The organism is Massilia aurea (assembly GCF_040790145.1).
GTDB classification, from domain to species: Bacteria; Pseudomonadota; Gammaproteobacteria; order Burkholderiales; family Burkholderiaceae_D; genus Telluria; species Telluria aurea_C.
Genome location: NZ_JBFMMP010000006.1, coordinates 114103 through 226749, shown reverse-complemented (window position 1 = coordinate 226749; position 112647 = coordinate 114103). Strand labels below are relative to the sequence as shown.

The following is a 112647-nucleotide window of genomic DNA, read 5'->3' as shown; positions in this document are numbered from 1 at the left end:
CGCATGGCGCAGGAACTGGGCAGCGATACGCTCGGCCAGCGCCCGATGTATCTCGGCACGGTCACGCTCGGCAATGGCCGCCATTTCGACGTGCTCGGCCACGTCTGGGACGGCCTGGTGATCGCCGAATTCGAATCGGTCGAGCGCGCCGAACCGGCTGATTTTCGCCATCTGTATCCGCTCATTACCGACTTTCTCGCCAAGGTCGGCGAGCATGCGTCGATTGCCGCACTGACCGACCTGGCAGCGCGCCACGTGCGCTCGGTCACCGGCTACGGCCGCGTGATGGTGTACCGGTTCGACCCGAGCGGCCACGGCCGCGTGGTGGCCGAGGCCAAGGCGCCCGAGTACGAGTCGTACCTGAACCAGTCCTTCCCCGCCAGCGATATCCCGTCGCAGGCGCGCGAGCTGTACACGCTCTCGCCGATCCGCCTGATCCAGGACGCCAATTACGAGGCCGCGCCGCTGTTCCCGGCCGCCAATCCGGTCACCGGCGGGCGCAACGACCTGTCGTTCGCCGCCCTGCGCAGCGTCTCGCCCGTGCACCTGCAATACATGCGCAATATGGGTACGCTAGCGTCGATGTCGGTGTCGCTGATCGTCAAGGGCAAGCTGTGGGGCCTGATCTCGTGCCACAACGCCGCGCCGTGTCCGGTGTCCGTTGAAAAGCGCACGGCCTGCGAGCAGCTGGGGCAGATCCTGGCGCTGTGCGTCGAGAGCCGCGAAGACAGCGCCGAGCTGCAGTTCCGCCTCGACGTGCGCCGCATCATGGTCGAGATGCTCGGCCACCTGACCAAGGGCGCCGACTTCGTCGATAACCTGAGCGGCGTGTTTGCCGAGCTGCTGCGCTTTGCGCGCGCCGGCGGCGTGGCCGTCGTGGTCGACGAACGGATCCTGACCTATGGCGACACGCCCGACGAGGCGGCGATCCGCGACCTGTCGACCTGGCTGGCCGTGCATGGCCATACCGAGGTGTTCCACACCGATGAGCTCGCCGCAGTGTATCCGCCGGCCAAGTCCTTTATTCACAATGCCAGCGGCTTGCTGGCGCTACCGATCTCGCGCATCCACCAGCATTACCTGCTGTGGTTCCGGCCCGAGCTGGTGCAGACCGTGGAATGGGCCGGCAATCCGTACGAGAAAGAAGCCGCGGCCGGTACGCCGGCACAACTGACGCCGCGCCAAAGCTTTGCCGCCTGGCGCGAAACCATCCATGGTCACAGCCTGCCGTGGCACGCCGCCGAGATCGAGCTGACCACCGAGTTTCGCACGGCCCTGCTGGGCATCGCACTCGAGCGCGCCGAGCAGATGGCCGAACTGGCCGAAGAACTGGGCCGCGCCAACAAGGAACTCGAAGCGTTCTCGTATTCGGTCTCGCACGACCTGCGCGCGCCGCTGCGCCACATCGCCGGCTTTTCGGATCTGCTGCTCGAGTCGGCCGGCAGCGAGGACGTGGCCCTGCGCCAGCGCTTTTTAAAGAACATCAAGGAATCGGCGCGCCTTGCCGGCAAGCTGGTCGACGACCTGCTGTCGTTCTCGCAGATGGGCCGCGCCGCGCTGCGCCCGACCCGCATCGACATGACCGACCTGGTATCGGGCTGCATCGACAAACTGGGCCTCGAGATCGGCCAGCGCCGCGTCGACTGGCACATCGACCGCATGCCGGTCGTGCAGGGCGACCCGAGCTTTCTGCACCTGGCGATGTTCAACCTGCTGTCCAACGCCGTCAAGTTCACCAAAGGGCGCGAGCTAGCCGTGATCCGCATCTGGGCTGAGGAAGACGGCGACGACTACGTCTTCCACGTGGCCGACAATGGCGCGGGTTTCAACCGCGACTACGTTCACAAGCTGTTCGGCGTGTTCCAGCGGCTGCACCGCATGGAAGACTTCCAGGGCACCGGCATTGGCCTGGCCAATGTGCGGCGCATCATCGAACGCCACAGCGGCCGCGTCTGGGCCGACTCGATCCAGGGCGAAGGCGCGACCTTCTCCTTTACACTTCCCAAACAAGCCACCACAGAACAAGGCACCCATGCTTAAGCCCATCCTCCTGGTAGAAGACAACCCACACGACCTGGAGCTCACCCTCATCGCATTGTCGAAGAGCCAGCTGGCCAACGAGGTCGTGGTGGTCCGCGACGGCGCCGAGGCGCTCGACTATCTGCACCGCCGCGGCGAGTTCGCCGACCGCCAGCTCGGCAGCCCGGCCGTGATCCTGCTCGACCTCAAATTGCCGAAGGTCGACGGCCTGGAAGTGCTCAAGGAAATTCGTCACACCGACGGCCTGAAATCGGTACCGGTGGTAATGCTGACTTCGTCCAAGGAAGAACAGGACGTGGTCAAGAGCTATGAGCTGGGTGTGAATGCGTATGTGGTCAAGCCGGTCGACTTCAATGAATTCGTGCGCGCGATTGCCGACCTAGGCATCTTCTGGGCGGTGCTCAACGAGCCGCCGCCAGGCTCGCACCGTTACATCAAGCCGAAGTGACTGGCCGTTTGCGGCTTGCCTGAAACACGGCGCGCACGGCGCAGCAGGTGACGGATGCGCGCACTGAGCGCATCCGGGTGATACGGTTTTTGCAGCAGGTGGACCGAGGCGTCCAGCTTGCCTTCGTGGGTCAGCACGCCCTCGGCATAGCCCGAGGTGTACAGCACTTCGCATTCCGGCAGGTGGCGCCGCACGATCTCGCCCAGCTGCAGGCTCGATAGCGGCCCCGGCATGATCACGTCGGTAAACACCAGGTCGATGTGCCGGCCTTCTTCGACCAGCACCGCGGCGCCGGCCGCATCGCTCGCTTCCAGCACCTCATACCCCAGCGCCGACAGGATGCCGCAGGTCGACGAGCGCACGTCTTCTTCGTCTTCGACCACCAGGATCGTCTCCAACCCGCCAGCCAGCGGCATGTGCACGGCCGGCTCCGGGTGTTCCGATGGCGTGGCGCTGCTGCGCGGCAGGTAGATGCGCACGCTGCTGCCCTTCCCGGGTTCGCTGCGCAGCACGATTTCGCCGCCCGACTGCTTGACGAAACCGTAGGCCATCGACAGGCCCAGGCCCGTGCCCTGCCCGGTGGGCTTGGTGGTGAAGAACGGCTCGAATGCACGAAGCAGCACGTCAGGCGGCATGCCCTTGCCGGTGTCGGCGATTTCGAGCATCACATAATCGCTGTGCGGCACTTCGGACGGCAGGTCGTCGTCGGCAGCGACATTGATGGCGCGGATGGTCAGCGTGCCACCATCGGGCATCGCGTCGCGCGCATTGATGACCAGGTTCAGCAGCACGTTATTCAGCTGGTTCGGATCGACCATGGTGCTGCCCAGTTCGGGCGCGACCTCGGTGTAGACACGGGTGCCGGCGCCCAGCACGCGGCGGGCCATGTCATCCATCTCGCGCAGCAGGTGGGTCGGATCGATCACGACCGACTGCAGCGGCTGGCGGCGCGCGAAGGCGAGCAGGTGCGACGCCAGCTTGGCGCCGCGCTCGACACCCGACAGCGCCATCTCGACGCGCGTGCGCGCGGCATCGTTCAGGTTGCCGATCATTTTCAGCAGTTGCAGATTGCCGCCGATGATTTGCAGCACGTTATTGAAATCGTGGGCGACGCCGCCGGTAAGCTGGCCGATCGCTTCCATCTTTTGCGCCTGGTGCAGCGCCAGCTGGCTGGCCGCGAGCTGCTCCTGGCTCAGGCGCAGCGAGGCAAACGCCTGGTCGCGCTCGCGCCGCGCAATGCAGGCGCCGCTGTGATACTGCACGCGCGCCACGAGCTCGCGCGGATCGGGCCACTTGACCATGTAGTCGTTGGCGCCGATGGCAAACGCCTTGGCCTTGGTGTCGGGGTCGTCTTCGGAAGACAGCAGGATGACCGGCACGTCGTGCGTGTCCGGGTGCGCACGCAGCATGGCGATCACGTCGAAGCCATCGACGCCGCCCGGCATGCGCAGATCGACAATCACAACGGTCGCTGCCACTTCACGCGCGACGTCGACGGCGCGCGCGGGGCTGGACTCATAACAGAGCTGATGGCCGACACAGCCTTTGAGACCGTGGGCGATGATGTCCTGAGCAAACGACTCGTCGTCGATCAACAGCACGGAACAAACGGCGGAGTTGTCTTCGATCATTGCAAACTGCGTCGCTTTCAAGGCTGGAGGAGGAACGTGCTGCACGAGAATTCGGCGTTAATTCTACACCAATACCATTTAACAAGCGCTCGGCACGCCGCGTATCGTTCCAGCAAATGCGGGTCACGACTTGTACAGCGAAAAACCGCCCTGCATATGCAGCGCATGCCCCATCACCAGGACACTGCCACGTTCGAGGATCCCTGCCCGCTGTGCGGCCGGCCGCTGGGGACCGAACACGTCGACCGCCACCACCTGATCCCGAAGACGTTCAAGGGACGCGACCAGTACCCGATCCACAAGATCTGCCATCGCAAGATCCACTCGGCATTTACCGAGCGCGAGCTGCTGCAGACGTATCACACATGGGAGGCGCTGCGCGGGCATGCGGATATCGCGGCGTTCATCGCGTGGGTAGCGAAGAAGCCAACGGGGTTTTATACGAAGACGTACACGGCCAACAAGAAGAAGGGACGCTGAACAACGCAGGGTTGAATGCAAAAAGGGCCGCATTCGCATGCGGCCCTTCTCTTGTTCTGGCTCCCCGACCTGGACTCGAACCAGGGACCTGCGGATTAACAGTCCGTCGCTCTACCAACTGAGCTATCAGGGAATTGAGGCAATATTATAGCCGGGCGATTCCGGTTTGACCAGAGCCGTGTGTGAATTGGCTGATCCGCTGCTTCGATAGTACCCTTTTGTTATAGTCGCAGCCTCACACCACCCATTTTGATACGCGAACCACCATGACCTCTTCACGCACACTCGGCACCCCGCTCTCTCCTTCCGCAACCCGCGTCATGCTGCTCGGCTCGGGCGAACTGGGCAAGGAAGTGATCATCTCCCTGCAACGGCTGGGCGTCGAGGTGATTGCCGTCGACCGTTATCCGAATGCGCCCGGCCATCAGGTCGCACACCGCGCGCACGTGATCGACATGACCGACGGCGCGGCGCTGGAAGCGCTGATCGCGCAGGAACGCCCGCACCTCGTGGTACCCGAGATCGAAGCGATCGCCACCGACAAGCTGGCCGAACTCGAAGCAGCCGGCCGCATCACCTGCATCCCCACCGCGCGCGCTGCGCAACTGACGATGAACCGCGAAGGCATCCGCCGCCTGGCTGCCGAAGAGCTGGGCCTGGCAACGTCGCCGTACCAGTTCGCCAGCAGCCTGGCCGAACTCCAGGTAGCGTGCGCCGCGGTCGGCTTCCCGTGCGTGGTCAAGCCGGTGATGTCGTCATCGGGCAAGGGCCAGTCGAAGCTCGATGGCGCGGGTGATGTGGCCGCCGCCTGGGATTACGCGGCCAGCGGCGGGCGCGTCGATGCGGGGCGGGTGATTGCCGAAGGGTTCATCGACTTCGATTACGAGATCACGCTGCTGACCGTGCGTTCGCTGGGCGCTGACGGCCAGGTCGAGACGAGCTTCTGCGATCCGATCGGCCACAAGCAGGTGCAGGGCGACTATGTCGAATCGTGGCAGCCGCATCCAATGCAGCCGCTGGCGCTGGAGCGTTCGCGCGAGATCGCGGCCAAGGTCACGGGTAATCTGGGCGGACTGGGCGTGTTTGGCGTGGAACTGTTCGTCAAGGGCGATATGGTGTGGTTCTCGGAAGTGAGCCCACGTCCGCATGACACCGGCATGGTGACGATGGCGAGCCAGGTGCAGAGCGAATTTGAATTGCATGCGAAGGCGATTCTGGGGCTGCCGGTGAATGTGGCCTTGCGCGCACCGGGGGCGTCGGCGGTGATCTATGGCCAGCTCGATGAGACGGGGATTGCCTTCGAGGGCGTGGGCGAGGCATTGCGGGCGCCGGGCGTGGATGTGCGCTTGTTTGGCAAGCCGGAATCGTTTGCGCGGCGGCGCATGGGCGTGGCGCTGGCGACGGCGGAGGATATCGAAACGGCGCGGGAGCAGGCGTTGGCGGCGGCGGCGAAGGTCAAGCCGGTGTCGGGCAAGCGTTAATCCTGCATGCTGGCTGGAGGCGCACAGGCCGCGCACCCGCCACCCTCACCAACGTCGTTCCCGCGGAGGCGGGAACCCAAGTTTGCACGTCTACAGGCCACATTCAACATTGCAGGCGGCAGCAAGAACTTGGGTTCCAGCCTTCGCTGGAACGACGGACTTAGGAATGGCAGTGCACGCGAGCAAAGCAGCAAGCAAATACAAAAAGGGCCGCATTCACATGCGGCCCTTCGTATTCTGGCTCCCCGACCTGGACTCGAACCAGGGACCTGCGGATTAACAGTCCGTCGCTCTACCAACTGAGCTATCAGGGAATTGAGGCCGCATTATACCTGCTGGTGTCGATTTCGCAAATTTTTCGATAGAAAAATCTAGCGGGCGATCCGCGCCAGCAGCCGCTTGAGCGTATCGATCACCAGCTCCGGCTCGGACAATTGCGGAAAATGTGCGCTGCGCTCGGCCACCACCCGCTCACCGAGCGGCGACAAGGCCGCCAGCGCCAGTTGCGACTTCTCCCGCTCACGCACCAGCGCAGCCGGCACCAGCCAGCGCGGCAGGCGCTTCGTGCCCGACAGCACCGTTACTGGCACCAGAGGAAACACCGGCGCCTCGAGAATATCCTTCACAGTCTCGCGCTCGTGACGGATCTCGTCGAACTGGTCGCGCGGCGCCACGCGGTCGAGCAACGTCACGAAGCCCCGCTGCAGCGCCGACTGATACTGCTTGAGATTGTCCACGTCCTGGGGCGCGGTCGCCTCGATGAACAGCACGCCGGCCACCTCATCGGCAAACTCGCGCGCGAACAGGTTGGCATGCAGGCCGCCGAACGAGTGCGCCACCAGCACGAACGGCGGGGGCACGTTCGCGAACTGCAGCAGTTGGCGCAACTGCGCGACGACCGTCTCGCCATACTGCGCCTCGCCTGGCTTCGGGCTGCCGCCCGTGCCCGGCCGGTCGTAGCTGAACACCGTGCCCAGTTGTTCGATCTCGGGATACAGCTTGAACCAGCCATCGAGCGGCCCGCCGGCGCCGCCGATCAGCACGATCGAGGGGCTGCCCTGCCCGGCTTTGGCGAAGCGGAACATCTGCCCTTCGATCAGGGTGGCGTGACTCTTGAGCGCTTGCTTCAAGCGAGATCTCCTGTGATTGTAAAAAAACGCCGCACATGAAAAAGCGCCGATGACGAAAAAAAGGCCGCATACGAAAAAGGCCGCATCTTTCGATGCGGCCTTTTAAATTCTGGCTCCCCGACCTGGACTCGAACCAGGGACCTGCGGATTAACAGTCCGTCGCTCTACCAACTGAGCTATCAGGGAATTGAAGCTAGCATTATATGGTTCACGAAACGTTTCTGTCAAATCAGAACAAAGCGTTTCAACCCACATCTGCTGCCCTCCCGAACGCATGCAGCGATCAAGAGAGCCGCGATTTTAGAGAACTTTGGCGATGGCGTCAACGACGCGATCGATGTTCGTCGAGTTCAGCGCGGCCACGCAGATGCGGCCCGTGTCCACGGCGTAGATCGATTCGTCACGCAGCTTGCCGACTTGCTCTTTGGTCAGGCCCGAGTACGAGAACATGCCGACCTGCTGGCGCACGAATTCGAAGTCGTGGCTTGGGGCCTTGGCCTTGAGTTTCTCGACCATCGCGCCGCGCATGTCGCGGATGCGCACGCGCATGCCGGCCAGCTCTTCTTCCCACAGCTTGCGCAGCTCTGGCGTGGCCAGCACGGTGGCGACGACCTTGCCGCCGTGCGTTGGCGGGTTCGAGTAATTGGTGCGCACGACGCGTTTCAGTTGCGACAGCACGCGGGTTGCTTCTTCGCCCGTGGTGGCCACGATCGACAGCGCGCCGACGCGCTCGCCGTACAGCGAGAACGATTTCGAGAACGAGTTCGACACCAGCATCGCCATGCCGGTCGCGGCGAAGCGACGCACGACGGCGCCGTCTTCATCGATGCCGTTGGCAAAGCCCTGATAAGCCATGTCGAGGAATGGCACCAGATTACCGGCCTGGACGGCAGCGATCACTTGATCCCACTGATCCTGGCTCAGATCGGCGCCGGTCGGGTTGTGGCAGCACGCATGCAGCACGACGATGGCGCCGGCCGGCATGGCTTTGAGAGCCGCCAGCATGCCGTCGAAGTTCACGCCGCGGGTGGCCGCGTCATAGTAGGCGTAATTGTGGACGGTGAAGCCGGCGCTTTCGAACAGTGCGCGGTGGTTTTCCCAGCTCGGATCGCTGATGTACACATCGGACGTTGGCAGGAAACGCTTGAGGAAGTCGGCGCCGATTTTCAGTGCGCCGGTACCGCCGATGGCTTGCACGGTCAGCGCGCGTTTCTCTTGAATTACCGGGCTGTCGGCACCAAATACGAGCTCTTGCACCGCCTTGTCGTACGCTGCCAGGCCTTCGATCGGCAGGTAGGTACGCGGCGTTGGCGTTTCCATCAATTTCGCTTCCGCCTTCTGCACGCACTCGAGCAGCGGCACTTTGCCCTTGTCGTCATAATAGACTCCCACGCCGAGGTTGATTTTCGCGGTATTCGTGTCGGCGTTGAAGGCTTCGGTGATACCCAGGATCGGGTCGCGTGGGGCCATTTCAATGGCACTGAACAAGCTGGCGGAGGCAGTGGAAGTCATCGTGATAAACTCGGTTTCGTCGGCGGGGTTTGCAATTTGTATAGACAGCGGCCCTTGATAATGCAAGGCCGCGAGCGGATTCTCATTCTAACAAAGGTCTGTAAGCATGGCTGAATTATCCATCGCAACTTCTCCCGAACCGACCGTCATCACGTTCCCGGATTCGCCCTTCAAGCTGCACCAGCCGTTCGAACCGGCGGGCGACCAACCCACTGCGATCAAGGGTTTGATGGAGGGTATCGACGACGGCCTGATGTACCAGACCCTGCTCGGCGTTACCGGCTCGGGCAAGACCTACACGATGGCCAACGTGATCGCGCAGGCCGGCCGGCCCGCGATCATTTTCGCGCCCAATAAAACGCTGGCGGCCCAGCTGTATTCGGAGTTCCGCGAATTCTTCCCACAGAACGCGGTCGAGTATTTCGTCTCGTACTACGATTACTATCAGCCCGAAGCCTACGTGCCGCAGCGCGACCTGTTCATCGAAAAAGACTCGTCGATCAACGAGCACATCGAGCAGATGCGCCTGTCGTGCACCAAGTCGCTGATGGAACGGCGCGACGTGGTCATCGTCGCCACGGTGTCGGCCATCTACGGTATCGGTAATCCGAACGAATACCACAAGATGATTCTCACGCTGCGCCACAAGGATAAAGTGGCGCAGCGCGACATCATCGCGCGCCTGATCCAGATGCAGTACACCCGCAACGAGATGGATTTCTCGCGCGGTTCGTTCCGCGTGCGCGGCGATACGATCGACATTTTCCCGGCCGAGCACGCCGAGCTGGCGATCCGCGTCGAGATGTTCGACGACGAGATCGAGTCGCTGCAACTGTTCGACCCGCTCACGGGCCGCGTGCGCCAGAAGATTCCGCGTTTTACCGTGTATCCGGGCTCGCACTACGTCACGCCGCGCTCGACCGTGCTGCGCGCCGTCGAATCGATCAAGGCCGAGCTGCGCGACCGTCTCGAAGAATTCCGCCAGCAGAACAAGCTGATCGAAGAGCAGCGCCTCGAGCAGCGCACCCGCTTCGATCTCGAAATGATGGCCGAGATCGGCTTTACCAAGGGCATCGAGAACTACTCGCGCCACCTGTCCGGCGCGATGCCGGGCGAGCCGCCGCCGACGCTGATCGACTATCTGCCGAAAGACGCGCTGATGTTCATGGACGAGTCGCACGTGATGATCGGCCAGCTCAACGCGATGTACAACGGCGACCGTTCGCGTAAAGAGAACCTGGTCGAATACGGTTTCCGCCTGCCGTCGGCGCTCGATAACCGGCCGCTGAAATTCGTCGAATTTGAAGGCAAGATGCGCCAGACAATTTTTGTCTCGGCCACGCCGGCCGAGTACGAACAGGGCCGCGCCGACAATGTCGTCGAGCAGGTGGTGCGTCCTACCGGCCTGGTCGATCCGATGATCATCGTGCGCCCTGCGCTGTCGCAGGTCGACGACCTGATGGGCGAGATCAACGACCGCATTACCAAGGATGAGCGCGTGCTGGTGACGACGCTTACCAAGCGCATGTCCGAGCAGCTCACCGAATACCTGGGCGATCATGGCATCAAGGTGCGCTACCTGCACAGCGATATCGATACGGTGGAACGCGTGGAAATCTTGCGCGACCTGCGCCTGGGCACGTTCGACGTGCTGGTCGGGATCAACCTGCTGCGCGAGGGCCTCGATTTGCCTGAGGTCTCGCTGGTGGCGGTGCTCGACGCCGATAAAGAAGGTTTTTTGCGCTCTGAGCGTTCACTGATCCAGACGATCGGCCGCGCGGCGCGTAACCTGAACGGCGTGGCCATTCTGTACGCCGACCGCGTGACCGATTCGATGCGGCGCGCGATCGACGAAACCGAACGCCGGCGCGCGAAGCAGATCGCGTTCAACCTTGAAAACGGCATCGTGCCGAAAGGCGTGCACAAGAAGATCAAGGAAATGATCGACGGCGTGTACAGCCCGAACGCGGCGCGCGAGGTGCTGGAAGAGGCCAAGGATACGGCGAAGGTCGAATCGATGAGCGAGAAGCAGATCAGCAAAGAGATCAAGCGCCTCGAAAAACTCATGGTCGATCACGCCAAGAACCTCGAGTTCGAAAAGGCGGCGCAGGTGCGCGATCAGCTGCACGTGCTCAAGCAGCAGGCGTTCGGTGCGCCAGGGGCGGACAACGTCGTGTCGATGCTGGGCAAGTAAAACCCGTTGCGTTGCTGGGTTACAAGGTCCGCACGAACTCGCGGATACCGCCCAGCAGCATTTCCACCGACATCGCCGTCAGAATCAGGCCCATCAGGCGCTCGAATGCCGTCATGACTTGCGGGCCGAGTTTCTGCTGCAGCTTTTCGGCGCTCAGGAACACCGCCAGCCAGACCACGCCCACTGCCGCCAGCGCGGCCACGTGGACCATGGTTTCGGTAAAACTGGTGGCCGACAGCAGCAGCACGGTGGCCAGCGCCGACGGGCCGGCCAGCGCAGGAATCGCCAGCGGCACGATGAACGGCTCGCCGCCATCGCTCTTGCCCAGCACGCCATCGGGGTGCGGGAAGATCATGCGGATCGCAATCATCAGCAGGATCACGGCGCCGCCGATGCGCAGCGCGATCGGGCTCAAGTGCAGCGCTTCCAGGAAGTGCTTGCCGAAGAACATGAACACCAGCAGCAGCACGAAGGCAATCGCGCATTCGCGGATCACGATGCGGTTGCGGCGCTCGAGCGGCGTGTCCTTGAGGGCGGCGGCGAACAGCGGAACGTTACCGAACGGGTCGGTCACCAGGATCAGCAGAATGAAGGTGGAGAAGAAACTTTGGGTCATGGCTTGTTATTCTTGGGATACGCGACTGCGGCAAAGGCGCCATCTTAGCAGAGTGAATCGAGGTACCGGCCGCCGGGGCCAGTTCATGGTAAAAAGTAATGTCGCGGGCGATACCGTTCACCTCCACCATAGAAAGCAGGCATGGGATCACAACAAAGCACGGTCGACTTCATCCTCGACCAGATGGGCGCTGCCGGGGCGGTCAGCGCCCGGAAGATGTTCGGCGAATACGGCATCTATCTCGATGAGAAAATGGTCGCGCTGGTGTGCGACGATGTCCTCTTCGTCAAACCGACCAAAGGCGGCCTCGCCCATATCGGCACCCCGCTCGAGGCGCCGCCCTACCCGGGCGCAAAACCGTGCCTCCAGATTGCCGGCGACCTGTGCGAAGACCGGGACTGGCTGAGCGAGCTGGTGCAAATTACCGCGCAGGAGCTGCCGCTACCCAAGCCCAAAAAGAAAAAAGCGTAGTCATCGTAAAAAAAAGCGGGGAAAGGCATCCGCCCTTCCCCGCTCATTGCCGGTCTGACCGGCTGGCTTATTTCTCGAACTTCTTCAGCCACGCCGCCAGCTGGTGCGGACGCAGGCCGTCGTATTCTTCGAACGGCTGGTGAATCCATGGGTTGTGCGGCAGATCGTCCAGGAAATAATCCGGACGGATCGACGACGTACCCTTGACCCAGATGACAGCGGATTTCACTTCAGTGACTTCCTTGTAATTTTCTGTCAGGTGCTGGCTAACCTTGCGCAGCGTCACGCCCGAGTCGGCCAGGTCATCCACCAGCAGCACGCGGCCGGCCAGCGGGCCCTTGGTCATCGTCATGTACTTCGAGATGTCCAAGTCGCCTTGCTTGGTGCCGGCTTCTTCGCGGTACGAACTGGTCGACAGGATCGCCAGCGGCACGTCGAAGATGCGCGAGAACACGTCGCCCGGGCGCACGCCGCCGCGCGCCAGGCACAGCACCTGGTCGAACTTCCAGCCCGATTCATACACTTGCAGCGCCAGGCGCTCGATCAGGCGGTGGTATTCGTCCCACGAGACCCACAGGTCTTTTTCGGTCGATACAGGGGAATTCATTGTTTCTGACTCCAGATGTCTTGGTTATGCCGCGAACGGATGGCGCAGCACGATCGTTTCTTCGCGGTCAGGACCGGTCGAGACCATGTCGATCGGCACGCCGACCAGCTCTTCGATGCGCTTGATGTAGGCGCGGGCATTGGCCGGCAGCTCGTCCATCGACTTGGCGCCGACGGTGCTTTCGGTCCAGCCTGGCATCTCTTCGTACACTGGCTCGCAGCGCGCTGCGTCTTCGGCGCCGACCGGGAAGATGTCGACCGAGCGGCCGTCGATCTTGTAGCCGGTGCAGAGCTTGAGCGACTCGATGCCGTCCAGCACGTCGAGCTTGGTCAGGCACATGCCCGACACGCCATTGATCTGGACCGAGCGGCGCAGCAGTGCGGCGTCGAACCAGCCGCAGCGGCGGGCGCGGCCGGTGACGGTGCCGAACTCGTGCCCCACGCGCGACAGGTGCTCGCCGACGCCAGCGTCGGTTGGCAGTTCGGCCGGGAACGGGCCCGAACCGACGCGGGTGGTGTAGGCCTTGGTGATGCCCAGGATGTAGTGCAGCATGTTCGGACCGACGCCGGCGCCGGCGGCGGCATTGCCGGCCACGCAGTTCGACGAGGTGACGAACGGATAGGTGCCGTGGTCAACGTCCAGCAAGGAACCCTGTGCGCCTTCGAACAGCAGCTTGCCGCCGGCTTTGTGCGCGGCGTACAGGGCTGACGACACGTCGCCAACCATCGGACGCAGGCGCGGCACGAGGGCCATCGCATCGTCGAACGTGGTCTGGAAGTCGATCGCTTCCGCGCCCAGGTAGTTCACCAGAACGTGGTTGTGGTAATCGAGGTTCTCTTTGAGCTTCTCGGCAAAGCGCTCTGCGTTGAGCAGGTCGGCGATGCGGATCGCGCGGCGCGCAACCTTGTCTTCATAGGCCGGGCCGATGCCCTTGCCCGTGGTGCCGATCTTGTTCTCGCCGCGCTTGAGTTCGCGTGCTTTGTCGATGGCGACGTGGTACGGCAGGATGATCGGGCAGGCTTCCGAGATCATCAGGCGCGACACCACTTCGACGCCGGCCGCGGCCAGCTTGTCGATTTCGCGCATGACGTCCGGCACCGAGACCACGACACCGTTGCCGATGTAGCAGGCGACGCCTTCGCGCATGATGCCCGACGGGATCAGTTGCAGCGCGGTTTTCTGGCCCTTGATCACCAGGGTATGACCGGCGTTATGGCCGCCCTGGAAACGCACCACGCCAGCGGCGTGGTCGGTGAGCCAGTCGACGATCTTGCCCTTGCCTTCATCGCCCCACTGGGTGCCGATGACAACGACGTTCTTTGCCACGTTAGTATTTGACATCACTTAACCTAAGTTTTTGAGAATCCAATTTCCGTTTTCGAGGACGAGTACGCGGTCGCACTCGAACTCGTCCTGAACATTGTCATGACCCGGCATGCTCTGGATCACGACTTCGCCTGCCTTGCGCAGGTCAGCGATTTTTTCCTTCAGCTCGGGGGCATTGCCCCACGGCGCACGAATGGAATGCTTGCGTTCGGCCGTCGGCAACAGCCGGGCCAGTTCACGCAAGTCAAGCGAGAAGCCCGTCGCCGGCCGCGCACGACCGAAGGCTTCGCCCACATGGTCGTAGCGACCGCCGCGCGCGACCGCGTTCGGCAAACCTGTCACGTATAGCGCGAACATGGCGCCGCTTTCGTACTGGTAGCCGCGCAGGTCGGCCAGGTCGATGGCGATTTCGGCGCGGCCCAGCGCGCCAGCCGCCAGCGCCGCCAGTTCGGCCAGCGCGCGCTGCACGCCGGGCGTGGCCGGCAACGCCTCGCGCGCCCTGGCCAGCACGTCGATATCGCCGTACAGGTGCGGCAACGCCAGCAGCGCCTTGCGGGTCTGGGGGTAATAATTCTGCGAGATATCGTCCAGGCCCGGCGCATCCTTGGCGCGCAGCAGGCAGTAGAGCTGCGTCTCGTCGCGCTTGGCGGCCGGGTCGTCGTCCAGCAGGGCGCGCAGGACGCCGACGTGGGCCAGGTCGAGGCGCACATTGGTAAAGCCCGCCAGTGCCAGCGAGCCAAGCGCCAGTTCCTGGATTTCGGCGTCGGCTTCCAGGCCGGCATGGCCATAGATCTCGGCGCCGATCTGGACCGGCTCGCGGGTGGCGTGCAGGCCCGACGGCCGGGTATGCAGCACGCTGCCGGCGTAGCACAGGCGGGTGATCGAATCGCGGTTGAGCAGGTGCGCGTCGATGCGCGCGACCTGCGTGGTCATGTCGGCGCGCAGGCCGAGCAGGCGGCCCGACAGCGGATCGATGACCTTGAACGTTTTCAGGTCGGTGTCTGCGCCGGCGCCGGCCAGCAGCGAATCGAGATACTCGAGCAGCGGCGGCATGACCAGTTCGTAACCGTAGAGCCGGAAGTTGTCGAGCATCAGGCGGCGCAACTCTTCGATCTTGCGCGCTTCGGACGGCAAGACGTCGGCGATATTTTCAGGCAATAGCCAATTCGGCATGGGCAACGACGTAAGGGGGTTGGGATTGTCAGTGGCAAGCTTCGTACGACAGGCGTGCCAGCGCACGACGCGAACGCCGAATCGATGATTTTAACCGAAAACGGGGGGGATGAGGCAGGGAAAGCTTGGTTGGCGGGGACGTGGGTTGATGATTTGCCACGTTTTTGGTACTGAAAGGATCGATGCTGTGCAGATAAAACTTGGGTTCCCGCCTACGCGGGAACGACGATTTTCCATTCGGTAGCAATAGCAAACGCTACCACCCGCCAAGTGCTATAGCACGTCGTTCCCGCGCAGGCGGGAACCCAAGTTACGTTGAACAGCCTACTTACTTCCCGCCACCCGCAGGCGCCTTGAAGTACTTGAAGAACTCCGAGTTCGGATCTACCACCAGCACATCGCTGCGATCCTTGAAGCTCGCGCGGTACGCTTCGAGCGAACGGTAGTAACGCGCGAATTCCGGGTTCTTGCCGAAGGCGTCAGCGTAGATTGCCGACGCTTTCGCATCGCCATCGCCCTTGACCTTTTCGGCGTCGCGGAACGCTTCGGCGATGATCACCGTGCGCTGGCGATCGGCATCGGCGCGGATCTGCTCGGACTCGGCGGCGCCGGTCGAACGCGATTCGTTGGCCACGCGGACGCGCTCGGCACGCATGCGCTCGTACACCGAATTGATGTTCTGCTCGGTGTATTCCACGCGCTTGAGACGCACGTCGATGATCGCGATGCCGATATCCTTGGCCTCGGCAACGACCTTGGCCTGCACCGCTGCCATCACGGCCGCGCGCTCGCCCGAAATCACTTCGCGCACCGTGCGCTTGGTGATCTCGTCGCTCAGCGCAGCCTTGATGACCTGCGACAGGCGATTCTGCGCGCGCGTTTCGTCGCCCGCAAAACTGACGAAGTACAGGCGCGGATCGCTGATGCGCCACTTGATGTACGAATCGACCAGCACATTGTTCTTCTCGGACGTGATGAAGCGGGTCGCTTCAGGCGTATCGAGCGTCAGGATGCGCTTGTCCATGTAGACCACGTTCTGGAACGGTGGCGGCAGCTTGAAATGCAGGCCCGGCGTGTCGATGACTTCCTTGACCTGGCCGAGTGCGAACACGATCGCATAGCGGCGCTGGTCGACGACGAAGATAGTGGACGACAGCAGCATCAGTGCGATGAAGCCGGCCACGAAAATGGTTACAACGCGGTTCATTAACGGGTCTCCCGATCACGTGAGGAATCACGGCTGCGCTCATCGCGCTGGCGCACCGCTTCCAGGGCCTGGGTCACTTCGGCCGGCGTGCCGGACGCGGGAACTTGCCCCGGCACCTGCACCGGGCCCGACTTGCTGCCGATCTGGGCATCGTTGGCCGCGACCTGCTGCATCAGCTTGTCGAGTGGCAGGTACAGCATATTGTTGTTGGCGCGCGAGTCGATCATCACCTTGGTGGTGCTGGAGAAGATCTGCTGCATCGTGTCGACATACATGCGGTCGCGGGTCACGCCAGGCGCCTTGGCGTAGGCAGCGACCACCTGGTCGAAGCGCGACGCGTTACCCGTTGCGTTTTCAACCACCATCGAGCGATACGCTTCGGCATCCTGCTGCAGGCGGAAGGCCTGGCCGCGCGCGGCCGGGATCACCTGGTTGGCATACGCTTCACCTTCGTTGCGGGCGCGGGCACGGTCCTGGCTGGCGCGCACGGCGTCATCGAACGCGTTCTGCACCTGCTCTGGCGGCTGCACGCCCTGCATGGTCACGTTGCTGATCAGGGCGCCCAGCTTGTAGCGGTCGGTGATGGTCTGGATCAGCGCCTGGACATCGGCAGCGACCTTCTCGCGCCCTTCGTACAGGACGAAGTCCATCTTGCTGCGGCCGACCACTTCGCGGATCGCCGTCTCGGCGGCCTGGCGCACGGTGTCGTCCTGGTCACGGTTGTTGAATACCCATGCGACCGGATCCTTGAGCGTGTACTGCACCGCGAACTGGATGTCGACGATGTTTTCGTCGTCGGTCAGCATCAGAGATTCTTCCAGCTTCTTGTTGCTGGCCGTGGCGCGGTAGCCGATCTCGGCCGTACGAATCGTCGAGACATCGACGATCTCGTGGGCCTGGATCGGGTATGGCCAGCGCCAGTTCAGGCCAGGCAAGGTCGAGTGGCTCAGCTTGCCGAACGTGGTCACCACACCGGTACGGCCCTCTTGCACGATGAACGCGCCCGAGGCCAGCCAGATGAAGCCGACGATGATGGCAATGACGCCGGCGCCAATGCCGGCGCCGCGCATTTCGCGGTTCGGGCCGCCATTGTTGTCGCCGCCGTTATTGTTGCCACGGTTGCCGAACATCTTGTTGAGGCGCGCATTGAAATCGCGCCACATCTGATCGAGGTCGGGCGGGCCGTCGCCCGGACGGCGACCGTCCTGGGCCTTGCGGTCATCTTCTGGGTTGCGTCCCCAGCGTGGGTCGTTCAGCGACAACTTGACGCCGAATCTTTTTAGTATGGAAACAAACATAGGCTAATGTGGCCCAAGGCGGGTGGTAGGGGTGGAAGTTGGCATATTGTCGGCAAGACGATCGGAAAGACCATCGGGAACCGCGTCCGAAAGCGCGTCCACCGACGCGTCGTCTTCGGCGTGCTCGAAAGCGTCGTCCTGCCCTTCGTATTCCGGGACGGCTCGGTAGCTTTGACCTGGCGCGGATTTGGCTGTTTCGGCGATCGCCGAACGCAGCAGATCCAGGCCGGCGCCGCTATGGGCACTGATGAAAACCCGGTTGATCTTATCATACTCATCACGCTCGATTCCGGGCGCCAGCCCGGCCGCGTCGATCTTGTTCCAGACGAGGATTTGGGGAACATGATCGGCGCCGATCTCGCGCAACACCTCGTTGACCTGCTCGACCTGCTCCATGCGCGTCGGCGACGCGCTGTCGACCACGTGCAGCAGCAGGTCGGCGTGGATGGTCTCTTCGAGCGTGGCGCGGAAAGCGGCAACCAGCTGGTGCGGCAAGTCGCGCACGAAGCCGACGGTGTCGGAGATCACGACACTGCCGACATCGTCGCCCAGGTAGATACGGCGGCTGGTGGTGTCGAGCGTGGCGAACAGTTGATTCGCCACGTAGACGCCGGCCTTGGTCAGCGAGTTGAATAGCGTCGATTTGCCGGCGTTCGTATAGCCGACGAGCGACACCGAGAAGGTATTGTTGCGACCACGCTGGCGGCGCTGGGTCTCATGCTGCTTGCGCAGCTTGGCCAGCCGTGCCCGCAGCGCCTTGACGCGCTCGCCGATCAGCCGGCGGTCGGTCTCGAGCTGGGTTTCACCGGGACCGCGCAGGCCGATACCGCCCTTTTGCCGTTCGAGGTGAGTCCAGCCGCGAATCAGGCGCGTGGCCAGGTGCTGCAACTGCGCCAGCTCGACCTGCAGCTTGCCCTCGTGGCTCTTGGCGCGCTGCGCGAAGATGTCGAGGATCAGGCTGGTACGGTCGACAACGCGCATCTCGAGACGACGCTCGAGGTTACGCTGCTGGGCAGGCGAAAGTGCGTGATTGAAGATGATGATGTCGACGCCGAGTGCCTTGGCGTCGAGAGCGATTTCATCGGCCTTGCCGCTGCCGATGAAGAGTGCAGGATCGGGACTCGACCGTTTGGCCGTGATCGTGGTGATCGGATCCGCGCCGGCGGAGCGGGCAAGCAGGGACAGCTCTTCGAGACTGGCGTTGAAGTCGCCAGTCCCGAAGTCGATGCCGACCAGGGCTGCGCGCATGAGCGGCGTGCCGGGGGCGTCAGCCATCGGCCTTACTCGGCTTCGCTGGAGTCAAGATTGAGGTTGACGGCGCGGGCCGGCACGACGGTGGAGATGGCATGCTTGTAGACCATCTGGGTCACGGTGTTGCGAAGCAAGACGACGTATTGGTCGAAGGATTCGATATGACCCTGCAGCTTGATACCGTTGACCAGGTAGATCGAGACAGGGACGTGTTCCTTGCGCAAGGCGTTGAGGAATGGGTCTTGTAACAGTTGCCCTTTGTTGCTCATAACAGCTCCGTGATGTTGTTGTAGTTAAAAGTTTGAGGCGATTTGCCGATTTTCAAGTAGTCATGCCACGTGGATGAGGCCATATTCTGCAAAAGCGAATGCGGCCCTGAACTACTGTAACCTGTTTCGCCACTTTTTGTCGTACTGCTACGGCTTCGCGAACGGGTTTTTACCGCTGCGCAGTTCGATCCGCAGTGGCGTACCGACCAGGCTGAACGTCTCGCGGAAATGTTTTTCAAGATAGCGCTTGTACGGCTCGCTGATTCCGTCCAGGGCATTGCCGTGGATGACGATGATCGGCGGATTCTGGCCACCCTGGTGGGCGTAGCGCATCTTTGGACGGCCCGAGCCTTTGCGTTTCGGCTCTTGCTTCTCAACGGCCTCTTGCAATGCGCGCGTCAGGCGCGGCGTCGACAGGTTGGCGGTGGCGGCGGCGTACGCCGACTCGACCGACTTCATCAGTTGCGTGATGCCGGTGCCGCGCAGTGCCGACACAAAGTGGGTGTTGGCGAAGCTGAGGAAGTCCAGCTTGCGGTCGAGATCGATCTTGACGCTGTCGCGTTCGTCCGATTGCAGGCCATCCCATTTGTTGACGGCAACCACCAGCGCCCTGCCCGACTCCAGGATGAAGCCGGCGATGTGCGCGTCTTGCTCCGAGATGTCTTGCTGGGCGTCGAGCAGTAGCACGACGACGTTGGCGTCGGCGATCGACTGCATCGTCTTGACGACTGAGAATTTTTCGATCGCTTCAAAAATCTTGCCCCGGCGGCGAATACCGGCAGTGTCGATCAGCGTGAACTTCTTGCCGTCGCGTTCGAATGGCACTTCGATCGAGTCGCGCGTGGTGCCCGGCATGTCAAATGCGATCACGCGCTGCTCGCCCACCAGCGTGTTGATGAGGGTCGATTTGCCCACGTTCGGGCGGCCGACGATGGCGATCTTGATGCCATGGTCGACGTGCTCGAGTTCAGCCGGTTCATCGGGCCGCGCGGCGAACGCGGCGTCGAGCGCCTCGACCACGAGGTCGGTCACGCCGTCGCCGTGGGCGGCCGAAATGACGTACGGGTCGCCCATGCCGAGTTCATAGAAGTCGGCGGTGACGGCGGTGTACTTCATGCCTTCGGACTTGTTCACCACGAGCATGATCTTGCGACCGCTCTTGCGCAGGAAATCGGTGATGGTCTTGTCGTGGGGCGTCAGGCCCTGGCGGCCATCGACGATGAAGACGACGACGTCGGCTTCGGCGACGGCCTGGCGCGTTTGCAGCGCCATTTCGTGCATGATGCCTTCTTTGGCGACCGGCTCGAAACCGCCCGTGTCAATGACCAGGAATGGTCGTTCGCCAATGCGGCCTTCGCCGTAGTGGCGGTCGCGCGTCAGGCCTGGCATGTCGGCCACCAACGCGTCGCGCGAACGGGTCATGCGGTTAAATAAGGTCGATTTCCCGACGTTCGGGCGACCTACGAGTGCGATTACCGGCTTCATGTTTTATTCTATTCGACCGCGATGGCGGTCACAGTTCCATTTTGTGTTTGAAAAATCAGGTTCGAACCGGCCACCAGCGGCGTGCCCACGATCGGGCTCCCGTCGGTTGCGGCGCGCGCCAGGAATGAGCCATCTTCGCGCGACAGGAAGTGCACATAGCCTTCGTAGTCGCCGACCGCGACGGCGCGGCCATACGACAGCGGGGTCGACAGGCGGCGGAACGACAGTTTGTCGTTCTTCCAGCTGCTGGCGCCCGTGTCGCGGGTAAATGCATTGAGTGCTCCCTTGTCGTCCGGTGCGAACACGAACAATTGGTCGACGGCCACACCGACGCTCGACGACAGGTCGCGCGTCCAGCGCGCCGAACCGGTCACCAGGTCAAAGCAGCCTACGCGCCCTTGGTAGGATGCGGCGCACACCTCGTTTTCGAACAGCACCGGGGCGCCGCCGATATCGGTGACGCGTTCCAGTTCCGTCGCGCCACGCGACACACCGACCTCGACGTCCCAGCGCGGTGCGCCGGTGGCCAGGATCAGCGCGGACAGCTTGCCGCCCGGCTGGGCGACGATCACGTCGGTGCCGGCCACGATCATGCCTGGTGCGTTACGCAGCGTCAGCGGCGGCGCGATCTTTTGCACGGTCCATTTCTTGCTGCCGTCGGTCGCATCGAGACCGACGATGCGGTTGTCGATCGAGCGCGCGACGACGATGCCTTGCGACACCACCGGCGCCGACAGGATTTCGCTCGACAGCTGCGTTTTCCAGAGCAGCTTGCCATCCATGTCGTAGCCCATCAGCATGCCCTTTTCGCCGCCCACGACGATCAGGTTGCCATCGGTGCCGACGCCGGCCGACAGCTCGGTGTCGGCCTTCACGCGCCACAGCTGCTTGCCGGTGGCGGCTTCGACGCGCGCGATGGCGCCGTCGGCGCCGGCCACGACCAGCGTGTTGCCAGTGAGTGCCGGCGAGAACTGGTAGCCCTTGGCCTTGCCGATGTCGAGTTTCCATGCGGTACGCACGGCCATGCTGCCCTTGAGCTCGACAAGCTTGGCGGGTTGATCGCCTTTCTTGTCGGACGCAAATGGATTGAGCGAATTGAGGGTCGAGCAACCCGTCATCAGGGCTAGTACGCCGACGCCAACAAGTTTGCTGCTGATACGCATTATGTTCTACCTTGTGCCAAGACTATAAAGGACGCAAGGCCCGCGCCCACCATGCAGCGGGCGCGGGCCATCTCGTGCGACGAATGTTACGCAGCCGCTTTCTGGTCTGCGGCTGGTTGTTCGGTCTTCTTGTCGGCCGGGGCCGTGCCGCCGATCGCTTCGAGTTTGACCTGCACCAGTTGACGGGCCGGGCTGCTGGCATCCATCGCGGCCAGCGCGGCGACATACGCGGCGCGCGCTTCGTTCAGCTTGTTCTGACCGACCAGCACGTCGCCCTTGCGATCGTTCACTTCGGCGGTGAACTGCGGCAGGAAGGTGCCGTTCAGCACCTTGAGCGCTTCGTCAAAGGCTTTTTCATCGAGCAGCACGCCAGCCAGGCGCAGCTTGGCGATCGACTTGTATTCGTCGTTGCCGTTGTCGGCCGCCCATTGCAGCTGGGCTTTCGCGGTTTTCAGGTCGTTCGCATCGAACGCCGTCTTGGCTGCGGCCAGGGCCGCCATCTGGGTGTACGGCGAGCTTTCATACTTGGCGCGGATGTCGCCGGCGATGCGCTGGACCTTGGCATTGTCGTTGGCCAGCAGCGACGTTTGCAGTTCGTCGTACAGCGCCGACGCTTCGACCGATTTGTTGGCCTGATGGGTTTTCCAGAAATTCCAGCCGGCGAACGAACCGAGCGCCAGGATCAAAACCCAGACGATGATGTTGCCGTACTTCGACCAGAACGCCTTGAAGGAATCAAGCTGTTCCTGCTCTTGGTGATCGTATGCCATGTGCGTATTCTTGTAGTAGGTTGGTTGATTGCGTCGGTCAGGACGGGTTCAATGCATGTGCACGTGGTCGTGCCCGCAGTTTTCGTCATGCACGTGTGCGCCGGTGATCTGGTCGACCAGGTAGTCGACCACTTCCAGGAACGGCACCGTGGTCTGCTGCTGTTCGCCGATTTCGCCGCGCAGCGTTTTCACGGCGGCGGTTTCACTGGCGACTTCGTCCTGGCCGATGATCACAGCAAAGGCGGCGCCCGAGCCATCGGCCTTCTTCATCTGGCTCTTGAAGCTGCCGGCGCCCGACGGCGTTGCGCAATGTAACACAACATCCAGCCCGGCATCCCGAATGCGCTCGGCCAGGATGAAGGCTTGCAGCTGCGCATCTTCGCCCTGGTGCACCATGTACACGTCGCATTGATTCGGTTCGGCCGGCTCGCCCATCGCCTTCATCAGCTCGATGATGCGCTCCATGCCCATTGCGAAACCGACGGCCGGCGTGGCCTTGCCGCCAAAGGTTTCCACCAGCGGATCGTAGCGCCCGCCAGCACAGATCGTGCCTTGCGAACCGAGCTCGTCGGTAACCCACTCGAACACGGTGCGGTTGTAATAGTCCAGGCCGCGCACCAGGCGTGGGTTGACGGTGTACTGCACCGCGTTTTTATCGAGCAGATTCTTGACGCCGTTGAAGTGCGCCAGCGATTCCGCGCCCAGGTAGTCCAGCAGCTTCGGGGCCGCGTTGACCATCTCTTGCATCGCCGGGTTCTTGGTGTCGAGGATGCGCAGCGGGTTGCTGTGCAAGCGGCGCTTGGCTTCGGCGTCCAGGATGTCTTCGTGCCCTTCCAGATACGTGATCAGGTCGGCGCGGTGACGCTGGCGCTCTTCGGCATTGCCGATCGAATTGAGCTCGAGACGCACGTTCTGCAGGCCCAGGTCGTCCCACAGGCGGCGGCACATCATGATCAGCTCGGCGTCGATGTCCGGGCCCGAGAACCCGATGGCTTCGGCGCCGAACTGGAAGAACTGGCGATAGCGGCCGCGCTGCGGACGCTCGTGGCGGAACATCGGGCCCTTGTACCACAGGCGACGCGGGCCGTCGTAGACCAGGTTATGTTCGAGCACGGCGCGCACGACGCTGGCCGTGCCTTCCGGGCGCAGCGTGAGCTGGTCGCCGTTCATCGAATCCTCGAACGAGTACATCTCTTTTTCGACGATGTCGGTGACGGCGCCAATGGCGCGCGAGAACAGGCTCGTCTGCTCGACGATGGGCGTGACGATCTTCTGGTAGCCGTAGCTTTTCAGGATCGTTTCGGTGGTGTTCTCGAACAGCTCCCACAGCGGTGCATCGCTTGGCAGGATGTCGTTCATGCCTTTGATGGCGACGATTTTTTCTGGTTTGGACATAAGTGTTATCTCTTGATTCGCCGTCGTTCCAGCGAAGGCTGGAACCCAAGTCTGCTCGCGCTGCGGTTAAATTTAAGGCAGCTGGCGGCGGTGGTGACTTGGGTTCCCGCCTTCGCGGGAACGACGTGCTGGGGCCAGTGGCCTGCTTTTATTGCGCCACAGTCTCGCGGCTGTAATTCTTCTTCACGTAATCCAGCACGATCGTCTGGAATTCTTCGACGATCCGTTCACCGCGCAGCGTGGCGAATTTCTGGCCATCGACAAATACCGGCGCGGCCGTCGATTCGCCCGTGCCCGGCAAGCTGATGCCGATGTTCGCGTGCTTCGATTCGCCCGGGCCGTTGACGATGCAACCCATCACGGCCACGTTCATGCCTTCCACGCCCGGATAGGTCTTTTTCCACTCAGGCATCTGGTCGCGCAGGAAGGTCTGGATGTTATCCGCCAGTTCCTGGAACACGGTCGAGGTCGTGCGGCCGCAACCCGGGCAGGCAATCACCATCGGTGTGAACTTGCGCAAGCCCATCGTCTGCAGGATTTCCTGGCCGACGATGACTTCGCGCGTACGGTCGCCGCCCGGTTCTGGCGTGAGCGAAATGCGGATCGTGTCGCCGATGCCCTCTTGCAGCAGCACCGACAGCGCGGCGGTCGAAGCGACGATGCCCTTGCTGCCCATGCCGGCTTCGGTCAGGCCCAGGTGCAACGGGTAGTCGCAGCGGCGGCCCAGTTCGCGGTACACCGCAATCAGGTCTTGTACGCCCGACACCTTGCACGACAGGATGATCTTGTCGCGCGCCAGGCCGACTTCTTCGGCGCGGATCGCGTTTTCAATGGCTGACGTGATCAGGGCTTCGTACATCACGGCCTGCGCCGACCATGGATTGGCGCGCGCGGCGTTCTCGTCCATGATGCGCGCCAGCAGGGACTGGTCGAGGCTGCCCCAGTTCACGCCAATGCGCACCGGCTTGTCGTACTTGGCGGCGATCTCGATCATCTGGGCGAACTGGGTGTCGCGCTTGGCGCCCTGCCCCACATTGCCCGGATTGATGCGGTATTTCGACAGCGCCTGCGCGCACTCGGGATAGTCGCGCAGCAGCAGGTGGCCGTTGTAGTGGAAGTCGCCGACCAGCGGCACGTCGACTTCCATGCGGTCGAGCTGGGCGCGGATCGCCGGCACGGCAGCGGCCGCTGCAGGCGTGTCGACCGTGATGCGCACGATCTCGGAGCCGGCGCGCGCCAGCTCCTTGACCTGGATCGCGGTGCCGATCGCGTCGGCGGTATCGGTATTGGTCATCGACTGCACGACGACCGGCGCGTCGCCACCGACCCATACCTGGCGTGCGCCGTGCGACACCAGCACCTTGCGGCTGGCGCGGCGTGCCATCGGACCAGAGGGAATCGCCGTGGCGATGCAGGCTTCGTTAAAAGAATTCATGGTTGGTTCCAGCTTGAGATCAGCTTATTTCAGGGCCACGCGTGCGATGGTCTTGCCCGGCTGCTGTGGCAGCGGGACGTCGGCGCCGCGCAGGGTCGCCGTCACGGCGCCCGGCACGCCGACCGTCAGGTTCACAGGGCCGGCGACCTCGACCGACTCGGTGCTGCCGGCCTTGACCAGGCGCGAGATCAGCGGACGACCGCCGCTGCTCGGGCGCACTTCAATCCACGAATCGGCGCGCACGTTCAGCACCAGGGTATTGGCGCCGGCAACTGCGGGCGCAGCGGCGACGGGCGCCGGCGCAGCGGCAGCCGGTGCGGTGGTCGGCGCAGCAGGCGCTGCAGCCGGCGCGCCTGGCGACGCAGGCGTGGTCGTCGCTGGCGCGCCCGCAGGGGCCGCACCTTCAGTCGTCGGCGACGGCACCGAAATGAGCGGCACCGAGGGATTGATCAGACCTGGCTGGACCGGCGCCGCACCACCAGGCGTGGCGACGCCCGGCGCCACGACACCGGCGGCCGGGTTTTCAAGCACCATCGCGTCGCCCGGTTCGGCGTCGCGATTCAGGCTCGGGACCAGATTGAACTGCCAGGCCGCGACGGCAGCGCCGGCCACGACGACGACGGCGGCGATCCAGCCCAGCGGCAGACTGCGGCGTTTGCCGTTGATCGGGAAACGGGTTTCCGAGAACGCGGCAGGCTTTTGTTCACGGCGCGCGGCGGCCATGGCCGACTGGGCGCCGGCCTGGGCTTCCGGCGGCATGTTCAGTTCGATCATCGACACCAGCGGGGCCGCGTCGATGCGCAGCAGCTTGGCGTAGGCGCGCACGAAGCCGCGCGTGACGGCCGGGCTTGGCAGCGAGGCGTAATCGCCGGCTTCCAGCGCCAGCACCTGGCGCGGCGCCAGCTTGAGCTGGTCGGCGACCTGCTCGACGCTCCAGCCCATGGCTTCGCGCTGGGATTGCAGGGTCTTGCCAGGGATGCCGGACCCGTTACCCGGTACGGCTGGCTGGTCTGCTTGCTCGTTCATTGTCCTTGTCCTTGTCTTTGTTCTTCTTTACTCATCAAACGCCCCGCGCTCGAACGCAGCATATTCGGGCGAACCGGGGAAGCGGCGCCGCAACTGGGCCGCCAGCGACGCTTCCTGGGTCCGGTCACCCGCCTTGCGCTTGATGCGCATGGCAAGCCACAGCGCATCGGCCGACAGCGCGTCGAGCTTGGCTGTCTCGAGCAGGCGGTTGATGAAAAACCCGGCGCGCTCAAGGTCGCGCCGCTCGTAGTACACCCGCGCCAGGCCGCTATTGACCATCGGCAGACCGGGGTTCAGACGCAGGGCTTCGAGCAGGTAACGCTCGGCCGCGTCAAGATTCTTGTTCTTGATGCTGCACACGCCGCCATTGACCAGGGCCGACAGCGGCGTCTGGTAGGTCGGATTCTTCAGTGCGGCATCGAAATAACGCATCGCCTCGGCCGGCCGGTTGACCGACTGGCACAGGAACGAGCCGAAGTTGTTGGAGAACTCGGGGTCGTTCGGGCGCAGGCGCAGCGCCTGCTGGTAATTCTCTTCGGCCAGCGGGTACTGGCCCATCGACGTGTAGACCAGCGCGCGCAAGCCGTAGGCGTCGGCATAGGCCGGATCGGCCGCCAGCGCCTGCTTGATTTCGTCGAGCGCGATGTCGTACTTGCCCTGCTGATAATAGCCGACCGCCAGCTGGATCCGGATCGATGCGCGCTTTTCACCTGCAGTCAGGTCCGACGCCGTCTTGAGCTCGTCGGTACGGCCTGCGCTGTTGCTGGCGCAGCCGGCCAGCAAGGTCAGGGTCGAGGCGAGTGCAAGCACGACGGCGGTCAGCTTCATCAGGTCGGGATCTCCACGATGCGCCCGAAATCGGCGCCGAACTTTTTCTGGTACTCGGCCATCTTTCCCATGCGCTCGGCCACCCGGGTACGGTCCTTGACCTCGCCGGCAAGCTGGCCGCAGGCGGCGTCGATATCGTCGCCGCGCGTTTTGCGCACGGTGGTGACGATGCCTGCATCCATCAGCACCTGGGCAAACGCCTTGATGCGGGGATTCTTGGAGCGGAACAGGCCGGACTCGGGGAATGGATTGAATGGAATCAGGTTGAATTTGCAGTTCACGCCGACCACGGGGTCATTCACCAGCGCGATCAGTTCGCGTGCGTGCTCGTCGCTGTCATTGAAGCCGTCGAGCATGCAGTATTCAAACGTGATGAAGTCGCGCGGTGCGAACTCGAGATAGCGTTTGCAGGCCGCCATCAGTTCGCGCAGCGGGTATTTCCTGTTCAGCGGCACCAGGATGTCGCGCAGCGCATCGTTCGACGCGTGCAGCGAGACCGCCATGGCCACCGGCACGTCTTGCGACAGCTTGTCGATATTCGGCACCACGCCCGAGGTCGACAGGGTCACGCGGCGGCGCGACAGGCCGTAGGCGTTATCGTCGAGCATCAGCTTGAGCGCGGTGACCGTCGGTTCGTAGTTCAGCAGCGGCTCGCCCATGCCCATCATCACCACGTTGGTGATCTGGCGTTCGCCCTTCGGGCCGGGCTCGATGCCCTTGGTACGGCGCAGCTCGAACTCGGCCATCCACAGCTGGCCGATGATTTCGGCAACCGTGAGGTTGCGGTTGAAGCCCTGCTTGCCCGTCGAGCAGAAACGACAGTTGACGGCGCAGCCCGCTTGCGTGGAGATGCACAGCGTGCCGCGGTTTTCTTCCGGGATGAACACGGTTTCGACCGCGTTGCCGTTGCCGACATCGACCAGCCACTTGCGGGTGCCGTCGGTGGACGTGTTGTCGCTGACGATGCCTGGTGCGCGCACTTCGGCGCGCGTGCGCAGCTTTTCACGCAGCGACTTGGCCAGGTCGGTCATGCTGTCGAAGTCCGCCGCGCCAAACTGGTGGATCCAGCGTTGCAATTGCTTGGCGCGGAACGGCTTCTCACCCAAGTCGGCGCAATAAGCGACGAGTTGCGCGGGATCGAGGTCCAGCAGGTTGGTGAGAGTCGTCATGGCAAAAATTCCTAAGTTCAGTACCCGCTCGCGCCAGCCTTGGGGCTGTGGGCGAGCGGGTTTACTCTTTTATATTAGTCCGGGGAAAGTGCTCCGGGGCGCGCCCGGACTGCGCTCCCCCTTACTAATTAACGCGAGTAGACGTTCAGTGCCGGGAAGTAGTAAGCGATTTCCACAGCAGCGGTTTCGGCAGCGTCCGAACCGTGAACAGCGTTGGCATCGATCGAATCGGCGAAGTCGGCGCGGATGGTGCCGGCGTCAGCTTTCTTTGGATCGGTTGCGCCCATCAGGTCGCGGTTTTTCAGGATCGCGCCTTCGCCTTCGAGGGCGGTGACCATGACCGGGCCCGAGATCATGAAATCGACCAGGTCCTTGAAGAATGGACGTGCGGCGTGCACGGCGTAGAAGCCTTCGGCTTCAGCGCGCGACAGTTGCACCATGCGTGCAGCGACGATCTTCAGGCCGGCTTCTTCGAAACGGCTGTAGATTTTGCCGATCACGTTTTTTGCGACTGCGTCAGGCTTGATGATGGACAGGGTGCGTTCGATTGCCATAAGAAAACTCCAATAAAATGAAAGGTTTAGAACTGAGCAGTGTAAACAAACTTTGGGACTCAATTAACCTTCAATTTTACCATATCCGGCCCGGATAGCTCATATTGCGATAGGGGCAAGCAAGGTGGTACAGTGGCGGCAAACCTACGTCCAGTTTCTGCACCATCCTTCATGCCCGGTTAAGCTGGATGTTATAGGATGGTAGTAAGTTGCTGTACAGTACTGCAACTCAGTACTGCAATTATCTCATTCAACCGGAGGCACTATGTATCCTAGTACCCAAAGTACCATCGACCTGACCAAAGGCGGCCAGGCCACGCGTAATAAAGTGTTACGCAATACTTACTGGCTGCTGGCGCTGTCGATGATCCCGACCGTGGCAGGCGCCTTCCTTGGCGTGTCCATGGGCGTCGCGCTGTTCAGCGGCATGCTCGGCTTCGTTATCTTCATGGCCATTGCATTCGGTTTCATGTGGGCTATTGAAAAGAACAAGGATTCGGGCCTGGGCGTCGCCCTGCTGCTCGGCTTCACGTTCTTCATGGGCCTGATGATGGGCCCGCTGCTGACCCACACGCTGAACTATTCGAACGGCGGCAGCCTGATCATGACCGCGTTCGGCGGCACCGCGATCGTGTTTGCCGTGATGGCCAGCATCGCCACTACCACCAAGCGCGACTTCTCGGGCATGGGCAGCTGGCTGATGGCTGGCGTCGTCGTGCTGCTGCTGGCGATCGTCGCCAACATCTTCCTGCAGATGTCGGTGCTGTCGATCGTGATCTCGGTCCTGGCGATCGGTATCTTCTCGGCCTTCATCCTGTATGACGTGCAGCGCATCGTCAATGGCGGCGAAACCAACTACGTCACCGCCACCCTGTCGATCTACCTGAACGTGTACAACATCTTCACCAGCCTGCTGCGCCTGCTGGGCATCGTGGGCGGCGACGACTGATCGTTGTCTGCACCATAAAAAAAACCGGCCACTGGCCGGTTTTTTCATGGGCGCTACATTTGCTCAGATCTCGACGACCTTCTCGATGTCGGCGATCTTGCGGCGCGCCAGGGCCAGGTTGGCGCGTGCCTTGTCGAGCACCACATACACGAAGATGCCCTCGTAACGCGCCATCGGGCGGATGATGTGGTACGCCGTGCCCAGGGTGATGAGCATGTCCTCGATGGCGTCGTCGATGCCCAGCGCCTTCATCGTCTTGAGCTTGGCGCGCACGACTTCGGTGTTGCCGGCGGCGGCCACTTCGATGTCCATGCCGGAGCCGGCGTTACCCAGCATCATGCCGCTGCCCGAATCGACGACCGCCGCACATTGCGCGCCGTCGATCTTGAGGATGTCGTCCAGGGCCGAATTGATATTCATGGTGTTCTCCAAAAATGCGCAACAAAAAAATGTCCGGATCGGCGCATGAGCGACCCTGGAGACGCCGGCGTTCAAACGCCGGCAAGTGTCCTGGCCATGGCGCCGATGCGGTGCATGACCTGGGCCAGGATGGCGTCTTCGCTGGCAATCACGCTGATCACCAGTTCGACATCGGCGCGCGGCACCGCATGCACGACGGCGAAACCGGCATCGGTGCCGATGGTGACGCTCCTGAAACGGCCCAGGCCAGCTTCGAGCGACACGACGGCGCTGATCGCCGAAATCGAACTGGCCATGGCAGCGATGCGCGCTGCATCCTGCGGAATGCGAAAGGCCGACGCCAGGTCGAAGCCATCGACGCTTGCGATCACGACGGCGCTGACGCCGATCACGTCGGCCACGCAGGCGCTGGCAGTGCGGGCGGCAGCCTCACGCAGGCCAGCAGGCAGGCCATCGGGCAGGCTATCGGGCAAATGTTCAGTCATGGTCATAGTGGATCCAGTTCGCTGCCGGCCTCGATCTGGGCCAGCAGGATATCGATAAGCATGACGACGTCGGCGCGTTGCCGGACGTCGACGGGAAGAATGGGCAGCACCATGCCGCGCTCTTGCAGCAGGTCGGCGTACTGGTCCAGCGTGACGCGCGGGTGGGTGTCGAGCCGGCCGACGCCGATCACGCACGGCAGTGTCTGCAGGCTGGTGGCAAAACCATCGAGGAACATGGCCAGGTCGGCCAGCGGATCGGGGCGCGAGTTATCGGTCAGGATCACCAGGCCAAGCGCGTTGCGAGCCAGGATCTCCCACAAAAAATCGAAGCGGGACTGGCCCGGCGTACCAAACAGGCGCACCCGGTCGCCGTTGTCCAGCGCCATCATCCCGTAGTCGAGCCCCACCGTGGTACGTTCCTTGGCCACCGAGCGATCGTGATTCGCCACATCGGTAACGATCGGGTCGATATCGCTGATGGCCCGGATCGCGGTGGTCTTGCCGGCGCCCATGGTGCCGGTGATGAGCAGCTTGTGTTCTTTGATAGATCCTCCTACAAACCAAGGTGGCGTCGAAGACTGGCCATCAGCCCCAGGCGGGGCGAGGCGGCGTCTGCCGGCGGGGGCGCGGCGGCTGCCGGTGGCGCGTCGCCAGGGGCGTGTTCCTTCAACAGGCCCGCGTCGTGCAGGGCCAGCACGAACGCCTGGCAATCGGCTTCCGGGCGCGTCGTGAGCACGGCCAGTTGCCGGACGCTGAAGGCGTTACGCGACATCAAGGTTGCCATGCGCACGTACGACTGGTCCCGCTGCAGCAGACTGGGCGCCGGCCAACGGCGCAACCTGAAGCGCCGCACGGCAAATGCCGCCTCGTCCGCGGCTGGGGCCTGAGGCGCCGACGCGACCGGGCGCGGCGCCAGCAAGCCGTCCTGGCGCCGCACCAGCCAGGCGCGGAACTGGTCGGCATGCACCGGATAGGCGACCGTGTCGGCATCCGGCGCAGCAGGCGGCTCGACCAGCGTGAGCACCGCGCCCTCGAATCCGGCAAAGAACGCAGGATCGGCAGCGCGACCGGCGCGGTCGGTCACGACCGCATCGTACGGCGGGTATTCGGCGAAGACCCAGGACAGTTTCTGGGTATGGGCGAACAGGCGCACGAGGGCGCGGATGTAGGCAACATCCTTTTGCGCCAGGCTGATGGCGCCAAGCGTCAGATTGCCCATGTCACCCCTGGCGCCGGCGCCTCTTTGGGCCGGACAGGGACGCTGGGCAGTGCAGGTGCCGGGGCACGCGGCAGTATGGATGAACAGTCAGTCAGCAAAATGAACGCGTATGTTTGATAATTTCCAAACGGCAATTCTATCAGCGTTCACGACCGACTTTCAGTTCAATTCAGACAATCCGCGATACTGTCACACTATTGACACGCTAAAACGATAGCGGTGTCGGTTTCTCGCCCAGTTCGAACACCCCGATCGATTCGACGTGCGACGTGTGCGGAAACATGTTTACCACGCCCGCCTTCGTCATCACATAGCCGGCTTCGTGCACCAGGATACCGGCGTCACGCGCCAGTGTCGACGGGCTGCACGAAACGTACACGATCCGCTGCGGCATCAGGTGCTCGTGCGTGGCGCGCAGGTCGGCCAGCGCCTGCGCCAGCGCCATGGCGCCATCGCGCGGCGGGTCGATCAGCATGCGCTCGAACCGGCCCAGCGCCACCAGGTCTTGTTTCGTCACCTCGAACAGGTTGCGGGTCGAAAACGACGTTTTGGCGGCCAGCCCGTTGGCGCGGGCATTCGCCAGAGCGCGCTCGGTCAGGGCCGTGCTGCCCTCGATGCCGACGACTTCGCGCGCCTGGGTCGCCAGCGGCAACGTGAAGTTGCCCAAGCCGCAGAACAGGTCGGCCACGCGGTCGGTGGCTTGCACGTCCAGCAGGCGCAGCGCTTTCGAGACCAGCACGCGGTTGATCTGGTGATTCACCTGGGTGAAGTCGGTCGGCTTGAACGGCATCCGGATGCCGAAATCGGGCAGCGTGTAGTACAGGTCGGTGCCCAGCGGATAGTAGGGATGCGCCGAGTCCGGGCCGTTCGGCTGCAGCCACCAGTGGATCTTCCATTCGTCGGCGAAGGCCTTGAGCAGCGCCTCGTCGTTGCGGCTCAGGGACGCCATGATACGCAGCACCAGCACGGTCGACTCTTCGCCGATCGCCAGCTCGATCTGCGGCACGTGGTCGATCACCGACATGGCGGCGATCAGCGCGCGCAGCGGCACGATCAGGCGCGCGACGTGGTCGGGCAGGATTTCGCAGGTGACGAGGTCGGCCACCAGCGCCGACGCTTTCTCGTGAAAGCCCACCATCACCGTGTTCTTCTTCGGCACGTGACGCACCGACAGGCGCGCGCGGTAGCGGTAATCCCAGGTCGGGCCGTACATCGGCCGCATGATGGTCTCGGCCTTCACCTTGCCGATGTGCTTGAGGTTATCTTCCAGCACGCGCTGCTTCATCGCGACCTGCGCGCCCGGCTCCAGGTGCTGCATCGAGCAGCCGCCGCAATAGCCGAAGTGGATGCATTTTGGCTCGACCCGCATGCTCGACGCGCGCTGCAGCTCGAGCATGAGGCCCGCTTCCCAGTTCTTCTTCTTCTTGAGCGTCTCGTAGCTGACCCGCTCGCCGGGCAGCGCGCCTTCGACGAAGACCACTTTACCGGGCGAACCGTCCTCGTTTGCGAGGTGGCCAACGCCGCGCCCGTCCATATCGAGGGATTTGATGTCGATGAAAATGTCTTGCATGGGCGATCAGAGAGGAGTGAGCGTGGGAGAAGTGGATGCGCCGGCAACGCGGCGGCAGGGGCGCGCGCATGATAGCAAGGAAACGGATGAGGCGCCACAACGGGGCCAAGAGCCGTTACAGCAAGGAGTCGCGCACAACGCCGCGCGCCGCCATCGCGCGCTTGAGTTTGACCAGCGCCTCTTGCTGGATCTGGCGCACCCGCTCGCGCGTCACGCCCAGCTCGTCGGCCAGCGTCTCGAGCGTGGCCGGATCGTCGTTGTCGAGGCCAAAGCGGCGCGTGACGACCAGGCGCTGCTTGTCCGGCAAGCGCGCCAGCCAGTCGCGCACCAGGAGCGCCGCTTCTTGCTGCTCGGCGTGGGCGTCGGGGCTGCTCTCGCCGTCGTCGGGCAGCATGTCCATCAGGCTCGATTGCGGGTCATTGTCGAGCGGCGCGTCGAGCGAAGTGGCGTGTTCGGACAGCATCAATATATCTTGCACCTCTTCCACGGGACGGCCGACCAGGCTGGCGATGTCCTCGCTGGATGCCTCCTTGCCGTCGTGGGTTTGCGCTTCGAGGTGGTATTTGGCGCGCAGCACGCCGTTCAGTTCGCGCACCATGTGCACCGGCAGGCGCACCGTGCGCGCCTGGTTCATGATGGCGCGCTCGATGCTCTGGCGAATCCACCAGGTGGCGTAGGTCGAAAAACGAAAACCGCGCTCGGGCTCGAACTTGTCGATCGCCCGCATCAGGCCGATATTGCCTTCTTCGATCAGGTCGAGCAGCACCACGCCGCGGTTGATGTAGTGCTTGGCGATCGAGACGACCAGGCGCAGATTGTGCTCGATCATCGTCTGGCGCGCGCTGAAGTCACCGGCCTTGGCCAGCGTGGAGAAGTGCACTTCTTCGGCGTGGGTGAGCAGCGCGCGGGCGCCGATCTGGTTCAGGTAGTGCTGGGTGGTGTCGGTGGCAAGCTCGGCCTGCAAGACCTTGCGCAGCTCATCGACCGTGTCGACGACGATGGCCGCCGCGGCCGGCTCGCCATCGTCCGCAGCAGGCGCCGGCTCGCTTTCCGGGTCATCCGGAAACTCGTCGGTATCATGCGGGTCGAGCGAGTGCGGCGGCTGCGTCATACCATCCTATCGAACTGGCAGGAACCTCGTCGGGTCGACCGGTTTGCCCTGCTGGCGGATCTCGAAGTGGAGCTTGACCAGATCGGCGTCGGAATCGCCCATTTCGGCGATCAACTGGCCCCTGGCGACATTGTCGCCTTCCTTGACGACGATCTTGCGATTGTGCGCGTAGGCCGACAACAGGCTGTTGCTGTGCTTGACGATCACGAGGTTACCATAACCGCGAATCCCGCTGCCAGCGTACATGACCTTGCCGGAACCGGCGGCGACCACCGGCTGACCGGCCTTGCCGGCGATGTCCAGGCCCTTGTTGCGGCCGTCGTCGAAGGTGGCGATGACGCGCCCTTCCGATGGCCACATCCAGCTCAGGCGCGCCTCATCGCCAGCGGCGGGAGCGGCGGCCGGGGCCGGCGTGACCGGAACTGCCGGCGTGGCTGCCGGGACGCCCGCGCGCGTGTCGGCCACGGCGCCTTCGGTGAACGGCTTCTTGTCGACACGCGGCTCGGTCTTGCGCGGCACGGTGGCGGCCGGCGGCATCGGCACCGGCTGGGTCTGCACGGTGGCCGTCCGTTCGCCACCAGGACCGTTCACGCGCAGCACCTGGCCGACCTTGATGTCGTCCGGGTTGGCCAGGTTGTTCCAGGTGACCAGGTCACGGTAGTTCTGGCCAAAGTCGAAGGCGATGCGCAGCAGCGTGTCGCCCTTGCGCACGGTGTACATGCCGCGCTCGTCGTGCTTGGGCGCCTCTTCGACCCGCGCCGGGGCTGGGCGGGTTTGTGCAGGAATGGCGCCGCGTTCGACGACAGGCGCCTGGCGGGAAGTGGTGGAACAGCCGGCCACGAGGCCGATGAGGATACTCAGGAGGGCAAAACGCGGTGCTTGTGTCATTGGCATTCTTTAGTCTTGTCGGCGTACAGCGGGCCTGGCGGCCCTGATTGAAATTAGATGGTGCCCGGGCGCAGTGGCACAAAGTGGCACGCTTCCAGCGTTTCGCTGGTCCACTCGGCCTTGCCGGTGCGGGTTATGCGGTGCAGGTGCTGCACCTGTGCGCCAACCGGCGCCACGAGATGCGCGCCGATGGCCAGCTGCTCGAGCAGCGCGCGCGGCACTTCGAGGCCGGCGGCCGCAAGAATGATACCGTCGAACGGCGCCACCTGCGGCAAGCCTAACATACCATCGCCATACTGCAAACGCAGGTTCGATATGCGCATCGGGCGCAAATTGGTTTTGGCGAGCTCGTGCAAGGGCTTGATGCGCTCGATGGAATACACGTCCTTCGCGACAAACGACAGCACCGCGGCCTGGTAGCCGCAGCCGGTGCCGATCTCCAGCACGCGCTCGAGCTTGCGGCCGGCGCACATCGCTTCGATCATGCGCGCCACGATATACGGCTGCGAAATCGTCTGGTTATGCCCGATCGGCAGCGACGCATCGACATACGCCTGGCCCGACATCGCCTGCTCCAGGAACAGATGGCGCGGCACGATCTCCATGGCGCGCAGCACCTGGGGATCGCTCACGCCCTGGCGCGCAACGCGCGCCACCATCGCGCGGCGTACCGCTTCGGTGGCGGCCAGGTCCGAGCGCTGGGCGGTCGGCACGCTGGTGGTCGCCTGCACATAGCCGGGCGCACGCGCGGCCGGCCCGGCCGCCGCTGGCGGCTTGGCGCCGCTGGCGGCGTTGCGGGTGGCCGTCTGCGGCGTAAACACCGGCGTCGGGGCGCCGGGTTTGCGCACGCCGCTCGTGGTCGACGACAGGGGCAGCGGGAAGTTCGGACGCGCGTCCTTCATGGCAAGGCTCCAGCCAGCAAGTCGAGCTGGGTCTTGTGGGTGAGGTCGATCTGCAGCGGCGTGATCGACACGCGTCCCTGCGACGTCGCATGAAAGTCGGTGCCCTCGCCCGCGTCGAGGCAGGCGCCCGGTGCGCCGATCCAGAAGATCTCGCGCCCGCGCGGGTCTTGTGCGCGGATGACGGGCTCGGCCTGGTGACGGCGACCCAGACGGGTGGGGCTCAACGGGCCGATCTGGTCATACGGCAGGTTCGGGATATTTACGTTGAGCAAAAACGGCGACGGCAACGCGGCGAATCCGCCGGCGGCGAAACGCTCGACGATATCGCGCGCGACGCGGGCGGCATCGTCGACATGGGCCCAACCGCTGTTGACCTGCGAGAACGCAATCGCCGGCACGCCGAACAGATACGCTTCGGTGGCGGCGGCGACGGTGCCGGAATACAACGTGTCGTCGCCCATGTTCTGGCCATTGTTGATGCCGGACACAACCAGGTCGGGGAGCGCGTCGGACATGCCGGTCAGCGCGATGTGCACGCAGTCGGTCGGCGTGCCGTTGCTGAAGTAAAAACCGTTGGCGGCCTTGTAGACCGACAGGGGACGGTCGAGCGTCAGCGAATTGGATGCGCCCGAACGGTTGCTGTCGGGCGCGACCACGACGATCTCGGCGAGCGGTGCGAGCGCGTCCGCCAGCGCCTGGATGCCAGGTGCGAGATAGCCATCGTCGTTGCTAATCAGAATCCGCATGCGGGCGATTTTACCTGAAGCAACGCTTGTATCGACACTTGGCGGCGGAAAAATGCGGACGCATTTCATCATCCGGTAGATGGCACGTCCCTATGACTGGCCCGCCAGAGAGCAAACGTAACAATATTGCAAGCAAGGTGGTGCGGCAGACAACGGCGAAAAAACCACGGACATGCCCCTCAGCGCAGCGGCGCCGGATTGGACGGCGCCTGGCTGCCGGCCGCGCCTTCTGCATGCCGCACGGTGGCCGGGCCACCCTGCGCGGCAAGGATGTCGGCCAGGGCTTTGTGCGCCGCGACCACGCCGGCGTCATCCAGGCCGTCATGCCGCGCGTAGGCCCGCAGCACCGCTTCGAGCATCCGCCGCGCATTGCCGAAGTCGCCTGTTTTGCCCAGCAGCAGCGCCAGCCGCTGAGCGCAGCGCAGCGTGTCGCGGTGCTCGCTGCCCTGCTGGCGTCGGCGGCCATCGAGCACGCGCTCGCAGACGATCCGGGCGCGCTCGTAGTCGCGCCGCCCCGCCAGGGTGTGGGCCAGGTCTTCGCGGCAGTCGAGCGTGACGGGATGCTCGTCGCCCAGCGTTCGTTCGTCTGGCAACACGGGATCGGCGGCACTGCGTGAATCGTTCATACCACGCCTCATTTTTTTGGAAACCACTGAACAAACAACCGTCGCGGATTGCCATACCTCTTCACGGGTTCCGGGTGCCCGTGCTGCGCACAGCATCCAGACTCTAGCGCGCACTTCCCTGCTCACTTTGCGAACGAACAAGAGGACCGGCTCCAGCCTGGCGCGATGGTGGGTCGCTTGCAATGGGCCATAATGCGCCCCGTCAATAACTATGAGAGACCCAATGAAAGCCGTACGCTGCACCGCATGGGGACCGCCCGAAAGTCTGGTAATGGAAGACATGCCCGACCTGCTGCCGGGCGCCGGCGAGGTCGTGGTCGATGTCCGCGCCGCCGGTGTGAACTTTCCCGACGTGCTGACGATCCAGGGCAAGTACCAGATGCGCCCGCCCCTGCCCTTCACGCCCGGCAACGAGTTCGCCGGCGTCGTGCGCGCCGTGGGCGCTGGCGTGACGGCGTTCGCGCCCGGCCAGCACGTGATCGGTTTCACGCGCACCGGCGCGTTTGCCGAGCAGGCGCTGGCGCCAGTGGGCGCGCTGCTGCCGATGCCGACAGGCATGGATTTCGACGTGGCCGCCGCACTGACGCTCACCTACGGCACGGCGTATCACGCGCTGGCCGACCGGGGCGCGGTGCAGCCGGGCGAGACGATCCTGGTGCTCGGCGCCTCGGGCGGCGTGGGCCTGGCGGCGATCGAGGTTGGCAAGGCGCTCGGCGCGCGCGTGATCGCGGCCGCCTCGAGCGACGACAAGCTGGCGGTGTGCGCCGCGCACGGGGCCGACGCGCTGATCGACTACGACCGCGGCGACTTTCGCGAAGCGATCCGCGCCGCCACCGATGGCCGTGGGCCGGACATCATCGTCGACCCGGTCGGCGACAAGTACAGCGAACCGGCGCTGCGCTCGATCGCCTGGCGCGGCCGTCATCTGGTGATCGGCTTTGCGGCCGGCAGCATTCCGACGGTGCCGTGGAATCTGATGCTGCTGAAAGGCGCGTCGGTGGTCGGGGTGTTCTGGGGCGATTTCACGCGCAAGGAAAATGACGCGCACCGGGCGGCGATGGCGCAGTTGGCCGCCTGGCACGGCCAGGGCAAGCTGCGCCCGTTGGTGTCGAAACGTTATGCGCTGGCGGACACTGCGCAGGCGCTCAATGACATGGCCGCGCGCAAGGTGATCGGCAAGGTCGTGATCACCCCGTAGGGCTGGTTACGCCGCGCTCGCGTCGATTTCGTCGGAGGCCGGCGTTACCGGATCGAAGAAGCGCAGCACGTCTTCCTGCACCCGCGTGCGCTTGAACGACGGCAAGCTCTGCCAGATGCGGCGGCCATACGGCTTGGTGATGATCCGTGGATCGCAGATCATCAAGACGCCCCGGTCGTCGACGTCGCGGATCAGGCGCCCGGCGCCCTGCTTGAGGGTGATGATCGCCTCGGGCAACTGGTGATGCATGAAGCCGTTGAGCCCCTGCTTTTCCATCACTTCGATGCGCGCGGCCAGTACCGGATCGTCCGGCGGCGCGAACGGTAGTTTGTCGATGATGACGAGCGAGAGCGCATCGCCCCGCACGTCGACGCCCTCCCAGAAGCTCTGGCTGCCCACCAGCACGGCATTGCCGGCATTGCGGAACGAATCGAGCAACTCGGTGCGGCCCCGCTCGCCCTGCACGAACAGCGGGAAATCCCAGCCCCGTTCGGCAAATTCCACCCGCAGGCGTTCCGCCACTTTATTGACCGCGCGGATGGTGGTGCACAGGAAGAATGTGCGCCCGCCGGCAGCCTCGATCACCGGCAGCGCCGCGTCGACCACGGCGTCGGTGTACACCGCCGCCTGCGGTTCCGGCAAGCCGGTTGGCACGTACAGCAAGCCCTGGTTCACGTAATCGAACGGGCTCGGCCAGGTCTTGGCCGGCTCGCCCGTCAGGCCCAGCTGGTCGGAAAAATGCTTGAAGTCGTTCTTCACCGCCAGCGTCGCCGACGTAAAGATCCAGCTGCGCGGCGTGCCTTCGCGCTGGTTGGAAAAGATCGGCGCGATCGACAGCGGCGTCTTGTGCAATTGCAGCGACGACGCGAACGCTTCGGCCCACAGCACCGACTGCTCGGCGGCCGGCGCCTTGGCATCCGGTTTCCAGCCCTCGATGGCGGCGGCCAGGTCGTGCGCACGCACGCGGCATGCTTCGATGGTCTCGGCGCGCGCGGCGTTTTCTTCGAGCGTCGTGATCATTCCCGCCAGCTCGGTCTTGAGTGTATCGAGCGCCGGGAAAAACTGCGACGTGGGCATGATCTGCGGCAGCGACAGGCGCAGATTGCCTTCGCCGAACGACAGGCGCAGGTCGCGCGTGGCTTTCTCGACCACCGTGACCACCTTGGCCCAGTCCGGCCCGCCGCGCGCATGCGCCAGGCCTTCGGCCAGCACGTCGCGGCACAATTCGAGCACTTGCGAGGTCGACACCGACTGGCCGAAGAACAGCGTGGCGGTGTCGGGCAACTGGTGCGCCTCGTCGAAGATGATGGTGTTGGCTGACGGCAGCAGCTCGGCCACGCCGGTGTCTTTCAGCGCCACGTCGGCGAAGAACAGGTGGTGGTTGACCACGACGATATCGGCCTGCTGCGCTTCGCGCCGCGCCTTCATCACGAAACAGTCCTGGTAGTACTGGCACTCGGCGCCCATGCAGGTGTCGCGCGTGGACGTGACCAGGTTCCATACGGTGGCGGTCTCGGGCACCTTGGCCAGCTCGGCCTTGTCGCCCGAGTTCGTCATTTTCATGAAGCGCGAGATTTCGCGCAGGTGACCGACGTCGTCGCGCGAGGTCAGGCGGCCGTTCTGCAGCGTGCGTTCCAGGTGGAAGTGGCACACGTAATTCGAGCGGCCCTTGAGCAGCGCTACCGAGACCGGCGCGCGCAAGGCGGCGCGGATGGTCGGGATGTCGCGCATGAACAACTGGTCTTGCAGGTTCTTGGTGCCGGTCGAGACAATGGTTTTGCCGCCCCACAGCAGCGCCGGGACCAGGTAGGCGAAGGTCTTGCCGGTGCCCGTGCCGGCCTCGGCCATGAGCACTTGCTGGTTGTCGATGGCGTGGGCGACGGCCTTGGCCATCTCGGTCTGGGCCTGGCGCGGCTTGAAGGTGCCGACGGCGGGCGCAAGCGGGCCGCCCGCACCGAACAGGCGGTCGAGGTCAGCGTCGTACTTGCCGGCGGGGATAACGGAGTCGGCCGGCGTGGCGGCGGTTACTTCCGCAGCGCCAGTGGCCGACCCTGCCGTCCCGGCCGGCTCTGCGGCAGGGCCGGGAACAGGGAGATGGTCGGTCAATGTAGGTATCGTTGTAAGGCTCGAGCAATTGCTCAGGCCGGGATATCGGGGACCAGCTGCATTTTCAGCAACGTAATATGATCTTTGAGCTGCAGTTTACGCTTTTTGAGGCGGCGCAGTTGTAAGCCGTCGGCGTGGCCGTCCGCCGTCAACATGGAAATGACGGCGTCGAGGTCGCGGTGTTCCACATCGAGTTCAATAATACGGCGCTGGATGTCCTGGACATCGATCATGATGGTCTGTTCCAAACAGTGTGTGCAGATGGGATTGCGGAGTGGGAACCGGTCGGCGCTGGCGCAGCGGGCCTTCCAGTGTTGCTGAAAGTAAATGTTCTTGCTTGTTGGTTGGTTCTCAGTGCATAGTTTAATCCACGCGGTCATTGCCGCCAACAAAGATTGGCGTTAGGCTAAAGAAAACAAGCATTTATGACTTCCTACAGGATCGAAGCGGGCACCGCGCAACACATCGGTAACCGCCCCCAACAAAACGATCGCGCCGCCCTGTTCACGGGCGCGCGCGCGCCCGGCTATGTGCTCGCGGTGCTGTCCGACGGCATCGCCAGCCCCGCCGGGGCCGAACAGGTGCTGCACACGGCGCGCCAGGTGTTCGACGAGTTCAAGCCGGGCGACAACCCTGGCATCGAGCGCCTGGCGCAATTGCTGCACGAGATCATCAGCGAGACCCACACGGTGATCAAGATGAACGCCATCGCCAGGAAAACGGAGATCCACGCCAGCTTCATCGGCCTGGTGATCAGTCCGCACGGCGAAGCGGTCTGGGCCCACGTGGGCGACTCGCGCCTGTACCGCTTCGAGCACGACAAGTGCGCGATGCGCACCAGCGATGTCGCTTATGTCGAGCACCTGATCTCGAGCGACCGCCTGCCGGCCGACGCGGCGCGCAACCACCGCCGCTCCAAGCTGCTGCTCAATGTACTGGGCAATAGCCGCAAGGAGCCGTTCGTCACGACCGGCAGCCACACCGGCCTGGTCGCGGGCGACGCCTTCCTGCTCGGCTCGGACGGCCTGTGGCATTTCTTCACGGATGCCGAACTGGCCGCCGTGACAGCCAAGACGACGCCGCGCCGGGCCTCCGAAAAGCTCATCGGCAAAGCGGGCGAACGCTCGCAGGGCAAAGGTGGCAACTGCACGATGGCCATTGTCAAACTGGCCAAGCTGGCCCAGGATGACGCCGGCGCGAGCGCCGCCAGCGGGCCGCGGCCGGCCAGCGCTTAATTGGTCGTTGCCGGCGGCTGCGCTGCCGCCGCTTTCTTTGCCGCCTCGTCGGCTGCGCGCCTGGCCGCCTTCGCTTCACGCTCGGCGACGCGGCGAGCCACCTCCTTCTGGCGCTCGATCGATTCCGCGCGCCGCGCTTCGTACGCCGCCACGTTCCCGGCCGCCCTGGCTGCCGAATTCTCGGCGCGGGCCGCATTGTCTTGCAGGCGTTTCGTGCGGGCAGCACGCGACTCGGCCGGCGTGGTACGCGGCGCCGGCAAGGCGGTGCTTTCGGGCGCCTTGACTGGCGGCGGATTGGCCGCCAGCGCTGCTTCTTCTTTCTGGAAGGCCGCTTCGGCCACGGCGATAGCGCGATCGCGCTCATCGACCTTGGCCTGGCGCAGGTAGCGCGACGCCTCGATCTCGATCGCGCGCTGCTTGAGCAGGGCCACGCGCTGCTGCTCGCGCGCCTCGTCCAGGCAGTTGTTGACGAAGAATTTGTCGTAGCAGACGACTTCGCGTTCGGCGTAGCGGGTTTCGATGGTGCGGCGCTCGGCGGCCACGGCCGTCAGGCGTTCTTCGGCCTGCTCGGTCGAGCTCGACGCTGGCGGTGGCGCGTCCGGCTCGGCCAGCTTGGTCGTCGAGCAGGCCGCCAGCAGCGTTGCAATGGCCAGCAGCGCGCCCGCGCGCTGCATGGAAGGTTGTTTCATGTCAGTCCTTGTTGTCGTGCCGGTGTCGTCATGCAATCGCGTCGGCCGCGCCGCGCCGCTCGGAGAGCATGTACTCGCGCGACTGCATCTCGATGATACGCGATACAGTCCGGTGGAATTCATTGGCCAGCTGGCCCTGGGTGTACAGCTCTTCGGGTTCGACCGCCGCCGACATGATCAGCTTGACCTTGTGATCGTAGAACACGTCGATCAGCCAGGTGAAGCGGCGCGCCTCGGACGACTGCGATGCCGACATCGCCGGGATGCCCGACAACACCACCGTGTGGAACTGGCTGGCCAGTTCCAGGTAATCGTTCTGCGAGCGCGGGCCGCCGCACAGCGTGGCGAAATCAAACCAGATGACGCCGCCGGCGCGGCGCAGCGCGCGGATTTCGCGGTTCTCGATGTGCACGATGGGCGGCTCGTCCGCGATGTCCGCCACCTTGGCGTAGGCATCGCGCAATGCCTTGTCGGCCACGGCGTTCAGCGGCGTGTAATACGCCTCGACCTGCTCCAGCGCGCGCTTGCGGTAATCGTTGCCGGCGTCGACATTGAGCACGTCCAGCTTCGCCTGCAGCAGTGCGATGGTCGGCAGCATGCGGTCGCGGTGCAGGCCGTCCGGGTACAGCGTCGACGGCTCGTAGTTCGACGTCATCACGAAGCTCACGCCATTGTCGAACAGTGCTTTCAGCAGGTTGTACAGGATCATCGCGTCGGCGATGTCAGAGACGTGGAACTCGTCGAAGCAGATCAGGCGATACTTTTTGGCGATGCGCTTGGCGACTTCGTCGAGCGGATCGGCCACGCCCTTGAGTTCATCGAGCTGGCCATGCACGGCGCGCATGAATTCGTGGAAATGCAGGCGCGTCTTGCGCACCACCGGCACCACCGAATAGAACGAATCCATCAAGAACGATTTGCCGCGCCCCACCCCGCCCCACATGTACACGCCTTTCGGCACGGTGGGCCGGTTGATCAGGCGCTTGAAAGCGGACGACCGCTGGGCCTTGTAGTCGACCCAGTCGTCGTACGCCTGCTGCAGGCGATCCACCGCCATTTGCTGCGCGGGGTCGGACGTGAAACCGCGCGCATTAAGCTCGTGCACATAATATTCTTGAACGTTCATGGGGTCCCAATAACAACAAAGGGTGGACGGCGACGCCGTCCACCCCCTGGAAAGATTCTACGTCTGCTTGCTTAGAAGTTCAGCGAGCGCTTGTCCACGGCCAGTGCCGCTTCCTTGGTCGCTTCCGACAGCGATGGGTGCGCGTGGCAGATGCGGGCGATGTCTTCGGCAGACGCCTTGAACTCCATCGCGACGACGGCTTCAGAGATCAGCTCGGACGCCATCGGGCCCACGATGTGCACGCCCAGGATTTCGTCGGTCGTGGCATCGGCCAGGAACTTGACCATGCCCGAGGTGTCGCCCAGCGCGCGCGCACGGCCGTTGGCCATGAACGGGAAGGTGCCGGCCTTGTATGCCACCCCTTCGGCTTTCAGCTGCTGCTCGGTCTTGCCGACCCACGAGATCTCGGGCGACGTGTAGATAACCCACGGGATCGTGTTGAAGTTGACATGACCGTGCTGGCCGGCGATCCGCTCGGCGACGGCAACGCCTTCTTCTTCGGCCTTGTGCGCCAGCATCGGGCCGCGCACGACGTCACCCACTGCCCACACGCCCGGCAGGTTGGTGCGGCATTCGTCATCGACCACGACAAAGCCGCGCTCATCCAACTGCACGCCGACGGCGTCGACGTTCAGGCCGATCGTGTTCGGCACGCGGCCGATCGAGATGATCAGGCGGTCGAACGTGACCTTCTGTTCGGCGCCGGTGCTGTCGGCGTATTCCACGGTGACGTCGTTGGCGCCCTTGGTGATCGCACCGATCTTGCAACCGAGATTGATCTTCAGGCCCTGCTTGGTAAACAGCTTGTGCGCTTCTTTCGCGATCTGCTCGTCGACAGCGCCCAGGAACGTCGGCAGGCCTTCGAGCACGGTGACGTCAGCGCCCACACGGCGCCAGACGCTGCCCATTTCCAGGCCGATGACGCCGGCGCCGATCACGCCCAGCTTGCTCGGGACGGCATCGATCGCCAGAGCACCGGTGTTCGACAAAATCAATTTCTCGTCGAACTCTGCACCCGGCAGCTGACGTGCGTTCGAACCGGTCGCGATGACCACGTTCTTGGCAGTCAGGGTGTCGGTGGTCGGGCCGCTGACGTTGATGGTGTAACCGCCTTCGGCAGCGCCGGCAAATGCGCCGCGACCGTGGAAGAAGGTGACCTTGTTTTTCTTGAACAGGAACAGGATGCCGTCGTTGTTCTGCTTGACGATCGTGTCCTTGCGCTTGAGCATCGTGCCGAGATCGAGCTCCAGGCCCGAGACCTTGATGCCATGGTCGGCAAAGGCGTGACCGGCGTGCTCGAAGTGCTCGGACGATTGCAGCAGTGCTTTCGACGGGATGCAGCCGACGTTGGTGCAGGTGCCGCCCGGGGCAGGCTTGCCGGCAGCGTTGCTCCATTCGTCGATGCAGGCAACCTTGAAGCCCAGCTGGGCTGCGCGGATGGCAGCAATGTAACCACCAGGACCGCCACCGATGACGACGACGTCAAATTGTTTATCGCTCATTTACAGATTCCTTGATAAGCCTGAAGCGCATCTTCTGGTCCGCGCTGCATGAACGTCGTCCCAGCGAAGGCTGGGACCCAAGTCTTCAGCGTGGTCCGTTGCGTCAAGCGCAGCCGCCATGCGAGCAAACTTGGGTTCCCGCCTTCGCGGGAACGACGTGCCAAATGCAGTGGTACTAGTAACCGTGTGGTCCGCTGATCGCAGGCTGAAACACGCTTCAAACATGATTATTCTTCGGGTACAAATACCCACAGCAGTAAGTAGATCAGGATGCCGAAGCCGAACGTGAGGACGAACAGCACGAAAATCAGGCGCCAGACCCAGGACTCGAGCCCATAGGTGCGCGCCAGACCGCCGCACACGCCGCCGAGCCAGCGATCGAGCCGCGAGCGGCGCAGGCCGCTGAGCAGGTCATCGCGGTGCGTGTCGAACGAAGAGCCGCCCGCGAAGGTGCTCTCTTTCGTCAGGCTCACGGTGGACGTACCCGACAGGATGCGCGCCTTGGCCTGCTCGAATTCGGCGTCGGACAGCGCGCCGGCCTGGTGCAGCTCGTGCAGCCGCTTGATTTCGTCTGACAGCATGTCGTTCTCCGGCAAACAATGGCCGGCGCACCATGGCGCCGGCCAGGGTGAGACTTACAGATCCAGCAGCAGGCGGGCCGGATCTTCCAGCGCATCCTTCATCGCGACCAGGCCCAGGACGGCTTCGCGGCCGTCGATGATGCGGTGGTCGTACGACATGGCCAGGTAGTTCATCGGACGGATCACGATCTGGCCGTTTTCGACGACTGCGCGGTCTTTGGTCGCGTGCACGCCCAGGATGGCCGACTGTGGCGGGTTGATGATCGGGGTCGACATCATCGAACCGAACACGCCGCCGTTCGAGATCGAGAAGGTGCCGCCGGACAGGTCGTCCAGGGTCAGCTTGCCTTCTTTCGCTTTCTGGCCGAATTCACCGATTTTTTTCTCGATATCGGCGATCGACATCTGGTCGGCGTTGCGCAGGATCGGCACCACCAGGCCACGTGGCGAACCGACAGCGATACCGATGTCGAAGTAGCCGTGGTAGACGATGTCGTTTCCGTCGACCGACGCATTGAGCACCGGGTACTTCTTCAGTGCGGCAACGGCAGCCTTGACGAAGAACGACATGAAGCCCAGCTTGACGCCGTGTTCTTTTTCGAACTTGTCCTTGTACTTGTTACGCAGCTCCATGACTGGCGCCATGTTCACTTCGTTGAAGGTGGTCAGGATGGCGTTGGTCGATTGCGATTGCAGCAGACGCTCGGCGATACGGGCGCGCAGGCGGCTCATCGGGACGCGTTCTTCCGGACGGTCGCCCAGGTTGGCAGGCGCGGCAGCGACTTGCTGCAGCGGCGCCTTGGCCGCTGGTGCAGGTGCGGCAGCAGCAGGCTTGCCGGCGACAGCGGCCAGGGCGTCGCCCTTGGTCACGCGGCCGTCGCGGCCCGAACCGTCAACGCCGGCGGCGCTCAGGTTGTTGTCAGCCAGGATCTTGGCGGCGGCCGGCATGGCCACGCCTGCCTTCGACTGGCTCGATGCGGCGGCCGGTGCAGCTTGCGATGCAGGCGCTTCGATCGGCGCGTTCGGCGCGGCCGATGGAATCGACTTCACTGGCAGCGGGCTGGTCTGCGCCGATGCTTCGGTATCGATGACGGCAATGACTTCACCGGCGACGACGGTGGCGCCGTCGGCCTTGAGCAATTGCACGATCACGCCGGCGCTCGGGGCCGGCAGTTCCAGGACCACCTTGTCGGTTTCGATGTCGATCATGTTCTCGTCGCGCTCGACGGACTCGCCGACTTTCTTGTGCCACGACAGCAGGGTTGCTTCAGCAACCGATTCCGACAATACAGGGACCTTGACTTCGATTTGTGCCATTTAAAAACTCCAGTAAATTTATTCTTTGCAATAAACCCCGGCGCGCGGCGCCAGGGTCGAGGCTATTTCTGTTACTTCGTCAAGATGAAGCCCTTGAGCTTCGAGAACGCGGTCTCCAGCAGTTCTTTCTGCTGCGCGATGTGCTTGTCGGCATAACCGACCGCAGGCGACGCCGAGGCGGCGCGGCCGGCGTACGCCAGGCGCTGGCCATCTTCCATGCCTTCGAAGATGTTGTGCTGGATCTGGAACCACGGGCCCTGGTTTTGCGGCTCGTCCTGTGCCCACACCACTTCGGTCGCGTTCGGGAACTTTTTCAGTTCCGCGCCGAACGATTTGTGCGGGAACGGGTACATCTGTTCCATGCGGATGATCGCGGTATCGGTGACATTGCGCGCCTTGCGTGCATTGACCAGGTCGAAGTAGACCTTGCCCGAGCAGACCAGCACGCGCTTGACCTTCGATGCGTCGATCTTCTCGTCGCATTCGCCGATCACGGTCTGGAAACCGCCCTTGGCCAGGTCGGTCAGCGGCGAACCGGCATCCTTGTTACGCAGCAGCGACTTCGGCGTGAAGATCACCAGCGGCTTGCGGAACTGGCGCACCATCTGGCGACGCAGCAGGTGGAAGATCTGGGCTGCGGTCGTTGGCTGGACCACTTGCATATTGTTGTCTGCGCACAGTTGCAGGAAACGCTCGATACGTGCCGACGAGTGCTCCGGACCCTGGCCTTCGTAGCCGTGCGGCAGCATCATGACCAGGCCCGACGCGCGGCCCCATTTCACTTCGCCCGAGGCGATGAACTGGTCGATGACCACTTGCGCGCCGTTGACGAAGTCGCCGAACTGGGCTTCCCAGATCGTCAGCGTGTTCGGTTCGGCGGTCGAGTAGCCGTACTCGAAACCGAGCACCGCTTCTTCGGACAGCACCGAGTCGATCACGGTGAAGTTGGCCTGGTTCTCGGACACATTGGCCAGTGGCAGGTAGATGCCCTGGTCCCAGCGCTCGCGGTTCTGGTCGTGCAGCACGGCGTGGCGGTGCACGAAGGTGCCTCGGCCGGCATCCTGCCCCGACAGGCGGATGGCGTAACCCGACGACAACAGCGACGCGTAGGCCAGGTGTTCGCCCATGCCCCAGTCGAGGTTGACTTCGCCGCGACCCATATTGGCGCGGTCGGCCAGCACCTTGTCGACCAGCGAGTGCGGCTTGAAGTTCTCTGGCGTCGTGGTGATGCGTTGTGCCAGGCGCTTCAGTTCAGTCAATGGCACGGCGGTATCGGCCGCGTCGGTCCACTTCTTGTTCAGGAAAGGCGCCCAGTCGACGGCGTACTTGTTCTTGAAGTTGGTCAGCACCGGATCGACCGTGTGCTTGCCGGCGTCCATCGCATCGCGGAACGCGGCGACCAGCTTGTCGCCACCGTCGGCTTCGATGGTGCCCTGCGCTGCCAGTTTCTCGGCGTACAGCTTGCGGGTGCCCGGGTGCTTGGCGATCTTCTTGTACATCAGCGGCTGGGTCAGCGCCGGCGTATCTTGCTCGTTGTGACCCAGTTTGCGGTAGCAGATGATGTCGACGACGACGTCCTTGCCGAATTCGGCGCGGTAGTCGAGCGCGATCTGGCTGGCCAGCACCACGGCTTCAGGGTCGTCGGCGTTCACGTGCAGCACCGGCGCTTCGATCATCTTGACGACGTCCGAGCAGTACAGCGTCGAGCGCGCATCGCGCGGATCCGACGTGGTGAAACCGATCTGGTTGTTGATGACGATGTGGACCGTGCCGCCCGTGCCGTAGCCGCGCGTTTGCGCCAGGTTCAGGGTTTCCATGACCACGCCCTGGCCGGCGAATGCAGCATCGCCGTGCACCAGGATCGGCAGCACTTCTTTACCCTTGCGGTCGCCACGGCGTTCCATGCGCGCCTTGACCGAACCCTCGACCACCGGGTTGACGATCTCGAGGTGGGACGGGTTAAAGGCAAGTGACAGGTGGACCGGGCCGCCCGGGGTGGTGATATCGCTCGAGAAGCCCTGGTGATACTTGACGTCGCCGGCTGGCAGGTCGTCGGCGTGCTTGCCTTCGAATTCTTCGAACAGGTCGGCCGGGCTCTTGCCCAGGGTGTTGACCAGGACGTTCAGGCGGCCGCGGTGGGCCATGCCGATAACGATTTCCTGGACGCCCTTTTCACCGGCGCGCTGGATGACTTCGTCGATCGACGCGATGAACGATTCGCCGCCTTCGAGCGAGAAGCGCTTGGCGCCGACGTATTTGGTGTGCAGGTAGCGCTCGAGGCCTTCGGCCGCGGTCAGGCGCTCGAGGATGTGTTTTTTCTTCTCGAGCGAGAAGGTCGGGGTCGAACGGATCGATTCCAGACGCTCTTGCAGCCAGCGCTTTTCGGTCGGGTCGCTGATGTACATGTACTCGGCGCCGATCGAGCGGGTGTACGTGTCACGCAGCATGTTCAGGATGTCGCGCAGTGGCGCGGTTTCCTGGCCGAAGTAGGTATTGGTGATATTGAAGACCGTGTCCATGTCGGACTCGGTAAAGCCGTAGAACGCTGGATCGAGTTCTGGCAGTGGCGGACGTTCCTGGCGCTGCAGCGGATCCAGGTTGGCCCAGCGCGAACCGAGGTAACGGTAGGCGGCGGTGATCTGGGTAACGGCGACGCGCTTGCGGCCCAGTTCGGAATCGGCCGAGGCGACCACGGTACGGATCGGGCCCTGCTTGGCGCGTTCGGCGAACGACGCGATGACCGACGAATGGACGACGTCAGGACGGTTCGAGCCATCGACGGCCGGCACGTGCTGCATCTGGTCGAAGTAGGCGCGCCAGTTTTCTGGCACGGACGTCGGGTTGTCCAGATAGGCCTCGTACAACTCTTCCACGTACGGGGCATTGCCGCCGAACAGGTATGAGTTGGCGTTGTGTTGTTGCATCATTCTTGCTCACCTTTCTTTTCGCGCTTCGCGAGGGTTGGGCGGGTTTATTAACCTTCCGCGACACGGCCTGACCGTTTAGCGGATTGCACTTCAAGACATCAAGTTGTGGGGAAGGACTGTTTCACTACCATACTTGTGCAAACTCCTGCCTGTTTGCGCACATGATTGTAACGCATGATCTCATGCAAGGCAGATTCCATTCCTAGAATAATTTATTTCTAAATGTATTTTTGAACGAGGCGGGTGGCGCTTCTATTTCAGCATTGTCGTCAATACTACATTGACCACGTAAATGATAATCGTTATCATTTACGGCATGTCTTCCTCTGCCCCGTCCACTGACGCTGTCCAGTCCGCCACACCAACGCCATCCAACGACGGCATTCCGCAGCGCCTGCCCGGTGCGGGCCGCGCCATGTTTCTCAAGCAGCTGCATCAATGGCACTGGATCAGCTCGGCGATCTGCCTGATGGCGATGCTGCTGTTCAGTTTTACCGGCCTGACCCTGAATAACGCCACGCTCATCGAAGCCAGGCCGCAGGTCACGCGCCTGAAAGCGACGCTGCCAGCGCCATTGCAGACGCAACTGGCGGCGTATGCCGCAGACCACGTCGATGCCGAAGTGCCGCTGCCGAGCGAGATCGCGGACTGGGCGAATGGTGCTTTCCCGGTCGACGTGCGCGGCAAGCGCGCCGAATGGAGCGAGGACGACGCCTATATTGCCCTGCCCCGCCCCGGTGGCGACGCCTGGCTGCGCATCGCCGTCGACGGCAGCGCCGAATTCGAAAAGACCGACCGCGGCTGGATTTCCTGGCTCAACGATATGCACAAGGGCCGCAACGCGGGCGCCGTGTGGAGCTGGTTCATCGATATCTTTTCCATCGCCTGCGTGGTGTTCTGCATCACGGGCTTCCTGATCATGAAGTACCACGCGGCCAACCGGCCGTCGACCTGGCCGGTGATCGGCTTCGGCATCGTGCTGCCGATCGTGCTGGCCTTGCTGTTCGTGCATTGACTCGCTTGCTGACTTGTTTACCCACCATTAACCTGAGAGAAGACCAAGAATGAAACTGTCCCATTCGCTCGTCCTGACCTTGCCCCTTGCCTCCGGCGCGGCGCTCGGCGCCGAGCTGTCCGTCAAGTTCGACGTGCCGCAACTGAACGTGGCCGAATACCACAAGCCGTACGTCGCGATCTGGATCGAAAAGCCGGACCAGAGCGTCGCTGCCAACCTGGCCGTGCTGTACGACATCAAGATGAAGGACAAGGGCGGCGAGAAATGGGTCAAGGACTTGCGCACCTGGTGGCGCAAGGCCGGGCGCGACGCGACCTTGCCGATCGACGGCGTCAGCGGCGCCACCCGCGCGCCCGGCACCCACACGATGAAATTCGACGCCGCGAAGAACGGCCTGGATAAACTGCCGGCCGGCGACTACAAGCTGGTGCTCGAGGCCGCGCGCGAATCGGGAGGACGCGAGGTGGTCAAGGTGCCGTTCAGCTGGGCCGGTAAAGGCAAGCTGGCAGCGAATGCGGCCGGCAAGGACGAACTGGGCGCCGTGTCGCTCCAGATTCAATAACAACCATTACATTCAGGAGCACACCATGCAACAACACCTTATTTTGAAGAGCGCCATTGTCGGCCTGCTGCTGACCGGCATGTCGATCTCGGCCCACGCCCACCGCGCCTGGCTTCTCCCCAACACGGCCATGGTCGACAACAAGGAAGCCTGGGTCATGATCGACGCCGCGATCTCGAACGAAGTGTTCGAGTTCAACCACCACCCGCTGCGCCTGGACAATCTCACCATCACCGATCCGGATGGCGTGACCACCAAGGTCGAAGGCGCCGTGGTCGGCAAATACCGCAGCACGCTGGATGTGCGCCTGCCGAAAGACGGCACCTACCGCCTGGCCATTGTCAGCAACAATGTGATGGGCAGCTACAAGCTGGGCAACGAAACCAAGCGCATTCGTGGCGCGGCAGGCAGCGACGCCGTGGCGATCCCGGCCGGCGCGACCGAAGTAAAGACGACTGAAGTGCACTCGCGCAATGAAACCTTTGTCTCGGCCAACAAGCTCAGCGAAGGTGCACTCAAGCCGAGCGGCGTCGGCCTGGAAATGATCCCGGTCACCAATCCGTCCGACCTGCGCGTGGGCGAGCCGATCCGCGTGCGCTTCCATCTCGATGGCAAGCCGCTGGCCAACCTGCCGTTCAGCGTTGTGCCGGGCACCGTGAAATACCGCGGCGCCTCGGGCGAGCAGCGTTTGACGACGGACGCCAAGGGCGAAGCGTCGTTCACGGTGCCGGCGGCCAATATGTACTGGCTCAGCGCCAACGCGCCATTCGGCGAAGGCAAGGACAAGCCGCAGCCGGGCGCCAAGCGCTACAGCTACGCCGCCACGCTCGAAGTGCTGCCGCAATAAAGCAGCACGCATGCGCGAGGTTCTCGTTCCACTGACCGTCGATGCGGCCATGCCGCCCGGCGGCAGCACGCTGTTTTCCACGTCCGGCACATCGATGGGCACCACCTGGTCGGCGCGGATGATGCTGCCGCCGGGGTTCGATGGCGCCGTGGTGTCCCGGGCGCTGCAGAACGAGCTGGACGAGATCGTGGCGCAGATGAGTCATTGGGCTCCAGATTCCGTGCTGTCGCGCTATAACCACGCGCCGGCCGGTAGCTGGCATGCGCTGCCGCCCCAGTTTTTTGCGGTCGCCGAGTACGCGCTGCAGGTGTCGCATGACAGCGGCGGGGCCTACGATCCGGCCGCCGGCGCCCTGGTCGACCTGTGGGGCTTTGGCGCCAGCGGGCGCCATGACCAGGCGGGGTTTCACGCGCCGCAGGCCGCAGCGATCGATGCGGTGCTGGCACGGCGCAGCGCAGCTCGGCCAGTGCTCGACCGCGCCGGACGCCGTCTGCTGCAGCCGGGCGGCGCGCAGCTCGATCTGTCGTCGGTGGCCAAAGGCTACGCGGTCGACCGCATGGCGCACTGCCTGGAAGATCGCAGCGTGCGCCATTTCGTCGTCGAAGCCGGCGGCGAGTTGCGCGGGGCCGGGGTCAAGGCCGGTGGCGAGCCTTGGTGGGTCCAAGTCGAGGGCGTGCCCGATGGCGACGCTGCGCGCCAGACGATCGTCGCCCTGCACGGCCTGGCGATCGCCACCTCGGGCGACTACCGGCGCTACTTCCAGCATGGCGCGCGCCGCGCCGCGCACACGCTCGATCCGCGCAGCGGCTATCCGAGCGACCATGGCCTGGCCTCGGTGACGGTGCTGGCCCCGACCTGCATGGCGGCCGACGCACTGTCCACCGCCCTCACGGTGCTCGGGCCTGACGCAGGACTGGCGTTTGCGGAACAACGCGCCATCGCGGCGCGCTTTCTCGTGCGCGGCGCCGCCGGCTTGACGCACATTACGACGCGCGACTGGCGCTTGCTGATGCAATGATGACGATCGAACCACTGCGCTGGGGCAGCGCCCTGGCACTATCCGGCGCGTATCTGGCGCTGTGTGTGGGCCTGTGGCGCATGCACCTGGCAAAGGTGCGCCCCGCCGGCGCGGCCGCCGACTGGCTCGTGGTGTACGCCAGCCAGACCGGCAGCGCAGAATATCTGGCCGAACGCACGGCTGCCACGCTGGGCCTCGGTGGCCTGGATGCGCGCGCGGCCTGCATCTCGACACTCGACGCGGCGACGCTGGCCGGCGCCAGCCGCATCCTGTTCATCTGCAGCACCTATGGCGAAGGCGACGCGCCCGATTCCGCCGCCCGCTTTGCCACGCAGGTCATGGGCGCGGCGCCGGATCTGTCGCATCTGCACTTCGGCATGCTGGCCCTGGGCGACGCCACCTATGCCAACTACTGCGGCTTCGGCCGCGCGCTCGACGGCTGGCTGCGCGAGCACGGCGCAACGGGCCTGTTCGAGCGGATCGACGTCGACCGCGGCGCGCCCGCCGCGCTGGCGCAATGGCAGCATCATCTGAGCCACCTGGCCGGCACGAGCGATGCGCCGGACTGGGAAGCGCCCGCCTACGGTACATGGCGCATCGCCGGGCGCACGCTGCTCAATCCGGGCAGTGCCGGCGCGCCGCTGTACCGCCTCGCTTTGATGCCGGACGATGGCGTCCTGCCCAGTTGGGAAGCGGGCGACCTGGCGCAGGTGAGCGCGCCGGCGGACCCGGATCATCCGCGCGAATATTCGATTGCGTCGGTGCCGGCTGAAGGCGAGCTGGCATTGTTTGTCCGCCTGCAGCAGCGCGAGGACGGCACGCCGGGCGCGGCATCGGGCTGGTTATGCACGGGCGCGCTCGAAACGGACACGATCCGGCTGCGCGTGCGCGCACACGCCCGTTTCCGGCTGGGCGAGAATGCGATTCGACCGCTCATCGCCATTGGCAATGGCAGCGGACTGGCTGGCCTGCGCGCGCTGCTCAAGGCGCGCATCGACGCTGGCGCCCACCGCAACTGGCTGCTGTTCGGCGAGCGCAATGCGGCGCACGATTTTTTGTGCCGGGGCGAGCTCGAAGAATGGCGCGACAGCGGCGCGCTGGCGCGGCTCGACCTGGCCTTCTCGCGCGATGGCGCGGCGGCGCGCTATGTGCAACACCTGGTGCTTGCACAGGCCGGCCTGCTGCACCAGTGGGTGCTGGACGGCGCGGCGATCTATGTCTGCGGCAGCCTGCAAGGCATGGCTGGCGGGGTGCATGACGCGCTGGTCGAGGTGCTAGGGCAGGAGGTCGTCGAAGCGATGATGGGCGACGGGCGCTATCGGCGCGATGTGTATTGACCTTACCGGCCGATGCGTATGGGAATGGGCTACCATGGCCTGTCCCAACTCTGCGCACCCAACGTGAAGATCGCCATCGGCCACCGCCTGTTCGCCTCGGTTTTGCTCGCCATGCTGGCTGTGGCAGCGGCTGCCGTGTTGTTGCTGCGCCAGAATGTGCTGGACAGTTTTGGTGACTACGCGGTGGCGATCGAACTCGACCGGCTCGACGAACTCTCGGGCGCCATCGCGCGCCAGTATCGAGAGCATGGCGATTGGACGTTCGTGCCGCGTGGCGACAGCCGGCGCAACTGGATCGGCGGCGAGCTGACACGGCTGCAGACCGTGCGCGGGCTGCCGGTCGCGCTGGTCGCGCCGGTCGCGCCGGTCGCACCGGTGGCGCCAGTGGCCCCGGCGTCACCCGTCGCGGCAATGACTGCGCCACCGGCCCCGCCGATGCCGCCACTGCCACCGCCGCCGCCCGCTCCACCTGGCGTCATCGGGGACCTGTACACCCGAATTACCCTGCTCGATGCGAACGGCGGCTATCTCGCCGGCCGGCCGCCGGGCAGTCTGCCGCTGGTGCAGCGTGCGATCACGGTCGACGGCCGCACGGTCGGCTTTCTCGGCGTGGCCCGCAGCGCCCGGCCAAGCGACGCGATGGCGTACGCCTTCCTCGACCAGTTGCAACGCAGCCTGTGGCTGATCGGCGCCGTGGCCGTGGTGCTCAGCGCCCTCGCCGCGATCGGTCTGGCGCGCCACTTCCGGCGTCCGATCGACCGCCTCGCACGCGGCGCCGGCGCACTGTCGGCAGGCGACTACGCCGTCCGACTGCCGATCGAACGCAGTGATGAATTGGGCGACCTGGCGCGCCATTTCAATGGTCTGGCCGAACGGCTCGACCAGATGGAAGCGGCGCGGCGTCAGTGGGTGGCTGACACGTCGCATGAACTGCGCACCCCGCTGGCCGTGCTGCGCGCGCAGCTCGAAGCGATCCAGGATGGCGTGCGCCAGGCCACGCCGGCGGGGGTCGATGCGATGGTGTTGCAGGTGCACGCACTGACGAAGCTGATCGACGATCTGTATGCGCTCGCGCGCGCCGATGTGGGCGAGCTGACATGCCAGCGCGCACCGCTCGACCTGTGGCAACTGGCGGTCGCCGAAGCGCAGGCGTTCGGCGCGCGCTTCCAGGTGGCCGGCCTGACGTTACAGCTTGGCACGGCGCCGGCACATTCCCACGTGCTGGCCGACGCCGACCGCATGCGCCAGGTGCTCGCGAACCTGTTCGAGAACAACCTGCGCTACACAGCCAACCCAGGTACGGTGCGCCTGGATGCACAAACGGCCGATGGCCATGTGCGCCTGGTGTTCGACGACAGCGCGCCCGGTGTGCCGGATGCGGCGCTGGCGCGCCTGGGCGAACGTTTCTACCGCGTGGACGCGTCGCGCAGCCGCGCGCACGGTGGCGCCGGTCTCGGCCTGGCACTGACGCGGCGCCTGCTCGCTGCGCAGGGCGGCGCGCTGGACTTCGCCCACTCGCCGCTCGGTGGCCTGCGCGTGACGGTGTCGCTGCCGCTGCGTCATGAGGGTTCGGCATGAGCACCGCCATCATGATCGTCGAAGACGAACCGGAACTGGCCGCCGTGATCGCCGACTACGCGCGCGCGGCCGGCTATGTTCCCTCGGTCCACGGTGATGGCGTACAAGCGTTGGCGGCGATCCGGGCAGCGCCACCGGCATTGATCGTGCTCGACCTGATGTTGCCCGGAGTGGACGGTCTGTCTTTGTGCCGCGCGGTGCGCGCGTTCTCGGATGTGCCGATCGTGATGGTCACGGCGCGCGTGGAAGAAATCGACCGGTTGCTGGGCCTGGAACTGGGCGCCGACGACTACCTGTGCAAACCGTTCAGCCCGCGCGAGCTGATGGCGCGGATCAGGGCGATCCTGCGCCGCGCCAGCAGCACGAGCCTGGCGCCGGCGGCACTGGTGCTCGATGAAGGCGCGCGCAGCGTCAGGGTGCACGGCCGCATGATCGACCTGACGCCGAGCGAATACGCGATCCTGGCGGCGCTGGCGCGCCGGCCGGGCCAGGTGCTGTCGCGCGCGCAGCTGCTCGACGCGGCCCGCGCCGACAATCTCGACGCGACCGACCGCGCCATCGACAGCCACGTCAAGAACCTGCGGCGCAAGATCGAGGCGGCCGCGCCAGGGCTGGAGCCGATCGGGTCGATCTATGGTCTGGGCTACCGCTACGACCTGTCGTAGGCATCTCCACGGTTTCTCCACATTCGGCGGGCACGATGACGTTCACGCCCACCACGGAGAACCCCATGAAACGAACGATCCTCGCCGGCCTGGCCTTGACCCTCTCGCTCGGCGCCAGCCTTGCACAAGCCGCCGTCCACATCGAATGCACCGCCGAGCGCGGCAAGTGCCCGCACCCCCCGGCGCCACCCGCACCACCGGCCCCGCCGGCACCACCGCCATCACCGGCCGGCCACGCGATGCCGGTGCCACCGGTACCACCGGCGCCGCCCGCGCCCCCTGCCCCGCCGGCCATCGACATGCCCGAGATTCCCGCCTCGGCACAGGCCGCCTGCGCCGGCAAGAAAGACGGCAGCCGGCTGACGCTCACGCCGCGCCCCGGTGAAACCATGGGCGGTGTATGTGAACGGGAAGGCGACCGGATGGTGTTCCAGCTGCGCAGCTATCACCGCGCCGATTGAGCGACAGCCACTGTCGACATGGCATCACGCTTGTTCTATGCTGGCGCCATGTCGACGCCTGATCCTTTTATCACCCCACCCCAGCCGCCCTCCGCGCCCGAACTCGACGATTGCTGCCGCAGCGGCTGCAATCCCTGCGTATTCGATCTGTATGACGACGCACTTGAACGTTATGAGCGGGCATTGGCCGCATGGAAGGCGGCCGCGCAGCCCCCATCCAACCAAAAGTCATGATGTTGATAAATTGATTACAATCGGTCGATCTGTCATGCCTTTGGAGGCGCAATGCTCGACCTCGATCTACCCTGGTGGGAGCTGATCGCGCGCGGCGCGATCGTCTACTGCGCCCTGCTCGTGATGATGCGCCTGTCGGGCCGGCGCACGGTCGGCCAGTTCACGCCGTTCGACTTGCTGGTGGTGATGCTGCTGTCCGAAGCCGTGTCCAATTCGATGACCGGCGGCGATGAATCGCTGCTGGGTGGCCTGATCATCGCCGGCACGCTGGTGGCGCTGACGGTGCTGGTCGCGTTCCTGACCTCGCGCAGCCGCAAGTTCGAGTCGATCGTCGAAGGCAGTCCCGTGCTGATCGGGCGCGATGGCGTGTTTTTCGACGATGTGATGAAGCGCTGCCGCCTGTCGCAGGACGATGTCGAAGAAGCGCTGCGCGGCGCCGACTGCCCGCAGTCGAAGATGAAGTGCGCTTTCCTCGAGGCGAACGGCTCCATCAGCATCATGCAAAACCCGCAGTGAATTCATTCGCGGCGTCTCTCTGTGCCAGCAGGCGGCCCCAGGCCGGCACCGCAGCGCGCCAGAAGTCATCGATGGACTCGGGCTGTGGCGGGTCGAGCGCAAGACCCAGGAAGCCTGCCGTCTCGAGTAGCGCTTTGACCGTAGCCGGCTCGTCGCCTGCCGTCACCGCCAGCGCCCCCGTCTGCTTCGACAATTTTTCCCCATTACTATTGCGTACGACCGGCACGTGCAGATAGCGCGGCGTCGGCGCACCCAACAGGCGCTGCAGATAGATCTGGCGCGGTGTCGAGTCGAGCAAGTCGGCGCCGCGTACGATGTCGGTCACGCCTTGTTCAATATCGTCCACAACGACTGCCAGTTGATACGCCCAGAAACCATCTGCGCGTTTGAGCACGAAGTCGCCGGCATCGACTGTCAGGTGCTGCGTGACCGGACCGGCGAAGCGGTCGATGAAGGTGATCTCGTCCTGCCCCGCTTCGGGCACGCGCACACGCAGGCTGCGCATGGTGCGGCCCGGGCCGAGGCCGTGGCGGCAGGTGCCAGGATAGATGGCGCTGCCATCGGGCGCGACGCCAATACGCGAGTCGGCGATCTCGCGCCGGTTGCAGCCGCAGGGATAGGTGGCGCGCGCGATGCGCGCGGCCGCCGCCTCGTACAAATGCTTGCGCCGGCTCTGCCAGACGATCTCGCCGTCATGGCGCATGCCCAGCGCAGCCAGCAGATGCAGGATGCCTTCGGCGGCGCCATCGACGGCGCGACCTTCGTCGATGTCTTCGATGCGGATCAGCCATGTGCCGTCATGCCAGCGGGCATCGAGATAACTGGCCATGGCGGCCACCAGCGAGCCCGCGTGCAGCGGCCCGGATGGCGATGGCGCAAAGCGGCCGATATAAGGTCTGGTCACTGCGGGATGCTTATTTTTTCAGTGTTTTCTCGTGCGCGGCGATGATGCCGACCACCTGGTCGTTGACCTGATTGGGCACCGCGAGCGAGAGCTGGTAATGCACGATCTCGAAGCCCGTCTTCGTCGTGCGCAGCACGCCGCTGGCCATCGCCGGGCCCATGTTTTTTGTGTCGAGCAGCTCGTCGAACCAGATCAGCGACTTGTCGGCGGACGCATAGACATTGCGGCGCGTGGCCTTGAAGGTCCAGGCCGCCTTGGCGTCGAAGTACTTCTTCGACCACGCCTTGAACTCGTCGCGCGTCCACAGCTCGGTGCGGTCGGTGCCGATATACACGCCATCCTTGGCGATCTTGTCGAAGTATGCCATGCGCGTGTTGGCGGCGTCGTCGTGCCAGCCGTCCATGAAGGCGTTCACGTCGCGGGTCAGGGTGGCATCGGTCGCGGCGCTGACAGCGCCGATCAGGCCGACGCAAAGAAGGCAAGCGGTGAGAAAACGTTTCATTGGAATCCCGTGGTGGAGGTTATGAGCGAAAGCATTGTACACACGCAAATGTCGTAATTGTGCGATCGCTCATGCCGCCGACGTCGGGAACTACCGGTGCAACTCCCCTGCCCGCTCCGGCTGGTACTCGATCCCCAGCACCGTCGCTTCGAACACCCCGCCATCGGGCCGCTGCCACGTGATGCTGCCGCCAACCCGCAAGCCCAGCAGCGCCGTGCCCACCGGCGTGAGCACCGACAATTGCTCGCCGCTGTCATGCATGTCTTTCGGGTAGCTCAGCGTCATGGTGACGTCTTCATCCGACCCGGCGAAGCGAAAGCGAACGCGCGAATTCATGGTGACGACGTCGGGTGGCATGTCCCACGGTTCGACCAGTTCAGCGCGCTCGAGTTCGCCGAGCAGGGCGTCGCGCGCGGTGGCCTGCGCCGCAGGAAGACGATCGAGGATGCGTTCAAGACGCTCGAGGTCGAGCCACGAGACGACGATGGAATCTTTCATTGTAGTTCTCCACGAAAGGGCCGGATACGGCCCGAATAGTGACGGCACCGTCTGGATAAGACGGTGCACCCGTGCGCTGGAAGTTGGATGCGGACCGGGCCAGTATAGCCCCGTTCCCGGTTCGCGCCAGACGTAAAAAAAGCGGGCCGCAGCCCGCTTTCCATGGAGGCGACAGCGATTTAACGCTTGTCGATACCCGGCACGTCACGCGCTGGCGAACCGACGAACAGCTGACGTGGACGGCCGATCTTCTGTTCTGGATCGGCGATCATTTCGTTCCACTGCGCGATCCAGCCGATGGTACGGGCCATCGCGAAGATGCCGGTGAACATGGTGACCGGGATGCCCAGTGCCGATTGCACGATGCCCGAGTAGAAGTCGACGTTCGGGTACAGCTTGCGCGAGACGAAGTATTCGTCTTCGAGTGCAATGCGTTCCAGCTCCATCGCCAGCTTGAACAGCGGGTCGTCCTGCAGGCCCAGCTCTTCCAGCACTTCGTGGCAGGTTTCGCGCATCAGCTTGGCGCGCGGGTCGAAGTTCTTGTACACGCGGTGACCGAAGCCCATCAGCTTGACGCCCGAGTTCTTGTCCTTGACCTTCTCGATGAAGGCCGGGATGTTCTCGACGCTGCCGATTTCCTTCAGCATGTTCAGTGCCGCTTCGTTGGCGCCGCCGTGGGCAGGGCCCCACAGGCAGGCGATGCCGGCAGCGATACAGGCGAACGGGTTGGCGCCCGACGAACCGGCCAGACGGACGGTCGAGGTCGATGCGTTCTGCTCGTGGTCGGCGTGCAGGATCAGGATGCGGTCCAGTGCGCGCACCAGCACGTCGTTGACCTTGTACTCTTCGCACGGGTTGGCGAACATCATGTACATGAAGTTGGCGCTGTACGACAGGTCGTTGCGTGGGTACACGAACGGCTGGCCGACGTTGTACTTGTACGCCATTGCGACCAGGGTCGGCAGCTTGGCGATCAGGCGGATCGCCGAGATTTCGCGCTGCTTGGCATCGTTGATGTCGAGCGAGTCGTGGTAGAACGAGGCCAGCGCGCCGACCGTGCCGACCAGCACCGACATCGGGTGCGCGTCACGGCGGAAGCCACGGAAGAAGAAGTTCATCTGCTCGTGGATCATCGTGTGCTTGGTCACGGTCTCGGTGAACGTTTCCTTGTCCACGGCGTTCGGCAGTTCGCCATTGAGCAGCAGGTAGCAGGTTTCCAGGAAGTCGCAGTTGACGGCCAGTTGCTCGATCGGGTAACCGCGGTACAGCAGCTCGCCCTTGTCACCGTCGATGTAGGTGATGCTCGAGTTGCAGGCGGCGGTCGACATGAAGCCAGGATCGTACGTGAACTTGCCGGTTGCGCCGTACAGCTTGCGGATGTCGACGACGTCCGGGCCGATGGTGCCTTTGTAGATCGGCATGTCGATCGACGGGCTGCCGTCAGAAAACGACAGGGTGGCTTTGGTATCAGAGATGTTCATGGCACTTCCTTCTTGTGGGAGTGGGTCTACAAAATAAAACGAAACCGGGGGGCGCCGCGACGTGCCGCGTTGGCGAATCGGATGCCCATAGCTCGCTTACGCTTGCCGCAGCTTCGCCAACAAGGCGCGCACGTGCGGCAGGTCGACCTCGCCGGAGGGCTCGGAGCGCCCCAGCAGCAGGTCCATCAACGGGTTGTCCGCCAGGTCCAGCAGGCGCGTCAGCGCATCGACCTCTTCGTCGGTCATGTCCTGTTCGTGCGCATCGAGAAAGCGCGTCAGGATCAGATCGTTCTCGAGCAGGCCACGACGTGCACGCCAGCGCAGGCGGGCACGGTTGGCAGGATCGGCTTGATGTGATATCACACTGGAATCCGTTGTTGGTTCGACATCATACTCCGGCTGCCACGATTCGGCAGTACGGTACTTTTACGGTAATGCACACGTTTATTGAACACGTGGAAGGCTGCGCCAGCCACCCGCTCAATATACGTCTGCACACCGGCGTGGTGCATGCGACGCCGAACCACGGCGGCGCATGCACCTGGATCGCTTAAATCGCGCGACGCACCAGCAATTCCTTGATCTTGCCGATCGCCTTGTTCGGATTGAGGCCCTTCGGGCACACGTCCGTGCAGTTCATGATCGAGTGGCAGCGGAACAGACGGTACGGATCTTCCAGGTTGTCCAGGCGATCGTTGGTCGCTTCGTCGCGCGAGTCGGCGATGAAGCGGTACGCCTGCAGCAGGCCGGCAGGACCGACGAATTTGTCGGGATTCCACCAGAACGACGGGCACGAGGTCGAGCAGCAGGCGCACAGGATGCACTCGTACAGGCCGTCCAGCTCTTCGCGCTCTTCAGGCGATTGCAGACGCTCTTTTTCAGGCCGGATCGACTCGTTGATCAGGTACGGCTTGACCGAGTGATACTGCTTGAAGAAGTTGGTCATGTCGACGATCAGGTCGCGCACCACCGGCAGGCCTGGCAGCGGACGCAGCACGATCGGCTGGGTCAGTTCGTTCAGGTTGGTGGTGCAGGCCAGGCCGTTCTTGCCGTTGATGTTCATCGCGTCCGAACCGCACACGCCTTCACGGCACGAGCGGCGCAGCGCCAGCGAGTCATCGACGTCCGACTTGATGCGCTGCAAAACATCCAGCAGCATCTTGTCGGTGTCTTGCAGCTCGACCGAAACGTCTTGCATATAAGGCTTCGAATCCTTGTCCGGATCGTAGCGGTAAATTTTCAGTTGGACAGTGCGTGCCATGTTTTACCTATCTCATCACGGCCACCGGGCGACAATCGCCGGGCGGCCACAAAAATGTTTAGAAAGTGCGTGGTTTCGGCTTGAAGGTGTCGACCGTCAGCGGCTTTTGCACGACGCCCTTGTACTCGAGGCGGTTGCCTTCGGTAAAGAACAGCGTGTGCTTCATCCAGTTCTCGTCGTCACGCTGCTCGTAATCGCTGTGGGCGTGGGCGCCGCGCGATTCCTTGCGCGCCTGGGCCGAGACGATGGTTGCTTTCGCGGTCTCGATCAGGTTGTCCAGTTCGAGCGCTTCGACGCGGGCGGTGTTGAACACTTTCGACTTGTCCTGGAACGACACGTGCTTGCGACGCTCGTCGAGCTTCATGATCTCGGTCACGCCCTGGGTCAGCAGTGCGTCGGTGCGGAACACGCCGCAGTACTTCTGCATCGCGGCGCGGATGTCGTTGGCGACGTGCTGCACTTTTTCGCCACCGGTCGAGGTCTCGAGCTTGTTCAGGCGCGCCAGTGCGAAGTCGGCAGCGTCAGCCGGCATCGGCTTGGCAACTTTCTGCTTCAGGTTCGATGCGACGACGTGGTTGCCGGCAGCGCGGCCGAACACCACCAGGTCGAGCAGCGAGTTGGTGCCCAGGCGGTTCGCGCCGTGGACCGACACGCAGGCACATTCGCCGATTGCGTACAGGCCATTGACGATCTTCTGGCCGCCGGTACCGTCCGGCGCCACCACCTGGCCGTGGATATTGGTCGGGATGCCGCCCATCTGGTAGTGAATCGTCGGCACGACCGGAATTGGTTCCTTGGTCGCATCGACGTTGGCGAACTTGTGGCCGATTTCGAGGATCGAAGGCAGGCGCTTCTGGATGACTTCCGAGCCGATGTGACGCAGGTCCAGCAGCACGTGGTCCTTGTTCGGACCGCAGCCGCGGCCTTCCTTGATCTCCTGGTCCATCGAGCGCGACACGAAGTCGCGCGGCGCCAGGTCTTTCAGCGTCGGCGCATAGCGCTCCATGAAGCGTTCGCCGTTGCTGTTGATCAGGATACCGCCCTCGCCGCGCACGCCTTCGGTGATCAAGACGCCCGCGCCCGACACACCGGTCGGGTGGAACTGCCAGAACTCCATGTCTTGCAGCGGCAGGCCAGCCCGCGCCGCCATGCCCATGCCGTCGCCGGTGTTGATGAAGGCATTGGTCGATGCGGCAAAAATACGGCCGGCGCCGCCGGTAGCGAAGATGGTGGTCTTCGCTTCCAGGATCATCACGTCGCCGGTTTCCATTTCAAGGGCCATCACGCCGACCACGTCGCCGTCGGCATCGCGGATCACGTCCAGCGCCATCCATTCGACGAAGAAGTGGGTGCGGGCACGGACGTTGCGCTGATACAGCGTGTGCAGCAGGGCGTGACCGGTACGGTCGGCCGCCGCGCAGGCGCGCTGGACTGGCTTTTCGCCGAAGTTGGCGGTGTGGCCACCGAACGGGCGCTGGTAAATCGTGCCGTCAGGGTTACGGTCGAACGGCATGCCGAAGTGTTCGAGCTCGTACACGACCTTTGGTGCTTCGCGGCACATGAATTCAATCGCATCCTGGTCACCCAGGTAGTCGCCGCCCTTGACGGTGTCAAACATGTGCCAGTACCAGTCGTCTTCGCTCATATTGCCGAGCGAGGCGCCGATGCCGCCCTGCGCTGCCACGGTGTGCGAGCGGGTCGGGAACACTTTGGAAAGAACAGCGACGTTCAGGCCGGCTTCGGCCAGTTGCAGGGACGCGCGCATGCCGGAACCGCCGGCGCCAACGATGACCGCGTCAAAACGACGGGTAGGAATTGCAGTTTTGATAGCTGCCACGATTACACACTCCAGAGAATTTGCACGGTCCAGGCGGCGCAAGCGAGCAGCCAGAAGATCGTTGCCAGCATCAGGAACAGACGCAGGCCTGCCGATTTAACATAGTCCATCCAGATGTCGCGGATGCCGACCCAGGCGTGGTAGTACAGGCCCAGGAAGGTGACCAGCGAAAACAGTTTGAACCACTGGGCAGCGAACAGGCCGGCCCAGCCTTCATACGTGAAATTCTGGCCGGTGAGGAACGACACCAGGAGGATGACCGTGTAGACCGCCATGACGATGGCGGTGATGCGCTGCGCCAGCCAATCCTTGACGCCGTAGTGCGCGCCAACGACCAGGCGGCGCGGGCCGATATTATTCTTGGTTGCCATGATTTAGAACACTCCGAACAGTTTCAGGCCGACCAGCGCGGTCAGCAGCAGGCTGATGACCAGCACCCAGCGTGCGGTCGACTGGGCTGCATCCTTGTCCAGGGCAAAGTGATTGTCCATGAACAGGTGACGGATGCCGGCGGTAAAGTGGTGCAGGTAAGCCCACGACAGGCCCAGCAGGACGAGCTTGGCGAGCGGGTGGGACACGATGCCGGCGAAGTAGCCGAACGACGATTCCGACAGCAGGCTTTGCTGGAACAGGTACAACAGGAAAGGCAGTGCCAGGAACAGCCCGGCGCCGCTGACACGATGCAGGATCGACACGATGGCCGATGGCGGCATGCGATATTTGCCAGTGATATCGGCGATGCCGATATTGCGGAACTCCGGCCGCCCCTTCTGCTTTGCTTCTCTCACGGCTTCGGACATGATGGTACACCTCCCTTAAGACAACAATTTTTATATGAACCCTGCGGATTTTCGCCGATTTCCCTGTCCTGGTTCGTTCACGCGAAGCCAGGTGGGCGGGACAGCGAGCGGTGGACCGGGTCATGTCCGCCGCGTACCCAAAACCAAACTATTTTAGTCGCTCTTGCCGACTTTCGCTGCGGTATGTCATTACCGCCGCATAAGCTTATTTCTACTGCTGAGTTACCTCTTCAAGACAACTCATTCTGGTAATGATGCTGCTCGGTCAGATACATCCCGCGACGCAGCTCGACCGCCTTGTCGCCGTAGGTGAACGACACACGTTCGCCGCACAGCAGCGGTGTCCCCTCGGGCACCTTCAGATACTCGGCCGTGGCGGCGTCCGCAGCGACGGCGCGGATCTTTTCCGTCGCGCGGATCATGCGGGTGCCGAATTCGGTCTCGAACAGGCCATACATCGGCCCCTTGTATTCCACCAGGCGCTCGGCGCTCAGGCCCTTGAACAATTGACCCGGCAGCCACAGCTCTTCGAGAATGGTCGGTTTGCCCTCGAACGACTGCACGCGCTTGATATACACGACGGCGTCGCCAGACTTCAGGTCGAGCAGGCGCGCGACCTCGGCCGGCGCCCGGATGCGCTTGACTTCAAGGAAGCGGTTTTCTGGATGGCGCGGCAAACCTTCGTCGGGCCGCAGGCGCAGGAAGCGAAAGTGCGCGCGCTCTTCGGCGTGGCTGGCGACAAACGTGCCCTTGCCCTGGCGGCGCATGACCAGGTTCTCGGCCGCCAGCTCGTCGATCGCCTTGCGCACGGTGCCCTGGCTGACCTTGAAGCGGCCGGCCAGCTCGACTTCGCTCGGCATCATTTCACCCGGCTTCCACTCGCCGGCCTGCAGGCTTTTGGTGATCAGGGCCTTGATCTGCTGGTACAACGGCCGGAAGGACGGTGAACCACTGGCGGCAGGGTCAAGAGCCGGATTGGACGAGGTGGAATTCATAGACCGCGATTTCACCACAAAAGTGCCATACCGTCCAGCTTTTGAGGCATTCAGATATCTGTCTTATATAAGACATAAGATATGAATTGACAGCGCCAATGACGGGGGCATACACTCATGCCCGACCGGGAGTCGGTGGCACTCTTCATAGAGTACGCGCGCGACACCCGCGATTGACTTGAATAGCCCGGCACACGCTTTTTGCGTATCATTGCAGTTTGATTAAAGTCTGATTGCAGCTGAGCCTCACAAGCGTATGCTCGGCGTCGACCTCGGTGCAAACCGTTTTCATTCCCACTTTTGGAGATTCATCATGGCTAAAACCCCAATGCGCGTCGCTGTGACCGGCGCGGCCGGCCAGATCGGCTATTCCCTGCTGTTCCGCATCGCCAACGGCGACATGCTCGGCAAGGACCAGCCGGTCATCCTTCAGCTGCTCGAAATCGACAACGAGAAAGCACAGAAGGCGCTCAAGGGCGTCATGATGGAAATCGACGACTGCGCGTTCCCGCTGCTCGAAGGCATGACTGCGCACTCCGACCCAATGACCGCGTTCAAGGACATCGACGTCGCCCTGCTGGTCGGCGCCCGTCCACGCGGCCCTGGCATGGAACGCAAGGACCTGCTCGAAGCCAACGCCCAGATCTTCACCGTGCAAGGTAAAGCCCTGGACGCCGTCGCCTCGCGCAACGTCAAAGTGCTGGTCGTCGGCAACCCAGCCAACACCAATGCCTACATCGCCATGAAGTCGGCGCCGAGCCTGCCAGCGAAGAACTTCACCGCCATGCTGCGCCTGGACCACAACCGCGCCCTGTCGCAAGTGGCTGCCAAGACCGGCAAGGCCGTCAAGGACATCGAAAAAATGGTCGTGTGGGGCAATCACTCGCCAACCATGTACGCCGACTACCGTTTTGCGACCGCCGGCAGCGAGCAGGTCAAGGACCTGATCAACGACCAGGAATGGAACGCCAACACCTTCTTGCCAACCGTCGGCAAGCGCGGCGCCGCGATCATCGAAGCGCGCGGCCTGTCGTCGGCAGCCTCGGCCGCCAATGCAGCGATCGACCACGTGCGTGACTGGGTGCTGGGCACCAACGGCAAATGGACCACGATGGGCATCCCGTCGGACGGTTCGTATGGCATCCCTGAAGGCACCATGTTCGGCTTCCCGGTCACGACCGAGAACGGCGAATACACGATCGTGCAAGGCCTGGACATCGATTCGTTCTCGCAAGAGCGCATCAACCTGACCCTGAAAGAGCTGGAAGAAGAAAAAGCCGGCGTTGCACATCTGCTGGGCTAATTCTCACCAAGGCGTATGGCATCTGCCGTACGCCAACACGCCGTGCCACTGAACCGGCACGGCGGTTTTACGTTGTAAATAGAAAGCTATGCATCCTTCCGAGGTTTTATTCCAGGGCAAACGCCAGCCGCTTCTTCTCCCCGCCTGCGATCACTACGCCGGCTCCGAGAAGCTGATGCGCAAATCGCTGACCCTGCAACAAGAGCTTGGTCCCTTGTTTGACATCACCTTCGACTGCGAAGACGGCGCCCAGGCTGGCGTCGAGCACGAGCACGCCATCCTGGTGGCGAGCCTGGTCAACAGCGAAGAAAACCGCTTCAACCGCGTCGGCGCGCGCCTGCACGAGCCGACGAGCATCCACTTTGCCAACGACGTCGCCACCATCGTCGGCGGCGCCGCAGCGCGCCTGGCGTATATCGTGCTGCCGAAGGTCGACAGCGTGGATGAGGTACGCGGCGCGATCGCGCTGGTCAATCAGCACGCCGTCGCTGCCGGCCGCACGGACTTGCCAATTCACGTGCTGATCGAAACCCATGGCGCCCTGCACGACGCCTACGAGATCGCGGCGCTGCCGCAGGTCGAGTGCCTGTCGTTCGGCATCATGGATTTTGTCTCGGCCCACTACGGCGCGATCCCGGCCAGTGCGATGCGCACGCCGGGGCAGTTCACGCACCCGCTGGTGGTGCGCGCAAAACTCGAAATGGTCGCTGCCTGCCACGCCCACGGCAAGGTGGCATCGCACAATGTGACGACCGACATCAAGGACAGTGCGACGGTGGCGAACGACGCCCAGCGCGCCGGCGCCGAGTTCGGTTTTAACCGCATGTGGAGCATCCACCCGGACCAGATCAAGCCGATCCTGAAGGCGTTCACGCCGCGTTTGTCCGAAGTGAATGAAGCGACGAATATCCTGACCGAAGCCATGGCGGCGGGCTGGGGACCGATTGCGCAACACGGCCGCTTGCACGACCGTGCGAGCTACCGATATTATTGGTCGGTGTTGCAGCGTGCCAAGTTGGCAGGCCTCGCGCTGCCCGAGGCGGCTGCAGCAATCGTCAACCTCCCCGACACCCAATAATCCCGACCATGGCCACCCTCTTCTCTCCAGTATTCGCTGCCTGCGCGCTTGCGCTCGCCGCTGCCGTCGCCTGTGCGCCGGCCAACGCCGCCACGCCGGTGGTGCATCCGAAAGCCTCGGCAGTGCTCGCGGCCGAGGCGGCGAAAAAGCCGGCGAAAGCTGCCGCGAAAAAGCCGTCGAAGAAAACCAAAGCCGCTGCAGCAGCAGGCGTTACCGCTGCCGCCGTCGTGGCGGCGAATCCGCTCGAAGTCGACGAACCGGACATCACCGACACCAAGACCACCGAGTACGCTTGTGAACTTGGCAACAAAATCACCATCTATACGAATGAGAACGATGCGGCCCACATCGCGCTGCGCTGGAAGACCCGGCTGCACCGCCTGGCCCGCATCGGCACCACCACCGGCGCCTTGCGCTTTGAAAATCCGCACTATGGCCTGATCTGGATCGGTATTCCGTCCAAGGGCATCCTGCTCGATTCAAAGCTCAACCGCCAGCTGGCCAATGAATGCAAGAACGCCGAACAGTCCGCGATCGTGGCGACCGCGGAGCCGGAGGCGAGCAAGACTTGAAGCCGCGGTGTGGATTTCCCGGATCCATACCGTCCTGTCGCCTGATGTTATTTGTAGCTGTTGAAATAACAATATTCCACTGAAGGAGAGATTATGTCTCGCAACACTCTGAACACACTGAAGGAATTCCCGATCGGCGCAGGCCAGAGCGGCCAGTTTCACTCGCTGCCAGCGCTGGCGGAAACCCTTGGTGTGAACCTGTCGCGCCTGCCGGTGTCGATTCGTATCGTCCTGGAATCGGTGCTGCGTAACTGCGACGGCAAGAAAGTCACCGAAGAGCACGTCAAGCAGGTCGCAGGCTGGAACGCGACGGCAGAGCGTACCGACGAGATCCCGTTCGTCGTGGCCCGCGTCGTGCTGCAAGACTTTACCGGCGTGCCGCTGCTGGCCGACCTGGCCGCGATGCGCAACGTCGCCGCCAAGATGGGCGCCGACCCGAAGAAGATCGAGCCACTGGTGCCGGTCGACCTGGTCGTCGACCACTCGGTCACGATCGACCACTTCCGCGAGCCGAACGCGCTCGACCTGAACATGAAGCTGGAATTCTCGCGCAACAACGAGCGCTACCAGTTCATGAAATGGGGCATGCAGGCCTTTGACACCTTCGGCGTCGTGCCACCGGGCTTCGGCATCGTCCACCAGGTCAACCTGGAATACCTGGCGCGCGGCGTCATGAAGCAAGGCGACGTGTACTACCCTGACACCCTGGTCGGCACCGACTCGCACACCACCATGATCAACGGCGTCGGCGTCGTCGGCTGGGGCGTGGGCGGCATCGAAGCCGAAGCCGGCATGCTGGGCCAGCCGGTGTACTTCCTGACCCCGGACGTCATCGGCGTCAACCTCAAGGGCAAGCTGCGCGAAGGCTGCACCGCGACCGACCTGGTGCTGACCGTCACCGAACTGCTGCGCAAAGAGAAAGTCGTCGGCAAGTTCGTCGAATTCTTCGGCGCCGGCACCCGCTCGCTGTCGACCACCGACCGCGCGACCATCGGCAATATGGCGCCTGAATACGGCGCAACGATGGGCTTCTTCCCGGTGGACGAAGCCACCGTCGACTACTTCCGCGGCACCGGCCGTACCGAAGAAGAACTGGCCGCATTCGAAGGCTACTACCGCGCCCAGGGCATGTTCGGCATCCCGCAAGAAGGCGACATCGACTTCACGCGCGTGGTTGAACTGGACCTGTCGACCGTCACGCCATCGCTGGCGGGTCCGAAGCGCCCGCAAGACCGTATTGAACTGGGCAACGTGAAGAACAACTTCACCCAACTGTTCAGCCTGCCAACGACGCAGAACGGCTTCAACAAGAATCCGGACGACCTCAACAAGCAGTACACGACCACCAACGGCGTGAACGTGAAGAACGGCGACATCCTGATCGCCGCCATCACGTCGTGCACCAACACGTCGAACCCGAGCGTGCTGCTGGCTGCCGGCCTGCTGGCCAAGAAAGCCGTCGAGCGCGGCCTGACCGTGGCGCCGCACATCAAGTCGTCGCTGGCCCCTGGCTCGCGCGTGGTCACCGAGTACCTGACCGCTGCCGGCCTCTTGCCCTACCTGGAAAAGCTGGGCTTCGGCGTAACCGCCTACGGCTGCACGACCTGCATCGGCAATGCCGGTGACCTGACCCCGGAACTGAACGCTGCGATCACCCAGAACGACATCGTCGCGTCGGCCGTGTTGTCGGGCAACCGTAACTTCGAGGCGCGGATCCACCCGAACATCCGTTCGAACTTCCTGGCCTCGCCACCGCTGGTTGTCGCCTACGCGATCGCCGGCAACATGACGCGCGACCTGATGACCGAGCCAGTTGGCCAGGACAGCAACGGCGTGGACGTGTACCTGGGCGACATCTGGCCGACCTCGCAAGAGATCGGCGAACTGATGCGCTTCGCGATGAACTCGGAAGTGTTCAAGTCGAACTACGCCGACGTCAAGGGCAACCCGGGCGAGCTGTGGGAACGCGTGGCCACCAGCGAAGGTCAAGTGTACAACTGGCCTGAGTCGACCTACATCGCCGAGCCGCCATTCTTCGCCGACTTCGAGATGACCCCGAAAGCAGTGGCCACCGGCATCACCGGCGCGCGCGCACTGGGCGTGTTCGGCGACTCGATCACCACCGACCACATCTCCCCGGCCGGTTCGATCAAGGAAGACGGCCCAGCGGGCAAGTGGCTCAAGGAGCACAACGTGCTCAAGGCCGACTTCAACTCGTACGGCTCGCGTCGCGGCAACCACGAAATCATGATGCGCGGCACCTTCGCCAACGTGCGGATCAAGAACCGCATGATCCCGGTCGGCCCGGACGGTTCGGCGATCGAAGGCGGCATCACGCAGTTCCAGCCAAGCGGCGAACAGATGTCGATCTATGACGCGGCCATGCAGTACGTGGCTGCCGGTACCCCGACCATGATCTTCGGCGGCGAAGAGTACGGCACCGGCTCGTCGCGCGACTGGGCGGCGAAAGGTACGCAACTGCTGGGCGTGAAGGCCGTGATCGTGCGTTCGTTCGAACGCATCCACCGCTCGAACCTGGTGGGCATGGGCGTGCTGCCGCTGCAATTCATCGGTAACGACAGCGTCGACACCCTGGGCATCACGGGTAAAGAAACCTACGACCTGAAAGGCCTCGAAGGCGAGATCAAGCCGCAACAACTGGCCACGCTCGTGATCCACCGTGAGAACGGCGAATCGCAAGAAGTCAAAGTGCTGCTGCGTATCGATACGCCGATCGAAGTCGATTACTACAAGCATGGCGGGATTCTGCCGTTCGTGCTGCGTCAGCTGCTGGCGTAATCAGTTTCACTCAGCATAAAGGGCTGGAATCCTCACGGGTTCCAGCCCTTTTTTTCAAACCAAGCGCGCTACTGGCTCCCCCATCCTTAAAACCGTCATTCCCGCGCAGGCGGGAATCCAGGGCCGTTGCGCTCCATCGATCTCAAAAATCACCGCTCAAGCAAGCAAACTTGGGTTCCCGCCTGCGCGGGAACGACGGTCTTCAGGGTAACAATTCAGGCAAGCCCCCGTCCATCACACCTCAGCCCACATCCTGAGCAGGTTGTGATAGTGCGCCGTCAAGCCGACAGTCGTCTTCGAGTCGCCATGCTCGCCCCTGAGCGCCTGGATATGCGTATCGAGGTCAAACAACATCGCCCGCTTGCCATCCTCCCGCACCATGCTCTGGGTCCACAAGAACGACGCCACCCGCTCCCCGCTCGTTACCGGCCGCACTTGATGCACACTGCCCGACGGATACACGATCGCGTCTCCCGCCGCCAGCTTCACCTCGTGCGTGCCATACAAATCCACCACCTCGAGCTCGCCGCCCTCGTACTCGTCCGGCTCGCTCAGGAACACTGTGGTCGACACATCCGCCCGCACCGCCGGCAAGCCGCCGCGCTGGGCCCGGATCGCGCCATCCACGTGCAGGCCGTAGTGCTCGCCACCTGAGTACGCATTGAAGTACGGCGCCAGCACGCGCAGCGGCAGCACGGCGGCGAAGAACAGCGGATTGACCATCAGCGCGCCGCTGACGATTTGCCCGAGCTCGAGCGCAAGCGGCGTGCCCTCGCCCAATTGCCGGTTGCGCTTGACTTGTGCGCCCTGCGCGCCCACGCTCTCGCGGCCATCGATCCATTCCGGCGCGCTGTTCAGGCGGGCGCGGATCCCGGACACCTGTGCCGGCGTGAGCACGCCGGGAATATGCAGCATCATGATCAAACTCTGGTGAGTACGGCCAACAAAAAAATCCCCCCTGGCAAAGCCAGGAGGGGCGAATCCGGTTGCCCGGCGGGGGTGGTACTCCGTGAAGAGCATCTGCCAGCGCTTTCCCGGTCGCCGGCAGGGTAGAACACTTTCCTTCCCTCTTCCCATTAATGCTTGAATGAGAATTATTCTCATTATGTACGGTGTTTGCGGACTTGGCAAGCGGCTTCGTGCAGACCGTGCGCCCGGGGCCTGCCCACCCCTTTGTTCATGGCACATGGCCGAATCAACTACAATACCGGGGACAAGGGATTATCATCATCCTCTGGATTAACAATCCCCGGACATTCGATCCACTAACTGACAAGAGACTCACTCGCCCCATGCGTCGCCCTTCCAAAGATTCAACACCCAAACTTTCCGCAGAAAGCCAGCGCCTCGTCAGCCTCTCGCAAGCCCTCATGCAAGCTGCCAGCCGTGCCGAAGAACGGGCATGGGAACGCCAGCTCGACACGCACCTGCAAAAACTGCTCAAGACCAATCACCAGGACAGCATCGACAGCGCCCTGAACGCCCTGTTCAAGGATGACCTGGCGTCGTACGACGTGCTGATGGACACGGTCGAAGCAGTCAGCGAATCGGCCATGATGGTCGAGCAGAAGGACGGCGTCGACGTCACCTGGCAGGCGCTCCTTATCGCTGCCCCGATCCTGGCCTGGACCCGCTTCTCGATCGCCACCGGCTCGATTCCGTCCGACCTGCTGGCCACCCTCGGCGCCCACTTCTCGGCTCACCTGCTCGCGGGCGGCACGAAGATGGCGGTCGCCCCTACCCTGTATTCGATCGACCAGCTGCCGCGCACCCACGCCGAAACTTACGCGCTGACGCACAAGCTGGCCGCTGCCGCGCACAAGGGCGGCACGATCAAGCCGGCGCCGCAGCTCGAAGAGACCGCGCCGTTTCTGGCCGACACCCGCTATATGCTGATCGCGATTGTCGCGCCGGCGGGCGACCCGCTGTTCCGCTGGCAGGAGCCACAGCATCAGCTGCATGTGGTGCAAGAGCGCGAGCGCAGCCTGGAACAATGGCGCACGCAAGCCACCACCAACGTCGCGCGCCTGATGCCCGGCTGCGGTATCGAGCTGCTGCTGCCGGAAGCGTATTACGTGGCCTGCCGCGAAGCCGATAAATTGATCCGCCCGATTTCGATCCGCGCCGCCGTGCACTACCTGACCAACACGCTGGGCGTGGAACCGACCGACTTGCGCGCCGTCGTGGCCGGCTTCGGCGAAGAAGCACCCGACATCCAGATCGACGAATACCGCGTGGCATTCACGATGCGCCAGAGCGCCGATGTGGTGTATGGCATCGTCTGGCCGCTGTACGGGCAAGAAGACGAATCCGGCATGCCGGTAGAAGGCCCGCTGGCGATCACGCACGATGCGCTGAGCCCGCTGAATGACATCGTGGCGCATCTGAACGAAGCGGGTATCGCCCACATCAAGCGCATCAATGAGCGCTACGTGGCTGAGTATTGCGACGATTGCGGCTCACCGCTGTTCGCGGATCCGACTGGTGAACTGGTGCATGCCGAGATGCCAGACGACACCCCAACCGGTAGCGAGCACTTCCACTGATTCGATATCTTCCCGCTTCGGCGGGATTTTTTTTGGCCAGGATCTTTACGGCAAGCAGCCAGGGCCACAGCCGGCACAGCCGGTGTCAGGTCTGACATTTGGACACAAACTCAGCCGTCACCAAATACGATGGTATCGGACTGATTATCAGAACGTTCAATTTACAGCCGAGATCGTGTCCGAATGTCAGACCTGACACCGGCTTTTTGATGCTGCTATCTACTAATGCTGTTGGGTAAGCGCCGACGGCGAACTGAATAGAGGAGTCCGAGGCCGGCAATCAGCGTTGCCCATGATGCAGGCTCTGGAATCTCTGCAATGGAGAGGTCGACGTTGTCAATTGCGAATTCCGGGAAATCTGGTCCGCCCATGATTGTTAGGGAAGATATATTCGCGAAATCTTCAAATCTAAAATTTGAAAATGATTCAGCAAGAGTTTCTTCCAAGAAGATCGTTTTCGTTATTGCGCCATTGATTCCCATTGCACTCAACGTCAGTGTCACGGGCTTACCGTCGCCAAGAAAGGTCTTGGCAACATCCAGCGAGGTGAAAGAGAACAAGCCATTGTTCTCGAGATTGAATGTAATACTGCTCTCATTGAACGCATAAAATGCAGTCGTTCCATTGGATGCGCAACGCGGGTTGCACATGCCTAAATGGTCAGCAGGATCATCGATAAGGAAAAATCCGAAATCACTGAGCGACGAATGAGTAACCCTGAATCCGTCTTCGAGAAAGCTGTAGTTCGCGTTGTAACCACCGTCTTGAGCTTCAAAGTCAATCGTCGCCGCCACCGCGGAACTCGTCAAAAAGGCAGCCGTGATGGCCATCATTAGTTTTCGAATCATCGTTACTCTCTCGTTAAATAACAACTATTAAAAACGCATGTGGATGAATGCCGTACGCTGGCGCGACGAACTATCCACAACTCTATATGCCAGTGCATCGAAAGGAATAACGAGTAACCATAAACAGGCAATCTCCTGTCTGGCGCCCGAATTGGAATCGACAGATAAAATCTTATACCAATTAATTCTTTGAAATTGTATTAGTGTGTATGCATCACAGTTATCGGATAACTGCGTGCGCACATTATTTTATGGGAATATTTTTATTCTCAGCGCAAGATAAATTACAATCGCTGCGGCGCGCGTAATAAGCCAAGGCAAGATTAATTAAATGACAGATGGCAGCCGATGGTTTCAACCAGTTTGCATGCCTGCTTTCTCGTCGAAAGCTGCAGCTCTATCGAAGACATAAAAGTTCAAAAGCAGTCATTCACGATTACGTTTCCATTGCCCCACAGCCACCTTTTCGCGCATCCGGTCTGTCGGGCGTGACAAACTCTCGCCCCAACCCGAGCGTCTCGAATCGCTCGACCACGAAATCGATAAATACCCGCGTCTTGGCCGGCAATAACCGCCGGCTCGCGTAATACAAACTCAGCATTCGCCCCTGCACATACCAGCCCGGCAGCACATCGACCAGCGCCCCGCTGCGCAAAAACGGCTGCGCGTGGGGCAACGGCAATACCGCGATGCCGAGCCCGGCCAGCGCGGCCTGCGCCATGGCTTCCGGGTCGTCGCACACCACCACCGTGCGCGACTCCGCCGTTGCCTGCACGCCGTCATCGGTGCGCAGCGTGTAGGCGAGCACGCGCCCGCTGCCCAGCGCACGGCGCGCGATGCCGTCATGCTGCGCCAGGTCGTCGGGATGCTGCGGCCAACCGCGCCGCGCCAGGTAGGCGGGACTGGCGGTGGCGATGCTGCGCACGGGCGTGAGTTCGCGCGCCACCATCCCCTCGTTCAGGTCGACACCGCCGCCGATGGCCACGTCGAACCCTTCCTTGATCAGATCGACCTGGCGGTTCTCGACGTGCAGATCCGGCACGATGGCCGGATACCGCTGCAGGAATGTTTCCAGCATCGGCACGAAGTAGGTGCGCCCGACGAGCGGCGCCATCGCGATCTTGAGCGTCCCGCCTGGCTGGCCGGCCCCCTGGCGCGTCGTGAGCGTCGCTTCTTCGATGCGCTTCCACGGCGCGGCGACTTCTTCCAGATAGCGCTCCCCCTCGGCCGTCAGCCGCAACTGGCGCGTGGTGCGCTGGAACAGGCGCACGCCCAGGTGCTGCTCGAGCCTGGCGACGTTCTTGCTGACGGCCGCCGGACTCGTGCCGAGCCTGCGTGCGGCGGCAGAAAACCCGCCCTCTTCGGCGCTGTAGATGAATGACACGAGGTGACTGATCGATTCGGGCATGGTGTGGTCGAAGAAAGATATAGCGATCGATTTTATACCTGTAGTTGAAAGTCAAACAGCTTTGCACGGCCTAGTTTCAACCACAGGTATTCACGATACTGGTACTTCTTCCACCCATTCAGGAGCACACCATGAGCACACCACTTCAGGGCAAGGTCGCCATCGTCACCGGCGGCGCCCGCGGCATCGGCGCGGCAATCGCACGCCGGCTGGCGGCAGATGGCGCGCACGTTGCCTTCACCTACCAGCATTCGGGCAGCGCCGCCGAGACGCTCGTGGCCGACATTGTCGCTGCCGGCGGCAGCGCCCTGGCCATCCGCAGCGATGCCGCCGATCCCGCCGCTATCAGTGCCTCGGTCGAACAAGTGGTGGCTGTGCACGGCCGCGTCGACATCCTGGTCAACAATGCCGGCATCGCACTGATGGGTCTGGTGGACGATTTTTCACTCGAAGACTTCGACCGCACCATCGCCGTCAATGTGCGCGGCGTGTTCGCCGGCGTGAAGGCGGTTCTGCCCCACATGGGCCAGGGCGGGCGCATCGTCAACATCAGCAGCACCAACGCACTGCGCATGCCCACGAGCGGGCTGGCCGTGTATGCAATGAGCAAGTCGGCATTGAGCGGCCTGACGCAAGGCCTGGCGCGCGACCTGGGCCCGCGCGGCATCACGATCAACAACGTCCTGCCTGGCCCCGTCGACACCGACATGAATCCCGAGCACACCGAATTTGGCGCCAGTCTGCACGATTTCATGGCCATCAAGCGCCACGGCCGCCCGCAAGAAATTGCGTCGATGGTGGCTTACCTGAGCGGCCCGGAAGCCGCGTTCATCACCGGCGCCGACCTGCTGGTCGATGGCGGTTTCGCTGCTTGAAGACCCCAAAAAAAAGCCGGCCACGTCAAACGTGGCCGGCATTTTCCAACACGAGCTGATTACCGCATTACGCCATCGGATCGATGGTAAAGGCCGGCATGCGCGCGTTGGTACGGGCGCTTTCCAGGAACTTGTCCGACGTGGCCAGTGCCTCGGCAATCGTGACGTCCATGTCGAGATAGCGATACGTGCCCAGGCGGCCAACGAACGTCACGTTCGGCTCGTTCTGCGCCTTGTTCACGTACAGCTCGAGCATCGCCTTTTCGCGGTTCTGGCGGATCGGATAGTACGGAATATCCTTCTCTTCGCACTGGCGGCTGTACTCGGCGTAGCAGATGGTCTTTTCATGTTTTTCCCACGGCGAGAAGTGCTTGTGCTCGGTGATGCGGGTGTATTTTTTCTCGTTGTCGCAGTAATTGATGACAGCGTTGCCCTGGAAGTCGCCATCGGCGCGGAAGACTTCGAAGTCCAGCGTGCGGTATGGCAGGCGGCCTTCGGTGTGCTTGAACCAGGCGTCGATCGGGCCGCTGTAGAACACGTGCTCGTACTCGCCCTTGGTGGCCGGGTCGAACGTGGTATTCAGGTGCACCGTCACGCCCGGCGTGTCGATGATGTTCTGCACCAGCGCCGTGTAACCCTCGGCTGGCATGCCCTGGTATTTGTGGTTGAAGTAATTGTCGTCGTAGTTGAAGCGCACCGGCAGGCGCTTGAGGATACTGGCCGGCAGTTCGCTCGGCTCCAGGCCCCACTGCTTGATGGTGTAGGTCTTGAAGAACGCCTCGTACAGATCGCGGCCGACGAAGCGCAGCGCCTGTTCTTCGAAGGTGGTCGGGTTCTCGATGGTCTTGTCGCCCAGGTTGGCCAAAAATTCTTGCGCTTCGGCCGGGCCCATCGTCTTGTTGAAGAACTGGTTGATGGTCAACAGGTTGATCGGCAGGGTGAAGACTTTGCCGTCGGTGATGGCCTTGACGCGATTGACATACGGCTTGAACTCGGCGAAGCGGTTGACGAATTCCCACGCGCGCTCATTGTCGGTGTGGAAGATGTGCGGGCCATACACGTGAACCATGACGCCGGTTTCGGCATCGCGCTCGGAATAGCAATTGCCGGCTACGTGCGGGCGCGACTCGAAGACGTCGACGGTGTAACCAGCCTGTGCCAGCTGGTTGGCGATCACTGCCCCGGAGAATCCTGCGCCAACGATGGCGATGTTCTTTTTCATTCTTGTGTCCTGGTGATATTGGCAATGCCGGGGGAGGCTTGAGCTGGACTGGGCAAGGAAGATGCAAGCACCATCTTCCTTGTCAAAACCGGGGCACGCGTCGCCGCATCGCGGGTGATTTTAATGGCAAAAGAATATCACTCAAACCCGCTTTTGCTCCGCACAATTGGACAACCGTTGTTGTACGAAAAAACGGGATGCGCCGGACTGCCTGCTCGGTCTTTATTGACGGATCGCGCTCACCACGCGCGTGGTAAATTCGGCCGCATTGCCGGCATGCCAGCGCCAGACGATCACCAGGTCGTGCTCGGGCGAGACGACGATGTCATTGCTGCCGGCGCCCAGGGCGGCGTACGCCGTGGCCGGCATTCCTGGCAGGTTCTTGCCCTTGGTGTTGAGCCACCACAGGTAACCGTAATCCGGGCCGTGCGCGCTGGGCGTGAGCGCGTCCTTGACGTAGGCCGCCGGCAGGATGTGCTTGCCGGCCCAGTTGCCCTGGCGCAGCCACAGATAGCCGAAGCGCGCCATGTCCCAGCTGTCGATCCACATGCCGCCGCCCCAGCGCGTGCCGCCACTGACCGATGGCACTTGCTTGCCGTTCAGGTCGACATAGCTATTGTGGTACGGGATCCATTTCCAGGTCGACGAGCCGCCGATCGGGTCCATGATCTGTTGCTGGAACACGTCCGGTACCGACTGGCCGAACACGCGCAGCAGCGACAGCGCAAGGCGATTCACGCGCGTGTCGTTGTATTCATAGAAGGTGCCCGGCTGCCTGATGGCGCGCGGCTTCTTTTCACCCTTGCCGAATGCCTGCTTGCCGATGAAATTGCTGTGCTTGCCCCACAGCTCGCCTTCCCATTCGGACTCTTGCTGCAGATGCTGCTTCCAGCTCACTGCCGCGTTGTGCGCCGACACATAGCCGCCGTCCTGCACGCGCTGCGCCACTGGCTCGTCGACCTGCAGGCGACCGTCGCGCACGGCCACGCCCGCCACCGTGGCCAGCATGCTCTTGGCCACCGAATAGGTCGGATCGACAAAGCGCGTGTCGCCAAACTCGGCCACGACATAGCCCTTGTAGATCACCACGCCATTGGTGCGGGCGCGTTTGGTCGGCATCGAGCCCAGGCGCGTGCCGAAGATCGCTTCCTGGTCGGACAGGTCGAGCGGCCGCTCGGTCTCGCGCGACTGCGCAAACGCAATGGCGGCGGCCAGGGCCACCGGGTCCATCCCCAGCGCGGCCGGGTCCTTGCGCGCCCACTCCCCGGCTGGCGGAAAGTACGCAGCGTCCGCGGCAGGGGCCGCCGTTGCCGGCAGCGCCAGACTCAACGCGGTAGCAATGGAGATGACGAGGAGCCTGCGGCGCGTGCGATGGGTCATGTCGGGGTGGTGGTCCAGGTGGAGTACGGCGCCTTGATCAGGCTGGAATTGTAATAGCGCTTCTCGCCAGTGACTTCCTGGCCGATCCAGTCGGGCTTGTCGAAGACGGTGTCTTCCGCCGGCAGTTCGATTTCGGCCACGACCAGGCCCGCGTTCTCGCCCAAAAATTCATCGACTTCCCAAGTAAAACCGGCGTGCTCGATGCGGCGCCGGGTCTTTTCGACGAGCGGGCGCTCGCACAGGCGTTCGAGCAGTTCGGCGGCATCAAGCAGCGGGATCGGATACTCCCACTCGCCACGCGAGGCGCCTTCGCTCTTGCTCTTGATGGTGAGCACGCCCTGCTCGCCCTCGATGCGCACGCGCACCGTGCGGGTCGGGTCGGCGCACAGATAACCCTGGCGCAGCAAGGTGGCAGCGCCAAGTTCGCGCCAGCCATCGTTCGCGAGCAAAAACTTGCGTTCGATCTCGATGCCCATGACGTCAGCCCAATGCCTGCAGGATCGGCTGCAGCATCGCAGCGCCCAGGCCGGCGCTGCGCGCGCCGTTCCAGCCGGTGTGCGCGTCGGGCAGGTTGGCGTTGTCCTTGAACGGCATTTCCAGCGTGAGGGACAGGCACTTGTAGTGGTGGCCGACGTATTTCGAGGCCAGCGTGAGCAGTTCGTCGTTGTACTTGCTGGCGGCGTAGCCGAACTCTTTCTGGAAATCCGGGCTGCAGGCGATGTAGCGGTCGATGAAGGTGGTCTGCTCGAGCGCGCGCTCGGCCGTGAAATCGGCCAGCATTTCGCAGCCGGCCACGAAGTTGTACGGCAGCGCCTCGTCGCCGTGGATGTCGAAGAACATGTCGATGCCGACTTCTTCGATCTTCTGCTTCACGCACAGCACTTCGGGGCTGCGCTCGAGCGACGGGTTCATCCACTCACGGTTCAGGTTGGCGCCGGCGGCGTTGGTGCGCAGGTTGCCGCGCACCGAGCCGTCCGGGTTCATGTTCGGCACGATGTAGAACACGGCGCGCTGCAGCAGTGTGCGCGAGACCGGGTTGGCGCTGTCGAGCAGCGCGTCCATCATGCCTTCGACGAACCACTCGGCCATCGATTCGCCCGGGTGCTGGCGCGCGATGACCCAGATTTTCTTCTCGGCCTGCGGGTTGCCGATCACGACCAGGTTCATGTCGCGGCCATCGATCGTGGTGCCGATGTCGCTCACGCGGGCGATCGGGTTCTCGGCCACTTCGCCCAGCAGGCGCAGGTGACGCTCCCAGCTGTACGGCTCGAAGTAGGCGTAATACACGCTGTCGGTTTCCGGCGTGTGCTCGATCGTCATCACCTGGCCGTCGAACGTGGTGGGCACGCGGAACCAGTTGTCGAGGTCATAGCTGGCCACCGCCTGGTAATCCTCGAACCCCTTCGGGTACGTGGCCTGGCCGGCGTTCAGAAAGCGCATCGTCACGGCCTGGTCGCGCGCGCCCTGCAGGCGAAAGTGGAACCACTGGTGGATGTCGGCGTGCGAGTCGGCGCGCAGGTTCAGGTCGATCCGGGACGGATGCCCGGCATCTACAACGTCGATCGAACCGGCGTCGAACATCGTGCTGATCTTGATGGACATGGAAATCCTTTCATGGCCCGCCGTCGAAGGCGGCAATGGGTGACGAAACGTCGGGCGCCAGCCCGACGCGGGGTGCGGGGCACGGACGAACGCGTTATTGCGCGTCGAGGTCGATCAGGTCCTTGGCGTACATCGCCATGATCTGACGCATCAGCTCGACATTGCCGCGATCGAGCACGACGGTCAAATCCGGCTTGGTCTCGAGGGCAAAGGTCATGCGGATCATGCCTGGCAACTCTTTGCAATTAACGTACATGACGCGCGGCGTGGTCGGGTTTTCCCAGTCGTCCTGGCCAATGCCGGGGCCGGCCGGCGGCGCCTTGAGTTGCGGGTCCTGGTTGACCGGCAGATGCTTGAGCAGCCAGAACACGACGTTGGCCGGGATATGCACGGCGACATCGCTCGCACCGATGGTGGAAAACTTGGTCAGCAACAGGTTACCAACCCGGTCGCAGGACATGGACAGGCTCTTGACTTGACGAATGACCGCTGGTTTCACGACGTTGATCCTTGGGGGAAGGTTGAAAAAGGCGCTGCGATTCTACCGCATCCCCCCGGCCTTTTGGGTGGTTTGCCCCCGTGAACAGCAAAACGGGGAGCATGAAGCTCCCCGTCGATGATCCGTGCCGTCGTCTGGCGCCCCGGCAGTCCGGCGGTATCGGGCGGGCTATTCTTTGGCACCGCCGCTGCGGCTGCCACCCTCGGCGCTCTGGCGATTGCCTGTCTTGACCGAGGCCCGCGAGGCGTCGTTGGCGCTGGCTGACTGGCGGTTGCCATGGCTCAGGCTGCCTGCGCGGCGTGCTTCCTCGGACGTGAACTCATGGGCCGTGCCCTTGGCGTGGGCCGCCTTGCCACCCTGGCTGGCGATTTCACGCTGGCGCGCCGGATCCATCGACGCGAAGCCGCGATTGCGGGTACCTCCGGCGCTCTGACTGCTGCCCGGTGTGCCCGATTGCTTGTTTCCTTGGTTGCTTGAGGCCATGATGAGGGTTCTCCCTTGGATGCTGATGGAAACCGCCGCTTCCTGCGGCAGGCTTGAGGCCTGCCGACACCCTGACGGCGACGACGATGAGCCCAAACCCATCTTAGGCATGCGATCTGGATGCGGCTATAGGAGTATTCCAGATGACTTTGTAGGACAACACGCGAGAATTTTTGTACTCAAGAAATTAAACTTTCAGTATTCACCATTCGGCTCAGGAACAGTCCTACACACACCCCCTACCTCTTCCTATTCTGTGCAGCGCCGAGCGCGCGCATGATGGGTCCATGCGGCAGGCGCGCATTTGACAGAGCCTGCCAGTTCACCAATGCACAGGAGACAACCATGGATGCGAATCAGCGTAGCGAAGTGAATAACCAGACCAATAACGGCGCCAACGAAAAATGGAATTCGGACGCCAAGGGCGCCACGCGCGATGGCGCCAGCGAACAGCGCGCGCCGTCCGGCACCGGCATGGCGCATGGCGATCGCCCGAGCGAAACAGAGGGCCAGCTTGCCACCACCGGCGGGCAGCAAGGCAATACCGACAGCCACCAGCGCGCGATGGAGATGCATTCCGACGCCTGGGGCAAACTCAATGACCCGCTGGGCAATCGCCAGGGCAAGACGCGCACGAGTGACAACCCGAATCCGCCGGCGTCGGTGAGGCCGGCGCACGATGCCGGCAACGGTACTGGCAACGACGGCGGCAACGACCCTGGCAATGACACCGGCATCGTACCGGGCACCGACGACCGCGAAGCGCGCGGCACCGAAGCCGGCGTGCCGGGCGTGCAGTACGGCGACATCTACGGCAACCGCCAGAGCGCCGACGGCGAAAATCGCGCCGACACGCAAGACGCCAGCTCGAGCAAGATTCAGGAGAGCACCGACCGCAACGGTTCGCAGACGGGCGAAACGCGCCGGGATGCGCCGGTCGACAATATTCACCAGTCCAACGACCTGGCCGGCGGCTTGCCGCGCAGCGGGGGCAATGGCGGCCCGCGTACCGAGGGCGAGGGTTACCAGACCGGCGGCAGCATGCACGCCGAACCGAATCCCGTGCATGAATCGAACGATGCGGCCGGCGGCTATCCGCGCAGCCCGGGTGGCGCCAACCAGCTCGCGGGCGATCGCAAGATGGATGACGACACAGGTTTCTCGCGCAAGTAATCGGTAACAGTAACGGTATCCGGGACGCCAGCAGCGCCCCGGACCGAATTACCCTGCGCTTGATCCAACGCCAAGCCGCCCATTCCCGCTGGAACCGACCTGTTCACACGGCAGTCGAACCGTTCGCCACCGCCACCATTGTGCGGTGGCGCGAAACCAGCGGAGACCTGCCATGCCAGCGACGCACGACGCTTCCAGCCTTGCCGTCCCGACGATTTCCGGCCTGCGCGCTTTGCATGACGACGATAGCTCTGCCTCTCGCATGAATCTGCATGCCCTCGAAGGCCGCGCTGTGTTCGCCGGCACGCGGCGCGCAGCAGCCCGGCGGCGTCTGGGCTTGGGGCCGGCGTGCTTCGTCGTGCTCTGTAGCGTGCTGGCCGGTACGCCCTGCGCTGGCATCGACACGGTCATCCTGGGTGTTGCCAGGCTGCGGCAGCGGCATGGTGTGGACGGCCTGCTGCTCGTGGCGTTGGGCATCGCTGCCGACGCTGAACTGGCACGGCTGCGCGAACTGACCCGCGCACTGGGCATGCGAGCGCACGTGCGCTTCGTGATCGCCGCGCCGATGAACGCGCTGCGCGACTGCCACGCCGCGGCCGATGTGCTGGTCAACACGCCCTGGGGTTCAGCGTCCATTAGTTCAGCGCCCCTGAGTTCAGCGCCCCGCAGGACCGCGCACGCGGCGGCGTCATCTCCGCGACCGGTCATCGGCAGCGATGCCGGCCAGTTGCGCGCCGCGACTCTCGACGGCGCCACCGGCTACCTGATCCCACCGCGCGACCCCGAGACGCTGGCTGCGCGCCTGGCGCACCTGGCCAACCTGGCTGTGCCTGCAGAGACAGCCTTCCAATGACCCTGATCGCAACGTGAAGGCCGCGCGCATGAAAGCTATTTTCCTCGACAACGACGGCACGCTGATCGACGACCTGCCCTTCAATCCGGAGCCGCGCCGCATCCGCCTGGTCAGTGGCGCCGGGCCCGCGCTGCGACTGCTCTCCGGGCTGGACTTCCGGCTGTTCGTCGTTGCCAACCAGTCCGGCATCGCGCACGGTTGCTTCGGCGAAGACGCCATGGCGCCGGTGTCCGACCGCCTGAGCGACCTGCTGTTTCGCGAGCAACTGACGCTCGACGGCTTCTATTATTGCCCGCACCATCCGCTGGGCACCGTCAGCGACTATGCCTACTCGTGCGCCTGCCGCAAGCCGTCGCCAGGCATGCTGCTGCGCGCCGCGCACGAGCATGACATCGACCTGCGCGCGTCGTGGATGATCGGCGACATCCTGCACGACGTCGAAGCCGGTAACCGCGCCGGCTGCCGTACGCTGCTGATCGACAACGGCCACGAAACCGAATGGCGCCTGGGTCCGCGCCGGCTACCCACGCGCATCGCCCCCGACCTGTACCACGCGGCCATGCTGATTGCCGAGCATGGCGACCTGCGCTAGCGCGCGGCCATGGCGGCGCCAGCCCCTTGCCGGAGCATTACATCCGTGGATCGTCGATCGCAACCTGGTCGTCCATGCGCACCTGCTCGCCCATCAGCACGCGATGGATCACGGCGCCATGCACACCATGCTGCTTGAGGAACTCGACGGCGCTGCGGGTGCCCAGGCTGGCCTGGATCTGCATCCCCTGGCGCACCACATGGGTGGCGTCCGCGTACGGGTTATCCTGCGCGCCGGTCAGGTCCGTATAGCGGCGATCGGTCTTTGAAACTTGCATCTGCATCCTTTCGTCGTGCCAGAACAAAAAAAATCCGCCGACGTCCGCGCCGACGGAAAACGCATGAGTCCCAGGGGATCACGAGAGAGAGAAAGACACGGCACCGATCTTAACGGCCCTCCATGTCAACCTGATGACATTGCAACACCAACCCGGCACGCCGCCCGATCGTCCACATGACGCGCGCCGATGGCTCTACAATTGCCTATCGCAGATTCAACCTGGATGACAGATGGCGGCTTCCGGCTTCGTTCCCGGCTCCAATTACGGCTTCAGTTACGGCTCCGACGACTCGGGCCTGGTGTGGGGTTTCTTGATCGACCCGGACGCAAGCTGCGTACCCATCGGCGTGGCCGAGGCCGTGCGCTGGATGGCCGCCCCGCAACCCGGGCAATTCATCTGGCTGCACTTCAATCTGTCGAACACGGCCAGCGAGCGCTGGCTGCGCCAGCATGCCGACCTGGCCGACGAGTTCTACGCCACCCTGCACCAGGGCTCGCGCTCGACCCGCATCGAAATCGCCGACAACGCCCTGATCGCCGTCGTCAACGATGTGCTGCACGGGTTTTCGCTCGACAGCGCGGACATCTCGACGCTGTGGGCCCACGTCACGCCGCACGCCGTGATCAGCGCGCGCCGCAAACCGCTGGCCTCGATCGAGCGCCTGCGCCAGGACGTGTTGCAGGGCGCGCCGCTGCGCTCGTCGAGCGAACTCCTCGTGCACCTGCTGCGCGACCAGGCCGACGTGCTGGTCAACATCGTGCGCGATGCCGTCGCGCGTGTCGACGCCATCGAAGACCGGCTGCTGGCCGGGCGCCTGACGCGCCAGCGCGAAGACCTGGGCGCCCTGCGGCGCGTGCTGGTGCGCCTGCAGCGACTGCTGGCGCCGGAGCCGGCCGCGCTGTTTCGCCTGCTGCAGCGTCCACCGGCCTGGGTCGACGGCGAAGACCGGCAAGACCTGCGCCAGGCCACCGAGGAATTCACGGTAGTGCTGAACGACCTGGCCGCGCTGCAAGAACGCATCAAGCTGCTGCAAGAAGAAATCGCCGCCCGCGTCAACGAAGACAATGCGCGCAGCCTGTACCTGCTCACGATCGTGACGGTGATGGCGCTGCCGATCAACCTGATCGCCGGCCTGTTCGGCATGAACGTGGGCGGCGTGCCGCTGGCCGGGAACGGCCACGGCTTCTGGATCGTATTCGGACTGGTGGCAAGCTTTACCACCGTGGCGGCGTGGCTGCTGTTGCGTTTGCAGCGCCATGGTTGATTGCCGCACACCATTGCCATTGCTAACTGAACTCTGAGCCCGTATCGTGGCTGGTCAACCACTTCACCACCGATTATTTTGACCTCACGTTACAGCTTCCTGGCCGGCGGCGGCGAAATGGGCGCCCTCATGCGCGCCCACGACTGGCACGCCACCCCATTGGGCTCGCCCGACACCTGGCCATCGACGCTCAAGACCGTGGTGCGCCTTGTGCTCTCGAGTCACCATCCGATGTTCATCTGGTGGGGCGACGACCTGATCCAGCTGTACAACGACGGCTACCGCCAGACACTGGGCCCGGAGCGCCATCCGCTGGCGCTGGGCCAGCCGGGGCGCGTCTGCTGGGAGGAAGCCTGGGACCTGATCGGCCCCGACATCGAGGCCGTCATGGCCACCGGCACGACCACCTGGCACGAAGACCGCCTGGTGCCCCTGACCCGCAATGGCCGGCGCGAAGACGTGTGGTGGACCTATGGCTACAGCCCGATCGAAGATGAAGCGGGCATCCACGGTGTGCTGGTCATCTGCAACGACGTCACGCGCGACCACGAGCTGCGCGAGCGCCTCGAGCAAACCAATCACGCGCTGATCGACACGATGGACGACGGCTTCGGCATGCTCGAGATGATCGACGACGCCGACGGCCGCGCGGTCGACTACCGGTTCGTCGAAGCCAACCGCGCCTTTGCCCGCCACACGGGCCTGGTCGACAGCGTGGGCAAGACCGCGCGCGAGATGGTTCCCGACCTCGAGCAGCGCTGGGTCGACGTGTACGACGAGATCGCCCGCAGCGGCGTGGCGCGGCGCTTCGACGAAGGCTCGGAAGCGATGGGCCGCTGGTTTACCGTGTACGCCAGCCGCATCGCGCACCCGACCCGGCGCCGCGTGGCGCTGCTGTTTACCGACATCACCAGCCAGAAGAACGCCGAGCGCGCGCTGCAGGCGAGCGAAGCGGCCGCGCGCGCCGCCGCCGCCCAGGCCGAGGCCGACCGTCGGCGTCTCGATGCACTGCTCAGTTCGGCGCCGGTGGGCATCATCTACGCCGATGCACAGGGCGCCATTTCTTCGGTCAACCCGATGATGCACGTGCTGTGGGGCGAGCATCCGATGTCCACCAGCGCGGATGGCTACGCCGAGTGGCGCGGCTGGTGGGCCGACGGCTCGCAGCGCCACGGCCAGCCCGTGCAGGCCCACGACTGGTCGCTGGCGCGCGCGCTGCGTGGCGAGCAGGTCGACGCCGACTTCGTCGAGATCGAGCCGTTCGGCAAGCCGCTCGAGCGGCACACCCTGCTCACCCGGGCCGCACCGATCCGCGATGAAGCCGGCAATATCACCGGCGCCGTGGCCGCGTCGATGGACCTGACGGCGCAGGTGCAAACCCAGCGCGCGCTGCGCGAGAGCGAAGGCAAGTTTCGCACCATGACCGAGGCGATGCCGCAGATGGTGTGGTCATGCCTGCCCGATGGCACCAACGATTACTCGAACAAGCGCTGGTACGATTTCACCGGCATGGTCAACCACGAACTGGCCGGCACCAGCTGGACCCGCACCATCCATCCCGACGATTTGCCGAGGCTGCAGGCGCTGTGGGCGGCCAGCCTGGCCAGCGGCAAACTGTTCGAGATCGAGCACCGGTTGCGCCATCACAGTGGCGACTACCGCTGGGTGCTCAACCGCGCGCTGCCGGTGCGCGACGAGGCCGGCGCCATCATCCGCTGGATGGGCACGGTCACCGACATGCATGACCACCGGCTGGCTGCCGAAGAACTCAAGGCCGCCAATGCGCGCAAGGACGAATTTCTGGCGATGCTGGCGCACGAGCTGCGCAATCCCCTGGCGCCGATCAGCACCGCGGCCCAGATGCTCAAGCTGGCCGGCGCCGACCCGAAGCGCACGGCGCATGCGGCCGACGTCATCGGCCGCCAGGTGCGCCACATGGTCGAGCTGGTGGACGATTTGCTCGACGTCTCGCGTGTCACGCGCGGCCTGGTCGAACTCGAGCGGATGCCGGTCGACCTCAAGTCGGTGATCGCGAGCGCCATCGAGCAGGCGCGCCCGCTCATCGAAAAGAAGGGTCACACGCTCTCGACCCGCCTGGGCGCGGCCAATGTCACCGTCACGGGCGACCGCAAGCGGCTGGTGCAGGTGATGACCAATCTTCTCAACAATGCGGCCAAGTACACGCCTGACGGCGGCGAGATCACGGTGTTTGCCGTGGCCGAGGCCAAGGCCGATGGCGCGAACGTGACGCTGTCGGTCAAGGACAACGGGATCGGCATCGACGCTGCTCTGCTGCCCGACATCTTCGAGCTGTTCACGCAAGCCAAGCGCACGCCCGACCGCGCCCAGGGTGGGCTCGGCCTGGGCCTGGCGCTGGTGCGCAGCATGGTCAGCCTGCATGGCGGCAAGGTCGAGGCGCACAGCGATGGCCCCGGCCGGGGCAGCTGCTTTGCCGTCACGCTGCCGGTGGGTGCGAGCGCGCTCGATCCTGCTGCTGGCTCTGCTGCGAGCGAGGACGACACGCTGGCCGCGCACACGGCGCTGCGCATCCTGATCGTCGACGACAACCGCGACGCCGCCGAATCGCTCGGCATGGTGCTTGCGGCCGTGGGCCATACGGTGTGCGTCGAAGAGTCGCCCCTGGCCGCCCTGCGCCGGGTACAGGGCGAGACGTTCGACGTCTGCCTGCTCGATATCGGGCTGCCCGACATGGACGGCTACCAGCTCGCGCGGCGTTTGCGCGCGGCGCCCCGCGTGGCCGACGCCTGCATGGTGGCGCTCAGCGGCTACGGGCAACCGCAGGACATGGCCGCGTCGCAGGCCGCCGGCTTTTCGCGGCACCTGGTCAAGCCGGTGGACATTCCGTTTCTGCTGGCGCTGCTCGACGGATTGGCGCTCGGTGAGGCCGATATGCCCGCTTGATCACAATCGTACGGCGCGCTTTGCTGCACGGCGTAACATGGTGTAGTGCGTAGATGCACTTGACCATCGCACTTGACCATCGCACTTGATCATTGAAGGGACACCATCCAGTGAGCTTCGCCAGCGACCAGCAAGCTGTTCCCGTTCAATTATCCGACAATGCACAGCGGATGCTGGCCCTGCGCGAAGCCGTCTTCGAAGCATGGGAGACGCGTGTGCGCGAGCGCGTGGCGCAGGCGCGCAACGTGCAGCCCCCGATCCTGATCGACACGCTGCCGGCGTTCTACGACAACATCGTCGAGAGCATCAGCCCCGACTACCCGCGCACGTCGGCCGTGGACGGCACCACTGTCGCGGCCGAGCACGGCGGCGAGCGCGCACGCATCACGTCGTACGATCACAGCGCGCTGATCGAGGAATACCAGGTCTTTCGCTGGGCCATCTTCGATGTGTTGCACCGCGAACAGGTCGAGCTCGACCACCGCGAAGTGCACACGATCCACTCGTCGATCGATTCCGGCATCCAGGAAGCAGTGGAAGCGTTTTCGCTGGTGCACAGCGGCTTTCGCGAACGCTTCGCCGCCGCGCTCACGCACGATATGCGCGGGCCGCTGGGCGCAACCGTTTCGGCACTCGAACTCATCCTGCGCAGCAATGACCTGGAGCGGATCAAAGCGGTGGCCGGCAAGGCGCTGGCCAATGCCCGGCGCATGAGCGGCATGGTCGACGAATTGCTCGACACGATGGCGTTTCACAGTGGCGAGAGCATTGCATTGAGCATCACGGGCTTTGCCATGAGCGACGTCGTGGCCGAAGTGCTGGCCGACGCACGCACTGCGCATGGGCCGCGCTTTCATGTCGATGAGCATCCGGTCGCTGGCTGGTGGGATCGGTCGGCCCTCAAGCGAGCGATCGAGAATCTGGTCTCCAATGCAGTGAAATACGGCGCACCCGACACGACGATCACCCTCAAAGTGGACCATATCCACGAACGCGCGCTTGTCTCGGTGCATAACGACGGTCCACCGATCCCGCCGCACGAGCAGGAATGCATCTTCCAGATGTACCGCCGCGCCGAACTGGCTCAGCGAGGTGACCCACAAGGCTGGGGCATTGGGCTACCCTACGTGCGCGCAGTAGCCGAGAGCCATGGCGGCAGTATCGGGCTCGACAGCAGCAACGAGCGCGGCACCACGTTCTACATCAATATCCCGGCTGACGCGCGTGCATTTGCCGGGGCGCCGACCCTGGTGACCGAACAGATTCCGGGGGCGACGCCGGCCGCGTGATTCGCCGATATACACGCAGTATCTAGTTTACTGGATTGTTTAATCCACTATACTGGATGCCATGGATATCAATGCATTGATCGCCCGCCGTGTGCGGACCTTGCGCGACGCTCAAGGGCTGTCGCTGGCGGCGCTGGCCGAGCTGAGCGGAGTGAGCCGCTCGAATATCTCGCTGATCGAACGTGGCGAAAGCAGTCCCACCGCCACCGTGCTCGATCGACTGAGCGCCGCGCTTGGCATCACCCTTGCCGCGCTGTTCGACCAGCCGGCCGACGCCCCTTCCCCGGTATCGCGTGTTGCCGACCAGGTGACCTGGACCGATCCGGTGTCGGGCTACGTGCGCCGCACGCTCTCGCCTGCGGCCGACCCCGCGCTGCAATTGGTGGAGGTCCACTTCCCGCCCGGCCAGCGCGTGGCCTATGACACATCGACGCGCGAGCACGACGTGCACCAGCAAGTGTGGATGATCGAGGGCGGCATGGAGATCACGGTTGGTGACGAGCGCTGGACACTGGTGGCCGGCGATTGCCTGGCGATGCGTCTCGACCGGCCAATCACCTTCCAGAACATCACCGACCAGCCGGCGCGCTATCTCGTCGCGCTCAGCACCTCATCAATGTCGCCGAGGAGAACCGCATGACCGACGAAGTCACGCTGCGCACGCTCACGCTGGATGAGGCGCTGGCTCGCGGCGAGCAACTCGCTGACGTGCTCATTGATTGCGTCGAGGGCGGCGCGTCGGTCAGCTTCATGCTGCCGCTGGCGCGCGACAAGGCACTGCGCTTCTGGGGCGGCGTCGCGGCGGGCGTGGGGCGCGGGGAGCGCACGCTGATCGTGGCGGAAGACCGGGACGGTATCGTCGGCACGGTGCAACTGATCACCGACATGCCGGAGAACCAGCAGCATCGGGCCGATGTTGCCAAACTGCTGGTGCGGCAGCGGGCGCGTGGTGCAGGTGTCGGGCAACGGTTGATGGAAGCGGTCGAAGCGGCGGCGCGCGTGCAAGGGCGCAGTGTGCTTGTGCTTGATACGGCGAACGCGGCGGCGGAACGGTTGTATGAGCGGCTCGGCTGGCAGCGCGTGGGGGTGGTGCCTGGCTATGCGTATCTGCCGGCAGGCGGCTTGTGCGCGACGACCTATATCTACAAGCAACTTGATGGACTGGCCGTCGCTACTTCTGGTGCATAGCAAGGTGTTGCCAATTGTCGACACTAAAAAACGCGACTATATTTTACAAATTGATAATACATAGAAGGTAGTCAATACTTCATCGGTTACTTCTGGTGATCTGATGAAAACGACCTTCAAACGATACAACAATTTCAACTTGATCAGGCTATTGCTTGCGCTGCTGGTCATCCTCGGACACTCGCCCGAACTCATTGATGGCAATCGCGGCCGCGAATGGCTGACCCAATTCGCCGGCACGATCTCGATCGGCGAATTCGCGGTCGACTGCTTCTTCCTGCTCAGCGGTTTCCTGATCACGCAGAGCTGGGACATGCAGCCACACCCGTGGCTTTTCCTCAAGAAACGGATACTGCGCATTTATCCGGCGTTCATTGTCGCGAGTGTGATCTCGGTATTCATTGTCGGGCCGCTCGCGGCCACGCCAGCGGCGTACTTCGCGTCACTCGACGCGGTTGTCTTTGTCCGGGACCTGCTGCTTTTGAGGAAGCCGGCCGCCTCGGAAGTTTTTGCAGGCATGCCGTATCCACTAGTCAACGGCGCGATGTGGACGATCGCACGCGAGTTCGCGTGCTACCTGCTCATCCTGGGCATGGGGGTATCGGGCCTGCTGCGCCGCCGGCATGTGTTGCTGGCGGTAACTGGTTTCGTTTTTGCCGTGCTCATCTGGTTCAAGCTGCACGGCGACACGGTCGTCGGTCTACGCCTGGCCAGTTTCTTCCTCAGCGGCGCCTGCTACTACCATTATCGCGATCGGGTGCCGTACCGGGGCGGGATTGCAGCGGCGGCTGCAATCGTCCTGCTGGTGTGCATGTTCTCCTGGCGCGGCGCGGAAATCGGCCTGGCCACAGTGGGCGGCTATGTGCTGCTCTACCTTGCCTTCAAACATTCAACATTGTTCAGCCGGTTCAACCGCTTGCCGGACGTGTCGTATGGCGTCTACCTGTATGGCTGGCCGATCCAGAAGTTGCTGCTGTGGTATATCCCGTCGCTGACGCCGTGGTCGCTGTTCTTTCTGGCCGCGCCAGCTGCGTTGCTGGTGGGTACGGTGAGCTGGTATCTGATCGAACAACCGGCGCTGCGGCTCAAGGGGGCGCCGCTCCCGATATTGCCAGATCATCCGCGCCATACGACGCCATGATCTTGCTGATCGTTGAAGAATAAAAAAGGCCAGCTTTTCAGCTGGCCTTTCCCATTGATTCTTGGTCGGGGCGAGAGGATTCGAACCTCCGACCCCGTGCACCCCATGCACGTACGCTACCAGGCTGCGCTACGCCCCGACTAGTCAATAATTATATCAGAGCCACAAAAAAAATCTTGCGCTTTTGGCACACTACGCAAGGCCGCTCCCGCCTGCGCGCTTACTTCCACTCGCCGCGCAACGCCATCACCTGCTGCTGCAGATATTCCGGCGTGGCAAGCTCCGGCGCCACCGGCATCCCGACCGCCAGCGACAACTGCGAGCGCATGCCGCGCGCGATGCGCCGGCCGAACAGATTGCCCTGGTCGCGCGTGAACCAGCTGCCCCACAAGCCGCGCAGCGCCATCGGAATCACCGGCACCTTGTTGCGCTCGATGATCTTGGTGATGCCGCTGCGGAATTCGCTCATCTCGCCCGTCTTGGTCAGGCGCCCTTCCGGGAAGATGCACACCAGCTCGCCATCATGCAGCGCGTGGGCGATGTCGACGAATGCCTTTTCCATCGTCCACGGATCTTCCTTGGCCGGCGCGATCGGGATCGCATTCACGGCGCGGAAGATCCAGCGCAGGAACGGCGTCTTGAAAATGCGATGGTCCATCACGAAGCGGATCGGGCGCGGGCTGGCCGCGTTGATGACGATCGCATCGACATAACTGACGTGATTACAGACCAGCACCGCAGGGCCTTCGGCCGGGATGTGCGACGTATCGATCATGCGCACGCGGTAGACGGTGTGGATCAGGATCCAGGCCAAAAAGCGCATCAGGAATTCCGGCACCAGCGAGAAGATGTAGATCGCCACCACCGCATTGAGCAGCGCCGTGGTCAGGAACAGTTCCGGAATCGTGAAGCCCTGCCCCAGCAGCAGGATCGCCACGCCGGCCGATGCCACCATGAAGATGGCGTTCAGGATATTCATGCCGGCAATCGTGCGCGAGACGTGTTTCTGGTCGCAGCGGGTCTGGATCAGCGCGAACAGCGGCACGATGAAAAAGCCCCCGAACACGCCGATCATCACCAGGTCGAACAGGATGCGCCAGGCGCCCGGCTGGCCCAGCAGCGTCATCCAGTCGACAATCGTGCTGCCAGCCACAAAGCCCGAGCTGGCGAAATACAGGTCGATACCGAACACCGACAAGCCGATCGAGCCAAACGGCACCAGCCCGATCTCGACCTTGTGACCCGACAGCCGTTCGCACAGCAGCGAGCCAGCGCCGATACCCAGCGAAAACACGGTTAACAGCAGCACGAACACGCTGTGGTCGCCGCGCAGGTAATCCTTGGAAAACACGGGGAACTGGGCCAGCAGCAGCGCGCCATAGAACCAGAACCACGAGTTGCCGAGCATCGACAGGAACACGGTGCGGTTCTTCTTCGAGTACGCCAGGTTGCGCCACGATTCTGCAAAGATATTGCGGCTGATGCGCAGCTCGGGCGCCGGGGCCGGCGATGGCGGAATGCGCCAGCTGGCAAGCAGGCCCAGCACCGCGAAGAAGAGCGTCGCGCCCGCCACCAGCATGATGCCGTTCGGCTTGTACCCGACCAGCACCGCGCCGGCTACTTCGCCCAGCAGGATGCCGACGAAGGTGCCCATCTCGACGACGCCATTGCCGCCGACCAGTTCATCGGGCTTCAGGTTTTGCGGCAGGTAGGCGTACTTGACGGGACCGAACAGCGTCGAGTGCATGCCCATGCCGACCACGGCCGCGATCAGGAGCCACAGGTTGTGCGTCATCCAGCCGATGCCGGCCACGAGCATGATGGCGATTTCGGCGATCTTGACGATGCGCGCCAGCTTGGCCTTGTCGTACTTGTCGGCGATCTGGCCGGACGTGGCCGAGAACAGCACGTAGGGCAGGATGAACAGGCCCGGGATCAAGTTGTTGATGAGCGACGGGTCGAGCGTGGTCCAGTTCAGCGCGTCGTAGGTCATCACGACCAGCAAGGCGGTCTTGAACAGGTTGTCGTTGAACGCGCCCAGGAACTGGGTCCAGAAAAACGGCGCGAAACGGCGCTGGGTCAGCAGGGAAAATTGGCTCGATTGGCTCATGCTGGATGGCTCGGGTGACTAGGAAGCCGTAATGTACATCGGCAAGCACAGCGGAACAAATGCTGTTTCTCAAATTCATGCGTTCGTATTCGCATTTAATACCCGAGGGCTTGAGCAGCGATACGACAGACCGTGCAGAATCGAGCGGCGATACCCAGCTGGCATGCGCGCGACCTGGCATGCCGTGGAGAGTTTATTCGTTGAAGCGGCTCAAATGGGAACGCCACCATGCAGGGCGCCGGTGGGCGTGGAAGTTAGAATCGCCGGATGACTTCCGCCGACTTCCACGTTTGTTATGCCAGCGTGACAGATACGCTGTTTGAATACATCGAGCAGGACTTGACGCTGCTGACCACGGCACTGCTCGATGATGATGACGATGATGACCTGCCTGAGCGGGCTCTCACCACCAGCCTCAAAACGTCGTTCCCGCCTGCGCGGGAACGACGGTTTCGAGGCCAACGGCTGAAGGTCGACGCGAGCCCTTAGCCCAGCGATTCCAGCCGAATCCGCGTCACCTTGCCAATCACCGCCGACATTGCCTCGATCCTGGCAATCGCCGCATCGATGCTCTTTTCCTGCGTCTGGTGCGTCAGCATGATGATGTCGATATCGGTCTGGTCGCCCGGCTCTTTCTGCAGCACGGCGTCGATCGAGATGCCGCCGTCGGCCAGGATGCGCGTCAGGTCGGCCATCACGCCCAGCTGGTCCTGCACGTGTACGCGCAGATAGTAGCTGGTGACGATGTCCGCCATCGGCATGATCGCCACGTCGCTCATCTCGTTCGGCTGGAACGCCAGGTGCGGCACGCGACCCGACGGGTCCACGGTGGCCAGGCGCGTCACGTCGACCAGGTCGGCGATCACGGCCGACGCGGTCGGTTCTGCGCCGGCGCCCTTGCCGTAGTACAGCGTCGTGCCCACGGCGTCGGCCTGCACCAGCACCGCGTTCATCGCGCCCTCGACATTGGCGATCAGGCGCGCGGCCGGGATCAGGGTCGGGTGCACGCGCAACTCGATGCCTTCGCCGGCGGCGGTGGTCGTGCGGCGCGTGATACCCAGCAGCTTGATGCGGTAGCCGAGTTGCTCAGCGTAGCGGATGTCGATCGCCTGCAACTGGCTGATGCCTTCCACATACGCCTTGTCGAACTGCACCGGGATGCCGAAGGCAATGGCCGACATCATGGTCAGCTTGTGCGCGGCGTCCACGCCTTCGATGTCGAAGGTCGGGTCGGCCTCGGCATAGCCAAGTTCTTGCGCCTGCTTCAGGACGGTCGCGAAATCCAGGCCCTTGTCGCGCATCTCGGACAGGATGAAGTTGGTGGTGCCGTTGATGATGCCGGCCACCGATTCGATGCGGTTGGCAGTCAGGCCTTCGCGCAGCGCCTTGATGATCGGGATGCCGCCGGCCACGGCCGCCTCGAACGCGACCATGACGCCCTTCTCTTGCGCGGCGGCGAAAATCTCGTTGCCATGCAGCGCCAGCAGCGCCTTGTTGGCCGTCACCACATGCTTGCCGTTGGCAATGGCTTGCAGCACGAGTTCGCGCGACAACGCATAGCCGCCGATCAGCTCGACGACAATATCGATATCCGGATGGTTCACCACCGCGAACGGATCGGCGACGACCTCGACCGCGCCGCCGGTGACCGTGCGTGCGCGCTCGGTGTTGCGCGCGGCGACCATCGTGATTTCAATGCCGCGGCCGGCGCGGCGGCGGATGTCTTCCTGATTGCGCTTGAGTACATTGAAGGTACCGGCACCAACGGTGCCGATGCCCAGCAGGCCAACTTGAATCGGTTTCATAAAATCTGTTTCTCGTGAGGTCAGGGCGCGACGCGCTGTCAGGCGTGGCGCCGTCGGTAACCGTCGAGGAAGCGCGCAATGCGTCCGCAAGCGTCGGTCAGGTCGTCGGAATTAGGCAGGAACACCAGCCGGAAATGATCCGGGGCAATCCAGTTGAAGCCGGTGCCTTGCACCAGCAGCACTTTTTCCTCGGTCAGCAATTCGCAGATGAACTGCTGGTCGTCCGTGATCGGGTACATCTTCGGATCGAGGCGCGGGAACATGTAGAGCGCGGCTTTTGGCTTCACGCAGGACACACCCGGTATATCGGTAAGCAATTGATAGGCAAGATCGCGCTGCTTGAGCAGGCGCCCGCCCGGGCCCACCAGGTCGTTGATGCTCTGGTGGCCGCCCAGTGCGGTCTGGATCGCGAACTGGCCTGGTGCGTTGGCGCACAGGCGCATCGAGGCGAGCATGTTCAGCCCGTCGATATAGCCTTTGGCATGACGCTTCTCGCCCGAGACCACCATCCAGCCGGCGCGGTAGCCGCACGAGCGGTAATTTTTCGACAGGCCGTTCAGGGTCACGAACAGCACGTCGTCGGCCAGCGACGCCATCGAGACGTGCTCGGCCAAGTCGTACAGCGTCTTGTCGTAGATTTCGTCGGCGTAGATGATCAGCTGGTGCTGGCGCGCCAGTTCGATGATCTCGAGCAGCACTTCTCGCGGATACAAGGCGCCGGTTGGGTTGTTCGGGTTGATGACGACGATCGCGCGGGTGTTGGGCGTGATCTTGCTGCGCATGTCGGCGATGTCGGGCATCCAGCCGGAACCTTCGTCGCAGATGTAGTGGCGCGGGGCGCCGCCGGCCAGGCTCACGGCGGCGGTCCAGAGTGGGTAGTCGGGCGCCGGCACCAGCACTTCGTCGCCATTGTTCAACAAACCCTGCATCGACATGACGATCAGTTCCGACGCCCCGTTGCCCAGGTAGATGTCGTCGATCGTCACGCCGGCGATGTTCTTTTCTTGCGTGTAGTGCATGATCGCCTTGCGCGGCGCGAACATGCCCTTGGAATCCGTGTAGCCGGCCGCGCCGTGCATATTGCGGATCATGTCGCTGACGATTTCATCCGGCGCATCGAAGCCGAACACGGCCAGGTTGCCGATATTGAGCTTGATGATCTTCTGGCCGTCTTCTTCCATCTGGCGCGCCTGCTCCAGGGCCGGTCCGCGGATCTCGTAGCAGACGTCGTCGAGCTTGTTCGATTTGGCAATCGGTCGCACAGTATCCTCTGGAAAAATGCGTGCACTGTTGCAGTGCGCAAAAATACCATTCTGCCCAAAGCGCACGGTTTAGGCAACCTTGCCGATCCGGTTACAATGGGCGTCCGCACAGTCACCACATTCAAGCGCCCATTTCGCCCATCGCCATGAAGCTCCATTCCGACAATACCCAGCAATACCAGACCGTCACGGGCATCGATGCCGGCGGTGTCGAGATCAACGCCCAGCGTTACGACTACAGCCTGACCGTACTGCCCGAGGTCGCGCCACGGCCGTGGAACGTAACCGATTTCGATCAGCTCACCGCCGCGCACTTCGACGAACTGGCGCAGGATGCGCCGGACGTCGTCATCCTGGGCACCGGCGCACGCCAGCGTTTCGTGCATCCGCGCCTGGTCACGAGCCTGTCGAGCCGGCACATCGGCGTGGAAAGCATGGACAACGGCGCGGCCTGCCGCACCTATAACGTGCTGATGGGCGAAGGCCGCAAGGTCACGCTGGCCCTGATCCTCGAGCGCACCGCCTGAATCGCTACAAGGCCGGGTCAGTTACCCGGCAAAACGTTTCAATGCGGGAAAATAGTGCGATTCTGCCCATAAGAGTACTAGCGGCAGGCAGGGCCGACGGATTATCATGGGGTGCCGCTCCCCGCCATGATGCGCCGGGAGGGTCACCTTGCAGCTGCGCTGCGACCGTCAGGAGAAACCCGTGGCCGAGAGCCAACTTGCAACCTTCACCCCCTTCACTGCCCCGATGACGGGCGCCAAACCGTTTGAACTGCTCGGCCGTCCCGCCAAGTACACCGTGCTGTACTTTTACCCGAAAGACAATACGCCAGGTTGCACGACGGAGAGCATCGCATTTCGCGAAGCGTATCCCGCATTCGAGGCGCTGGGCGCCGAGATCTATGGCCTGTCCCGCGATTCACTGCGCTCGCACGACAACTTCAAAGCCAAGCTCGGCCTGCCGTTCGAGCTGATCTCGGATGCCGACGAAGCCGTGTGCACGCAGTTCGACGTCATGAAGATGAAAAACATGTATGGCAAGAAAGTTCGTGGGGTCGAGCGCAGTACGTTTGTCATTGACGCTCAAGGGCGATTGGTGAAAGAATGGCGTGGCGTGAAGGTCAGTGACCACGTGACCGAAGTGCTGGAATTTCTGAAGAGCCAGCCTTGAAAATGGATGGCTCCAGTTTGTTCAACCTGCTGGATCGCTACCGCCTATTTTGAGTCAACCCGTAACACATCTGCTCCACTCCCATCCGGTTGCCCGCCGGGCCGTCGCATTTCCTGGCTCGGCCGTGTTGCAACAGTTCAACTGCAAGTCCCCTTACCCTTGTTTAGTTGCGTCATCTCGTGCGCCAGCGCCATGTGGCCCGCGCGCGCACGGTCTTCCAGACTTTTTTTAGATTGAGAACCTGATGCCACTGCCAAAAATGCCAAATGAGCCAGCAACCATGCTGCTGGTCAAAGATTATCCCAAGGCCGAACCCGGTCGTTCGCCAGTGCGTTCGATCTCGGCCAAGACCGACCCTGAGGTCGATGACCTGATCAGCGGTCAAGCCGTGCCGACGCCGAAGTCGCGCGCACGCCGTAAAGCGCAAGACACCCTGGCCGCTGCGCAAGCGCAAGCACCTGTCGCGCCGGTGCGCAGTGCAACGCCGCTGGCAGACGCCATACCGGCGCCGACCCAGAAGGGCAGCAAGCCGTACGTGCAGGAAGTAGCGCCGGTCTCGGCCAAGCTGAACGAAGCCGAGGCCGAACAGCCGCATCCAGCCAAGCACAAGCCGGTGGAAGCGCCGCTCAAGTCGTCCACCAGCCGCAAGGCCGACCGCTCGGGCCTGACCAAGGTGTTCGTGCTCGATACCAATGTCTTGATGCACGACCCGAGCTCGCTGTTCCGCTTTGAAGAGCACGACGTTTATCTGCCGATGATGACGCTCGAAGAACTCGACAACCACAAGAAGGGTATGTCCGAAGTGGCGCGCAATGCACGCCAGGTCTCGCGCACGCTCGACGCCCTGATCGCCAATGTCGACGACGACGCGATCGAGTCCGGCATTCCGCTGTCCAAGCTGGGCAACAAGGATGCCAAGGGTCGTTTGCTGTTCCAGACCCGCCTGACCAGCGCCCCGCTGCCCGAAGGCCTGCCGGAAGGCAAGGCCGACAACCAGATCCTCGGTGTCGTGCGGGCGCTCGAGCAGCAGCAGGCCGGCCGCGCGATCGTGCTGGTGTCGAAAGACATCAATATGCGCATCAAGGCGCGCGCCATCGGCTTGCCGGCCGAAGATTACTTCAACGACCATGTGCTGGAAGACAGCGACCTGCTGTATTCGGGCATCGTCCAGCTGCCGGACAATTTCTGGGATACCCACGGCAAGGACGTCGAATCGTGGCAGGAAAACAAGAACGGCAATTCGGCGACCTATTACCGCGTCACGGGTCCGCTGATCCCGACGCTGCTGCCGAACCAGTTCGTATACATGGAGCCGAAAGATGGCCAGTCGCCGCTGTACGCCCAGGTCAAGCAGATCGACGGCAAGACCGCCGTGCTGCAAACCCTGCGCGACTATAGCCACAACAAGAACAATGTGTGGGGCATCACCGCGCGCAACCGCGAGCAGAACTTTGCGCTGAACCTGTTGATGAACCCGGAGTGCGATTTCGTCACGCTGCTGGGCCAGGCAGGTACCGGCAAGACCCTGCTGGCGCTGGCAGCCGGCCTGGCGCAAGTGCTCGAAACCAAGCTCTACAATGAGATCATCGTCACCCGCGTGACGGTGCCGGTCGGCGAAGACATCGGCTTCCTGCCAGGCACTGAAGAAGAGAAAATGTCGCCATGGATGGGCGCATTTGACGACAACCTCGAAGTGCTGATGAAGTCCGACGGCGACGCCGGGGACTGGGGCCGCGCGGCAACGCAAGACCTGATCCGCTCGCGCATCAAGATCAAGTCGCTCAACTTCATGCGCGGGCGCACGTTCGTCAACAAGTTCCTCATCATCGATGAGGCGCAGAACCTGACGCCCAAGCAGATGAAGACGCTGGTCACGCGCGCCGGCCCTGGCACCAAGATCCTGTGCCTGGGTAATATCGCGCAGATCGACACGCCGTACCTGACCGAAGGCTCGAGCGGCCTGACCTATGTGGTCGACCGCTTCAAGGGCTGGAACCACGGTGGCCACATCACGCTGGCGCGCGGCGAACGCTCGCGTCTGGCCGATCACGCCAGCGACGTGTTGTAATTTTCCCTCTGCCGTCTGCTTCGTGCAGGCGCAGTGTCGAAACGCCCGCCCTTACCGGCGGGCGTTTTTTTTGCTCAGCGTTATTCGTGGATACAAACCCGTTATCATCAAGGCTATACCGAATTGTGCCGTAATGATCCGGCAGGGGATACTCAATGAAATTTCGCTTTTGGGGAGTACGCGGCTCGATCCCGTCGCCGGGTCCGCGCACGGCGCGCTATGGTGGCAACACGACCTGCATCGAGGTGCGCACCGACAACGACACCCTGATCGTGCTCGATGGCGGCACCGGGCTGTTCCCGCTCGCCCAGCACCTGCTCGCACGGCCACCGGTGCACGCGAATATCTTCATTACCCACAGCCACTGGGACCACATCCACGGCCTGCCATTCTTCACGCCGCTATTCGTCGACGGCAGCCGCGTGCGCCTGCATGGCGCGCTCGATCAAGTCACTGGCCGCGGCATCGAACACGTGATGGGCGTGCAGCTGCAAAACAGCTATTTTCCGGTCGGCGAAACCGAGATGAGCGCCACCATCGACTACTGCACGCTGACGATCGGCGCGCCAATAGCGGTGGGCGATGCGCTGGTGTCGAACGTGCTGATGAACCACCCGGTGACCAACCTGGGCTACCGCATCGACTGCAACGGCAAATCGGTGTTCTTCACGGGCGACCATGAACCCTGGTACAACCAGCATGCGCCAGGCGACCCGCTGCACGCGGCGGCCGAGGCGCAACTGCGCGCTGCCGAACGCCGCATGGACGCGGTGATGGCGGACGTCGACGCGCTGATCGTCGATTGCTCGTACACGCGCGACGAATATCCATCCAAGCGAGGCTGGGGCCACGGCACCTTCGACGGCGCCATCGAGATGGCATTGCGGGTCGGCGCGCGCACGCTGTATTGCACCCACCACGAACCCACGCGCGGCGACGATGAACTCGAGGCGGCATTCGTCGAGGTGATGGCGCGCTGCGCCGATCGCCTGGGCAGTCTGCGCGTGCTGCTGGCCTACGAAGGCCTCGAAGTCGATCTCGGTTGACGCGCGCAAGTGCTGGGGTAGAATGCTGATGGTTGTAATTACAATGTGTCCATGTATTACAAATGCCCACTCCAGTCCATGAGATCTCAATGAAAACGATTCTGACCATTCCCGCCGCCGCCCTGCTGCTCGCCGCCTGCGCCAGCAGTCCGTCCGGCAGCGACAACACCGCCAGCGCGCGCGAAGAACGCTACACCCCGATCGGCACCTACCTGCCGCGCAAGAAGGGCCAGACCGCCAACAACGCGAGCACGGTCAGCGACGTCGAGCGCGAAAACCTGAAGAACGGCGGCCCCGGCACGGGCGCCATGTCGCAGGGTCTCGGCCTGTAACCGGGCACTGGAAACAGAAACGGCGCCGAGGGCGCCGTTGTTCGTCATGCAGTCAAGCCGCAATCACATGATCTTGGTACCGATCCACCACGCCACCGCCGCCATGAATGCCGACGCCGGAATGGTAAAGATCCAGGCCCACACGATATTGCCCGCCACGCCCCAGCGCACGGCCGAGGTCTTGCGCGCGGCGCCCACGCCGACGATGGCGCCGGTGATCGTGTGCGTCGTCGACACCGGAATCCCGAATGCGCTCGAGAGCAGCAGCGTGACCGCGCCGCCGGTTTCGGCGCAGAAACCGCCGACCGGCTTGAGCTTGGTGATCTTCTGGCCCATGGTCTTGACGATGCGCCAGCCGCCGAACAGCGTGCCGAACGCGATCGCCGCATAGCACGAGATGATGACCCAGGCCGGTGGATACTCGGCCGTCGCGCTGGTGTACCCGGACGCGATCAGCAGCATCCAGATGATGCCCATGGTCTTTTGCGCGTCGTTGCCGCCGTGGCCCAGCGAATAGGCTGCAGCCGACACCAGTTGCAGCTTGCGAAACAGCCCGTCGACCTTGCGCGGCGTGGATTTCACGAAGATCCAGGCCACCATCAGCATGATGATCGAGCCCAGCGCAAAGCCCAGCAGCGGCGCGACGACGATGAAGGCCACGGTCTTGATGAGGCCGCCCGAGATCAGCGCGCCGGTGCCCGCCTTGGCCACGGCCGCACCCACCAGGCCGCCGATCAGCGCGTGCGATGAGGACGACGGAATACCGTAATACCAGGTGATCACGTTCCAGGCGATCGCCCCGACCAGGGCGCCGAAGATCACGTAATGGTCGACCACGTGCGGATCGATCGTGCCCTTGCCGATGGTTTGGGCGACTTTCATGCTGACGACAAAGATCGCGATGAAGTTGAAGAACGCCGCCATTGCCACGGCGTGCTGGGGTTTCAGCACCCCGGTCGAGACCACGGTGGCGATGGAGTTCGCCGAATCGTGAAAGCCGTTCATGAAGTCGAATACCAGTGCCAGGAGCACGAGCATTCCCAGCACGTAAATGCTGATGTTGAGATTATCCATGGTTATTCTGCGCCTGCGCCGCTTACGCGTTCTCGACGATGATGCCTTCGATGATATTGGCCACGTCTTCGCAGCGGTCGGTGACCGTCTCGAGAATCTCGTAGATGGCCTTCATCTTGATCAGGTTGCGCACGTCGGGTTCGTCGCGGAACAGCTTGGACATCGCGGCGCGCATCACATGGTCGGCGTCCGACTCCAGGCGGTCGATTTCTTCGCACAGGGCGACGATCGTGGGGGCATTGTCCATATTGTGCAGCAGCGAGACGGCCTCTTGCACCTTCAGGCAGCAGGCCAGGCACAGCTCGGCCAGGCGCTTGGCTTCCGGCGTGACGGCTTGCAGGTCATACAGCGAGATGGTCTGGGCCGCGTCTTCCATCATGTCGAGGATGTCGTCCATGCGCGTGATCAGCTTATGGATGTCGTCGCGGTCGATCGGCGTGATGAAGCTCTTGTGCAGCAAGTCGACCGTGGCATAGGTGATCTTGTCAGCCTGCTTTTCGATTGTCTCGACCGCGTGGGTGCGGGTTTCCAGGTCGTCGAAATTGGTCATCAGGCCGACCATCTCTTGTGCACCTTTGACGCACAAGGCGGCGTGCTGGTTGAAAAGATCGAAAAACTTGCCCTCGGTGGGCATGAAACGTCCAAACATAGATTTCTCCGAATTGACTCTTTGGGATCGCGCGGGCACGCCGGGACGTGCGGCCACGCGTAAAGGCGGCCATTAAAACATCCATGGCCGCCCTGCTGTTACTGCAAATGCTTATTCAGTCACCCTGGTACACGGACAGGTTACCGCTGTAATTACCGAACTTGGTGTATTGACCGATCCAGGTCAGGCGGATTGCGCCGATCGGACCGTTACGCTGCTTGCCGATAATGATCTCGGCGGTGCCCTTGTCGGGCGAATCGGGGTTGTAGACCTCGTCGCGGTACAGGAAGATGATGACGTCGGCATCCTGCTCGATTGCACCGGATTCGCGCAAGTCGGACATCACGGGGCGCTTGTTCGGGCGTTGTTCCAGCGAGCGGTTCAGCTGCGACAGCGCGATCACCGGGCACTGCAGCTCCTTGGCCAGACCCTTGAGCGAACGCGAGATCTCCGAGATTTCGGAGGCGCGGTTATCGCCCGGCGTGCTGCCCTGCATCAGCTGCAGGTAGTCGACGATGATCATGCCCAGCTTGCCGCACTGGCGCGCCAGGCGTCGGGCCCGGGCCCGCATCTCGATCGGGTTCAGCGCCGGCGTCTCGTCGATGTACAGCTGGGCGTCGTTCATCTTCTGGATGGCGTGCGTCAGGCGCGGCCAATCCTCGTCGTTCAGGCGGCCGGTGCGCAGGCGGTGCTGGTCGAGCTGGCCGACCGACCCGAGCATACGCATCGCCAGCTGGGTGCCGCCCATCTCCATCGAGAAAATCGCGACCGGCAAGCCGGCCTCGATCGCGACGTTCTCGCCGATATTGACCGAGAACGCGGTCTTGCCCATCGATGGACGCCCGGCGACGATGACCAGATCGCCCGGCTGCAGGCCGGACGTCATGCGGTCGAGGTCAATGAAGCCGGTTGGCACGCCGGTGATTTCACCCTGGTTCTCGCGGCTATAGAGTTCGTCGATGCGCTCGACGACTTGCGTCAGCAGCGGCTGGATCGCGTTCCAGCCTTGCTGGCCGCGCGAGCCGGATTCGGCGATGGCAAAGATTTTGGATTCGGCTTCGTCGAGCATCTGCTTGACTTCCTTGCCCTGCGGATTGAACGCATTGCCCGAGATTTCGTCGGCCACCGTGATGAGTTTGCGCAGGATGCCGCGGTCGCGCACGATCTCGGCGTAGCGCCGGATATTGGCCGCCGACGGCGTGTTCTGCGCCATCGCGTTCAGGTATTGCAGGCCGCCCACATCGTCGGCCTTGCCGAGCTGGTTACAGGCTTCGTAGACGGTAATCACGTCAGCGGGCTTGCCCCCATTAATCAGGCGCACCATCTGTTCGAAGATGATGCGGTGGTCGTAGCGGTAGAAGTCTTCCGCGTTCATGAAGTCGGCAATACGGTCCCACGCCGCGTTGTCGCGCAGCAGGCCGCCGATGACGGACTGCTCGGCTTCGATGGAATGCGGGGGGATGCGCAGGGCGTCGAGTTGCGGATCTGGAGGTGCTGCGTTCATGGGCGGGATTATACCTTTTCCGGTCACACGGCTGTCATAAATGAAAAGTCGAAAAGCAAAAAAGCCGGGCGAACCCGGCTTTTTCAGTACTGCGTGCTCAGCACATATACGGCATGTGATTAAGCAGCTTCGCCCACGACGGCGACGGTGATTTCCGACACGACGTCGGTGTGCAGAGCGACTGCAACCGGGAATTCGCCGGTGGTTTTCAAAGGGCCGGTCGGCAGGCGCACTTGCGACTTCTCGACAGCGAAACCTTGCTTGGTCAGCGCTTCGGCGATGTCGAAGTTGGTGACCGAACCGAACAGACGGCCATCAACGCCGGCTTTCTGGCCGATGGTGACGGTCATGCCGCTCAGCTTGTCGCCTTCGGCCTGGGCTGCTGCCAGTTTCTCGGCGGCTGCTTTTTCCAGTTCGGCGCGCTTGGCTTCGAACTCGGCGACGGCGCCGGCGGTAGCGCGGCGGGCCATCTTTTGTGGGATCAGGAAGTTACGTGCGTAACCGTCCTTGACCTTGACGACGTCGCCCAGGTTGCCGACGTTGACTACTTTTTCCAACAGAATGATTTGCATAGTGATCTCCAGATGTCTGACTGTCGTGACCGACGATTAACCGTGGTGCAGGTCGGTGTACGGCAGCAGCGCAAGGTAGCGTGCGCGCTTGATCGCGGTGTCGACCTGGCGCTGGTAGTGCGCCTTGGTGCCGGTCAGACGTGCTGGCATGATCTTGCCGTTTTCCTGGACGAAGTCCTTCAGGGTATCGACGTCCTTGTAGTCCACCTGCTCAACGCCAGCGGCGGTGAAGCGGCAGAATTTCTTGCGCTTGAACAGCGGGTTTTGCTGTTTGCGCTTCTCTTTGAGTTTCGCTTTGTTTTTGTCGAACTTTTTACCGAATGCCATTTGAGGCTCCTGTATCTAAATTGCCGGGTTAAGCGGCACTGAAATCAATGATGTGAAACACCAGGGCTTTGCTATTGCGATTTTTCCGTGCAAGAAATCCGTTGAACCTGTAACTGGCGCCAAGTTCGGCGCTGGCAAACCTGCCCGAAATCTCGCCCGCGGCGAACGCGGGGACTTCGAACGCGACCGACCTTTCGACTCCCGCCTCTTCCTGCTGCGATGCATGCATCAGGACGGCTGAAACGATTGGCACGCCGGCCGGGGTGTAACGCAGTACGTCGCGCTCGGCGATGGTCGCCATGAGCTGGAGGTGGTTTGCGTCGATCACCCGTTATTACTGGTTGCTACGAATATCCGGGAAAAATCAGGCAGCAGCTGGCGCTGGCGCAGCGGCAGGAGCTGCTGCTGGCGCAGCGGCTTCGGCACGGTGGCTCTTGGCTGCGTCTTCGCGCTGCACCGATTTCATCATCGGCGAAGGTGCGGTTTCAGCTTTTTTCAGCTTGACGGTCAGGTGACGCAGAACCGCATCATTGAACTTGAATGCAGTTTCCAGCTCGACCAGGGTCTCGTTGTCGCATTCGATGTTCAGGCAGATGTAGTGTGCTTTTGGCAGCTTCTGGATCTGGTACGCCATCTGGCGGCGGCCCCAGTCTTCAACGCGATGGATGTTACCGCCGCGGCTGGTCACCGTGGCTTTGTAACGTTCGATCATCGCCGGGACTTGTTCGCTCTGGTCCGGATGGACGATAAAAACGATTTCATAATGACGCATGCATTACTCCTTGAGGACGTTTAACAAATGCCCACCTCGGCGTCAAGACGAGTGTGGGAAGGGAAAGCCGGCAATTATAACCCGCATGCTGGCAGTTTGGGAACCCCAATGATGGCTTGGTGGCTGCGAGATGCTCTGGAACGACCGATCTAACTCGACAATTGCAGGGGTTTGGCACCCGATTGCGAACCGAATCGCGATTTTTGCACTATTTTTCGCGTTTCCCCTTGCGCGCGGCAGAATACTGTACAAAAATACAGGTTACACACATAACCGGTTGCTGTAACACATTTATGCTTAAGCTCACTGCACGGCAAGAACAGATCCTGAACCTGATCAAGGAAGCGATCGAGAACACCGGCTTTCCCCCAACCCGGGCTGAAATCGCTTCCGAACTGGGTTTCCGCTCGGCCAATGCGGCTGAAGAACACCTGCAAGCACTGGCACGCAAGGGCGCCATCGAAATTTCGCCGGGCACCTCGCGCGGCATCCGCCTGATCGGTGCGAGCGTCGAATCAATCCCGATGCCGCCACCGTCGTTCATGACGCTGCCACTGGTCGGACGCGTCGCGGCGGGTAATCCCATCCTGGCGCAAGAGCATGTCGAGGCGACCTACAACGTCGACACAGCGATGTTCGCGGCGCGGCCTGATTTTCTGTTGAAGGTCAAGGGCTGGTCGATGCGCGACGCCGGCATCATGGACGGCGACTTTTTGGCGGTCAAGAAAATCGACAGCGCCAAGAACGGGCAGATCGTGGTAGCGCGCCTCGGCGATGAAGTCACCGTCAAGCGCTATCGCAAGACCGGGGAGCTGGTGGAACTTCTGCCGGAGAATCCGGACTTCAAGGTGATTTCGGTGTCGCCCGATGAAGAGTTTGCGCTTGAAGGGTTGGCTGTTGGGTTGATGCGCAGCTGGAATTGATTTAGTGGTGGGCTTAATGCACTTGGGTTCCCGCCTCCGCGGGAACGACGTGCCAAGTTACGTGGCTGAAGTCGGAGAATCCAACTGATCGCTGAGCAAAACCAACGTCATTCCCGCGGAGGCGGGAACCCAAGTCAAGCACCGCAGCCACAAACCTAATTCGACGCCTTCTTCACCACCGCATTATGCTGAGTCACAAACGCCTCGGTTGCACTCCGCCATGCCGCGAAATCCGCCAGGATCATCTTTGAACTAACCTTCGCGCCTTCCGCGATATTCTGCCGCACCCGTTCGAGGTAGGCCGCCGAGGCGTCCGTCTCTTCCTTTGTCATCAGCTTGGCGATATCGGCCGGAATTTTCTTGGTCAATGGCGACTGCGCATTCAGGTTCGTCACCATCTTGTTGTAGCAATCCTGCCAGGTCGTCACCAGCTTGTTGACGCGGTCGATCTCGTCGTTCACCTTCGACACCGCCGGAATGCGCGGCGACGGGCAGCGGTATTCGCCCGACTGCAACTCGGCGCCGTCGTAGCCCTTGACCCAGTAGTCGATCTCGGCCCGCTTGGCGACCCGCTGCTCCATCACGACCAGCGACTCTGCCGCCACCTTGTTGCCCTTGGCGGCCGACTTCTCGAACAGCTCTTTCGCCCTGCCTTCATCGACCATGCCGGCTTCGCCATACCAGTACATCTGGCCCAGCTGCTGCTGCGCTTGCGGATTGCCGGCATTGGCCAGCTTGGTATACAGCTTGAGCGCGCCCGCGTAATCCTTCTTTTCAAACAGGGCGTTGGCGTCTTCCAGCTCGCCGGCACAGGCGGCGCCGGCGATGGTCAGGGTAAGGCAGAACAGCAAACGTTTCATGGGTCTTTCCGCAAAAGTGACAAGCTGACGAAGACCCATCATAGCCGTGTTTTACAGCCGAACTCAACCGCTATTACCCGACTTTACGCCTCGAGCGCCTGGCGGAAGTCATCCACCAGATCGTCGGTGTCCTCGATGCCCACCGACACGCGGATCAGCGACTCGGCGATGCCCATGCTGGCGCGCCGCTCGGCACCCATTTCGAAGAAGATCGTGTGCGCCACCGGAATCACGAGTGTGCGGTTGTCGCCCAGGTTCGACGCGGGAATCGCCAGCTTCAGGCGATTCAGGTAATCGAACGGATCGATGTTCTCGTTCAGCTCAAAGCTGAGCAGCGAACCACCCGAGCGAAATAGCGACGTCACGACGCCATGCTGCGGATGCGACGCCAGGCCCGGGTAGTGGACCGCCGACACACGCTCGTCAGCCTCGAGCATCGTGGCCAGCGCCAGCGCATTGGCGCAGGTGCGCTCCATGCGCAGCGCCAGCGTCTCGGCGCCCACGGCGATGTGATGCGCCGCCTCCGGCCCCAGCGCTGCGCCGAAGTCGCGCAGCGCTTTCGCGCGCAGCTGGGCCATGCCCTGGGCCCTGGCCGGCTGCTTGCGAAAGTTCGGCGCGATGTTCGGATACGCGCTCCAGTCGAACAAGCCCGTATCGGTCAGCGCGCCACCGAGCGCGATGCCGTGGCCGCCGATCGACTTGGTCAGCGAATTGACGACCAGTCCAGCGCCCACGGCCTTTGGACGGAACAGCCATGGCGTGGTCATCGTGTTGTCGACCACGTACAGGATGCCGCGCTGACGGCACAGTTCACCGATACGGGCCAGATCGGCCACTTGCGTGCGCGGATTGGCGATCGTTTCGACGAACACCATGCGCGTGTTGGGCGTGATGGCGGCCTCGACCTGCGCCACGTCGGTCGCATCGACAAAGGCGACATCGACGCCTTGCCCCGCCACCGTTTGCCACAGGCTGTTGGTGTTACCGAACAGGAAGCTCGACGAGACAATCTGGTCGCCCGCCTTGAGCAGCGCCTGAAACAGCGCGCCGATGGCCGCCATGCCGGTGCCGAAGCACAGCGTGGCGACGCCATCTTCCATCTTGCTGACCTTGTCCTCGAGCGCGCTGACGGTGGGATTGCCCTGGCGACCGTAACGGAAGCCCGGCTCCTTGCCCTGGAACACGGACGCCAGCTGGCGTGCATCCGTATAGCCGAACGCAACCGAGGTGTGGATCGGCTTTTGCAGCGAACCGTGCTCGATCGGCTTTTGCCGGTCGTTGTGCAGCAGCGTCGTGGTGAAGCCGTAAGGTTTTTGCTCGCTCATGCTTACTCGGCGGCGACAGCCGGGTTCAGGTTGAGCTGGGTGCGGACCTGGTCTTCATCCTTGGCGGCAGGATTGTGACGCGCCGTTTCCTGGCGGTCGAGGTATTCCGGGGTCACGTCGCCGGTCACGTAGATGCCGTCGAAGCACGAGGCCTCGAAGTTCGTCAACGCCGGGTTCACGTCCGAAATCGCGCGCTTGAGGGCGTCAATGTCCTGGTAGATCACGCGGTCGGCGGTGATCTCGCGGCACACTTCTTCGGTCGTGCGGCCGTAGGCGATGAGCTCGTCGCGGGTCGGCATGTCGATGCCGTACACGTTCGGGTACAGCACCGGTGGCGCGGCCGAGGCGAAGTACACCTTGCGCGCGCCGGCTTCACGGGCCATCTGCACGATTTCGCGGCTGGTGGTGCCGCGCACGATCGAGTCGTCGACCAGCAGCACGTTCTTGTCCTTGAATTC

General features: G+C 63.2%; 112 protein-coding genes and 4 tRNA genes (2 of these 116 cut by a window edge). 41 read left to right on the top strand and 75 right to left on the bottom strand.

Annotation, left to right across the window (positions count from 1 at the left end; genetic code table 11):
• Positions 1 to 2040 carry the 3' portion of an ATP-binding protein gene (locus AB2N08_RS11930; protein ID WP_367610857.1) on the top strand. The gene continues 219 nt to the left of window position 1, outside the view, so only the last 2040 of its 2259 coding nucleotides appear in the window; its start codon lies beyond the left edge, outside the window; its stop codon occupies positions 2038 to 2040.
• Entirely contained in the window at positions 2033 to 2488 is a 456-nt protein-coding gene (locus AB2N08_RS11925; protein ID WP_367610856.1) for a response regulator, read from the top strand. The genes AB2N08_RS11930 and AB2N08_RS11925 overlap by 8 nt, the downstream gene beginning before the upstream one ends.
• On the opposite strand, the gene AB2N08_RS11920 is transcribed toward AB2N08_RS11925, so the two are convergent.
• On the bottom strand, positions 2470 to 4119 hold the full coding sequence (locus tag AB2N08_RS11920) for a response regulator (protein WP_367610855.1): 1650 nt from the start codon (positions 4117 to 4119) through the stop codon (positions 2470 to 2472). The genes AB2N08_RS11925 and AB2N08_RS11920 overlap by 19 nt on opposite strands.
• 165 nt (positions 4120 to 4284) lie before the next feature.
• Here AB2N08_RS11920 and AB2N08_RS11915 point away from each other — a divergent pair, with 165 nt between their 5' ends.
• On the top strand, positions 4285 to 4599 hold the full coding sequence (locus AB2N08_RS11915) for an HNH endonuclease (RefSeq protein WP_367610854.1): 315 nt from the start codon (positions 4285 to 4287) through the stop codon (positions 4597 to 4599).
• Between the two features lie 57 nt (positions 4600 to 4656).
• On the opposite strand, the gene AB2N08_RS11910 is transcribed toward AB2N08_RS11915, so the two are convergent.
• Positions 4657 to 4732: transfer RNA gene (locus AB2N08_RS11910), tRNA-Asn, on the bottom strand.
• Positions 4733 to 4865: 133 nt separating this feature from the next.
• On the opposite strand from AB2N08_RS11910, the gene purT reads away from it, so the two are divergent.
• Positions 4866 to 6080: a formate-dependent phosphoribosylglycinamide formyltransferase gene (gene purT / locus AB2N08_RS11905; RefSeq protein ID WP_367610853.1), complete on the top strand. Its 1215-nt coding sequence runs from the start codon at positions 4866 to 4868 to the stop codon at positions 6078 to 6080.
• 238 nt (positions 6081 to 6318) lie between these two features.
• Here purT and AB2N08_RS11900 read toward each other — a convergent pair.
• The 4 genes from AB2N08_RS11900 to AB2N08_RS11885 form a co-directional block, all read right to left on the bottom strand.
• Positions 6319 to 6394, bottom strand: a tRNA-Asn gene (locus tag AB2N08_RS11900).
• Positions 6395 to 6451: 57 nt separating this feature from the next.
• A complete protein-coding gene (locus AB2N08_RS11895; RefSeq protein ID WP_367610852.1) occupies positions 6452 to 7210 on the bottom strand; it encodes an alpha/beta fold hydrolase in 759 nt (252 codons plus the stop codon).
• Positions 7211 to 7320: 110 nt separating this feature from the next.
• Positions 7321 to 7396: transfer RNA gene (locus tag AB2N08_RS11890), tRNA-Asn, on the bottom strand.
• A gap of 114 nt (positions 7397 to 7510) precedes the next feature.
• Complete coding sequence (locus AB2N08_RS11885) at positions 7511 to 8722, bottom strand: amino acid aminotransferase (protein ID WP_367610851.1); 1212 nt, start codon at positions 8720 to 8722, stop codon at positions 7511 to 7513.
• A gap of 106 nt (positions 8723 to 8828) precedes the next feature.
• Between AB2N08_RS11885 and uvrB the strand changes: the two genes are divergently transcribed.
• Entirely contained in the window at positions 8829 to 10916 is a 2088-nt protein-coding gene (gene uvrB, locus AB2N08_RS11880) for an excinuclease ABC subunit UvrB (RefSeq protein WP_367610850.1), read from the top strand.
• Between the two features lie 19 nt (positions 10917 to 10935).
• On the opposite strand, the gene AB2N08_RS11875 is transcribed toward uvrB, so the two are convergent.
• Complete coding sequence (locus tag AB2N08_RS11875) at positions 10936 to 11532, bottom strand: MarC family protein (RefSeq protein ID WP_367610849.1); 597 nt, start codon at positions 11530 to 11532, stop codon at positions 10936 to 10938.
• Between the two features lie 141 nt (positions 11533 to 11673).
• Between AB2N08_RS11875 and AB2N08_RS11870 the strand changes: the two genes are divergently transcribed.
• Positions 11674 to 12003: a TfoX/Sxy family protein gene (locus AB2N08_RS11870; protein WP_367610848.1), complete on the top strand. Its 330-nt coding sequence runs from the start codon at positions 11674 to 11676 to the stop codon at positions 12001 to 12003.
• A 67-nt stretch (positions 12004 to 12070) separates the two neighbouring features.
• Here AB2N08_RS11870 and AB2N08_RS11865 read toward each other — a convergent pair whose 3' ends face one another.
• The 16 genes from AB2N08_RS11865 to ndk form a co-directional block, all read right to left on the bottom strand.
• On the bottom strand, positions 12071 to 12610 hold the full coding sequence (locus AB2N08_RS11865) for a phosphoribosyltransferase (RefSeq protein WP_367610847.1): 540 nt from the start codon (positions 12608 to 12610) through the stop codon (positions 12071 to 12073).
• Between the two features lie 24 nt (positions 12611 to 12634).
• The gene (locus AB2N08_RS11860; protein WP_367610846.1) at positions 12635 to 13951 is read right to left on the bottom strand and encodes an adenylosuccinate synthase; all 1317 of its coding nucleotides are present in this window, start codon (positions 13949 to 13951) and stop codon (positions 12635 to 12637) included.
• A gap of 3 nt (positions 13952 to 13954) precedes the next feature.
• On the bottom strand, positions 13955 to 15109 hold the full coding sequence (locus AB2N08_RS11855; protein WP_367610845.1) for an ATP phosphoribosyltransferase regulatory subunit: 1155 nt from the start codon (positions 15107 to 15109) through the stop codon (positions 13955 to 13957).
• A gap of 328 nt (positions 15110 to 15437) precedes the next feature.
• A complete protein-coding gene (hflC, locus tag AB2N08_RS11850) occupies positions 15438 to 16316 on the bottom strand; it encodes a protease modulator HflC (protein ID WP_367610844.1) in 879 nt (292 codons plus the stop codon).
• Entirely contained in the window at positions 16316 to 17614 is a 1299-nt protein-coding gene (gene hflK, locus AB2N08_RS11845; RefSeq protein ID WP_367610843.1) for an FtsH protease activity modulator HflK, read from the bottom strand. Before hflK ends, hflC begins: the two co-directional genes overlap by 1 nt.
• Before the next feature lie 3 nt (positions 17615 to 17617).
• Positions 17618 to 18862: a GTPase HflX gene (hflX, locus tag AB2N08_RS11840; protein WP_367610913.1), complete on the bottom strand. Its 1245-nt coding sequence runs from the start codon at positions 18860 to 18862 to the stop codon at positions 17618 to 17620.
• Positions 18863 to 18894: 32 nt separating this feature from the next.
• Positions 18895 to 19134: an RNA chaperone Hfq gene (gene hfq / locus AB2N08_RS11835; protein WP_183555416.1), complete on the bottom strand. Its 240-nt coding sequence runs from the start codon at positions 19132 to 19134 to the stop codon at positions 18895 to 18897.
• 147 nt (positions 19135 to 19281) lie between these two features.
• A complete protein-coding gene (gene der, locus AB2N08_RS11830; RefSeq protein WP_367610842.1) occupies positions 19282 to 20619 on the bottom strand; it encodes a ribosome biogenesis GTPase Der in 1338 nt (445 codons plus the stop codon).
• Between the two features lie 8 nt (positions 20620 to 20627).
• Positions 20628 to 21782, bottom strand: a complete 1155-nt coding sequence (gene bamB / locus AB2N08_RS11825) for an outer membrane protein assembly factor BamB (RefSeq protein WP_367610841.1) — start codon at positions 21780 to 21782, stop codon at positions 20628 to 20630.
• 86 nt (positions 21783 to 21868) lie between these two features.
• Entirely contained in the window at positions 21869 to 22552 is a 684-nt protein-coding gene (locus tag AB2N08_RS11820; protein WP_367610840.1) for a YfgM family protein, read from the bottom strand.
• Between the two features lie 48 nt (positions 22553 to 22600).
• Positions 22601 to 23947: a histidine--tRNA ligase gene (gene hisS / locus AB2N08_RS11815; protein WP_367610839.1), complete on the bottom strand. Its 1347-nt coding sequence runs from the start codon at positions 23945 to 23947 to the stop codon at positions 22601 to 22603.
• A gap of 148 nt (positions 23948 to 24095) precedes the next feature.
• The gene (gene ispG / locus AB2N08_RS11810; RefSeq protein WP_370662415.1) at positions 24096 to 25382 is read right to left on the bottom strand and encodes a flavodoxin-dependent (E)-4-hydroxy-3-methylbut-2-enyl-diphosphate synthase; all 1287 of its coding nucleotides are present in this window, start codon (positions 25380 to 25382) and stop codon (positions 24096 to 24098) included.
• A gap of 24 nt (positions 25383 to 25406) precedes the next feature.
• Positions 25407 to 26408, bottom strand: a complete 1002-nt coding sequence (locus AB2N08_RS11805; protein WP_367610838.1) for a helix-turn-helix domain-containing protein — start codon at positions 26406 to 26408, stop codon at positions 25407 to 25409.
• 27 nt (positions 26409 to 26435) lie between these two features.
• On the bottom strand, positions 26436 to 27236 hold the full coding sequence (pilW, locus tag AB2N08_RS11800; protein WP_367610837.1) for a type IV pilus biogenesis/stability protein PilW: 801 nt from the start codon (positions 27234 to 27236) through the stop codon (positions 26436 to 26438).
• Positions 27236 to 28405: a 23S rRNA (adenine(2503)-C(2))-methyltransferase RlmN gene (gene rlmN, locus AB2N08_RS11795; RefSeq protein WP_367610836.1), complete on the bottom strand. Its 1170-nt coding sequence runs from the start codon at positions 28403 to 28405 to the stop codon at positions 27236 to 27238. The genes pilW and rlmN overlap by 1 nt, the downstream gene beginning before the upstream one ends.
• A gap of 128 nt (positions 28406 to 28533) precedes the next feature.
• A complete protein-coding gene (gene ndk / locus AB2N08_RS11790; protein WP_367610835.1) occupies positions 28534 to 28959 on the bottom strand; it encodes a nucleoside-diphosphate kinase in 426 nt (141 codons plus the stop codon).
• A 265-nt stretch (positions 28960 to 29224) separates the two neighbouring features.
• Here ndk and AB2N08_RS11785 point away from each other — a divergent pair, with 265 nt between their 5' ends.
• Positions 29225 to 29908: a Bax inhibitor-1/YccA family protein gene (locus tag AB2N08_RS11785; protein WP_367610834.1), complete on the top strand. Its 684-nt coding sequence runs from the start codon at positions 29225 to 29227 to the stop codon at positions 29906 to 29908.
• A gap of 63 nt (positions 29909 to 29971) precedes the next feature.
• Here AB2N08_RS11785 and AB2N08_RS11780 read toward each other — a convergent pair whose 3' ends face one another.
• The 10 genes from AB2N08_RS11780 to AB2N08_RS11735 all read right to left on the bottom strand — a co-directional run bounded on the left by AB2N08_RS11780 (position 29972) and on the right by AB2N08_RS11735 (position 37875).
• A complete protein-coding gene (locus AB2N08_RS11780; protein ID WP_367610833.1) occupies positions 29972 to 30328 on the bottom strand; it encodes a hypothetical protein in 357 nt (118 codons plus the stop codon).
• Between the two features lie 71 nt (positions 30329 to 30399).
• The gene (locus AB2N08_RS11775; RefSeq protein WP_367610832.1) at positions 30400 to 30819 is read right to left on the bottom strand and encodes a roadblock/LC7 domain-containing protein; all 420 of its coding nucleotides are present in this window, start codon (positions 30817 to 30819) and stop codon (positions 30400 to 30402) included.
• Positions 30816 to 31325 (bottom strand): GTP-binding protein, encoded by a 510-nt coding sequence (locus tag AB2N08_RS11770; RefSeq protein WP_367610831.1) that lies wholly within the window; start codon positions 31323 to 31325, stop codon positions 30816 to 30818. The genes AB2N08_RS11775 and AB2N08_RS11770 overlap by 4 nt, the downstream gene beginning before the upstream one ends.
• Before the next feature lie 41 nt (positions 31326 to 31366).
• Positions 31367 to 32032: a hypothetical protein gene (locus AB2N08_RS11765; RefSeq protein ID WP_367610830.1), complete on the bottom strand. Its 666-nt coding sequence runs from the start codon at positions 32030 to 32032 to the stop codon at positions 31367 to 31369.
• A 205-nt stretch (positions 32033 to 32237) separates the two neighbouring features.
• Positions 32238 to 33602 (bottom strand): 23S rRNA (uracil(1939)-C(5))-methyltransferase RlmD, encoded by a 1365-nt coding sequence (gene rlmD, locus AB2N08_RS11760; protein ID WP_367610829.1) that lies wholly within the window; start codon positions 33600 to 33602, stop codon positions 32238 to 32240.
• A 115-nt stretch (positions 33603 to 33717) separates the two neighbouring features.
• Positions 33718 to 34713, bottom strand: a complete 996-nt coding sequence (rpoS, locus tag AB2N08_RS11755; RefSeq protein WP_367610828.1) for an RNA polymerase sigma factor RpoS — start codon at positions 34711 to 34713, stop codon at positions 33718 to 33720.
• Positions 34714 to 34719: 6 nt separating this feature from the next.
• Positions 34720 to 35601, bottom strand: a complete 882-nt coding sequence (locus AB2N08_RS11750) for a peptidoglycan DD-metalloendopeptidase family protein (protein ID WP_367610827.1) — start codon at positions 35599 to 35601, stop codon at positions 34720 to 34722.
• Positions 35602 to 35654: 53 nt separating this feature from the next.
• On the bottom strand, positions 35655 to 36503 hold the full coding sequence (locus tag AB2N08_RS11745; RefSeq protein WP_367610826.1) for a protein-L-isoaspartate(D-aspartate) O-methyltransferase: 849 nt from the start codon (positions 36501 to 36503) through the stop codon (positions 35655 to 35657).
• A complete protein-coding gene (gene surE, locus AB2N08_RS11740; protein ID WP_367610825.1) occupies positions 36500 to 37249 on the bottom strand; it encodes a 5'/3'-nucleotidase SurE in 750 nt (249 codons plus the stop codon). The genes AB2N08_RS11745 and surE overlap by 4 nt, the downstream gene beginning before the upstream one ends.
• A 179-nt stretch (positions 37250 to 37428) precedes the next feature.
• On the bottom strand, positions 37429 to 37875 hold the full coding sequence (locus tag AB2N08_RS11735; protein ID WP_367610824.1) for a tetratricopeptide repeat protein: 447 nt from the start codon (positions 37873 to 37875) through the stop codon (positions 37429 to 37431).
• A 223-nt stretch (positions 37876 to 38098) separates the two neighbouring features.
• On the opposite strand from AB2N08_RS11735, the gene AB2N08_RS11730 reads away from it, so the two are divergent.
• On the top strand, positions 38099 to 39073 hold the full coding sequence (locus AB2N08_RS11730) for an NADPH:quinone oxidoreductase family protein (RefSeq protein ID WP_367610823.1): 975 nt from the start codon (positions 38099 to 38101) through the stop codon (positions 39071 to 39073).
• A 6-nt stretch (positions 39074 to 39079) separates the two neighbouring features.
• Here the strand turns inward: AB2N08_RS11730 and AB2N08_RS11725 are convergent, their stop codons facing one another.
• Both AB2N08_RS11725 and AB2N08_RS11720 read right to left on the bottom strand, forming a co-directional pair.
• On the bottom strand, positions 39080 to 41179 hold the full coding sequence (locus AB2N08_RS11725; protein WP_370662414.1) for an ATP-dependent DNA helicase: 2100 nt from the start codon (positions 41177 to 41179) through the stop codon (positions 39080 to 39082).
• Between the two features lie 32 nt (positions 41180 to 41211).
• Positions 41212 to 41412 (bottom strand): YdcH family protein, encoded by a 201-nt coding sequence (locus AB2N08_RS11720; RefSeq protein WP_183555433.1) that lies wholly within the window; start codon positions 41410 to 41412, stop codon positions 41212 to 41214.
• Between the two features lie 192 nt (positions 41413 to 41604).
• Between AB2N08_RS11720 and AB2N08_RS11715 the strand changes: the two genes are divergently transcribed.
• Positions 41605 to 42414, top strand: a complete 810-nt coding sequence (locus AB2N08_RS11715) for a PP2C family protein-serine/threonine phosphatase (protein ID WP_367610822.1) — start codon at positions 41605 to 41607, stop codon at positions 42412 to 42414.
• Here the strand turns inward: AB2N08_RS11715 and AB2N08_RS11710 are convergent.
• From AB2N08_RS11710 to AB2N08_RS11685, 6 genes are all read right to left on the bottom strand, one after another.
• Entirely contained in the window at positions 42411 to 43103 is a 693-nt protein-coding gene (locus AB2N08_RS11710; protein WP_367610821.1) for a hypothetical protein, read from the bottom strand. The genes AB2N08_RS11715 and AB2N08_RS11710 overlap by 4 nt on opposite strands.
• Before the next feature lie 28 nt (positions 43104 to 43131).
• A complete protein-coding gene (gene zapE / locus AB2N08_RS11705) occupies positions 43132 to 44229 on the bottom strand; it encodes a cell division protein ZapE (protein ID WP_367610820.1) in 1098 nt (365 codons plus the stop codon).
• Positions 44230 to 44300: 71 nt separating this feature from the next.
• Positions 44301 to 45731, bottom strand: a complete 1431-nt coding sequence (gene lpdA / locus AB2N08_RS11700) for a dihydrolipoyl dehydrogenase (RefSeq protein ID WP_367610819.1) — start codon at positions 45729 to 45731, stop codon at positions 44301 to 44303.
• Between the two features lie 227 nt (positions 45732 to 45958).
• On the bottom strand, positions 45959 to 46312 hold the full coding sequence (locus AB2N08_RS11695; protein ID WP_367610818.1) for a PspC domain-containing protein: 354 nt from the start codon (positions 46310 to 46312) through the stop codon (positions 45959 to 45961).
• A gap of 54 nt (positions 46313 to 46366) precedes the next feature.
• Positions 46367 to 47629, bottom strand: a complete 1263-nt coding sequence (odhB, locus tag AB2N08_RS11690; RefSeq protein WP_367610817.1) for a 2-oxoglutarate dehydrogenase complex dihydrolipoyllysine-residue succinyltransferase — start codon at positions 47627 to 47629, stop codon at positions 46367 to 46369.
• 71 nt (positions 47630 to 47700) lie between these two features.
• Positions 47701 to 50556 (bottom strand): 2-oxoglutarate dehydrogenase E1 component, encoded by a 2856-nt coding sequence (locus tag AB2N08_RS11685; protein ID WP_367610816.1) that lies wholly within the window; start codon positions 50554 to 50556, stop codon positions 47701 to 47703.
• A 415-nt stretch (positions 50557 to 50971) separates the two neighbouring features.
• Between AB2N08_RS11685 and AB2N08_RS11680 the strand changes: the two genes are divergently transcribed.
• The 10 genes from AB2N08_RS11680 to AB2N08_RS11635 all read left to right on the top strand — a co-directional run bounded on the left by AB2N08_RS11680 (position 50972) and on the right by AB2N08_RS11635 (position 58789).
• Positions 50972 to 51571, top strand: coding sequence for a PepSY-associated TM helix domain-containing protein (locus AB2N08_RS11680; RefSeq protein ID WP_367610910.1), 600 nt, complete (start codon positions 50972 to 50974; stop codon positions 51569 to 51571).
• Between the two features lie 49 nt (positions 51572 to 51620).
• Entirely contained in the window at positions 51621 to 52133 is a 513-nt protein-coding gene (locus AB2N08_RS11675; RefSeq protein WP_367610815.1) for a DUF2271 domain-containing protein, read from the top strand.
• Between the two features lie 25 nt (positions 52134 to 52158).
• Positions 52159 to 52980 carry a DUF4198 domain-containing protein gene (locus tag AB2N08_RS11670; protein WP_367610814.1) on the top strand — a complete coding sequence of 274 codons (822 nt, stop codon included), beginning with the start codon at positions 52159 to 52161 and terminating at the stop codon, positions 52978 to 52980.
• A gap of 10 nt (positions 52981 to 52990) precedes the next feature.
• Positions 52991 to 53998: an FAD:protein FMN transferase gene (locus AB2N08_RS11665; RefSeq protein ID WP_367610813.1), complete on the top strand. Its 1008-nt coding sequence runs from the start codon at positions 52991 to 52993 to the stop codon at positions 53996 to 53998.
• The gene (locus AB2N08_RS11660) at positions 53998 to 55335 is read left to right on the top strand and encodes a sulfite reductase subunit alpha (protein WP_367610812.1); all 1338 of its coding nucleotides are present in this window, start codon (positions 53998 to 54000) and stop codon (positions 55333 to 55335) included. Before AB2N08_RS11665 ends, AB2N08_RS11660 begins: the two co-directional genes overlap by 1 nt.
• Before the next feature lie 63 nt (positions 55336 to 55398).
• Positions 55399 to 56913, top strand: coding sequence for an ATP-binding protein (locus tag AB2N08_RS11655; protein ID WP_367610811.1), 1515 nt, complete (start codon positions 55399 to 55401; stop codon positions 56911 to 56913).
• A complete protein-coding gene (locus AB2N08_RS11650) occupies positions 56910 to 57578 on the top strand; it encodes a response regulator (protein WP_367610810.1) in 669 nt (222 codons plus the stop codon). The genes AB2N08_RS11655 and AB2N08_RS11650 overlap by 4 nt, the downstream gene beginning before the upstream one ends.
• Positions 57579 to 57643: 65 nt before the next feature.
• Positions 57644 to 58039 (top strand): hypothetical protein, encoded by a 396-nt coding sequence (locus AB2N08_RS11645; RefSeq protein ID WP_367610809.1) that lies wholly within the window; start codon positions 57644 to 57646, stop codon positions 58037 to 58039.
• A gap of 18 nt (positions 58040 to 58057) precedes the next feature.
• On the top strand, positions 58058 to 58273 hold the full coding sequence (locus AB2N08_RS11640) for an oxidoreductase-like domain-containing protein (RefSeq protein ID WP_367610808.1): 216 nt from the start codon (positions 58058 to 58060) through the stop codon (positions 58271 to 58273).
• A 51-nt stretch (positions 58274 to 58324) separates the two neighbouring features.
• Positions 58325 to 58789: a DUF421 domain-containing protein gene (locus tag AB2N08_RS11635; RefSeq protein ID WP_367610807.1), complete on the top strand. Its 465-nt coding sequence runs from the start codon at positions 58325 to 58327 to the stop codon at positions 58787 to 58789.
• Here the strand turns inward: AB2N08_RS11635 and gluQRS are convergent.
• The 10 genes from gluQRS to AB2N08_RS11585 all read right to left on the bottom strand — a co-directional run bounded on the left by gluQRS (position 58770) and on the right by AB2N08_RS11585 (position 67067).
• The gene (gluQRS, locus tag AB2N08_RS11630) at positions 58770 to 59693 is read right to left on the bottom strand and encodes a tRNA glutamyl-Q(34) synthetase GluQRS (RefSeq protein WP_367610806.1); all 924 of its coding nucleotides are present in this window, start codon (positions 59691 to 59693) and stop codon (positions 58770 to 58772) included. The two genes, AB2N08_RS11635 and gluQRS, sit on opposite strands and share 20 nt — an antisense overlap.
• Before the next feature lie 10 nt (positions 59694 to 59703).
• Complete coding sequence (locus AB2N08_RS11625; RefSeq protein ID WP_367610805.1) at positions 59704 to 60195, bottom strand: nuclear transport factor 2 family protein; 492 nt, start codon at positions 60193 to 60195, stop codon at positions 59704 to 59706.
• A 90-nt stretch (positions 60196 to 60285) separates the two neighbouring features.
• Positions 60286 to 60693, bottom strand: coding sequence for a nucleoside diphosphate kinase regulator (gene rnk, locus AB2N08_RS11620; RefSeq protein WP_367610804.1), 408 nt, complete (start codon positions 60691 to 60693; stop codon positions 60286 to 60288).
• A 179-nt stretch (positions 60694 to 60872) separates the two neighbouring features.
• On the bottom strand, positions 60873 to 62174 hold the full coding sequence (gene gltA / locus AB2N08_RS11615; protein ID WP_367610803.1) for a citrate synthase: 1302 nt from the start codon (positions 62172 to 62174) through the stop codon (positions 60873 to 60875).
• Positions 62175 to 62270: 96 nt separating this feature from the next.
• A complete protein-coding gene (locus tag AB2N08_RS11610) occupies positions 62271 to 62537 on the bottom strand; it encodes an FAD assembly factor SdhE (RefSeq protein WP_367610802.1) in 267 nt (88 codons plus the stop codon).
• A gap of 187 nt (positions 62538 to 62724) precedes the next feature.
• On the bottom strand, positions 62725 to 63435 hold the full coding sequence (locus AB2N08_RS11605) for a succinate dehydrogenase iron-sulfur subunit (protein WP_367610801.1): 711 nt from the start codon (positions 63433 to 63435) through the stop codon (positions 62725 to 62727).
• 58 nt (positions 63436 to 63493) lie between these two features.
• Entirely contained in the window at positions 63494 to 65272 is a 1779-nt protein-coding gene (gene sdhA / locus AB2N08_RS11600) for a succinate dehydrogenase flavoprotein subunit (RefSeq protein ID WP_367610800.1), read from the bottom strand.
• Between the two features lie 2 nt (positions 65273 to 65274).
• On the bottom strand, positions 65275 to 65643 hold the full coding sequence (sdhD, locus tag AB2N08_RS11595) for a succinate dehydrogenase, hydrophobic membrane anchor protein (RefSeq protein WP_367610799.1): 369 nt from the start codon (positions 65641 to 65643) through the stop codon (positions 65275 to 65277).
• 3 nt (positions 65644 to 65646) lie between these two features.
• Positions 65647 to 66072 (bottom strand): succinate dehydrogenase, cytochrome b556 subunit, encoded by a 426-nt coding sequence (sdhC, locus tag AB2N08_RS11590; protein WP_367610798.1) that lies wholly within the window; start codon positions 66070 to 66072, stop codon positions 65647 to 65649.
• 230 nt (positions 66073 to 66302) lie between these two features.
• Positions 66303 to 67067 carry a GntR family transcriptional regulator gene (locus AB2N08_RS11585; RefSeq protein ID WP_367610797.1) on the bottom strand — a complete coding sequence of 255 codons (765 nt, stop codon included), beginning with the start codon at positions 67065 to 67067 and terminating at the stop codon, positions 66303 to 66305.
• A gap of 313 nt (positions 67068 to 67380) precedes the next feature.
• On the opposite strand from AB2N08_RS11585, the gene AB2N08_RS11580 reads away from it, so the two are divergent.
• The 4 genes from AB2N08_RS11580 (at position 67381) to acnA (ending at position 72819) form a co-directional block, all read left to right on the top strand.
• Positions 67381 to 68370: a malate dehydrogenase gene (locus tag AB2N08_RS11580; RefSeq protein ID WP_367610796.1), complete on the top strand. Its 990-nt coding sequence runs from the start codon at positions 67381 to 67383 to the stop codon at positions 68368 to 68370.
• 88 nt (positions 68371 to 68458) lie between these two features.
• Positions 68459 to 69448, top strand: a complete 990-nt coding sequence (locus AB2N08_RS11575) for an HpcH/HpaI aldolase/citrate lyase family protein (RefSeq protein ID WP_367610795.1) — start codon at positions 68459 to 68461, stop codon at positions 69446 to 69448.
• Positions 69449 to 69456: 8 nt separating this feature from the next.
• Positions 69457 to 70020 (top strand): hypothetical protein, encoded by a 564-nt coding sequence (locus AB2N08_RS11570; protein ID WP_367610794.1) that lies wholly within the window; start codon positions 69457 to 69459, stop codon positions 70018 to 70020.
• A gap of 93 nt (positions 70021 to 70113) precedes the next feature.
• Positions 70114 to 72819 carry an aconitate hydratase AcnA gene (acnA, locus tag AB2N08_RS11565; RefSeq protein WP_367610793.1) on the top strand — a complete coding sequence of 902 codons (2706 nt, stop codon included), beginning with the start codon at positions 70114 to 70116 and terminating at the stop codon, positions 72817 to 72819.
• 234 nt (positions 72820 to 73053) lie between these two features.
• Here acnA and AB2N08_RS11560 read toward each other — a convergent pair whose 3' ends face one another.
• The gene (locus AB2N08_RS11560; RefSeq protein WP_367610792.1) at positions 73054 to 73737 is read right to left on the bottom strand and encodes a Fe2+-dependent dioxygenase; all 684 of its coding nucleotides are present in this window, start codon (positions 73735 to 73737) and stop codon (positions 73054 to 73056) included.
• Positions 73738 to 74111: 374 nt separating this feature from the next.
• Here AB2N08_RS11560 and AB2N08_RS11555 point away from each other — a divergent pair, with 374 nt between their 5' ends.
• Positions 74112 to 75365, top strand: coding sequence for a DUF2863 family protein (locus AB2N08_RS11555; protein WP_367610791.1), 1254 nt, complete (start codon positions 74112 to 74114; stop codon positions 75363 to 75365).
• Positions 75366 to 75580: 215 nt separating this feature from the next.
• On the opposite strand, the gene AB2N08_RS11550 is transcribed toward AB2N08_RS11555, so the two are convergent.
• Positions 75581 to 76198, bottom strand: coding sequence for an NF038120 family PEP-CTERM protein (locus AB2N08_RS11550; protein ID WP_367610790.1), 618 nt, complete (start codon positions 76196 to 76198; stop codon positions 75581 to 75583).
• Between the two features lie 451 nt (positions 76199 to 76649).
• The gene (locus tag AB2N08_RS11545) at positions 76650 to 77621 is read right to left on the bottom strand and encodes a LysR family transcriptional regulator (RefSeq protein WP_367610789.1); all 972 of its coding nucleotides are present in this window, start codon (positions 77619 to 77621) and stop codon (positions 76650 to 76652) included.
• A gap of 131 nt (positions 77622 to 77752) precedes the next feature.
• Here AB2N08_RS11545 and AB2N08_RS11540 point away from each other — a divergent pair, with 131 nt between their 5' ends.
• Positions 77753 to 78496 carry an SDR family oxidoreductase gene (locus AB2N08_RS11540; RefSeq protein ID WP_367610788.1) on the top strand — a complete coding sequence of 248 codons (744 nt, stop codon included), beginning with the start codon at positions 77753 to 77755 and terminating at the stop codon, positions 78494 to 78496.
• 67 nt (positions 78497 to 78563) lie between these two features.
• Here the strand turns inward: AB2N08_RS11540 and glf are convergent, their stop codons facing one another.
• From glf to AB2N08_RS11510, 6 genes are all read right to left on the bottom strand, one after another.
• Positions 78564 to 79718, bottom strand: a complete 1155-nt coding sequence (glf, locus tag AB2N08_RS11535) for a UDP-galactopyranose mutase (protein WP_367610787.1) — start codon at positions 79716 to 79718, stop codon at positions 78564 to 78566.
• Positions 79719 to 79940: 222 nt separating this feature from the next.
• Positions 79941 to 81098 carry a serine hydrolase domain-containing protein gene (locus AB2N08_RS11530; protein ID WP_367610786.1) on the bottom strand — a complete coding sequence of 386 codons (1158 nt, stop codon included), beginning with the start codon at positions 81096 to 81098 and terminating at the stop codon, positions 79941 to 79943.
• Positions 81095 to 81574, bottom strand: coding sequence for a CYTH domain-containing protein (locus tag AB2N08_RS11525; protein WP_367610785.1), 480 nt, complete (start codon positions 81572 to 81574; stop codon positions 81095 to 81097). The genes AB2N08_RS11530 and AB2N08_RS11525 overlap by 4 nt, the downstream gene beginning before the upstream one ends.
• A gap of 4 nt (positions 81575 to 81578) precedes the next feature.
• Positions 81579 to 82700, bottom strand: a complete 1122-nt coding sequence (locus AB2N08_RS11520; RefSeq protein WP_367610784.1) for a M14 family metallopeptidase — start codon at positions 82698 to 82700, stop codon at positions 81579 to 81581.
• 94 nt (positions 82701 to 82794) lie between these two features.
• Complete coding sequence (locus AB2N08_RS11515) at positions 82795 to 83199, bottom strand: hypothetical protein (RefSeq protein WP_367610783.1); 405 nt, start codon at positions 83197 to 83199, stop codon at positions 82795 to 82797.
• Positions 83200 to 83367: 168 nt separating this feature from the next.
• Positions 83368 to 83682: a KGG domain-containing protein gene (locus AB2N08_RS11510; RefSeq protein ID WP_367610782.1), complete on the bottom strand. Its 315-nt coding sequence runs from the start codon at positions 83680 to 83682 to the stop codon at positions 83368 to 83370.
• A gap of 345 nt (positions 83683 to 84027) precedes the next feature.
• On the opposite strand from AB2N08_RS11510, the gene AB2N08_RS11505 reads away from it, so the two are divergent.
• The 3 genes from AB2N08_RS11505 (at position 84028) to AB2N08_RS11495 (ending at position 86300) form a co-directional block, all read left to right on the top strand.
• Positions 84028 to 84855: a hypothetical protein gene (locus AB2N08_RS11505; protein WP_367610781.1), complete on the top strand. Its 828-nt coding sequence runs from the start codon at positions 84028 to 84030 to the stop codon at positions 84853 to 84855.
• A 262-nt stretch (positions 84856 to 85117) separates the two neighbouring features.
• Positions 85118 to 85708 (top strand): glycosyltransferase, encoded by a 591-nt coding sequence (locus AB2N08_RS11500; RefSeq protein WP_367610780.1) that lies wholly within the window; start codon positions 85118 to 85120, stop codon positions 85706 to 85708.
• 28 nt (positions 85709 to 85736) lie between these two features.
• On the top strand, positions 85737 to 86300 hold the full coding sequence (locus AB2N08_RS11495; RefSeq protein ID WP_367610779.1) for a D-glycero-alpha-D-manno-heptose-1,7-bisphosphate 7-phosphatase: 564 nt from the start codon (positions 85737 to 85739) through the stop codon (positions 86298 to 86300).
• Positions 86301 to 86337: 37 nt separating this feature from the next.
• Here the strand turns inward: AB2N08_RS11495 and AB2N08_RS11490 are convergent, their stop codons facing one another.
• A complete protein-coding gene (locus AB2N08_RS11490; RefSeq protein WP_367610778.1) occupies positions 86338 to 86577 on the bottom strand; it encodes a hypothetical protein in 240 nt (79 codons plus the stop codon).
• A gap of 232 nt (positions 86578 to 86809) precedes the next feature.
• Between AB2N08_RS11490 and AB2N08_RS11485 the strand changes: the two genes are divergently transcribed.
• The 6 genes from AB2N08_RS11485 to AB2N08_RS11460 all read left to right on the top strand — a co-directional run bounded on the left by AB2N08_RS11485 (position 86810) and on the right by AB2N08_RS11460 (position 94384).
• A complete protein-coding gene (locus AB2N08_RS11485) occupies positions 86810 to 87844 on the top strand; it encodes a transporter (protein WP_367610777.1) in 1035 nt (344 codons plus the stop codon).
• Positions 87845 to 87922: 78 nt separating this feature from the next.
• Positions 87923 to 90766, top strand: coding sequence for a PAS domain-containing hybrid sensor histidine kinase/response regulator (locus tag AB2N08_RS11480; RefSeq protein ID WP_367610776.1), 2844 nt, complete (start codon positions 87923 to 87925; stop codon positions 90764 to 90766).
• Positions 90767 to 90876: 110 nt separating this feature from the next.
• On the top strand, positions 90877 to 92055 hold the full coding sequence (locus AB2N08_RS11475) for a sensor histidine kinase (RefSeq protein WP_367610775.1): 1179 nt from the start codon (positions 90877 to 90879) through the stop codon (positions 92053 to 92055).
• A 61-nt stretch (positions 92056 to 92116) separates the two neighbouring features.
• Positions 92117 to 92695, top strand: a complete 579-nt coding sequence (locus tag AB2N08_RS11470) for a helix-turn-helix domain-containing protein (protein ID WP_367610774.1) — start codon at positions 92117 to 92119, stop codon at positions 92693 to 92695.
• Positions 92692 to 93243 (top strand): GNAT family N-acetyltransferase, encoded by a 552-nt coding sequence (locus tag AB2N08_RS11465; RefSeq protein WP_367610773.1) that lies wholly within the window; start codon positions 92692 to 92694, stop codon positions 93241 to 93243. Before AB2N08_RS11470 ends, AB2N08_RS11465 begins: the two co-directional genes overlap by 4 nt.
• Positions 93244 to 93346: 103 nt before the next feature.
• Positions 93347 to 94384 (top strand): acyltransferase family protein, encoded by a 1038-nt coding sequence (locus AB2N08_RS11460; protein ID WP_367610772.1) that lies wholly within the window; start codon positions 93347 to 93349, stop codon positions 94382 to 94384.
• A 62-nt stretch (positions 94385 to 94446) separates the two neighbouring features.
• Here AB2N08_RS11460 and AB2N08_RS11455 read toward each other — a convergent pair.
• Positions 94447 to 94523: transfer RNA gene (locus tag AB2N08_RS11455), tRNA-Pro, on the bottom strand.
• An 81-nt stretch (positions 94524 to 94604) separates the two neighbouring features.
• Entirely contained in the window at positions 94605 to 96494 is a 1890-nt protein-coding gene (locus tag AB2N08_RS11450) for an MFS transporter (protein ID WP_367610771.1), read from the bottom strand.
• A gap of 267 nt (positions 96495 to 96761) precedes the next feature.
• Between AB2N08_RS11450 and AB2N08_RS11445 the strand changes: the two genes are divergently transcribed.
• A complete protein-coding gene (locus tag AB2N08_RS11445) occupies positions 96762 to 96983 on the top strand; it encodes a hypothetical protein (RefSeq protein WP_367610770.1) in 222 nt (73 codons plus the stop codon).
• Here the strand turns inward: AB2N08_RS11445 and AB2N08_RS11440 are convergent.
• Together AB2N08_RS11440 and AB2N08_RS11435 are read right to left on the bottom strand one after the other, a co-directional pair.
• The gene (locus AB2N08_RS11440; RefSeq protein WP_367610769.1) at positions 96980 to 98299 is read right to left on the bottom strand and encodes a homoserine dehydrogenase; all 1320 of its coding nucleotides are present in this window, start codon (positions 98297 to 98299) and stop codon (positions 96980 to 96982) included. The two genes, AB2N08_RS11445 and AB2N08_RS11440, sit on opposite strands and share 4 nt — an antisense overlap.
• A 38-nt stretch (positions 98300 to 98337) precedes the next feature.
• Entirely contained in the window at positions 98338 to 99561 is a 1224-nt protein-coding gene (locus AB2N08_RS11435; protein WP_367610768.1) for a pyridoxal phosphate-dependent aminotransferase, read from the bottom strand.
• Positions 99562 to 99707: 146 nt separating this feature from the next.
• Between AB2N08_RS11435 and AB2N08_RS11430 the strand changes: the two genes are divergently transcribed.
• The 5 genes from AB2N08_RS11430 (at position 99708) to AB2N08_RS11410 (ending at position 104183) form a co-directional block, all read left to right on the top strand.
• Complete coding sequence (locus tag AB2N08_RS11430) at positions 99708 to 100088, top strand: Mth938-like domain-containing protein (protein WP_367610767.1); 381 nt, start codon at positions 99708 to 99710, stop codon at positions 100086 to 100088.
• A gap of 181 nt (positions 100089 to 100269) precedes the next feature.
• On the top strand, positions 100270 to 100737 hold the full coding sequence (locus AB2N08_RS11425; RefSeq protein WP_367610909.1) for a peroxiredoxin: 468 nt from the start codon (positions 100270 to 100272) through the stop codon (positions 100735 to 100737).
• Positions 100738 to 100981: 244 nt separating this feature from the next.
• A complete protein-coding gene (locus tag AB2N08_RS11420) occupies positions 100982 to 102805 on the top strand; it encodes a PhoH family protein (RefSeq protein WP_367610766.1) in 1824 nt (607 codons plus the stop codon).
• A gap of 155 nt (positions 102806 to 102960) precedes the next feature.
• Positions 102961 to 103851 (top strand): MBL fold metallo-hydrolase, encoded by an 891-nt coding sequence (locus AB2N08_RS11415; RefSeq protein ID WP_367610765.1) that lies wholly within the window; start codon positions 102961 to 102963, stop codon positions 103849 to 103851.
• 89 nt (positions 103852 to 103940) lie between these two features.
• Complete coding sequence (locus AB2N08_RS11410) at positions 103941 to 104183, top strand: hypothetical protein (RefSeq protein WP_367610764.1); 243 nt, start codon at positions 103941 to 103943, stop codon at positions 104181 to 104183.
• A gap of 63 nt (positions 104184 to 104246) precedes the next feature.
• On the opposite strand, the gene AB2N08_RS11405 is transcribed toward AB2N08_RS11410, so the two are convergent.
• The 7 genes from AB2N08_RS11405 to rpsF form a co-directional block, all read right to left on the bottom strand.
• On the bottom strand, positions 104247 to 105257 hold the full coding sequence (locus tag AB2N08_RS11405; RefSeq protein ID WP_367610763.1) for an inorganic phosphate transporter: 1011 nt from the start codon (positions 105255 to 105257) through the stop codon (positions 104247 to 104249).
• 22 nt (positions 105258 to 105279) lie between these two features.
• Positions 105280 to 105906, bottom strand: coding sequence for a DUF47 domain-containing protein (locus AB2N08_RS11400; protein WP_367610762.1), 627 nt, complete (start codon positions 105904 to 105906; stop codon positions 105280 to 105282).
• A gap of 115 nt (positions 105907 to 106021) precedes the next feature.
• A complete protein-coding gene (locus tag AB2N08_RS11395; RefSeq protein ID WP_367610761.1) occupies positions 106022 to 107410 on the bottom strand; it encodes a replicative DNA helicase in 1389 nt (462 codons plus the stop codon).
• Between the two features lie 119 nt (positions 107411 to 107529).
• Positions 107530 to 107982 (bottom strand): 50S ribosomal protein L9, encoded by a 453-nt coding sequence (gene rplI, locus AB2N08_RS11390; protein WP_367610760.1) that lies wholly within the window; start codon positions 107980 to 107982, stop codon positions 107530 to 107532.
• A 36-nt stretch (positions 107983 to 108018) separates the two neighbouring features.
• The gene (gene rpsR / locus AB2N08_RS11385) at positions 108019 to 108309 is read right to left on the bottom strand and encodes a 30S ribosomal protein S18 (protein WP_183555514.1); all 291 of its coding nucleotides are present in this window, start codon (positions 108307 to 108309) and stop codon (positions 108019 to 108021) included.
• Between the two features lie 28 nt (positions 108310 to 108337).
• Positions 108338 to 108634, bottom strand: a complete 297-nt coding sequence (gene priB, locus AB2N08_RS11380; protein ID WP_367610908.1) for a primosomal replication protein N — start codon at positions 108632 to 108634, stop codon at positions 108338 to 108340.
• Between the two features lie 39 nt (positions 108635 to 108673).
• Positions 108674 to 109081, bottom strand: a complete 408-nt coding sequence (gene rpsF, locus AB2N08_RS11375) for a 30S ribosomal protein S6 (RefSeq protein ID WP_367610759.1) — start codon at positions 109079 to 109081, stop codon at positions 108674 to 108676.
• Between the two features lie 293 nt (positions 109082 to 109374).
• Between rpsF and lexA the strand changes: the two genes are divergently transcribed.
• Complete coding sequence (gene lexA / locus AB2N08_RS11370) at positions 109375 to 110004, top strand: transcriptional repressor LexA (protein WP_367610757.1); 630 nt, start codon at positions 109375 to 109377, stop codon at positions 110002 to 110004.
• Between the two features lie 155 nt (positions 110005 to 110159).
• Here lexA and AB2N08_RS11365 read toward each other — a convergent pair whose 3' ends face one another.
• The 3 genes from AB2N08_RS11365 to purF form a co-directional block, all read right to left on the bottom strand.
• A complete protein-coding gene (locus AB2N08_RS11365) occupies positions 110160 to 110864 on the bottom strand; it encodes a tetratricopeptide repeat protein (RefSeq protein ID WP_367610756.1) in 705 nt (234 codons plus the stop codon).
• An 83-nt stretch (positions 110865 to 110947) separates the two neighbouring features.
• Positions 110948 to 112189 (bottom strand): cystathionine gamma-synthase family protein, encoded by a 1242-nt coding sequence (locus AB2N08_RS11360; RefSeq protein ID WP_367610755.1) that lies wholly within the window; start codon positions 112187 to 112189, stop codon positions 110948 to 110950.
• Positions 112190 to 112191: 2 nt separating this feature from the next.
• Positions 112192 to 112647, bottom strand: the 3' portion of a protein-coding gene (purF, locus tag AB2N08_RS11355) for an amidophosphoribosyltransferase (protein WP_367610754.1). 1065 nt of this gene lie beyond the right edge of the window; 456 of the gene's 1521 nt are visible here — the last part of the coding sequence; the start codon falls outside the window, past its right edge — the gene reads right to left on this strand; its stop codon occupies positions 112192 to 112194.

Bases quoted from the DNA above. Each gene is read 5' to 3' on its own strand.
- AB2N08_RS11925 (WP_367610856.1), top strand. From the start codon at position 2,033: ATGCTTAAGCCCATCCTCCTGGTAGAAGACAACCCACACGACCTGGAG.
- AB2N08_RS11920 (WP_367610855.1), bottom strand. From the start codon at position 4,119: ATGATCGAAGACAACTCCGCCGTTTGTTCCGTGCTGTTGATCGACGAC.
- AB2N08_RS11915 (WP_367610854.1), top strand. From the start codon at position 4,285: ATGCCCCATCACCAGGACACTGCCACGTTCGAGGATCCCTGCCCGCTG.
- purT (WP_367610853.1), top strand. From the start codon at position 4,866: ATGACCTCTTCACGCACACTCGGCACCCCGCTCTCTCCTTCCGCAACC.
- AB2N08_RS11885 (WP_367610851.1), bottom strand. From the start codon at position 8,722: ATGACTTCCACTGCCTCCGCCAGCTTGTTCAGTGCCATTGAAATGGCC.
- uvrB (WP_367610850.1), top strand. From the start codon at position 8,829: ATGGCTGAATTATCCATCGCAACTTCTCCCGAACCGACCGTCATCACG.
- AB2N08_RS11875 (WP_367610849.1), bottom strand. From the start codon at position 11,532: ATGACCCAAAGTTTCTTCTCCACCTTCATTCTGCTGATCCTGGTGACC.
- AB2N08_RS11870 (WP_367610848.1), top strand. From the start codon at position 11,674: ATGGGATCACAACAAAGCACGGTCGACTTCATCCTCGACCAGATGGGC.
- AB2N08_RS11865 (WP_367610847.1), bottom strand. From the start codon at position 12,610: ATGAATTCCCCTGTATCGACCGAAAAAGACCTGTGGGTCTCGTGGGAC.
- AB2N08_RS11860 (WP_367610846.1), bottom strand. From the start codon at position 13,951: ATGTCAAATACTAACGTGGCAAAGAACGTCGTTGTCATCGGCACCCAG.
- AB2N08_RS11855 (WP_367610845.1), bottom strand. From the start codon at position 15,109: ATGCCGAATTGGCTATTGCCTGAAAATATCGCCGACGTCTTGCCGTCC.
- hflC (WP_367610844.1), bottom strand. From the start codon at position 16,316: ATGAACCGCGTTGTAACCATTTTCGTGGCCGGCTTCATCGCACTGATG.
- hflK (WP_367610843.1), bottom strand. From the start codon at position 17,614: ATGTTTGTTTCCATACTAAAAAGATTCGGCGTCAAGTTGTCGCTGAAC.
- hflX (WP_367610913.1), bottom strand. From the start codon at position 18,862: ATGCGCGCAGCCCTGGTCGGCATCGACTTCGGGACTGGCGACTTCAAC.
- hfq (WP_183555416.1), bottom strand. From the start codon at position 19,134: ATGAGCAACAAAGGGCAACTGTTACAAGACCCATTCCTCAACGCCTTG.
- der (WP_367610842.1), bottom strand. From the start codon at position 20,619: ATGAAGCCGGTAATCGCACTCGTAGGTCGCCCGAACGTCGGGAAATCG.
- bamB (WP_367610841.1), bottom strand. From the start codon at position 21,782: ATGCGTATCAGCAGCAAACTTGTTGGCGTCGGCGTACTAGCCCTGATG.
- AB2N08_RS11820 (WP_367610840.1), bottom strand. From the start codon at position 22,552: ATGGCATACGATCACCAAGAGCAGGAACAGCTTGATTCCTTCAAGGCG.
- hisS (WP_367610839.1), bottom strand. From the start codon at position 23,947: ATGTCCAAACCAGAAAAAATCGTCGCCATCAAAGGCATGAACGACATC.
- ispG (WP_370662415.1), bottom strand. From the start codon at position 25,382: ATGAATTCTTTTAACGAAGCCTGCATCGCCACGGCGATTCCCTCTGGT.
- AB2N08_RS11805 (WP_367610838.1), bottom strand. From the start codon at position 26,408: ATGAACGAGCAAGCAGACCAGCCAGCCGTACCGGGTAACGGGTCCGGC.
- pilW (WP_367610837.1), bottom strand. From the start codon at position 27,236: ATGAAGCTGACCGCCGTCGTGCTTGCACTCGCCTCGACCCTGACCTTG.
- rlmN (WP_367610836.1), bottom strand. From the start codon at position 28,405: ATGACGACTCTCACCAACCTGCTGGACCTCGATCCCGCGCAACTCGTC.
- ndk (WP_367610835.1), bottom strand. From the start codon at position 28,959: ATGGCAATCGAACGCACCCTGTCCATCATCAAGCCTGACGCAGTCGCA.
- AB2N08_RS11785 (WP_367610834.1), top strand. From the start codon at position 29,225: ATGTATCCTAGTACCCAAAGTACCATCGACCTGACCAAAGGCGGCCAG.
- AB2N08_RS11780 (WP_367610833.1), bottom strand. From the start codon at position 30,328: ATGAATATCAATTCGGCCCTGGACGACATCCTCAAGATCGACGGCGCG.
- AB2N08_RS11775 (WP_367610832.1), bottom strand. From the start codon at position 30,819: ATGACCATGACTGAACATTTGCCCGATAGCCTGCCCGATGGCCTGCCT.
- AB2N08_RS11770 (WP_367610831.1), bottom strand. From the start codon at position 31,325: ATGGGCGCCGGCAAGACCACCGCGATCCGGGCCATCAGCGATATCGAC.
- AB2N08_RS11765 (WP_367610830.1), bottom strand. From the start codon at position 32,032: ATGGGCAATCTGACGCTTGGCGCCATCAGCCTGGCGCAAAAGGATGTT.
- rlmD (WP_367610829.1), bottom strand. From the start codon at position 33,602: ATGCAAGACATTTTCATCGACATCAAATCCCTCGATATGGACGGGCGC.
- rpoS (WP_367610828.1), bottom strand. From the start codon at position 34,713: ATGACGCAGCCGCCGCACTCGCTCGACCCGCATGATACCGACGAGTTT.
- AB2N08_RS11750 (WP_367610827.1), bottom strand. From the start codon at position 35,601: ATGACACAAGCACCGCGTTTTGCCCTCCTGAGTATCCTCATCGGCCTC.
- AB2N08_RS11745 (WP_367610826.1), bottom strand. From the start codon at position 36,503: ATGAAGGACGCGCGTCCGAACTTCCCGCTGCCCCTGTCGTCGACCACG.
- surE (WP_367610825.1), bottom strand. From the start codon at position 37,249: ATGCGGATTCTGATTAGCAACGACGATGGCTATCTCGCACCTGGCATC.
- AB2N08_RS11735 (WP_367610824.1), bottom strand. From the start codon at position 37,875: ATGAACGATTCACGCAGTGCCGCCGATCCCGTGTTGCCAGACGAACGA.
- AB2N08_RS11730 (WP_367610823.1), top strand. From the start codon at position 38,099: ATGAAAGCCGTACGCTGCACCGCATGGGGACCGCCCGAAAGTCTGGTA.
- AB2N08_RS11720 (WP_183555433.1), bottom strand. From the start codon at position 41,412: ATGATCGATGTCCAGGACATCCAGCGCCGTATTATTGAACTCGATGTG.
- AB2N08_RS11715 (WP_367610822.1), top strand. From the start codon at position 41,605: ATGACTTCCTACAGGATCGAAGCGGGCACCGCGCAACACATCGGTAAC.
- AB2N08_RS11710 (WP_367610821.1), bottom strand. From the start codon at position 43,103: ATGAAACAACCTTCCATGCAGCGCGCGGGCGCGCTGCTGGCCATTGCA.
- zapE (WP_367610820.1), bottom strand. From the start codon at position 44,229: ATGAACGTTCAAGAATATTATGTGCACGAGCTTAATGCGCGCGGTTTC.
- lpdA (WP_367610819.1), bottom strand. From the start codon at position 45,731: ATGAGCGATAAACAATTTGACGTCGTCGTCATCGGTGGCGGTCCTGGT.
- AB2N08_RS11695 (WP_367610818.1), bottom strand. From the start codon at position 46,312: ATGCTGTCAGACGAAATCAAGCGGCTGCACGAGCTGCACCAGGCCGGC.
- odhB (WP_367610817.1), bottom strand. From the start codon at position 47,629: ATGGCACAAATCGAAGTCAAGGTCCCTGTATTGTCGGAATCGGTTGCT.
- AB2N08_RS11685 (WP_367610816.1), bottom strand. From the start codon at position 50,556: ATGATGCAACAACACAACGCCAACTCATACCTGTTCGGCGGCAATGCC.
- AB2N08_RS11680 (WP_367610910.1), top strand. From the start codon at position 50,972: ATGTTTCTCAAGCAGCTGCATCAATGGCACTGGATCAGCTCGGCGATC.
- AB2N08_RS11675 (WP_367610815.1), top strand. From the start codon at position 51,621: ATGAAACTGTCCCATTCGCTCGTCCTGACCTTGCCCCTTGCCTCCGGC.
- AB2N08_RS11670 (WP_367610814.1), top strand. From the start codon at position 52,159: ATGCAACAACACCTTATTTTGAAGAGCGCCATTGTCGGCCTGCTGCTG.
- AB2N08_RS11665 (WP_367610813.1), top strand. From the start codon at position 52,991: ATGCGCGAGGTTCTCGTTCCACTGACCGTCGATGCGGCCATGCCGCCC.
- AB2N08_RS11660 (WP_367610812.1), top strand. From the start codon at position 53,998: ATGACGATCGAACCACTGCGCTGGGGCAGCGCCCTGGCACTATCCGGC.
- AB2N08_RS11650 (WP_367610810.1), top strand. From the start codon at position 56,910: ATGAGCACCGCCATCATGATCGTCGAAGACGAACCGGAACTGGCCGCC.
- AB2N08_RS11645 (WP_367610809.1), top strand. From the start codon at position 57,644: ATGAAACGAACGATCCTCGCCGGCCTGGCCTTGACCCTCTCGCTCGGC.
- AB2N08_RS11640 (WP_367610808.1), top strand. From the start codon at position 58,058: ATGGCATCACGCTTGTTCTATGCTGGCGCCATGTCGACGCCTGATCCT.
- AB2N08_RS11635 (WP_367610807.1), top strand. From the start codon at position 58,325: ATGCTCGACCTCGATCTACCCTGGTGGGAGCTGATCGCGCGCGGCGCG.
- AB2N08_RS11625 (WP_367610805.1), bottom strand. From the start codon at position 60,195: ATGAAACGTTTTCTCACCGCTTGCCTTCTTTGCGTCGGCCTGATCGGC.
- rnk (WP_367610804.1), bottom strand. From the start codon at position 60,693: ATGAAAGATTCCATCGTCGTCTCGTGGCTCGACCTCGAGCGTCTTGAA.
- gltA (WP_367610803.1), bottom strand. From the start codon at position 62,174: ATGAACATCTCTGATACCAAAGCCACCCTGTCGTTTTCTGACGGCAGC.
- AB2N08_RS11605 (WP_367610801.1), bottom strand. From the start codon at position 63,435: ATGGCACGCACTGTCCAACTGAAAATTTACCGCTACGATCCGGACAAG.
- sdhD (WP_367610799.1), bottom strand. From the start codon at position 65,643: ATGGCAACCAAGAATAATATCGGCCCGCGCCGCCTGGTCGTTGGCGCG.
- sdhC (WP_367610798.1), bottom strand. From the start codon at position 66,072: ATGTCCGAAGCCGTGAGAGAAGCAAAGCAGAAGGGGCGGCCGGAGTTC.
- AB2N08_RS11585 (WP_367610797.1), bottom strand. From the start codon at position 67,067: ATGAATTCCACCTCGTCCAATCCGGCTCTTGACCCTGCCGCCAGTGGT.
- AB2N08_RS11580 (WP_367610796.1), top strand. From the start codon at position 67,381: ATGGCTAAAACCCCAATGCGCGTCGCTGTGACCGGCGCGGCCGGCCAG.
- AB2N08_RS11575 (WP_367610795.1), top strand. From the start codon at position 68,459: ATGCATCCTTCCGAGGTTTTATTCCAGGGCAAACGCCAGCCGCTTCTT.
- AB2N08_RS11570 (WP_367610794.1), top strand. From the start codon at position 69,457: ATGGCCACCCTCTTCTCTCCAGTATTCGCTGCCTGCGCGCTTGCGCTC.
- acnA (WP_367610793.1), top strand. From the start codon at position 70,114: ATGTCTCGCAACACTCTGAACACACTGAAGGAATTCCCGATCGGCGCA.
- AB2N08_RS11560 (WP_367610792.1), bottom strand. From the start codon at position 73,737: ATGATGCTGCATATTCCCGGCGTGCTCACGCCGGCACAGGTGTCCGGG.
- AB2N08_RS11555 (WP_367610791.1), top strand. From the start codon at position 74,112: ATGCGTCGCCCTTCCAAAGATTCAACACCCAAACTTTCCGCAGAAAGC.
- AB2N08_RS11550 (WP_367610790.1), bottom strand. From the start codon at position 76,198: ATGATGGCCATCACGGCTGCCTTTTTGACGAGTTCCGCGGTGGCGGCG.
- AB2N08_RS11545 (WP_367610789.1), bottom strand. From the start codon at position 77,621: ATGCCCGAATCGATCAGTCACCTCGTGTCATTCATCTACAGCGCCGAA.
- AB2N08_RS11540 (WP_367610788.1), top strand. From the start codon at position 77,753: ATGAGCACACCACTTCAGGGCAAGGTCGCCATCGTCACCGGCGGCGCC.
- glf (WP_367610787.1), bottom strand. From the start codon at position 79,718: ATGAAAAAGAACATCGCCATCGTTGGCGCAGGATTCTCCGGGGCAGTG.
- AB2N08_RS11530 (WP_367610786.1), bottom strand. From the start codon at position 81,098: ATGACCCATCGCACGCGCCGCAGGCTCCTCGTCATCTCCATTGCTACC.
- AB2N08_RS11525 (WP_367610785.1), bottom strand. From the start codon at position 81,574: ATGGGCATCGAGATCGAACGCAAGTTTTTGCTCGCGAACGATGGCTGG.
- AB2N08_RS11520 (WP_367610784.1), bottom strand. From the start codon at position 82,700: ATGTCCATCAAGATCAGCACGATGTTCGACGCCGGTTCGATCGACGTT.
- AB2N08_RS11510 (WP_367610782.1), bottom strand. From the start codon at position 83,682: ATGGCCTCAAGCAACCAAGGAAACAAGCAATCGGGCACACCGGGCAGC.
- AB2N08_RS11505 (WP_367610781.1), top strand. From the start codon at position 84,028: ATGGATGCGAATCAGCGTAGCGAAGTGAATAACCAGACCAATAACGGC.
- AB2N08_RS11500 (WP_367610780.1), top strand. From the start codon at position 85,118: ATGAATCTGCATGCCCTCGAAGGCCGCGCTGTGTTCGCCGGCACGCGG.
- AB2N08_RS11495 (WP_367610779.1), top strand. From the start codon at position 85,737: ATGAAAGCTATTTTCCTCGACAACGACGGCACGCTGATCGACGACCTG.
- AB2N08_RS11490 (WP_367610778.1), bottom strand. From the start codon at position 86,577: ATGCAAGTTTCAAAGACCGATCGCCGCTATACGGACCTGACCGGCGCG.
- AB2N08_RS11485 (WP_367610777.1), top strand. From the start codon at position 86,810: ATGGCGGCTTCCGGCTTCGTTCCCGGCTCCAATTACGGCTTCAGTTAC.
- AB2N08_RS11470 (WP_367610774.1), top strand. From the start codon at position 92,117: ATGGATATCAATGCATTGATCGCCCGCCGTGTGCGGACCTTGCGCGAC.
- AB2N08_RS11465 (WP_367610773.1), top strand. From the start codon at position 92,692: ATGACCGACGAAGTCACGCTGCGCACGCTCACGCTGGATGAGGCGCTG.
- AB2N08_RS11460 (WP_367610772.1), top strand. From the start codon at position 93,347: ATGAAAACGACCTTCAAACGATACAACAATTTCAACTTGATCAGGCTA.
- AB2N08_RS11450 (WP_367610771.1), bottom strand. From the start codon at position 96,494: ATGAGCCAATCGAGCCAATTTTCCCTGCTGACCCAGCGCCGTTTCGCG.
- AB2N08_RS11445 (WP_367610770.1), top strand. From the start codon at position 96,762: ATGACTTCCGCCGACTTCCACGTTTGTTATGCCAGCGTGACAGATACG.
- AB2N08_RS11440 (WP_367610769.1), bottom strand. From the start codon at position 98,299: ATGAAACCGATTCAAGTTGGCCTGCTGGGCATCGGCACCGTTGGTGCC.
- AB2N08_RS11430 (WP_367610767.1), top strand. From the start codon at position 99,708: ATGAAGCTCCATTCCGACAATACCCAGCAATACCAGACCGTCACGGGC.
- AB2N08_RS11420 (WP_367610766.1), top strand. From the start codon at position 100,982: ATGCCACTGCCAAAAATGCCAAATGAGCCAGCAACCATGCTGCTGGTC.
- AB2N08_RS11415 (WP_367610765.1), top strand. From the start codon at position 102,961: ATGAAATTTCGCTTTTGGGGAGTACGCGGCTCGATCCCGTCGCCGGGT.
- AB2N08_RS11410 (WP_367610764.1), top strand. From the start codon at position 103,941: ATGAAAACGATTCTGACCATTCCCGCCGCCGCCCTGCTGCTCGCCGCC.
- AB2N08_RS11405 (WP_367610763.1), bottom strand. From the start codon at position 105,257: ATGGATAATCTCAACATCAGCATTTACGTGCTGGGAATGCTCGTGCTC.
- AB2N08_RS11400 (WP_367610762.1), bottom strand. From the start codon at position 105,906: ATGTTTGGACGTTTCATGCCCACCGAGGGCAAGTTTTTCGATCTTTTC.
- AB2N08_RS11395 (WP_367610761.1), bottom strand. From the start codon at position 107,410: ATGAACGCAGCACCTCCAGATCCGCAACTCGACGCCCTGCGCATCCCC.
- rplI (WP_367610760.1), bottom strand. From the start codon at position 107,982: ATGCAAATCATTCTGTTGGAAAAAGTAGTCAACGTCGGCAACCTGGGC.
- rpsR (WP_183555514.1), bottom strand. From the start codon at position 108,309: ATGGCATTCGGTAAAAAGTTCGACAAAAACAAAGCGAAACTCAAAGAG.
- rpsF (WP_367610759.1), bottom strand. From the start codon at position 109,081: ATGCGTCATTATGAAATCGTTTTTATCGTCCATCCGGACCAGAGCGAA.
- lexA (WP_367610757.1), top strand. From the start codon at position 109,375: ATGCTTAAGCTCACTGCACGGCAAGAACAGATCCTGAACCTGATCAAG.
- AB2N08_RS11365 (WP_367610756.1), bottom strand. From the start codon at position 110,864: ATGAAACGTTTGCTGTTCTGCCTTACCCTGACCATCGCCGGCGCCGCC.
- AB2N08_RS11360 (WP_367610755.1), bottom strand. From the start codon at position 112,189: ATGAGCGAGCAAAAACCTTACGGCTTCACCACGACGCTGCTGCACAAC.